At 65.4% G+C, this 111,437-nt stretch carries 102 protein-coding genes, 3 pseudogenes and 1 riboswitch (2 of these 106 cut by a window edge); of the genes and pseudogenes, 53 read left to right on the top strand and 52 right to left on the bottom strand.

The genetic code is table 11. The features are described from left to right. On the top strand, positions 1–946 hold the 3' portion of the coding sequence (locus OXS31_RS10880) for an efflux RND transporter permease subunit (RefSeq protein ID WP_267398946.1). The gene continues 2,165 nt to the left of window position 1, outside the view; only the last 946 of its 3,111 coding nucleotides appear in the window; its start codon lies beyond the left edge, outside the window; it ends in the stop codon at positions 944–946. After that, a complete protein-coding gene (locus OXS31_RS10875) occupies positions 943–2,424 on the top strand; it encodes an efflux transporter outer membrane subunit (protein WP_267398945.1) in 1,482 nt (493 codons plus the stop codon). Before OXS31_RS10880 ends, OXS31_RS10875 begins: the two co-directional genes overlap by 4 nt. A gap of 301 nt (positions 2,425–2,725) precedes the next feature. On the opposite strand, the gene OXS31_RS10870 is transcribed toward OXS31_RS10875, so the two are convergent. Then, a complete protein-coding gene (locus OXS31_RS10870; RefSeq protein WP_007158414.1) occupies positions 2,726–3,037 on the bottom strand; it encodes an SCP2 sterol-binding domain-containing protein in 312 nt (103 codons plus the stop codon). A gap of 259 nt (positions 3,038–3,296) precedes the next feature. Here OXS31_RS10870 and sohB point away from each other — a divergent pair, with 259 nt between their 5' ends. Further along, positions 3,297–4,322 carry a protease SohB gene (sohB, locus tag OXS31_RS10865; RefSeq protein ID WP_027599449.1) on the top strand — a complete coding sequence of 342 codons (1,026 nt, stop codon included), beginning with the start codon at positions 3,297–3,299 and terminating at the stop codon, positions 4,320–4,322. A gap of 50 nt (positions 4,323–4,372) precedes the next feature. Further along, entirely contained in the window at positions 4,373–5,365 is a 993-nt protein-coding gene (locus OXS31_RS10860; protein ID WP_267398944.1) for a YhdH/YhfP family quinone oxidoreductase, read from the top strand. A gap of 61 nt (positions 5,366–5,426) precedes the next feature. Here the strand turns inward: OXS31_RS10860 and OXS31_RS10855 are convergent, their stop codons facing one another. From OXS31_RS10855 to OXS31_RS10815, 9 genes are all read right to left on the bottom strand, one after another. Continuing rightward, the gene (locus OXS31_RS10855) at positions 5,427–5,927 is read right to left on the bottom strand and encodes a DUF934 domain-containing protein (protein ID WP_027599447.1); all 501 of its coding nucleotides are present in this window, start codon (positions 5,925–5,927) and stop codon (positions 5,427–5,429) included. Continuing rightward, entirely contained in the window at positions 5,911–7,569 is a 1,659-nt protein-coding gene (locus OXS31_RS10850; RefSeq protein ID WP_042134031.1) for a nitrite/sulfite reductase, read from the bottom strand. The genes OXS31_RS10855 and OXS31_RS10850 overlap by 17 nt, the downstream gene beginning before the upstream one ends. Before the next feature lie 202 nt (positions 7,570–7,771). After that, positions 7,772–8,587 (bottom strand): iron uptake system protein EfeO, encoded by an 816-nt coding sequence (gene efeO, locus OXS31_RS10845; protein WP_027599445.1) that lies wholly within the window; start codon positions 8,585–8,587, stop codon positions 7,772–7,774. 21 nt (positions 8,588–8,608) lie between these two features. Beyond that, positions 8,609–9,901, bottom strand: a complete 1,293-nt coding sequence (efeB, locus tag OXS31_RS10840) for an iron uptake transporter deferrochelatase/peroxidase subunit (RefSeq protein ID WP_027599444.1) — start codon at positions 9,899–9,901, stop codon at positions 8,609–8,611. Then, positions 9,898–11,097 carry an iron uptake system protein EfeO gene (efeO, locus tag OXS31_RS10835; RefSeq protein WP_267398938.1) on the bottom strand — a complete coding sequence of 400 codons (1,200 nt, stop codon included), beginning with the start codon at positions 11,095–11,097 and terminating at the stop codon, positions 9,898–9,900. The genes efeB and efeO (OXS31_RS10835) overlap by 4 nt, the downstream gene beginning before the upstream one ends. Further along, on the bottom strand, positions 11,094–11,948 hold the full coding sequence (efeU, locus tag OXS31_RS10830; protein ID WP_027599442.1) for an iron uptake transporter permease EfeU: 855 nt from the start codon (positions 11,946–11,948) through the stop codon (positions 11,094–11,096). The genes efeO (OXS31_RS10835) and efeU overlap by 4 nt, the downstream gene beginning before the upstream one ends. A 150-nt stretch (positions 11,949–12,098) precedes the next feature. Next, positions 12,099–13,121, bottom strand: coding sequence for a twin-arginine translocation pathway signal protein (locus OXS31_RS10825; protein WP_144958737.1), 1,023 nt, complete (start codon positions 13,119–13,121; stop codon positions 12,099–12,101). 49 nt (positions 13,122–13,170) lie between these two features. After that, on the bottom strand, positions 13,171–13,575 hold the full coding sequence (locus OXS31_RS10820) for a hypothetical protein (protein WP_007158404.1): 405 nt from the start codon (positions 13,573–13,575) through the stop codon (positions 13,171–13,173). A 101-nt stretch (positions 13,576–13,676) separates the two neighbouring features. After that, positions 13,677–14,705, bottom strand: a complete 1,029-nt coding sequence (locus OXS31_RS10815; protein WP_267398936.1) for an RNA methyltransferase — start codon at positions 14,703–14,705, stop codon at positions 13,677–13,679. Positions 14,706–14,790: 85 nt separating this feature from the next. On the opposite strand from OXS31_RS10815, the gene OXS31_RS10810 reads away from it, so the two are divergent. After that, positions 14,791–15,093 (top strand): DUF1883 domain-containing protein, encoded by a 303-nt coding sequence (locus OXS31_RS10810; RefSeq protein WP_017640573.1) that lies wholly within the window; start codon positions 14,791–14,793, stop codon positions 15,091–15,093. Between the two features lie 35 nt (positions 15,094–15,128). On the opposite strand, the gene OXS31_RS10805 is transcribed toward OXS31_RS10810, so the two are convergent. The 3 genes from OXS31_RS10805 to metH form a co-directional block, all read right to left on the bottom strand. Continuing rightward, the gene (locus tag OXS31_RS10805; RefSeq protein ID WP_267398934.1) at positions 15,129–16,256 is read right to left on the bottom strand and encodes a PQQ-dependent sugar dehydrogenase; all 1,128 of its coding nucleotides are present in this window, start codon (positions 16,254–16,256) and stop codon (positions 15,129–15,131) included. Between the two features lie 127 nt (positions 16,257–16,383). Further along, complete coding sequence (locus OXS31_RS10800; RefSeq protein WP_074582432.1) at positions 16,384–16,734, bottom strand: hypothetical protein; 351 nt, start codon at positions 16,732–16,734, stop codon at positions 16,384–16,386. An 87-nt stretch (positions 16,735–16,821) separates the two neighbouring features. Further along, positions 16,822–20,532: a methionine synthase gene (gene metH, locus OXS31_RS10795; RefSeq protein WP_267398933.1), complete on the bottom strand. Its 3,711-nt coding sequence runs from the start codon at positions 20,530–20,532 to the stop codon at positions 16,822–16,824. A gap of 233 nt (positions 20,533–20,765) precedes the next feature. Here metH and OXS31_RS10790 point away from each other — a divergent pair, with 233 nt between their 5' ends. The 3 genes from OXS31_RS10790 (at position 20,766) to nfuA (ending at position 23,401) form a co-directional block, all read left to right on the top strand. Then, positions 20,766–21,767, top strand: coding sequence for a response regulator (locus tag OXS31_RS10790; protein ID WP_267398932.1), 1,002 nt, complete (start codon positions 20,766–20,768; stop codon positions 21,765–21,767). Between the two features lie 2 nt (positions 21,768–21,769). Then, positions 21,770–22,735 carry a diguanylate cyclase gene (locus OXS31_RS10785; RefSeq protein WP_042134048.1) on the top strand — a complete coding sequence of 322 codons (966 nt, stop codon included), beginning with the start codon at positions 21,770–21,772 and terminating at the stop codon, positions 22,733–22,735. Positions 22,736–22,816: 81 nt separating this feature from the next. After that, positions 22,817–23,401, top strand: coding sequence for a Fe-S biogenesis protein NfuA (nfuA, locus tag OXS31_RS10780; protein ID WP_007158397.1), 585 nt, complete (start codon positions 22,817–22,819; stop codon positions 23,399–23,401). 59 nt (positions 23,402–23,460) lie between these two features. Here nfuA and OXS31_RS10775 read toward each other — a convergent pair whose 3' ends face one another. Continuing rightward, positions 23,461–23,871, bottom strand: a complete 411-nt coding sequence (locus OXS31_RS10775) for a PA2817 family protein (protein WP_007158396.1) — start codon at positions 23,869–23,871, stop codon at positions 23,461–23,463. Positions 23,872–24,013: 142 nt separating this feature from the next. Here OXS31_RS10775 and OXS31_RS10770 point away from each other — a divergent pair, with 142 nt between their 5' ends. The 3 genes from OXS31_RS10770 to queF are packed head-to-tail and all read left to right on the top strand — an operon-like array spanning position 24,014 to position 26,563. Continuing rightward, positions 24,014–24,946, top strand: a complete 933-nt coding sequence (locus OXS31_RS10770) for an ABC transporter ATP-binding protein (protein WP_267398931.1) — start codon at positions 24,014–24,016, stop codon at positions 24,944–24,946. Beyond that, positions 24,943–25,722 (top strand): ABC transporter permease, encoded by a 780-nt coding sequence (locus OXS31_RS10765; RefSeq protein ID WP_027599433.1) that lies wholly within the window; start codon positions 24,943–24,945, stop codon positions 25,720–25,722. The genes OXS31_RS10770 and OXS31_RS10765 overlap by 4 nt, the downstream gene beginning before the upstream one ends. A 13-nt stretch (positions 25,723–25,735) precedes the next feature. Further along, positions 25,736–26,563 carry an NADPH-dependent 7-cyano-7-deazaguanine reductase QueF gene (queF, locus tag OXS31_RS10760; protein WP_267398930.1) on the top strand — a complete coding sequence of 276 codons (828 nt, stop codon included), beginning with the start codon at positions 25,736–25,738 and terminating at the stop codon, positions 26,561–26,563. Here the strand turns inward: queF and OXS31_RS10755 are convergent, their stop codons facing one another. After that, positions 26,564–26,833, bottom strand: a complete 270-nt coding sequence (locus OXS31_RS10755) for a DUF4404 family protein (protein WP_108582871.1) — start codon at positions 26,831–26,833, stop codon at positions 26,564–26,566. A gap of 142 nt (positions 26,834–26,975) precedes the next feature. On the opposite strand from OXS31_RS10755, the gene OXS31_RS10750 reads away from it, so the two are divergent. Further along, positions 26,976–27,677, top strand: a complete 702-nt coding sequence (locus OXS31_RS10750; protein WP_115945669.1) for a VacJ family lipoprotein — start codon at positions 26,976–26,978, stop codon at positions 27,675–27,677. A gap of 56 nt (positions 27,678–27,733) precedes the next feature. Here the strand turns inward: OXS31_RS10750 and OXS31_RS10745 are convergent, their stop codons facing one another. After that, complete coding sequence (locus OXS31_RS10745; protein WP_144944946.1) at positions 27,734–28,033, bottom strand: PilZ domain-containing protein; 300 nt, start codon at positions 28,031–28,033, stop codon at positions 27,734–27,736. Positions 28,034–28,237: 204 nt separating this feature from the next. Between OXS31_RS10745 and rssB the strand changes: the two genes are divergently transcribed. Both rssB and rssC read left to right on the top strand, forming a co-directional pair. After that, positions 28,238–29,422, top strand: coding sequence for a two-component system response regulator RssB (gene rssB / locus OXS31_RS10740; protein ID WP_007158389.1), 1,185 nt, complete (start codon positions 28,238–28,240; stop codon positions 29,420–29,422). After that, entirely contained in the window at positions 29,419–29,901 is a 483-nt protein-coding gene (rssC, locus tag OXS31_RS10735) for an anti-sigma factor antagonist RssC (RefSeq protein ID WP_007158388.1), read from the top strand. Before rssB ends, rssC begins: the two co-directional genes overlap by 4 nt. A gap of 12 nt (positions 29,902–29,913) precedes the next feature. Here the strand turns inward: rssC and tal are convergent, their stop codons facing one another. Together tal and dusA are read right to left on the bottom strand one after the other, a co-directional pair. Continuing rightward, on the bottom strand, positions 29,914–30,840 hold the full coding sequence (gene tal, locus OXS31_RS10730; protein WP_027599427.1) for a transaldolase: 927 nt from the start codon (positions 30,838–30,840) through the stop codon (positions 29,914–29,916). 47 nt (positions 30,841–30,887) lie between these two features. Then, on the bottom strand, positions 30,888–31,898 hold the full coding sequence (gene dusA, locus OXS31_RS10725; RefSeq protein ID WP_074582425.1) for a tRNA dihydrouridine(20/20a) synthase DusA: 1,011 nt from the start codon (positions 31,896–31,898) through the stop codon (positions 30,888–30,890). 312 nt (positions 31,899–32,210) lie between these two features. Between dusA and OXS31_RS10720 the strand changes: the two are divergent. Continuing rightward, positions 32,211–32,708, top strand: a pseudogene (locus OXS31_RS10720) (Presumed portal vertex protein); the annotation flags it as partial. A 72-nt stretch (positions 32,709–32,780) separates the two neighbouring features. Here OXS31_RS10720 and OXS31_RS10715 read toward each other — a convergent pair. After that, positions 32,781–33,131: a hypothetical protein gene (locus tag OXS31_RS10715; protein ID WP_044343193.1), complete on the bottom strand. Its 351-nt coding sequence runs from the start codon at positions 33,129–33,131 to the stop codon at positions 32,781–32,783. 1,095 nt (positions 33,132–34,226) lie between these two features. Here OXS31_RS10715 and OXS31_RS10710 point away from each other — a divergent pair. The 14 genes from OXS31_RS10710 to OXS31_RS10645 all read left to right on the top strand — a co-directional run bounded on the left by OXS31_RS10710 (position 34,227) and on the right by OXS31_RS10645 (position 48,816). Continuing rightward, positions 34,227–34,466, top strand: a complete 240-nt coding sequence (locus OXS31_RS10710; RefSeq protein ID WP_267398926.1) for a hypothetical protein — start codon at positions 34,227–34,229, stop codon at positions 34,464–34,466. A gap of 587 nt (positions 34,467–35,053) precedes the next feature. Further along, on the top strand, positions 35,054–35,794 hold the full coding sequence (locus tag OXS31_RS10705; RefSeq protein WP_027599379.1) for a response regulator: 741 nt from the start codon (positions 35,054–35,056) through the stop codon (positions 35,792–35,794). A 2-nt stretch (positions 35,795–35,796) separates the two neighbouring features. After that, complete coding sequence (locus OXS31_RS10700; RefSeq protein WP_027599378.1) at positions 35,797–36,855, top strand: ATP-binding protein; 1,059 nt, start codon at positions 35,797–35,799, stop codon at positions 36,853–36,855. 101 nt (positions 36,856–36,956) lie between these two features. Next, positions 36,957–37,550, top strand: a complete 594-nt coding sequence (locus OXS31_RS10695; RefSeq protein ID WP_267398925.1) for an EF-hand domain-containing protein — start codon at positions 36,957–36,959, stop codon at positions 37,548–37,550. Positions 37,551–37,859: 309 nt separating this feature from the next. Continuing rightward, positions 37,860–39,401 carry an ABC transporter substrate-binding protein gene (locus OXS31_RS10690; protein WP_267398924.1) on the top strand — a complete coding sequence of 514 codons (1,542 nt, stop codon included), beginning with the start codon at positions 37,860–37,862 and terminating at the stop codon, positions 39,399–39,401. Beyond that, the gene (locus OXS31_RS10685) at positions 39,398–40,333 is read left to right on the top strand and encodes an ABC transporter permease (RefSeq protein WP_074583715.1); all 936 of its coding nucleotides are present in this window, start codon (positions 39,398–39,400) and stop codon (positions 40,331–40,333) included. The genes OXS31_RS10690 and OXS31_RS10685 overlap by 4 nt, the downstream gene beginning before the upstream one ends. After that, positions 40,330–41,151 (top strand): ABC transporter permease, encoded by an 822-nt coding sequence (locus tag OXS31_RS10680; RefSeq protein WP_267398923.1) that lies wholly within the window; start codon positions 40,330–40,332, stop codon positions 41,149–41,151. Before OXS31_RS10685 ends, OXS31_RS10680 begins: the two co-directional genes overlap by 4 nt. Further along, positions 41,148–42,620 (top strand): ATP-binding cassette domain-containing protein, encoded by a 1,473-nt coding sequence (locus OXS31_RS10675; protein WP_267398922.1) that lies wholly within the window; start codon positions 41,148–41,150, stop codon positions 42,618–42,620. The genes OXS31_RS10680 and OXS31_RS10675 overlap by 4 nt, the downstream gene beginning before the upstream one ends. 996 nt (positions 42,621–43,616) lie before the next feature. Then, positions 43,617–44,879 (top strand): OprD family porin, encoded by a 1,263-nt coding sequence (locus tag OXS31_RS10670; RefSeq protein ID WP_267398921.1) that lies wholly within the window; start codon positions 43,617–43,619, stop codon positions 44,877–44,879. A gap of 127 nt (positions 44,880–45,006) precedes the next feature. Further along, positions 45,007–46,632 (top strand): methyl-accepting chemotaxis protein, encoded by a 1,626-nt coding sequence (locus OXS31_RS10665; RefSeq protein ID WP_267398920.1) that lies wholly within the window; start codon positions 45,007–45,009, stop codon positions 46,630–46,632. A gap of 277 nt (positions 46,633–46,909) precedes the next feature. Further along, complete coding sequence (locus tag OXS31_RS10660; protein WP_037007037.1) at positions 46,910–47,122, top strand: hypothetical protein; 213 nt, start codon at positions 46,910–46,912, stop codon at positions 47,120–47,122. A gap of 110 nt (positions 47,123–47,232) precedes the next feature. Then, positions 47,233–47,613, top strand: coding sequence for a response regulator (locus OXS31_RS10655; RefSeq protein ID WP_007161706.1), 381 nt, complete (start codon positions 47,233–47,235; stop codon positions 47,611–47,613). Between the two features lie 94 nt (positions 47,614–47,707). Then, the gene (locus tag OXS31_RS10650) at positions 47,708–47,953 is read left to right on the top strand and encodes a hypothetical protein (protein WP_027599369.1); all 246 of its coding nucleotides are present in this window, start codon (positions 47,708–47,710) and stop codon (positions 47,951–47,953) included. Beyond that, positions 47,953–48,816 (top strand): formate/nitrite transporter family protein, encoded by an 864-nt coding sequence (locus OXS31_RS10645; protein ID WP_037007038.1) that lies wholly within the window; start codon positions 47,953–47,955, stop codon positions 48,814–48,816. The genes OXS31_RS10650 and OXS31_RS10645 overlap by 1 nt, the downstream gene beginning before the upstream one ends. 56 nt (positions 48,817–48,872) lie before the next feature. Here the strand turns inward: OXS31_RS10645 and fabI are convergent, their stop codons facing one another. The 3 genes from fabI to gloB all read right to left on the bottom strand — a co-directional run bounded on the left by fabI (position 48,873) and on the right by gloB (position 52,427). Further along, positions 48,873–49,673, bottom strand: a complete 801-nt coding sequence (gene fabI, locus OXS31_RS10640; RefSeq protein ID WP_027599367.1) for an enoyl-ACP reductase FabI — start codon at positions 49,671–49,673, stop codon at positions 48,873–48,875. A gap of 194 nt (positions 49,674–49,867) precedes the next feature. Continuing rightward, a complete protein-coding gene (locus OXS31_RS10635; protein ID WP_027599366.1) occupies positions 49,868–51,502 on the bottom strand; it encodes a lytic transglycosylase domain-containing protein in 1,635 nt (544 codons plus the stop codon). A 145-nt stretch (positions 51,503–51,647) separates the two neighbouring features. After that, positions 51,648–52,427, bottom strand: a complete 780-nt coding sequence (gloB, locus tag OXS31_RS10630) for a hydroxyacylglutathione hydrolase (protein WP_267398918.1) — start codon at positions 52,425–52,427, stop codon at positions 51,648–51,650. Positions 52,428–52,510: 83 nt separating this feature from the next. On the opposite strand from gloB, the gene OXS31_RS10625 reads away from it, so the two are divergent. From OXS31_RS10625 to nudC, 5 genes are all read left to right on the top strand, one after another. Further along, positions 52,511–53,287, top strand: a complete 777-nt coding sequence (locus OXS31_RS10625; protein WP_007161712.1) for a methyltransferase domain-containing protein — start codon at positions 52,511–52,513, stop codon at positions 53,285–53,287. After that, positions 53,280–53,744: a ribonuclease HI gene (rnhA, locus tag OXS31_RS10620; protein WP_007161713.1), complete on the top strand. Its 465-nt coding sequence runs from the start codon at positions 53,280–53,282 to the stop codon at positions 53,742–53,744. The genes OXS31_RS10625 and rnhA overlap by 8 nt, the downstream gene beginning before the upstream one ends. 18 nt (positions 53,745–53,762) lie before the next feature. Beyond that, positions 53,763–54,497, top strand: a complete 735-nt coding sequence (gene dnaQ, locus OXS31_RS10615) for a DNA polymerase III subunit epsilon (protein ID WP_027599364.1) — start codon at positions 53,763–53,765, stop codon at positions 54,495–54,497. A 414-nt stretch (positions 54,498–54,911) separates the two neighbouring features. Then, a complete protein-coding gene (locus OXS31_RS10610; protein WP_027602279.1) occupies positions 54,912–56,612 on the top strand; it encodes a hypothetical protein in 1,701 nt (566 codons plus the stop codon). Then, on the top strand, positions 56,609–57,436 hold the full coding sequence (gene nudC, locus OXS31_RS10605; protein WP_267398915.1) for an NAD(+) diphosphatase: 828 nt from the start codon (positions 56,609–56,611) through the stop codon (positions 57,434–57,436). The genes OXS31_RS10610 and nudC overlap by 4 nt, the downstream gene beginning before the upstream one ends. On the opposite strand, the gene OXS31_RS10600 is transcribed toward nudC, so the two are convergent. Continuing rightward, positions 57,404–58,180, bottom strand: a complete 777-nt coding sequence (locus tag OXS31_RS10600) for a TSUP family transporter (protein ID WP_007161717.1) — start codon at positions 58,178–58,180, stop codon at positions 57,404–57,406. The two genes, nudC and OXS31_RS10600, sit on opposite strands and share 33 nt — an antisense overlap. Positions 58,181–58,258: 78 nt before the next feature. Beyond that, positions 58,259–59,443: a 4-hydroxybenzoate 3-monooxygenase gene (pobA, locus tag OXS31_RS10595; protein WP_074583707.1), complete on the bottom strand. Its 1,185-nt coding sequence runs from the start codon at positions 59,441–59,443 to the stop codon at positions 58,259–58,261. Positions 59,444–59,589: 146 nt separating this feature from the next. Here pobA and OXS31_RS10590 point away from each other — a divergent pair, with 146 nt between their 5' ends. Beyond that, complete coding sequence (locus tag OXS31_RS10590) at positions 59,590–60,474, top strand: helix-turn-helix domain-containing protein (protein ID WP_181085401.1); 885 nt, start codon at positions 59,590–59,592, stop codon at positions 60,472–60,474. Here OXS31_RS10590 and OXS31_RS10585 read toward each other — a convergent pair. Continuing rightward, complete coding sequence (locus OXS31_RS10585; RefSeq protein ID WP_181085402.1) at positions 60,434–63,505, bottom strand: hybrid sensor histidine kinase/response regulator; 3,072 nt, start codon at positions 63,503–63,505, stop codon at positions 60,434–60,436. The genes OXS31_RS10590 and OXS31_RS10585 overlap by 41 nt on opposite strands. A gap of 42 nt (positions 63,506–63,547) precedes the next feature. Next, entirely contained in the window at positions 63,548–64,816 is a 1,269-nt protein-coding gene (gene aroA, locus OXS31_RS10580) for a 3-phosphoshikimate 1-carboxyvinyltransferase (protein WP_027602284.1), read from the bottom strand. A gap of 204 nt (positions 64,817–65,020) precedes the next feature. Between aroA and OXS31_RS10575 the strand changes: the two genes are divergently transcribed. The 3 genes from OXS31_RS10575 (at position 65,021) to OXS31_RS10565 (ending at position 68,783) form a co-directional block, all read left to right on the top strand. Continuing rightward, complete coding sequence (locus OXS31_RS10575; RefSeq protein WP_267398909.1) at positions 65,021–66,598, top strand: alkaline phosphatase D family protein; 1,578 nt, start codon at positions 65,021–65,023, stop codon at positions 66,596–66,598. Between the two features lie 94 nt (positions 66,599–66,692). Further along, positions 66,693–67,637: a DNA replication terminus site-binding protein gene (locus tag OXS31_RS10570; protein ID WP_017640218.1), complete on the top strand. Its 945-nt coding sequence runs from the start codon at positions 66,693–66,695 to the stop codon at positions 67,635–67,637. A 552-nt stretch (positions 67,638–68,189) separates the two neighbouring features. Beyond that, positions 68,190–68,783 carry a DUF1349 domain-containing protein gene (locus OXS31_RS10565; protein WP_267398906.1) on the top strand — a complete coding sequence of 198 codons (594 nt, stop codon included), beginning with the start codon at positions 68,190–68,192 and terminating at the stop codon, positions 68,781–68,783. A gap of 11 nt (positions 68,784–68,794) precedes the next feature. Here OXS31_RS10565 and OXS31_RS10560 read toward each other — a convergent pair whose 3' ends face one another. Both OXS31_RS10560 and OXS31_RS10555 read right to left on the bottom strand, forming a co-directional pair. Further along, positions 68,795–69,568 carry an L-iditol 2-dehydrogenase gene (locus OXS31_RS10560; protein ID WP_267398905.1) on the bottom strand — a complete coding sequence of 258 codons (774 nt, stop codon included), beginning with the start codon at positions 69,566–69,568 and terminating at the stop codon, positions 68,795–68,797. A gap of 60 nt (positions 69,569–69,628) precedes the next feature. Next, positions 69,629–70,936, bottom strand: a complete 1,308-nt coding sequence (locus tag OXS31_RS10555) for a sugar ABC transporter substrate-binding protein (protein WP_267398903.1) — start codon at positions 70,934–70,936, stop codon at positions 69,629–69,631. Positions 70,937–71,184: 248 nt separating this feature from the next. Between OXS31_RS10555 and OXS31_RS10550 the strand changes: the two genes are divergently transcribed. Continuing rightward, positions 71,185–72,099 carry an AraC family transcriptional regulator gene (locus OXS31_RS10550; protein ID WP_267398901.1) on the top strand — a complete coding sequence of 305 codons (915 nt, stop codon included), beginning with the start codon at positions 71,185–71,187 and terminating at the stop codon, positions 72,097–72,099. Between the two features lie 92 nt (positions 72,100–72,191). On the opposite strand, the gene mgrA is transcribed toward OXS31_RS10550, so the two are convergent. The 6 genes from mgrA to OXS31_RS10520 all read right to left on the bottom strand — a co-directional run bounded on the left by mgrA (position 72,192) and on the right by OXS31_RS10520 (position 78,082). Then, positions 72,192–73,229 carry an L-glyceraldehyde 3-phosphate reductase gene (gene mgrA / locus OXS31_RS10545; protein ID WP_007161728.1) on the bottom strand — a complete coding sequence of 346 codons (1,038 nt, stop codon included), beginning with the start codon at positions 73,227–73,229 and terminating at the stop codon, positions 72,192–72,194. Positions 73,230–73,762: 533 nt separating this feature from the next. Then, positions 73,763–74,737: a biotin-dependent carboxyltransferase family protein gene (locus OXS31_RS10540; protein ID WP_267398900.1), complete on the bottom strand. Its 975-nt coding sequence runs from the start codon at positions 74,735–74,737 to the stop codon at positions 73,763–73,765. After that, on the bottom strand, positions 74,734–75,606 hold the full coding sequence (locus OXS31_RS10535) for an allophanate hydrolase subunit 1 (protein WP_267398899.1): 873 nt from the start codon (positions 75,604–75,606) through the stop codon (positions 74,734–74,736). Before OXS31_RS10535 ends, OXS31_RS10540 begins: the two co-directional genes overlap by 4 nt. After that, complete coding sequence (locus OXS31_RS10530) at positions 75,603–76,976, bottom strand: acetyl-CoA carboxylase biotin carboxylase subunit (RefSeq protein ID WP_042134117.1); 1,374 nt, start codon at positions 76,974–76,976, stop codon at positions 75,603–75,605. The genes OXS31_RS10535 and OXS31_RS10530 overlap by 4 nt, the downstream gene beginning before the upstream one ends. Beyond that, a complete protein-coding gene (locus tag OXS31_RS10525) occupies positions 76,973–77,224 on the bottom strand; it encodes an acetyl-CoA carboxylase (RefSeq protein WP_074583699.1) in 252 nt (83 codons plus the stop codon). The genes OXS31_RS10530 and OXS31_RS10525 overlap by 4 nt, the downstream gene beginning before the upstream one ends. Before the next feature lie 93 nt (positions 77,225–77,317). Further along, on the bottom strand, positions 77,318–78,082 hold the full coding sequence (locus OXS31_RS10520; RefSeq protein ID WP_267398898.1) for a 5-oxoprolinase subunit PxpA: 765 nt from the start codon (positions 78,080–78,082) through the stop codon (positions 77,318–77,320). Between the two features lie 118 nt (positions 78,083–78,200). Here OXS31_RS10520 and OXS31_RS10515 point away from each other — a divergent pair, with 118 nt between their 5' ends. From OXS31_RS10515 to OXS31_RS10505, 3 genes are all read left to right on the top strand, one after another. Then, positions 78,201–79,118 carry a LysR family transcriptional regulator gene (locus OXS31_RS10515; RefSeq protein WP_027602295.1) on the top strand — a complete coding sequence of 306 codons (918 nt, stop codon included), beginning with the start codon at positions 78,201–78,203 and terminating at the stop codon, positions 79,116–79,118. A 137-nt stretch (positions 79,119–79,255) separates the two neighbouring features. Next, positions 79,256–79,507, top strand: coding sequence for a helix-turn-helix domain-containing protein (locus tag OXS31_RS10510; protein ID WP_007161735.1), 252 nt, complete (start codon positions 79,256–79,258; stop codon positions 79,505–79,507). Further along, positions 79,504–80,790 (top strand): HipA domain-containing protein, encoded by a 1,287-nt coding sequence (locus OXS31_RS10505; protein WP_077172821.1) that lies wholly within the window; start codon positions 79,504–79,506, stop codon positions 80,788–80,790. Before OXS31_RS10510 ends, OXS31_RS10505 begins: the two co-directional genes overlap by 4 nt. A gap of 9 nt (positions 80,791–80,799) precedes the next feature. Here OXS31_RS10505 and OXS31_RS10500 read toward each other — a convergent pair whose 3' ends face one another. Continuing rightward, positions 80,800–81,198 carry a hypothetical protein gene (locus OXS31_RS10500; RefSeq protein ID WP_077172822.1) on the bottom strand — a complete coding sequence of 133 codons (399 nt, stop codon included), beginning with the start codon at positions 81,196–81,198 and terminating at the stop codon, positions 80,800–80,802. A 34-nt stretch (positions 81,199–81,232) separates the two neighbouring features. Further along, on the bottom strand, positions 81,233–82,246 hold the full coding sequence (locus OXS31_RS10495) for a 1-aminocyclopropane-1-carboxylate deaminase (RefSeq protein ID WP_007161738.1): 1,014 nt from the start codon (positions 82,244–82,246) through the stop codon (positions 81,233–81,235). 159 nt (positions 82,247–82,405) lie between these two features. On the opposite strand from OXS31_RS10495, the gene OXS31_RS10490 reads away from it, so the two are divergent. Further along, the gene (locus OXS31_RS10490; protein ID WP_007161739.1) at positions 82,406–82,876 is read left to right on the top strand and encodes an Lrp/AsnC family transcriptional regulator; all 471 of its coding nucleotides are present in this window, start codon (positions 82,406–82,408) and stop codon (positions 82,874–82,876) included. Between the two features lie 47 nt (positions 82,877–82,923). Here the strand turns inward: OXS31_RS10490 and OXS31_RS10485 are convergent, their stop codons facing one another. After that, positions 82,924–83,928, bottom strand: coding sequence for a LysR family transcriptional regulator (locus OXS31_RS10485; RefSeq protein WP_267398895.1), 1,005 nt, complete (start codon positions 83,926–83,928; stop codon positions 82,924–82,926). Between the two features lie 110 nt (positions 83,929–84,038). Here OXS31_RS10485 and OXS31_RS10480 point away from each other — a divergent pair, with 110 nt between their 5' ends. Both OXS31_RS10480 and OXS31_RS10475 read left to right on the top strand, forming a co-directional pair. Beyond that, positions 84,039–85,091, top strand: coding sequence for a Gfo/Idh/MocA family oxidoreductase (locus OXS31_RS10480; protein WP_042134123.1), 1,053 nt, complete (start codon positions 84,039–84,041; stop codon positions 85,089–85,091). Positions 85,092–85,189: 98 nt separating this feature from the next. Beyond that, a pseudogene (locus tag OXS31_RS10475) lies at positions 85,190–85,351 on the top strand (MFS transporter); the annotation flags it as partial. A 40-nt stretch (positions 85,352–85,391) separates the two neighbouring features. Here OXS31_RS10475 and OXS31_RS10470 read toward each other — a convergent pair. The 7 genes from OXS31_RS10470 to OXS31_RS10440 are packed head-to-tail and all read right to left on the bottom strand — an operon-like array spanning position 85,392 to position 93,321. Continuing rightward, positions 85,392–86,546: a M20 family metallopeptidase gene (locus tag OXS31_RS10470; protein WP_267398894.1), complete on the bottom strand. Its 1,155-nt coding sequence runs from the start codon at positions 86,544–86,546 to the stop codon at positions 85,392–85,394. Further along, positions 86,546–87,940 carry a M20 family metallopeptidase gene (locus tag OXS31_RS10465; protein WP_267398893.1) on the bottom strand — a complete coding sequence of 465 codons (1,395 nt, stop codon included), beginning with the start codon at positions 87,938–87,940 and terminating at the stop codon, positions 86,546–86,548. The genes OXS31_RS10470 and OXS31_RS10465 overlap by 1 nt, the downstream gene beginning before the upstream one ends. A gap of 14 nt (positions 87,941–87,954) precedes the next feature. After that, complete coding sequence (locus OXS31_RS10460; protein WP_074583691.1) at positions 87,955–88,917, bottom strand: oligopeptide/dipeptide ABC transporter ATP-binding protein; 963 nt, start codon at positions 88,915–88,917, stop codon at positions 87,955–87,957. Then, positions 88,914–89,909, bottom strand: coding sequence for an ABC transporter ATP-binding protein (locus OXS31_RS10455; protein WP_108581721.1), 996 nt, complete (start codon positions 89,907–89,909; stop codon positions 88,914–88,916). The genes OXS31_RS10460 and OXS31_RS10455 overlap by 4 nt, the downstream gene beginning before the upstream one ends. A gap of 14 nt (positions 89,910–89,923) precedes the next feature. Beyond that, positions 89,924–90,826 (bottom strand): ABC transporter permease, encoded by a 903-nt coding sequence (locus tag OXS31_RS10450; protein WP_108581722.1) that lies wholly within the window; start codon positions 90,824–90,826, stop codon positions 89,924–89,926. Between the two features lie 8 nt (positions 90,827–90,834). Beyond that, positions 90,835–91,752, bottom strand: coding sequence for an ABC transporter permease (locus OXS31_RS10445; RefSeq protein ID WP_007161747.1), 918 nt, complete (start codon positions 91,750–91,752; stop codon positions 90,835–90,837). A gap of 48 nt (positions 91,753–91,800) precedes the next feature. Further along, on the bottom strand, positions 91,801–93,321 hold the full coding sequence (locus OXS31_RS10440; protein ID WP_027602319.1) for an ABC transporter substrate-binding protein: 1,521 nt from the start codon (positions 93,319–93,321) through the stop codon (positions 91,801–91,803). 171 nt (positions 93,322–93,492) lie between these two features. Between OXS31_RS10440 and OXS31_RS10435 the strand changes: the two genes are divergently transcribed. The 8 genes and pseudogenes from OXS31_RS10435 to atzF all read left to right on the top strand — a co-directional run bounded on the left by OXS31_RS10435 (position 93,493) and on the right by atzF (position 104,357). Beyond that, complete coding sequence (locus tag OXS31_RS10435) at positions 93,493–94,398, top strand: LysR family transcriptional regulator (protein ID WP_027599337.1); 906 nt, start codon at positions 93,493–93,495, stop codon at positions 94,396–94,398. Positions 94,399–94,575: 177 nt separating this feature from the next. Then, positions 94,576–94,675: riboswitch (guanidine-I (ykkC/yxkD leader) on the top strand. 51 nt (positions 94,676–94,726) lie between these two features. After that, positions 94,727–95,791 carry a putative urea ABC transporter substrate-binding protein gene (locus OXS31_RS10430; protein ID WP_267398892.1) on the top strand — a complete coding sequence of 355 codons (1,065 nt, stop codon included), beginning with the start codon at positions 94,727–94,729 and terminating at the stop codon, positions 95,789–95,791. Positions 95,792–95,814: 23 nt separating this feature from the next. After that, the gene (locus OXS31_RS10425; protein WP_108581724.1) at positions 95,815–96,627 is read left to right on the top strand and encodes an ABC transporter permease; all 813 of its coding nucleotides are present in this window, start codon (positions 95,815–95,817) and stop codon (positions 96,625–96,627) included. Continuing rightward, positions 96,627–97,331 (top strand): annotated as a pseudogene (locus OXS31_RS10420) (ABC transporter ATP-binding protein); the annotation flags it as partial. The gene OXS31_RS10425 and the pseudogene OXS31_RS10420, both read left to right, overlap by 1 nt. Positions 97,332–97,396: 65 nt before the next feature. Further along, positions 97,397–98,107 (top strand): urea amidolyase associated protein UAAP1, encoded by a 711-nt coding sequence (locus OXS31_RS10415; RefSeq protein WP_077172828.1) that lies wholly within the window; start codon positions 97,397–97,399, stop codon positions 98,105–98,107. Between the two features lie 9 nt (positions 98,108–98,116). Continuing rightward, positions 98,117–98,752, top strand: coding sequence for an urea amidolyase associated protein UAAP2 (locus OXS31_RS10410; protein WP_108581726.1), 636 nt, complete (start codon positions 98,117–98,119; stop codon positions 98,750–98,752). A gap of 191 nt (positions 98,753–98,943) precedes the next feature. Further along, positions 98,944–102,543: an urea carboxylase gene (gene uca / locus OXS31_RS10405; protein WP_267398891.1), complete on the top strand. Its 3,600-nt coding sequence runs from the start codon at positions 98,944–98,946 to the stop codon at positions 102,541–102,543. A gap of 11 nt (positions 102,544–102,554) precedes the next feature. Next, entirely contained in the window at positions 102,555–104,357 is a 1,803-nt protein-coding gene (atzF, locus tag OXS31_RS10400) for an allophanate hydrolase (protein WP_267398890.1), read from the top strand. A gap of 53 nt (positions 104,358–104,410) precedes the next feature. Here the strand turns inward: atzF and OXS31_RS10395 are convergent, their stop codons facing one another. The 8 genes from OXS31_RS10395 to urtB all read right to left on the bottom strand — a co-directional run. Next, positions 104,411–105,445: an AAA family ATPase gene (locus OXS31_RS10395; RefSeq protein ID WP_267398889.1), complete on the bottom strand. Its 1,035-nt coding sequence runs from the start codon at positions 105,443–105,445 to the stop codon at positions 104,411–104,413. A gap of 24 nt (positions 105,446–105,469) precedes the next feature. Continuing rightward, positions 105,470–106,513 (bottom strand): aliphatic amidase, encoded by a 1,044-nt coding sequence (locus tag OXS31_RS10390; RefSeq protein ID WP_267398888.1) that lies wholly within the window; start codon positions 106,511–106,513, stop codon positions 105,470–105,472. A gap of 32 nt (positions 106,514–106,545) precedes the next feature. Next, positions 106,546–106,893 carry a zinc ribbon domain-containing protein gene (locus tag OXS31_RS10385; protein WP_267398887.1) on the bottom strand — a complete coding sequence of 116 codons (348 nt, stop codon included), beginning with the start codon at positions 106,891–106,893 and terminating at the stop codon, positions 106,546–106,548. A 49-nt stretch (positions 106,894–106,942) separates the two neighbouring features. Further along, positions 106,943–108,172, bottom strand: coding sequence for a formamidase (gene fmdA, locus OXS31_RS10380; protein WP_267398886.1), 1,230 nt, complete (start codon positions 108,170–108,172; stop codon positions 106,943–106,945). A 187-nt stretch (positions 108,173–108,359) separates the two neighbouring features. Continuing rightward, a complete protein-coding gene (urtE, locus tag OXS31_RS10375; protein ID WP_267398885.1) occupies positions 108,360–109,049 on the bottom strand; it encodes an urea ABC transporter ATP-binding subunit UrtE in 690 nt (229 codons plus the stop codon). A 50-nt stretch (positions 109,050–109,099) separates the two neighbouring features. Next, complete coding sequence (gene urtD / locus OXS31_RS10370) at positions 109,100–109,864, bottom strand: urea ABC transporter ATP-binding protein UrtD (RefSeq protein WP_144958663.1); 765 nt, start codon at positions 109,862–109,864, stop codon at positions 109,100–109,102. Beyond that, a complete protein-coding gene (gene urtC, locus OXS31_RS10365) occupies positions 109,861–111,024 on the bottom strand; it encodes an urea ABC transporter permease subunit UrtC (RefSeq protein ID WP_145247575.1) in 1,164 nt (387 codons plus the stop codon). Before urtC ends, urtD begins: the two co-directional genes overlap by 4 nt. Positions 111,025–111,034: 10 nt before the next feature. Then, a protein-coding gene (gene urtB, locus OXS31_RS10360) for an urea ABC transporter permease subunit UrtB (protein ID WP_017640174.1) crosses the window boundary here: on the bottom strand, positions 111,035–111,437 show its final stretch. Its footprint extends 515 nt past the window's final position; the window shows 403 of its 918 coding nt (coding positions 516–918); its start codon lies off the right edge, out of view; the stop codon is at positions 111,035–111,037.

Here is a 111,437-nt window from a genome sequence, read left to right as displayed (position 1 = left end):
CGTGGACATGGAGACCGTGGCCGCGGTACTCAACAACTCCTTCGCCCAGCGGCAGATCTCGACCATCTACGAGCCGCTCAACCAGTACAAGGTGGTGATGGAGATCAATCCGCGCTATGCCCAGGACCCGACCGTCCTCGAGCAGGTGCGGGTCATCACCGCCAGCGGCGCCCAGGTGCCGCTGTCGGCCTTCGCCTACTACACCAACAGCCTCGCCGAGGACCGCGTCACCCACGACGGCCAGTTCGCCTCGGAAAGCATCAACTTCGACCTGGCGCCGGATGTCAGCCTGGAACAGGCGACCCGGGCGGTGCAGCGCGCCGTGGCCGCCATCGGCCTGCCCAGCGATGTGCAGGGGCGCCTGGGCGGCTCCGCCAACATCTTCGCCAGCACCGTATCGGGGCAGCCGCTGATGATCCTCGGCGCCCTGGTGCTGGTCTACATCGTGCTCGGCGTGCTCTACGAAAGCTATGTCCACCCCCTGACCATCCTCTCGACGCTGCCGTCGGCCGGGGTAGGGGCCTTGCTGGCCATCCAGCTCACCGGTGGCCAGTTCAGCCTGATCTCCATGCTCGGGCTGTTCCTGCTGATCGGGGTGGTGAAAAAGAACGCCATCATGATGGTGGACCTGGCGCTGCAGCTGGAACGCCAGCAGGGCCTGACGCCCGAGGAAGGCATCCGCCAGGCCTGCCTGCTGCGCCTGAGGCCCATCCTCATGACCACCATGGCCGCCATCCTCGGCGCCGTACCGCTGCTGATCGGCGATACCGAAGGCGCCGAAATGCGCCAGCCGCTGGGCCTGGTGATCGTCGGCGGGCTGGTGCTGAGCCAGATTCTCACGCTCTACACCACCCCGGTGGTCTATCTCTATTTCGAACGCCTGCGCCGCCGCGTCAATCGCTGGCGCGGCATCCGTACCGACGCTGCCCTGGATACGCCGCTATGACCCCAACCCTGCGCCTGCCGACGCTGACCCTGGCTCTGCTGCTGGCCGGCTGTACCCTGGGCCCGGACTACCAGCGGCCGACCACCACGGTGCCGGTCGCCTATCGCCACGCCGAAGGCTGGCAGGCGGCGGCGCCCAAGGACCTGGAGATCCGTGGCGACTGGTGGCGGCGCTATGACGATCCGATCCTCGACCGTCTGATGGTCCAGCTCAACCAGCGCAACCAGAGCCTGGCCCAGGCCGAGGCGACCTATCGGCAATCCCTGGCCCTGGTCAGCCAGGCGCGGGCGTCGCTGTTCCCGACCCTCTCCAGCAGCCTGGGCGCCACCCGCTCCGGGCGCGGGGGTGGTTCGGGCAGCAACACCGTCATCCGCAACTCCAATGGCACCAGCAGCACCGTCAGCAGCGGTGGCTCCAGCACCATCAGCAACGCCTACGACGCCAGTCTGGGGGTGAGTTGGGAGCTGGATCTCTGGGGCCGCGTCCGGCGCCAGGTGGAGGCGGATCGGGCCTCTGCCCAGGCCAGCGCCGCGGAGCTCGCGGCCACCCGCCTGAGCCTGCAGACGCAACTGGCGACCAATTACCTGCAACTGCGCGTACTGGACGCCCAGCAGCGACTGCTCGACGCCACCGTGGCCGCCTACGAGCGATCGCTGCGCCTGACCCAGAATCAGTACCGCGCCGGCATCGTCACCCCGGCGGATGTGGCCCAGGCCACCACCCAGCTGAAGAGCACCCAGGCCGACGCCATCGACCTCAGGTATCAGCGTGCCCAGCTGGAAAACGCTATCGCGGTGCTGGTCGGCGAGGTCCCGGCCAATTTCCAGCTGGCCGCGGTCAAAACGATTCCCGAGTTGCCGCCGCTGCCGAGCGCCGTGCCCTCGACGCTGCTCGAACGTCGTCCGGACATCGCCCAGGCCGAGCGCCAGGTCATGGCCGCCAATGCCGCCATCGGCGTCGCCGAAGCCGCCTATTATCCCGACCTGACCCTGAGTGCCAGCGGTGGCTACAGCGCCAGCCAGTGGGGCAACCTGATCAGCACGCCGAATCGCTTCTGGTCGATCGGGCCGTCCTTTGCTCTGTCGCTGTTCGATGGCGGCCTGAGACGCGCCCAGGTGGAGTCCGCCGAGGCCAGCTACGACGCCAGCGTCGCCGGTTATCGCCAGACCGTGCTCGCGGGCTTCCGCGAGGTGGAAGACTATCTGGTGCAGCTGCGCACCTACGGCGACGAAGCCGGCGTGCGCCAGGAGGCCCTGGATGCCGCGCGCCGCGCCCTGCAACTGGCCGAGAACCAGTACCGGGCCGGCCTGATCGGCTATCTCGACGTGGTCACCCTGCAGACCACCGCCCTGAGCAACGAGCGCACCAACCTGACCCTGCTCGGCAGTCGCCTCAGCACCAGCGTCCAGCTGATCGCCGCGCTCGGCGGTGGCTGGGATGGCAATCTCACGCCGCCCGCACCGCCACGGCGGCCCTGATCCGGGGCACAAAAAAGCCGCGCAGATTCTAGATTGCCGAGGCTGCGGGCACGCTAACGGTCGAGGCACGACGGCCGATCGCGGATGTTCCGGAGCAGATGGAGCTGAACGCCTGCGCGGATAGCCCCCTCTCCCTGCGGGAGAGGGCTGGGGTCAGGGGGCGCTTTGCCGCGAAGTCCCCAGTGGAACAGGCTGCGCCGTTTTCCACGCTACTGCACGGGAGGGCAACGTCACGCCCCAGCGGCCCTGACGGCGGGCACAAAAAAGCCGGGCGATGGCCCGCCTTTTTCACGACTGGCGCTTAGTTGGGGAAGAGTTCGCCCAGCTTCATGCTCAGCATCATGTTGCCTTCGACGCGCAGCTTGCCGGACATGAAGGCCTGCATGCCGTCGGTCTCGCCGCTGACGATGCCGGCCAGGGTGGCCTGGTCCATGATCAGGGTGCAATCCGGGTCGGCGGCGTCGCCCTGCTGGACGTCGCAGGTGCCGTCCTTGACGACCACGTAGTAGTTGTCACCACCCTCGACGTCGAATTGATAGGTGAGGTCCAGGCCGGCCGCGGCGGAGGGGTCGAACTTGCTCTTCAGGGTGGCGATGGCTTCGGCTGCGCTCATGGCGAGGGTCCTTGTGGTCTTTTTCGATGAGGCCCACTCCAGGCGGAGGGGCAGGGCACTCGACCGAGGGTAGGGGGCGACAGGAGGCCTGTCAACGGATATTCATACGCTTGTTTGAAAGGCGCGGGCGCATGCCCGGCCGGATCACGGCCCACGGCCGGCCTGTGCAGAAAGACCGCCCGGGAGTCGCCGAGTTTCTATCGGTCGGGCGACTCGGTATGCTGGGCAGGGCACTGCTGCCGCCATCCTAGGAGAGTCCGTGGAGTTTCTTGCCGACTATGCCAGTTTCCTGGCCAAAACCGTCACCGTGGTGGTCGCCATCATCGCCGTGCTGCTGTTCACCGCCGCCGTTCGCGGCCGCAACCGGCGCAGCTCGGCCGGCCAGCTGCAGGTACAGAAGCTCAACGACTTCTATCGCGATCTGCGGCTGAGGTTGCAGCAGAGCGTGCTGGGCAAGGAGGCCTTCAAGGCCCTGCGCAAACGCGAGACCAAGGCCGAGAAGACCAAGCGCAAGAGCGAGACCGGCAAATCGCGGGTCTATGTGCTCGACTTCCATGGCGACATCAAGGCCACGGCCAACGAACACCTGCGCAACGAGATCACCGCGGTCCTGACCCTGGCGACGCCCAAGGACGAGGTGGTGGTACGGCTGGAAAGCGGCGGTGGCCTGGTGCACAGCTATGGCCTGGCCGCCTCGCAGCTGGCGCGTATCCGCCAGGCCGGGATCCCCCTGACCATCTGTGTCGACAAGGTGGCGGCCAGCGGCGGCTACATGATGGCCTGCATCGGCGATCGCATCCTCTGCGCGCCCTTCGCCATCCTCGGTTCCATTGGCGTGGTCGCCCAGTTGCCCAACGTCCATCGCCTGCTGAAGAAGCACGACGTGGACTTCGAGGTCTTCACTGCGGGCGAGTACAAGCGCACCGTCACCGTATTCGGCGAGAACGACGAGAAGGGCAAGGAGAAATTCCAGCACGACCTCGACACCACCCACGTCCTGTTCAAGAACTTCGTCTCCCACTACCGGCCGCAGCTCAACATCGACGAGGTCGCCACCGGTGAGGTCTGGCTGGGCCAGGCCGCGCTGGGCAAGCAACTGGTGGACGAACTGCGTACCAGCGACGAATACCTGGCCGAACGGGCCCAGGTGGTCGAAGTCTTTTCGCTGCGCTTCGTCGAGAAGAAATCCCTGCCCGAACGCCTGGGCATGGCGGCGAGCCTCGGTGTCGATCGTCTGGTGACCACCTGGTGGGAGCGTCTGGGCGAGTCGACCCGCTGGCGCTGAGGTCCATAGGACGGGCGGCCCCATAACAAGACTCCAACGGAGGTTCTGCGATGAGCAATTTTCAGGCGCTCTGGGTAACCGAAGGGGCCCATGGTGCTTTTCGGCAAGAAGTGGTGACACGCAGCCTGGACGACCTGCCCGCGGGCGAGGTGCTGATCCGGGTGCGCTACTCCTCGCTCAACTACAAGGACGCGCTCTCGGCCATCGGCAACCGCGGCGTGACCCGGCGCTATCCCCATACCCCGGGGATCGACGCGGCGGGCGTGGTGGAGCAGTCCAGCGCGGGCGAATTCGCCGTGGGCGACGAAGTCCTCGTCACCGGCTATGACCTCGGCATGAACACCCCCGGCGGCTTCGGCCAGTACATCCGGGTGCCGGCCGCCTGGGTGATCCGGCGCCCGGACAATCTCGGCCTGCGCGAGGCCATGGTGCTGGGTACCGCGGGTCTCACCGCGGCGCTGTGCGTCGAGAAACTGGAACAGATGGGCCTGACCCCGGAGGCTGGCACCGTGCTGGTCACCGGCGCCAGTGGCGGCGTGGGCAGTCTGGCGGTCAAGCTGCTGGCGCGGCTCGGCTATCACGTGGCGGCGTCCACCGCCAAGCTGGAGCGCGCGGAGTGGCTGCATCGCCTGGGCGCCCGGCAGATCCTCGACCGTGCGACCCTGGCCGATGGCGTCGGCAAGCCGCTCCTGGATCAGCAGTGGGCCGGCGCGGTGGATACCGTCGGCGGCGACATCCTCTTCAACGTCATCAAGTCGCTGGAATACGGCGGCAGCGTGGCCTGCTGCGGCATGACGGCGGGCACCAAGTTCGAAGCCGGGGTCTTTCCCTTCATCCTGCGCGGGGTGAATCTGCTAGGCGTGGATTCCGTCGAATTGCCGCTGATGGCCAAGGCCGCGCTCTGGGACAAGCTCTCGGTGCAGTGGAAGCTGGACGACCTGGACAGCCTGACCCGCGAGGTCGGCCTGGAGGAACTGCCCGATACCATCAGCCAGATCCTCGCCGGCAAGATGGTGGGCCGGGTGGTGGTCGATCTCGGTTGAGCGAAGGCCAGGCAAAAAGAAACCCGCCATGGCGGGTTTCTTTTTGCGTCCAAGCCAGCGATCAGGCCTGGCGACGGCGGAACAGCGGCTCCGGTTGGTCGACGGCGCTCTGGTAGGTCACGCTGAAGTCGCGCAGACCGGCCAGGGCCGCTTCCGGATCGCGGTCGGCGCGGACCACATAGGCGTCGAAGCCGCAGCGCTTGAGAAAGAACAGCTGGTCCTGCAGCACATCGCCGATGGCGCGCAACTCGCCAGTCCAGCCGAAGCGCTCGCGCAGCAGCCGGGCGTAGGAGTAGCCGCGACCGTCGACGAAGGCCGGGAAGTTGATGGCGATCAGGTCGAAATGCTCAAGGTCGCCGGCGATGCTTTCCGGCTCTTCGTCGCTGTCCAGCCAGATGCCCAGTTTGCCGTCGCGGCAGGTGAGGGCATGGCCGTGCTCCAGCCACAGGGCGGCCGGGATGATCACGTCGTCGCTGTTGGGAACGTCTGCGAAGGCGACGTCCTTGGGCAGCAGGTGCCAGTTGTCGGTGACCAGCTGGTCGCCCTTAATGATTCTTTGCATAGACGCGCTCCTTGAAGGGGTCGATACCGATACGGCGGTAGGTGTCGATGAAGCGCTCGTCTTCGGTGCGTTGCTCGACGTAGACGTTGATCAGCTTGCCGATCACCTCGGGCATCTGATCCTGGGCGAAGGAGGGGCCGAGGATCTTGGCCAGGGTGGCGTCGCGGCCGGCGTCGCCGCCCAGGGACACCTGGTAGAACTCCTCGCCCTTCTTGTCCACGCCGAGGATGCCGATGTGGCCGACGTGGTGGTGGCCGCAGGCGTTCATGCAGCCGGAGATGTTGAGGTCCAGCTCGCCAATGTCGAACAGATAGTCCAGGTCGTCGAAGCGGCGCTGGATGGATTCGGCGATGGGGATCGACTTGGCGTTGGCCAGGGAGCAGAAATCACCGCCCGGGCAGCAGATCATGTCGGTCAGCAGGCCGATGTTGGGGGTGGCGAAGCCATGCTCGCGCAGCGCGTGCCAGAGCTCCAGCAACTGGTCCTGGCGCACGTCGGCGAAGATGACGTTCTGCTGGTGGGAGGTGCGCAGCTCGCCGAAGCTGTAGCGATCGGCCAGGTCGGCCATGGCGTCCAGCTGGCGATCGGTGACGTCGCCGGGGGCCACGCCGGTGGGCTTGAGCGACAGGGTCACGGCGACATAGCCCGGACGCTTGTGGCGGAAGGTGTTGCGCTGGCGCCAGCGGGCGAAGCCGGGGTGCTCGGCGTCCAGGCGGGCGAGGGCCTCGTCCTGGTCCTGCAGCTCGGCATAGGCCGGATCGACGAAGAAGGCGGAGACCCGCGCGACCTCGGCGTCGGTCAGGGTGATGGGACCGTCCTTGAGGTGGGCCCATTCGGCCTCGACCTTTTCGGCGAAGGCCTCGGCGCCCAGGGCCTTGACCAGGATCTTGATGCGCGCCTTGAACTTGTTGTCGCGGCGACCGTAGCGGTTGTAGACCCGCAGGGTGGCTTCCAGGTAGCTGAGCAGATGCTGCCAGGGCAGGAATTCGCGGATGAATTCGCCGGTGTGGGGGGTACGGCCCTGGCCGCCGCCGACCAGCACGCGGAAGCCCAGCTCGCCGGCCTCGTTGCGCACCGCTTCCAGGCCGATGTCGTGCACCTCGATGGCGGCACGATCCAGCGCGGCGCCGTTGACGGCGATCTTGAACTTGCGCGGCAGGAAGGCGAATTCGGGGTGGAAGGTCGACCACTGGCGGATGATCTCGCACCAGGGGCGCGGATCGATCAGCTCGTCGTGGGCGACGCCGGCGAACTGGTCGGTGGTGGTGTTGCGGATGCAGTTGCCGCTGGTCTGGATGGCGTGCATCTGCACGGTGGCCAGCTCGGCGAGGATCTCGGGGACGTCTTCCAGCTCCGGCCAGTTGAACTGGAAGTTCTGCCGGGTGCTGATGTGGGCGTAGCCCTTGTCGTAGTCACGGGCGATCTGCGCCAGCTTGCGCACCTGGGTGGTGTTCAGCAGGCCATAGGGCACGGCGACCCGCAGCATGGGCGCATAGCGCTGGATGTAGAGGCCGTTCTGCAGGCGCAGCGGGCGGTATTCTTCGCCACCCAGCTCTCCGGCCAGGAAGCGGCGGGTCTGGTCGCGAAACTGGGCGACACGTTCTTCGACGATCCGTTGATCGTACTGATCGTAAACGTACATGGTCATCCTGCTGTCAGGCGGCGCGCACGGCTGCGCGTGATCGAAGTCTTGGGCACCCCGGGGGCGCTCTGGCGACTTTTCTAGGCCGTGCACGATAGCAGCAGGTCTATATGCTTAAAAGCGATGTTTCTTTATATATAAATCTATTCCGGCGATAAGCGGAGAGTGGGTGGGCGGCGCCGGACACCGCCCACCGCGGGCCTCAGTTGAGGCCCAGCTTGCCGCGCAGGGTGGAAAGGTCTTCGGCCAGGGTGTTGACCGGACCGACCAGGGCCTTGCGGTCACGCTCGCTGACCTTGTCGTAGGTCTCGAAGCCGCCGTCCTTGGTCTTGTACTTGGCCAGGATCTTGTCGACCGTGGCGAAGTTCTTGTCGACCTTGGCGACGAAGGCCTGGTCCTGCTTCTCGATCTGCGGGCGGAACAGGTCGACGATCTTCTTGGCGCCATCGACGTTGGCCTGGAAGTCGTAGAGATCGGTGTGGCTGTAGCGCTCTTCCTCGCCCGACACCTTGGTCGCCGCCACTTCCTCCATCAGCGCCGCAGCGCCACCCACCACCTTTTCCGGCGGGAAGGTCAGGCCGTCGACGCGGGCCTGCAGGTCCTTGACGTCGGCCAGCAGCTTGTCGGCGACGGGACCCTGGCCCTCGGTGGTGTTCTGGGTGAAGAGTGCGTATTCCAGGCGGTGGAAGCCGGTAAAGTCCTCGGATTTCACGCCCTGCTCATGGTCGTCTTCGCGGGAGTCAATGGCGGCGTCCAGGTCGCTGAACAGCTCGGCGATGGGCTCCACCTGCTCGTAGGAGACCCGCGTCGGCGCATAGAGCTTGCGCGCGGTGGCCAGGTCGCCGCGCTTGACCGCCGCGGTGAAGGCCTGGGTCTGCTCGGTGAGCTTGGCCAGGTTGTCGGTGACATAGATCTTGTAGTCGGAGATGGGGCCGACCAGATCCAGCGGCGAGTTGGCCGCGAAGGCCGGCGTGGCGAGGGCCAGACCGAGGGCAATGGCGAGGAACGAGCGTTTCATTCGACTTCTCCTGTCGAGGTATTAAAGCGATGCGGCGGCCAGCAGGCTGCGGCCGAGGTAGTCCTTGGCATCGGTGATCCCCGGCAGGACGAAGAAGTAACCGCCGCCGATGGGCTTGATGTATTCCTCCAGGGGCTCACCATCCAGCCGCTTCTGCACGGCGATGAAGCCCTGTTCCAGGTCGGCCTGGTAGGCGATGAACAGCAGGCCCATGTCGAGCTGGCCGTTCTTGCGCACACCGTTGGAGTAGTTGAAGGGGCGGCGCAGGATCAGGTTGCGCTGGCTCTCCGCGGTGCGGGGATTGGCCAGGCGGATATGGGCGTCCAGCGGCGTGACCTTGCCCTTGGGATCGCTGGCATAGTCCGGCACATCGGTCTCGTGACCGCCGGCCATGGGCGCGCCACTGGCCTTGCGCCGCCCGAAGATGGCTTCCTGTTCCTGCAGCGGGGTGCGATCCCAGCGCTCGACGAAATTGCGGATGATGCGCACCGCCTGATAGCTGCCCTGGGCCGCCCAGGCCGGCTCGCCGCTGCCGGGCTGGACCCAGACGATCCGGTCCATCGCCTGCTGGTCGGTGGAGTCGGGGTTGGCCGAGCCATCGCGAAAGCCCAGGAAGTTGCGCGCGCTCTCGGCGGGCTGACCGGGTGGCGGATCCTGCACCGGCACGCTGCCTTCCTGCTTCCAGCGGATCGCCAGCAGGTCGGGCAGATTCTTCACGATGTCGCGCAGGGCGTGGATGTTGGTGTCCGGGGTGTTGGCACAGAATTGCAGGCAGAGATCGCCGTGGCAGCAGTCCGCTTCCAGGGCGTCGTTGGGAAAGCCGGTCATGCGCTGCAGCTGCCGCGGCTTGACCGCGGTGAGGCCGAAGCGGTCATCGAAGAGCGATTCGCCCACCGAGACGGTGATGGTCAGGTTGTCCGGCGTCACCACAGGACCGAGGATGCCGGAATCCAGCGGTGGCAATTTGGGGTCGACCTCGGGCACCGGGCCGCCCTGCATGAGAAAGCGGATGCGCTCGTCGAGGGTCCGCAGCAGGCGTTCCAGGTCCTCGCGATCGCTGGCCAGCACATCGAAGGCCACGATCATTCCGGCCGCCGGCCGTGGGGTGACGATGCCGCTCTGGTGCAGGCCAAGGAACGCCTGGCGCTGATGGGTATTGGCGCTGCCGGGGGCACGGGTCACCTCGGCGGTGCTGGCCGCCCGGGCGTGCATCGGGCAGAGCCCGGCACCGGCCAGGGCCACGCTGGCGGCGCCGAGGCCACCCAGCAGGCGGCGACGTTCGATGTTGGGCTGATCGGGAGCGGACTTCTTCATGGCGTGGTCTTGGTCGCGGCCAGGCCCAGGGCCGGGGCGATCTGGTCGAGGGAGTCGGCCAGTGCCTGGGCCGCGGCGGCGATGCGCTGGCGGTCGTCGGGGGAAAGGGTGGAGTAGGGACGCTGGACATCGCCCAGGGCCGTAGCGAAGGCGTCGGCCTGGGTATCCAGGCGGTGCTGCAGCTCGGGATGACCCTTGCCGAGCAGGGGGCGCAGCAACTCGATCACCTTGCGCGTGCCATCCAGATTGGCGGCGAAGCCGGGCAGCACGAGCTGGCTGTAGCGCTCTTCCTCACCCGAGATCCGGGTGCCGGCCAGGTTGTGCAGCAGGCGCGCGGCATTGCCACTGAGTTGTTCGGGCGGCAGCGACTGGCCGAGCAGGGCGTCGCGCAGGGCGGCGGCGTCCTGCTCGAGGCGAGTGGCGACCGCTGTCAGGCCCTGGGTGCTGTTGCCAGCGAAGAGGCCCTGTTCGAGGCGATGGAAGCCACCAAAGGCCGGATCCTGTTCGCGCTTTTCGTAGTAGTCGGCGCGGGCATTGAGGCGATTGTCCAGTTCGGCGAAGCGCTGCGCGGTCGCCGCCAGGCGCTGGTAGGGCAGGCGGGCGGCCGCATAGGCGGCGCGTGCCTGCTCTAGATCGCCCGCGGTCAGCGCCTGCTGCAGGGTGGCGAGACCCTGCAGCAGCAAGCGGCTCTGCTGATTCAGGTAGACGCGGTATTCCGACAGCGGACCGACGAACTGGGTCAGGGTCGGACCGGCCTTGCTGGCGGCTTCCGAGGCGGCGGTCGGCAGCACCTTCAGCGTGCCGCGCGGATTGCTCAGCAGACCGCAGGTGATGGCGTAGTCGCCGGGGGCCAGGGTGGCATTGATGACCTGGCTGAGGCCGGGGGCGATGTTCTCGCGCTCCTCGACCACCAGGACTCCGTCGAGAATCTCCCATTCCACCGCCCGGTCCGAGCGGTTGACGATACGAAAGCGCGCCGGCCCGGCGGGTACCTGCAGGGCGTTGGGTTCGCAGCGATTGGCGAGGATGTCGACCTTGATTTCGCCGTCGGCCACGGTGGCGTGACGCTCGCCTGCGGCGCGCGAGGCATAGTAGAAGGCCGCGGCGGCTGCGATCAGCAGGGTGGCCGAGCCGATCACGGCCAGGCGCAGCGCCAGGGAGCCCTGCTTCGGCGGATGGGGGTTGGCGTGATTCACGACGGGCGCTCCAGCGAGGCAGGGGTGGTCACGGCAGGACGCTGGGGCGGCGCCGGGGTGCGGAAGAACAGCGGCAGGGTGACGGCCAGGAACAGCAGATAGGCGCCCAGCGTGCTGACGGTCGGAGTGTCCTGGTAGCCGAACATCCCGGCCAGCACCGTACCGACCGGGCCGTCGGCGGGCAGCGCGTGGCTCCAGTCGAAGACCACCTGCTGCAGCGAATTCCACAGGCCGGCTTCATGCAGCGCCTTGACCGAGTTGGTGAACAGGCCGGCTGCGACGAAGAGGATGAACAGGCCGGTGAAGCGGAAGAACTTGCCCAGGTTCAGTCGTACGCCGCCGGTATAGAGGCCATAGCCCACGGCGATGGCGATGATCAGCCCCAGCAGGGCACCCAGGGGCGCGCCGGGGCCGGCGCTCTGCTGGAAGATCGCCAGCAGGAAGAACACGGTTTCCAGGCCTTCGCGAGCGACCGCCAGGAAGACCATGCCGATCAGGGCATAGACCTGGTTGCGCGAGGCGGACAGGGCGTTTTCCAGGGAGTCGTGCAGTTCGGTCTTGATCGAGCGCGCCGCCTTGCGCATCCAGAACACCATGGAGGTGAGGATGGCGGTGGCCGCCAGACCGACCACCGCTTCGAACAGCTCCTGCTGACGCTGCGGGAATTCGGCGCTGGCCAGTTGCAGGCCGGCGCCGACGAACAGCGACAGGGCGGCGGCCAGCATGACGCCGATCCAGACCGCTGGCATCCAGTGGCCGCGACCGGTGCGTTGCAGGTAGCTGGCGATGATGCCAACGATGAGCGCCGCTTCGATGCCTTCGCGGAGCATGATCAGAAAGGGAACGAGCATGAAAGCTATCACCGACAGAAGCGAAGGGGCGCAGAGGCGCCCGGAGGTCGGTGATTTGTATCACAATGATTCGGATTGTTAAATGCGGATGATTCTCGTGCCTCGCGGATCCGCTGACTGGTTGGCAGCGGATCCCCGTATTGCAGAGCCTCAGGCGCGAAAGACCACGGCGGTATCCGGCGCCTTGCCGGTAGAGAAGCGGTGGATCTCGCGCCAGTTGCGCAGATCGACCACCGCCAGCTGGTTGTCCTCCAGGGCCGCGAAGAGCCGCTCGCCGCGGGGATCGAGGTTGAGTCCGGGCACGGCGCTGCCCATGGGCAGATAGGCGACTTCAGCGAGGGTATCGGGCCGCAGCAGCGAGAGGCTCTTGTCCGACAGGTTGGAGACCAGCAGGCGGCCATCGGGCAGGGCGGCTACCCGTACCGCTTCGCCGCGCAGCTTGACCTGGCGGATCGGCGTCAGGTCGCGGGCATCCAGCGCATGTAGGATGCCGGCGAAGCGATCCAGCACATAGAAGGTGCGCTCGTCCGGACTCAGGCAGCAGCCCTCCGGCGCCTGGCCGAGGTACCTCTTCACCGGCAGCACGGCAGGATTGTGCGCATCGACCAGGATCACCAGACCGCTCAGGGTGTCGGCAACGTAGGCGCGGCGTCCGTCACGGGTCAGGACGAAGTAGTGGCTGCGGGTGCCACCAACCGGGACGATCTGGCTGGGATATTCGGCGGTGGCGGGGCGATCGAAGCGGATGAGCAGCGAGTCGGTCTCGCTCAGCACATAGAGGCGGCCCTGGTCATCCAGGCGCATGCCGTGCAGGCGGTGATAGGGCGACAGGTCGATGGCTCTCACCAGCCGGCGCTCGGCGAGATCGATTACGCTGACCTGATGGCCGCCTTCGCCGGGCGCCTGCCAGCTCTTGACCCCGTACTGGCCGACGTAGGCATAGCGACCCTGGCGGTCCGCGACGATTTCATGGGGTTGCTCGGGCAATTCCAGACTGCCGATGCGCTTGCCATCGGCCAGGCGATAGAAGCCGAGGCCGGGGGCTTCCTTCTCGACCAGAGCGAGGTATTCGTCGCCCGCTGCGAGGGCATTGAGCGGATAGCCGCCCAGCAGGGGCAGGGCGGCACTGGCAGCCAGCAGGCCGAGGGTCCGGCGGCGATTCAGGTGGGGCATAGGAGGTCTCCCGAGCGGCAAGCCTCCCTGCCAGGGTCAAGCATCCGTGCTAGTCGAATAGACCCTTGAACCAGGTCCAAACTCCGAAGGAGTAGTCGGGAAAGATGTCGATGCCCAGCGCCGACTTGAGCAGATAGAGCAGCAGCAGACCCACCAGGCCGCAGGCCAGCAGGATCACCGCCAGCACGGTGGCTTTGCCGAGCAGGGACAATTCCTGCTCCAGGCGGGAGAGTTGACGGTAGTTGCGACCGGCGAGGAAGACGAAGTAGTAACGGCGGTGCCAGAACTTGACGGTGCCGCGCAGATCGACGCTGTGCTTGCCCCAGCTGCGGGTGCCGAAGGCCAGCTTGAGGGCTTCCAGCTGCTCCTCGGTAAAGGATTCGCGCAGCTCTTCGGGCAGGCGTTCCTTCAGACCAGCGATGAAGGGGTCGTGGCGTTTGATGCGATCCTGCATGGAAGAAGCTTCCCTCTGAATGGTGCGAGTGCACTCTGAGAGGCCGCCCGGCCTGGCGTTCCGCCAGATCTGATGGGCGGGGCCAGTCGCAGGACGATCGGTCAGACGCTGACGCGCACCGGGCGCAGCACCTCGGCCCGGGCCCGCAACTGGCCACAACCGCCATCGACATCCTGGCCCGCGGAATTGCGCACCTTGGTCAGCAGACCGCGGCTGTGCAGGTAGCGCACGATCTGCACGATGCGCTCGCCAGTGGGCCGCTGGTAGTCGTCCACTTCCAGGCTGTTGTAGGGAATCAGGTTGAGCACGCCGTACTTGCCCTTCATCAGCCGCAGCAGTTCGTCCATCTCGTCCTGGCTGTCGTTGATGCCGGCCAGCAGCGTCCACTGGTACTGGATCGGATAGCCGATCAGCCGGGCATAGGCTTCCCCCTGCTCGATCAGCTCGCCGGGTTCGTACCGGGGCGCCTTGGGCAGCAGGCGGGCCCTTCGCTCGGCATGGGTGCTGTGCAGCGACAGCGCCAGCGCCGGCCTGACCGCCTGCTGCGGCAGTCGCTCGAATACCCGCGGATCGCCGACGGTGGAAAACACCAGGTTGCGATGGCCGATGCCACCGGCCGTGCCCAGCAGGTCGATGGCTTCCAGCACGTTGTCCAGGTTGTGCGCCGGCTCGCCCATGCCCATGAAGACCACCTTCTTGACCGGCCTGATGCGTCGCGCCAGGGCCACCTGGGCGACGATCTCGGCGCTGCCCACCTGACGCAGGAGGCCGCTCTTGCCGGTCATGCAGAACACGCAGCCCACCGCGCAGCCGACCTGGGACGACACGCAGAGTCCATCACGGGGCAACAGCACGCTTTCCACCGCCTGGCCATCGCCGAGGGTCACCAGCATCCGCGCCGAACCGTCGGCGCCCGGGTGCTCCGAGGTCACCCGGGCCAGGCTTTCCAGTCGCGCGGTCAGCGCCGGAATGGCGTGGCGCACCTCCAGGGGCAGGAAATTTTCCGCCTGCTGGCGCCGGGTGCCGGTGTCCAGGGGCAGCCCCTGACACCAGGCGCGCAGGATGCGGGCGCTGTGCTTGGGCTTGGCGCCGGCATCGGCGAGCAACTGGACGACATCGGAGATACGCATGGGAAAAGGGCAGGTCGAGGGCGGGCGGCGATAATAGGACAGGGCAGGGATGCTATCCTAGTCCTTTGCAAGACGAGGACCCGTCATGAAGTTCATCCACCAGCGCGAGCATCTCAACGAGGGCGACCTGGTCGTCATCCAGAGTTCGGGGGTGTGCAACATCCGCCTGATGAACGATGCCAATTTCCGCAGCTTCAAGAATGGCGGCCGCCACACCTATCACGGTGGCGCCTTCGACACCTTTCCGGCGCGCATCACGGTACCGAGCACTGGCTTCTGGAACATCACCCTGGACACCGTCACCAAACGGCCGATCAGCGTGACCCGCAAGCCCGAGATCAAGCACTCGATCAAGATCGTTCGCCGCTCGCCTTCCGAGCTGCGCTGAGCCGGCGGTCACCCGTCCCTGGGTGACTCCTGCCGCTACTTCGGCTGCAATTCGAGCAGTCGCGCCTTGGCACCGTCTTCCAGCACCCAGAGGCTGCCGTTGGGGCCTTCCTCGACGTCGCGGATGCGCGTGCCCATGGCATAGCGCTCGACCTCGCGCGCCTCTTCGCCCTTGAGTTCGATCCGCACCAGCGCCTTGGACGACAGCCCGCCGATGAAGGCATTGCCCTTCCAGGCGGGGAAGCGGTCGCCTGCGTAGATCATCAGGCCAGCCGGCGAGATCACCGGCGTCCAGGTGATTTTCGGCGGGATGAATTCCGGGCGGGTGTCATGATCCGGAATCGGCTTGCCGCCATAGTGGTCGCCATTGGATACCTCGGGATAGCCGTAGTTGCCGCCACGCTGGATCAGATTCAGTTCGTCGCCACCCTGGGGGCCCATTTCCTGTTCCCAAAGCCGGCCTTGGGCGTCAAAGGCGATACCCAGTGGATTGCGATGGCCCAGCGACCAGACTTGGGCCGCGACGCCGCCTTGCTGGGCGAAGGGGTTGTCGGCCGGCGTGCTGCCATCGTCGTTGAGGCGGATGAGCTTGCCCAGGTTGCCAGTCATGTCCTGGGCCGGGGTGAATTTCTGCCGTTCCCCCGAGGTGATCCACAGCTTGCCGTCCGGGCCGAATCTCATGCGATGGCCATAGTGACCGTTGCCGGTGACCTTGGGCGTCTGCCGCCAGATCACCTTGAGATCGCCCAGCGAACCACTGCCGTCCTGCTTCAGGGTCAGCTTGGCCCGGGCGACCGCCGCGCCCTGGGTGCCGTCTTCGCCGGCCTCGGCATAGCTGAGGTAGATCAGCCCGTTGCTGGCGTATTGCGGATGCAGGATGACATCGCCCAGCCCGCCCTGGCCGGCGGCGACCACCTTGGGTACCCCGCTGATATCCTGGGCCTTGCCGGTCTGCACGTTCAGGTGCTTGAGGACGCCGCCTTTCTCGGTGACCAGGGCGGTGCCGTCCGGCAGGAAGGCGATGGCCCAGGGTGCGTCAAGGGTGGCCCGTGGGGTGGCGGTGAAGGGCCACTGAGCTTCACTCAGCGCCTGGGGCGCGGCACTGGCATTCAGGGTGGCGAGACCGAGCAGGAGACTGCCGGCGGCTAGGGTAAGGCCTTTCATGGGCACGCGGTCCTCGTCGATGGAAGTCCCTACACCCTAGTAGGGACGCCCAGGAAAAGGGCCGCGTTTTTGTTACCTGAGGCGTCTAGCGAAGACGTTAGAAGGCGTCAGATGGGACCTGAATAGCCTATTTCGCAGTTCCAAATCCGTTAATGGCTGCCCTGGCTCGCGCTTCGGATATGGCCATCAGTACGGGATCCGAATCCTCCATGTGCGTATAGAGGTACCACTGAGTTGGAGGTGAGGACAGGATCCGATATACCTCGAAAGGCTTTTTGCTGTTCAACCTCGACCCTAGGGTTGTCTGGTCCATAAGAACTTGAGCTTTATCAATCGCGTGTGATGCGAGCGTCGCTTCATATGCCTGATTGATGATGTCCTGATTGCCGCGCTGTCCGCGACGATGTTCGCGATAGAAGACATAGCTTACGGCCAGGGAAAAGACTGTAACGAGAGTGAAATACGCAATGTCAGACATGGCGAGATCTTTGATCCGGGATAACCGGGTATTGCGACAGGGTCAACCAAGGCCATAGCGACGACCTTGGTTGATCGACCCTTTGGGTCAGTTGTCGTACCCCAGATTCGGCGCCAGCCAGCGCTCCGTCACCGCCAGCTCCTGGCCCTTGCGCTCGGTGTAGCTGTCCACCTGATCCCGGTCGATCTTGCCCACGGCGAAGTACTGGGCCTCGGGATGGGCGAAGTACCAGCCACTGACGGCGGCGGCGGGGAACATGGCGTAGTGCTCGGTGAGAAAGACGCCGCTGCGACCGGCCTCGTTGAAGCGGGCCTCGGGGTCCAGCAGCTTGAAGAGGGTGGCCTTCTCGGTATGGTCGGGGCAGGCCGGGTAGCCGGGAGCGGGGCGGATGCCCTTGTACTGCTCGCGGATCAGCGCCTCGTTGTCCAGGGTCTCGTCCGCGGCATAGCCCCAGTACTCCTTGCGCACCTGCGCGTGCAGCCACTCGGCGCAGGCCTCGGCGAGGCGGTCGGCCAGGGCCTTGACCATGATGGAGTTGTAGTCGTCGCCCTTGCGTTCGTAGTCCTTGGCCAGCTCCTCGGCGCCGATGCCGGCGGTGACGATGAAGCCGCCCATGTAGTCGGTCACGCCCGTTTCCTTGGGCGCGACGAAGTCGGCCAGGGACAGATTGGGCTTGCCCTCGGGCTTGATGGTCTGCTGGCGCAGGTGGTGCAGGGTGGCCAGCGGCTGGCCGTCCTCGCCATAGACCTCCAGGTCGTCGTCGCGCACCTGGTTGGCCGGCCAGAAGCCGAATACGGCGCGGGCCTTGATCAGCTTCTCGTCGATCAGCTTCCTGAGCATGGCCTGGGCGTCGTGGAACAGCGCGGTGGCCGCTTCCCCCACCACTTCGTCGGTGAGGATGCGCGGATATTTGCCGGCCAGGTCCCAGGAGATGAAGAAGGGCGTCCAGTCGATGTACTCGGCCAGGACTGCCAGGTCGATGTCTTCCAGTACCCGGGTGCCGGTGAAGCTGGGCGTGGGCGCCTGGTAGCCGAGCCAGTTGAAGGCCGGCTTGTTGGCCACCGCCTTCGCATAGGACAGGCGTTCGGTGCGGGCGCTGCGATTGGCGGTGCGCTCACGGACCTCGACGTAGTCGGCGCGGGTGCGCTCGACGAAGCCGGCCTTGAGTTCCTTGGAGAGCAACTGAGTAGCTACGCCCACGGCGCGCGAGGCATCGGTCACATAGACCACGGCGTCGTTCTTGTACTGCGGCTCGATCTTGACCGCGGTATGGGCCTTGGAGGTGGTGGCGCCGCCGATCATCAAGGGCAGGGTGAAGCCCTGGCGCTGCATTTCCTTGGCGACATGGACCATCTCGTCCAGCGAAGGGGTGATCAGGCCGGACAGGCCGATGATGTCGCACTTCTCGGCGATGGCGGTCTGCAGGATCTTTTCCGCCGGGACCATGACGCCCAGGTCGACGATGTCATAGCCGTTGCAGCCCAGCACCACGCCGACGATGTTCTTGCCGATGTCGTGGACGTCGCCCTTGACCGTGGCCATGAGGATCTTGCCCTTGGCTTCGGGCTTGTCGCCCTTTTCCGCTTCGATGAAGGGAATCAGGTGCGCCACCGCCTGCTTCATTACCCGGGCGGACTTGACCACCTGGGGCAGGAACATCTTGCCCGAGCCGAACAGGTCGCCGACCACGTTCATGCCGCTCATCAGCGGGCCTTCGATGACCTCGATGGGCCGCGCGCACTGCTGCCGGCATTCCTCGGTGTCCTCGACGATATAGGTGGTGATGCCCTTGACCAGCGCATGCTCCAGGCGCTTGTCCACCGGCAGGCCACGCCATTCCTCGGTCTCGGCCTCCTTGACCGCGCCGCCGCCCTTGTAGTCGTCGGCGATGGCCAGCAGGGCATCGGTGCCGGCCGGGGTACGGTTGAGCACCACGTCTTCGACCCGCTCGCGCAGGGCGGCCGGGATCTCGTCATAGATCTCCAGCTGACCAGCGTTGACGATGCCCATGGTCAGGCCGTTCTGGATGGCGTGGTAGAGGAAGACCGAGTGGATGGCCTCGCGCACCGGGTTGTTGCCACGGAAGGAGAAGGAGACGTTGGACACGCCGCCCGAGGTCAGGGCATAGGGCAGGTTGTCGCGGATGAAGGCGCAGGCGTTGATGAAGTCGACCGCGTAGTTGTTGTGCTCCTCGATCCCGGTCGCCACGGCAAAGATGTTGGGGTCGAAAATGATGTCTTCCGGCGGGAAGCCGACCTGGTTGACCAGGATGTCGTAGGAGCGCGCGCAGATCTCGTTCTTGCGCGCCTCGGTGTCGGCCTGGCCGTCTTCGTCGAAGGCCATGACCACCACCGCCGCGCCGTATCTCTTGCACAGTTTGGCGTGATGGATGAAGGCCTCGACGCCTTCCTTCATGGAGATGGAATTGACGATGCCCTTGCCCTGGATGCACTTGAGACCGGCCTCGATCACCTCCCACTTGGAGGAGTCGATCATGATCGGTACCCGGGAAATATCCGGCTCGGAGGCGATCAGGTTGAGGAAGGTGACCATGGCCGCCTTCGAATCCAACATGCCCTCGTCCATGTTGATATCGATGACCTGGGCGCCGGCTTCCACCTGCTGCTGGGCCACTTCCAAGGCCTCGGCGTAGTTTTCTTCGCGGATCAGCCGGGCGAACTTGGCCGAGCCGGTGATGTTGGTACGCTCGCCGACGTTGACGAACAGCGACTCGCGGCTGATGGTGAAGGGCTCCAGGCCGGAGAGGCGGCAGGCCTTGGGAATCTCGGGCAGCTGGCGCGGCGGATGCTTGGCGACCGCCTCGGCGATGGCCTGGATATGCGCCGGGGTGGTACCACAGCAGCCACCGACGATGTTGAGCAGGCCGCTGGCGGCGAATTCCTCGACCACCGCCGCCATCTGCGCGGGGCTTTCGTCGTACTCGCCGAAGGCATTGGGCAGGCCGGCGTTGGGGTGGGCGGAGACGAAGGTGTCGGCCTTGGTCGCCAATTCCTCGACGTAGGGCCGCAGCTCCTTGGCCCCCAGGGCGCAGTTGAGGCCGACGGAAATCGGCTGGGCGTGCCGCACCGAGTTCCAGAAGGCTTCGGTGGTCTGGCCCGACAGGGTACGGCCGGAGGCGTCGGTGATGGTGCCGGAGATCATGATCGGCAGCTCGACGCCGACCTCCTCGAACACGCCCTGGACCGCGAAGATGGCCGCCTTGGCGTTGAGGGTGTCGAAGATGGTTTCGATCAGGATGAGGTCGGCGCCGCCTTCGATCAGGCCGCGGGTGGCCTCGGTGTAGTTCTCCACCAGCTCGTCGAAGGTGACATTGCGATAGCCGGGGTTGTTGACGTCCGGAGAGATGGAGCAGGTCCGACTGGTCGGGCCGAGCACCCCGGCGACGAAACGCGGGCGATCCGGGGTCTCCAGGGTCTTGGCGTCGGCCACCTCGCGGGCGACTCGGGCGCCGGCCAGATTCAGCTCATAGGTGATGGCCTCCATGCCGTAGTCGGCCTGGGAGACGCGCGTGGCATTGAAGGTGTTGGTTTCCAGGATGTCGGCGCCGGCATCCAGGTAGGCCTTTTCGATCTCGGCGATGATCTTCGGCTGGGTCAGCAGCAGCAGGTCGTTGTTGCCCTTGACGTCGCTCGGCCAGTCGGCGAAACGCTCGCCACGGTAGTCCGCTTCTTCCAGCCGATAGCTCTGGATCATGGTGCCCATGCCGCCGTCGAGGATGAGGATGCGCTGCGCGAGGGCGTGGCGGAGGGCGGCGAGGCGAGAGCTGCGATCGGTCATGGGCATTCCACAGAGATGAAGAGACGCTGGACAAAGGGTGGCAGCATAGCAAAAGCCGGCGCCTGCCCCGGCATTGGCGACGGTCCATGATGAACAGCGCTCATGCAGGGTCGGCGAGTCTTTCATGGCGAAAACGTCTGACGATCTGGCGCGTCTGGTGGGCAAGGCCTTCAAGTGCTGCTTTACTGGCAATTGACCGACGTTTACTGTGCGTCAAAACAGTGTCATGGAAGGTGGCCGTGATTCCTCTGGTGATATGCGACGACTCGAACATGGCGCGCAAGCAGCTGGTTCGCTCCCTGCCCGAAGGCTGGGCGGTATCCATCACCCAGGCCACCAACGGCGAGGAAGCCCTCACGGCGCTGCGCCAGGGGCTGGGTCAGGTGATGCTGCTGGACCTGACCATGCCGATTCTGGACGGCTACGGCACCCTGGCGGCCATCCGCAACGAAGGCCTGGCGGTCAAGGTGATCGTCGTCTCCGGCGACGTCCAGGACCAGGCGGTGGCCCGGGTGCGCGAACTGGGCGCCCTGGACTTTCTGCGCAAGCCGGCCGATCCCGCCGAACTGGCCGCGGTACTCGAGCGCCATGGGCTCTATACCCCCAGCCCTGCGGCACTGCCGGAGCCGGTCGCGCGTCCCGAGCTGGAGGTGAGCTTCCGCGACGCCTTCCGCGAGGTGGTCAACGTTTCCATGGGCCGCGCCGGCGCGCTGCTGGCCAAGGCGCTGGATGTCTTCGTCCAGCTGCCGATTCCCAACGTCAATATCCTGGAAGTCAGCGAGCTGCACATGACGCTGGTGGACGCCCAGCGCGAGGATCGCCTCAGTGCGGTCTGCCAGGGCTATATCGGCGAGGGTATCGCCGGCGAAGCGCTGCTGATCTTCCACGACTCCGAATTCGATGACATGGCCAAGCTGGTGCGCTGGCGCGAGGCAGGGGAGTCCGGTGACATCGAGATGCTGCTGGATCTGTCGAGCATCATCATCGGCGCCTGCCTGGCCGGCATCGCCGAGCAGTTCGACATCCGCTTTTCTCAGGGTCATCCGACCATCCTCGGCCACCATGCGTCCATCGACGAACTCATCGTCGTCAACAAGACCCGCTGGAAGAAGACCCTGGCGGTCGAACTCAGCTACAGCCTGGAAGGCCATAACGTCCACTTCGATCTGCTGCTGCTGTTCACCGAGGATTCGGTGAAGCGCATCACCCGCAAGATCGGCTACCTGATGAGTTGAGCATGGCGGCACAGATCGATATCAACGAACTCCACTGGCTGCTGGACATCGTGCAGAACATCGATGTCGGCGTGGTGGTGCTGGACCTCGACTACCGCATCGAGGTCTGGAACAGCTTCATGGAAAACCATTCCGGACGGATCCTCAGCGAGGTCAGCCAACAGTCGCTGTTCGCCGTCTTTGCCGAAATCGACGAGGCCTGGTTTCGCGCCAAGGCCGAGAGCGTGGTGCTGCTGGGTACCCGGGCCTTTTCCATCTGGGAACAGCGGCCCTACCTGGTGCACTTCAAGAGCTACCAGCCGATCACCGGCGTGGAAGCCTTCATGTACCAGAACGTCACCCTGCTGCCGCTGCGGGATTCCACCGGTGCCATCGCCCACATCTGCGTGGTGATCTACGACGTCACCGATGTCGCCATCAACAAGCGGCAATTGGAACTCTCCAACGACAAGCTGCAGGAACTGTCGCGGACCGATCGCCTGACCGGTCTGGCCAACCGTGGTTACTGGGAAGAGCGCCTCACCGAGGAATTCGCCCGCCACCAGCGCTATGGCGGTCGCCTGGCGCTGATGATGCTCGACATCGATCACTTCAAGCGCATCAACGACACCTATGGTCATGCCGTCGGCGATCAGGCGATCAAGGCGCTGGCCGGGGTGATCAAGACCCATGTGCGCAATGCCGACATCGCCGGACGCTACGGCGGCGAGGAATTCGGCGTGGTGCTGCTGGACACGGCGGTGGAAGGCGCCCGGTTGCTCGCCGAGCGCCTGCGCGAGGCGGTCGAGGCCATGCGGCTCGACGTGCTGGGGACGCCCATCGCCTTCACCATCAGTGTCGGCATCACCGATCTGTCGGTGCCCCTGGGCAACCACGAGCAGATGATCCAGCAGGCGGACAAGGCCCTGTACGAGTCCAAGCACAACGGGCGCAACCGGGTGACCAGTTTCGTGCACCGCCTCGACTGAGACGATTATCCGACTGTTTCACTAGGGCTTTCGTCGAGGGGTGGGGTGGCGTAAACTTGTCACACCTGTTGAGGAGTGACCATGAGCGCCATCACCATTACCGACGCGGCTCAGGATTACCTGGCCGACCTGTTGGAAAAGCAGAACACCCCCGGGATCGGTATCCGGATCTTCATTACCCAGCCCGGCACCCAGTACGCCGAGACCTGCATCGCCTACTGCAAGCCCGGCGAAGAGAAGCCCGATGACCAGCCCATCGGGCTGAAGAGCTTTACTGCCTATATCGACGCCATCAGCCAGCCCTTCCTGGAAGACGCCCTGGTGGACTACGCCACCGACCGCATGGGCGGCCAGCTGACCATCAAGGCGCCCAACGCCAAGGTGCCCATGGTCAACGAGGACAGCCCGCTCAACGAGCGCGTCGACTACTACCTGCAGACCGAGATCAATCCGGGGCTCGCCAGCCACGGTGGCATGGTCAGCCTGGTGGACATCGTCGACGACAATGTCGCGGTCCTGCGCTTCGGCGGCGGCTGCCAGGGCTGTGGCCAGGTCGATCTGACCCTCAAGGATGGCGTCGAGCGCACCCTGCTGGAGCGGATCCCCGAGCTCACCGCCGTGCGCGACGTCACCGACCACACCAACCGCGAAAACGCCTACTACTAGAGATAGCGCGTGTTGCGGGTACGAAGGGCTATCGACCGATTCGATAGCCCTTCGGCGTTTCAGTGGCGCGCGGCGTCGTCCGGCAGGGCCATCAGGCGCTGTTCCTGCGCCCAGTCGAAGGCCTCGCCGCGGGATTCCGCTTCGTGGCGACGCTCGTCCAGTCGCTGGTAGAGCGCCAGCTCTTCGTCCGGCATGAAGTGCAGGCAATCGCCGCCAAAGAACCACAGCAGGTCGCGCGGCACCCGATGAGCGATCTGCGGATAGCGGCTGAAGATCTGGCTGAGCAGGTCCTGGCCGAGATAGGCGTACTCTTCGGGCGCCTGCGGCAGGCCGGCGACTAGTTCGTCGAAGCGGTCGAGGAACAGCGCGTGGTTCTCCGAGGGCACCTGCTCGGCCGCGCCGACGTCGGCCAGGACCGCACGCAGCTGGGCGAGGAGGGCAACGTGGTGGGCGAGATAGGAAGTGGCCATGGGTGTCTCCTGAAAAAGCGGCTGCGCAGTATAGGGGCACTGTCCGACGTTGTCTGGTTCGACTAGGATCGAACCTTTGCCCTCTGCCGGGGTTATAGGAAGTAGCACTTTTCTTTGCGAATCAGTTCTTGCCGGGAGGCACATGAGTCTAGCTCTCTCCATTCGTGGTCTGACCAAGACCTACAACAACGGCTTCACCGCGCTCAAGGGCATCGACCTCGACGTGGTCGAAGGTGATTTCTTCGCGCTGCTCGGTCCGAACGGAGCGGGCAAGTCGACCACCATCGGCATCCTCTCGACCCTGGTCAACAAGTCCGGCGGCGAGGTCTCGGTGTTCGGCAATGACCTGGACAAGGATCCGGCGGGCCTCAAGCGCTGTCTCGGCGTGGTGCCCCAGGAATTCAACTTCAACCAGTTCGAGAAGGCCTTCGACATCCTGGTGACCCAGGCCGGCTACTACGGCATCCCGGCGCGGATCGCCGGCGAGCGGGCCGAGGAGTACCTGACCCAGCTCGGCCTGTGGGACAAGCGCGACACCCCCTCGCGCATGCTCTCCGGTGGCATGAAGCGGCGCCTGATGATCGCTCGCGCCCTGATCCACAAGCCGCGCCTGCTGATCCTCGACGAACCCACCGCCGGCGTGGACATCGAGCTGCGCCGCTCCATGTGGAATTTCCTCACCGAGCTGAACGGGCAGGGGACCAGCATCATCCTCACCACCCACTACCTCGAAGAGGCCGAACAGCTCTGCCGCAACATCGCCATCATCGACCATGGCGAGCTGGTCGAGCACACCAGCATGCGCAAGCTGCTGCAGAAGCTCAATGTCGAGACCTTCATCGTCGACGTGGTCCAGCCGCTGACGGCGGCGCCGCAACTGGAAGGCTATCCGACCCGGCTGCTGGGCGATCACTCCTTCGAGGTGTCCATCGACAAGGCCAGCGGGGTCAATGCCCTGTTCCGCCAGCTGGACGCCGCCGGCATCCAGGTGCAGAGCCTGAGAAACAAAGCCAATCGCCTGGAGGAGCTGTTTGTCTCCCTGGTGGAAAAGAATCTAGCCAAGGTCGCCCGATGAGTACCGAATTCCAAGCCAACCTGGTGGCGCTGCGGACCATCGTCCATCGCGAAGTGCGCCGCTTCACCCGCATCTGGGCGCAGACACTGCTGCCGCCGGCGATCACCATGGTCCTGTACTTCGTGATCTTCGGTAACCTGATCGGCAATCGAATCGGCGGCATGGGTGGCTTCACCTACATGCAGTACATCGTGCCGGGCCTGATCATGATGTCGGTGATCACCAACGCCTACAGCAACGTGGTCTCCAGCTTCTTCAGCAGCAAGTTCCAGCGCTCGGTGGAAGAACTGCTGGTCTCGCCGGTGTCGCCCCACGTCATCCTCATCGGCTATGCCATGGGCGGCATTCTGCGTGGCCTGGCCGTGGCGGCCATCGTCAGCGTGCTATCGCTGTTCTTTACCCACATGCAGGTGCACCACCTGGGCATCATGCTGCTGGTGATCATCCTCACCGCGGCGATCTTCGCCCTGGGCGGCTTCATCAACGCCGTTTACGCGCGCAACTTCGACGACATCTCCATCGTGCCGACCTTCGTCCTGACGCCCCTGACCTACCTGGGCGGGGTCTTCTATTCCATCGACCTGCTGCCGGCCTTCTGGCAGAAGGTGTCCCTGGTCAATCCGATCCTGCACATGGTCAACGCCTTCCGCTACGGCATCCTCGGGGTGTCCGACATCCGCATCGGGGTGGCGATCGCCTTCATGCTGGTCGCCGTGGTCGTGCTTTATCTGGTCAGCATCCGTCTGCTCGTGAGCGGGCGCGGCATGCGTCATTGAGTGTCTGAGCGTCATGCATAGCGTAGAACAATCGCCCCTGGGCAAAAGCACCGAGTACGTCAGCCAGTATGCCCCGGAGCTGCTGTATCCGATCCCGCGGGCGCCCAAGTGGGCGGAGCTGGGGCTGGACGGGCAGGGCCTGCCGTTTCGCGGCGTGGACATCTGGACCTGCTACGAGCTGTCCTGGCTGCTGCCGTCCGGCAAGCCGGTGGTGGCCATCGGCGAATTCGCCATTCCCGCCGATTCGCCGAACATCATCGAGTCCAAGTCCTTCAAGCTCTACCTCAATTCCCTGAACCAGTCGGCGTTCGCCACCCTGGCCGACGTCGAAGCCGTGCTGGTCAGGGACCTGAGCGCCGCTGCGGGCGGTGCCGTGGGTGTCAGCCTGGTGTCGCTGGACGACTGGGCGGCGCGCGGTGTGCAACGCCCCGATGGCCAGTGCGTCGATGAGCTGGATATCAGCCTGGATCGCTACGCCCACCCGCAGGCGGATCTGCTGAGCGTGGGTGGAGCCCGGGATAGTCAGAGGTTTTACAGCCACCTGCTCAAGTCTAATTGCCCGGTCACCGGTCAGCCGGACTGGGGCACCGTGGTGATCGATTACGAAGAGGGGTTGGCACTGGAGGCGGCGAGTCTGCTGCGCTACCTGGTCGCCTTCCGCCAGCATGCGGATTTCCACGAGCAGTGCGTCGAGCGCATCTATCTGGATCTGTGGCGGCTGCTCAAGCCGGCGAAGCTGACCGTGTTCGCCCGCTATGTGCGGCGTGGCGGGCTGGACATCAATCCCTACCGAAGCAGTGACGCCATCCAGCCCGCCGCGGAGCGTTACGTTCGGCAGTGATCAGATGCCCATGCTGCTCAGGCTGTTCATGATCGAGCGGAGCGTGCCGGCCATGGTTGGGTGACTGACCTCGAAGCGCTCCACGGCCAGATTGACGCCTTCCACCAGACTGCCATCCCGGGTATGGGTGGCATCTTCGTTGGCCAGCTGGAATTCGATGTCCCGGATCAGCAGTTCCAGTTCCTCCCGGTCCTCCGGCGAGGCGGGTGGGTCCTGGTCCAGCTGGTAGCGGAGGTGGTCGAGTTGTTCCTGCAGATGAGAGGTGGTCATGGCGTTTCTCCTGTGTCCGGACTCTTTGACCGCAACGTTGGGTCAAAGATCGAGTGACTGCGCCTGGCCCTAAGCCAAACTGGCAAAGCTATGACTATAATCGGCGCCTTTCAGGCGTCTGAGTTCAACGAGGAGAGAAGCGATGACGGTCGAGCGACGTGGTTCCAGGGTCTGGGGAGCGCTCCTTGCAACGGCCCTGACGTTTGCCGGTCAGGCGATGGCGGCCGAAGCCGAGAATCCCGATCCCTGGGAAGGCTTCAACCGCAAGATCTTCGTGTTCAACGATACCCTGGACACCTATGCCCTCAAGCCGGTCGCCCAAGGCTATCAGCGCTTCACGCCCGGCTTCGTGCAGACCGGCGTGAGCAACTTCTTCAACAACCTGGGGGATGTGCGCAACCTGGCCAACGATCTGCTGCAAGGCAAGGTCGAGCACGCCGGGGTCGATACCGCGCGCCTGCTGATGAACACCACCCTGGGTGGCCTCGGCCTGGTCGACGTGGCCACCAAGGCCGGCCTGCAGCGCAACGACGAAGATTTCGGCCAAACCCTGGGCAAGTGGGGTGCGAGCAGCGGTCCCTACCTGGTCCTGCCGTTCTTCGGCCCCAGCAGCGTGCGTGACGGCCTCGGTCGCATCCCGGACAGCTACACCAGCGCCTATCCCTATGTGGATGATGTCGCCGTACGCAACAGTGCCTTCGCCCTCAGCACCGTCGACACCCGCGCCGGTTTGCTGCAGGCCGAGCGCCTGATCACCGGCGACAAGTACGTGTTCATTCGCAACGCCTACCTGCAGACCCGTGAGTTCAAGGTCAAGGATGGCCAGGTGGTCGACGACTTCTAGTCCCGGCCCCAATGAAAAAGGCAGCCCAAGGGCTGCCTTTTTTGTAGCCAAAGCGCCTAGCGCATTTCCAGCACCGACAGGCCCAGCAGCTGCTTGCCCGAATCGGTGGCCTGGACCCGCAGGACCTCGGCGTCCGCTTCCAGGCCGGGGAGTTCGGCATGGCTGGAGGGGATGAGCACGGTTACCTTGTCGCCGACCTGCAGGCGGGTGGCGGCCTCGATCTGGAAACCGGTGCTGGACAGATCGACGCAGCGCGCCTCGAAGGAGGCGTCGCCGACCTTCAATACGGCCTGGGAGTCGACGTGCATGCGAATGAAATCGCGCTTTTCACTGTAAGAACGGTCGATGGTACTCATGGCAATCCTACTGCTTGGGAGGATGGAAGGCGGTTTGTTGGAGGTATAAACTCCATAAAGGCACCCTGTAAAGAAATTCCATCCGGTTGGCAAGCTTGAACGCCCCGGTGGATGGGAGTAGTGTCTCCGCCGTGTCGTAATCACCGTGGCCCGTGTCGGATCCTGTCCGCCGGTTTGCCGTTCGGGTGCATGCCTGGATCCTCTATGTCTAATTCGCCTGCCACGCTCTTGATCATTGACGATGACGAGGTGGTTCGCCTCAGTCTCGCCGACTATCTCGAAGACAGTGGCTTCAATGTTCTGCAGGCCAGCAATGGCCAGCAGGGCCTGGAAATGTTCGAGCGCGAACAGCCCGACCTCATCATCTGCGACCTGCGCATGCCGCAGGTCGATGGGCTGACGCTGCTGCGCCGCATCAGCGAGCTGTCCATCGATACGCCGGTGCTGGTGCTGTCCGGCGCCGGCGTCATGAGCGACGTCGTGGAAGCCCTGCGCTTGGGCGCCGCCGATTACCTGATCAAGCCGCTGGAAGACCTGATGGTGCTCGAGCACTCGGTCAACCGCGCCCTGGATCGTGCCCGCCTGCGCCTGGAAAACGATCGCTACCGGGTCAAGCTGGAAAACACCAATCGCGAGCTGCAGGCCAGCCTGAGCCTGTTGCAGGAAGACCAGAACGCCGGACGCCACGTGCAGATGAACATGCTGCCGGTGACGCCCTGGGAAACCGAGGGGCTGAACTTCGCCCACGAGATCATCCCGTCGCTGTACCTGTCCGGCGATTTCGTCGACTACTTTCGCATCGACGAGCACCGCGTCGCCTTCTATCTGGCCGACGTCTCCGGCCATGGCGCCTCGTCGGCCTTCGTGACCGTGCTGCTCAAGTTCATGACCACGCGCCTGCTCTACGAGTCCAAGCGCAACGGCACCCTGCCCGAATTCAAGCCCTCGGATGTGCTCGGCCACATCAACAGGGGTCTACTGGATTGCAAATTGGGCAAGCACGTGACCATGCTGGGTGGCGTCATCGACGAAACCACGGGTACCCTGGCGTACAGCATCGGTGGCCATCTGCCCTTGCCGGTCCTGCATACCCCGGAAGAAACGCGGTTCCTGGTCGGCAAGGGGCTGCCGGTCGGCCTGTTCCAGGAGGCGACCTACAATGACCACCAGATGGATCTGCCCGAGCGTTTCAGCCTGACCCTCTTTTCGGATGGCATCTTCGACCTGCTGCCGGGAGACAATTTGAAAGAGAAAGAACACAGCTTGCCCGACTACGTCCGCCGCGCTGGCGGTACACTGGCAGGCCTGAGCGAAGCCCTGGATCTGGCATCCGTCACCGAGATGCCCGACGATATCGCTTTGCTGGTGTTGAGCAGGAACCTGGCATGAGCACCGGAAAAATCCAATTTGCCGAGCAGGATGGCACCTTCGTCCTGAAGTTTACCGGCGAGGTGCGTCTGACCCTCTGCTCGGCGCTGGACGCGACCATCGAGCACATCTTCTCGTCGCTGAATTTCTCGTCCATCGTCATCGATCTGACCGAGACGCAGAGCATCGACAGCACCACCCTGGGCCTCTTGGCCAAGCTGTCGATCCTGTCGCGGCAGCGCATCGGGCTGCTGCCCATGCTGACCACCAACAACCCGGACATCCTGCGCCTGCTGGATTCCATGGGTTTCGATCAGGTGTTCAATATCGTCGAGACCGTATTGCCTTGCCCGGATTGCCTGACCGACCTGCCACCGCAGGACCAGTCCGAAGCCGAGGTGCGCAGTCGCGTGCTTGAAGCCCATCGAGTGTTGATGGGCCTCAATGAATCCAACCGCAATGCCTTTCGCGATCTGGTCAGTGCCCTCGAAAGGCACTGACCGCGTCAGCTCTTAGCGCTTGCCGGGCAGCAGCACTTCCAGCTTTTCCTGATCGCGCGCGAACTGGCGAATGCCTTCGGCAAGCTTTTCGGTGGCCATGGCGTCTTCGTTGTGCGCCCAGCGGAAGGCCGCCTCGTTCAGCTGCTGCTTGGGCTCACCGCCCTTGCTGTCGGCGGTCAGCACGCGCGGCAGGTCGCCCTGGGCTTCCGACAGCTGCTGCAGCAACTCGGGGCTGATGGTCAGGCGGTCGCAGCCGGCCAACTGCTCGATCTGGTTCAGGTTGCGGAAGCTGGCACCCATCACCACGGTGTCGTAGCCATTGGCCTTGTAGTACTGGTAGATGCGGGTCACGGACTTCACGCCCGGATCTTCGGCGCCTTCGTAGTCACGGCCTTCGGCCTTCTTGTACCAGTCGTAGATGCGACCGACGAAGGGCGAGATCAGGAACACGCCGGCGTCGGCGCACGCGGCGGCCTGGGCGAAGGAGAACAGCAGGGTCAGGTTGGTCTGGATGCCTTCCTTCTCCAGTTGCTCGGCGGCGCGGATGCCTTCCCAGGTGGAGGCGATCTTGATCAGCACGCGATCCTTGCCGATGCCGGCCTTCTCGTACAGCTCGATCAGGCGGTGGGCGCGATCCAGGGTGGCGCTGGTGTCGAAGGACAGGCGCGCGTCCACCTCGGTGGAGATGCGACCAGGGATCAGCTTGAGGATCTCGCCACCGACGGCGACGGCGAAGCGATCGCAGGCCAGGCCGATGTCACCATTGGCGCCGCTGAAGGCGGCCTGCAGGTGTTCTTCGTAGCGGGGCAGGGCAGCGGCCTTGAGCAGCAGCGAGGGGTTGGTGGTGGCGTCGTAGGGCTTGAGGCGGGCGATGGCGTCCAGATCGCCGGTATCGGCGACGACCGTGGTGTATTGCTTGAGTTGTTCCAGCTTGCTCATGGCAGGTCTTTCCTTCGGTTAGCGAATGGACATCGTGGAGACGTGACTCAGTGGCCCCTGAGAAGTTCAGTGGCCTCGTCATACAGGCGCAGCGGTTCAGGGCTGCGATGCAGATCGGTGGACAGCAGTTGACGGAAGCGCCGCGCGCCGGGGAACCCCTGCGCCAGGCCCAGGATATGGCGAGTGACATGGTGAATGAGACCACCCTGTTGCAGGTGCGCCTCGACATAGGGCCGCAACTGCAGCATGACGTCGTGGCGGGTCTGTTGCGGACGGTCGCAGCCGTAGAGCGCCGCGTCCACCTCGGCCAGCAGGTAGGGATTCTGATAGGCCTCGCGACCCAGCATCACCCCGTCGAACACCTCCAGCTGCTCGCGGCAGGTGTCCAGGGTCTTGATGCCGCCATTCAGGATGAACTCGAGATCCGGAAAATCCTGTACCAGCTGCGCAGCCACGTCGTAGCGCAGCGGCGGGATCTCGCGATTCTGCTTGGGCGACAGCCCTTCGAGGATGGCGATGCGCGCATGCACGGTGAAGCTGCGGCAACCGGCCTCGGCGACCTGGCCGACGAAATCCCGCAGGGCGTCGTAGCTGTCCCGCCCGGAGATGCCGATGCGGTGCTTGACCGTCACCGGAATGGCCACGGCATCGCGCATCGCCTTGACGCTGTCGGCCACCCGCTCGGGATAGGCCATCAGGCAGGCGCCGATCATGTTGTTCTGCACCCGGTCGCTGGGGCAGCCGACATTCAGATTGATCTCGTCATACCCCGCCTGCTCACCCAGCCGCGCCGCGGCCGCCAGCTCGGCCGGCACGCTGCCCCCCAGCTGCAGCGCCAGGGGATGCTCGGTTTCGTCATGACGCAGGAATCTCTGGGCGTCGCCATGCAGCAGGGCGCCGGTGGTGACCATCTCGGTATAGAGCAGGGCGTGCTGGGACAGCAGGCGATGGAAATAGCGGCAGTGACGATCCGTCCAGTCCATCATGGGCGCCACGGAAAAGCGGCGGGAAGGCTCAGGGCGCGTGGTTGCTGGGTTTGAGGCGGTTTCGGCAAGCATCTCGGTACGTCTGTGTGGAGCCTGTTCACTACCTTGCAGTCGCTTCGGTAAAGCGGTAGCTGCAAAGGTCGCAAGCGCAAGGAGCATGAGTTGAATCGGAAGGAGACCGCTGGCGGTTCGTAGCCAAAAGAAGGCGGAATGGGCGTCGCGGTCCGGGTCCGCAGCATGCGGAAGTTCAAGGCTGAGTCTATCAGGAAAGCCCAGGCTTCGACGGTAGGCCTAAAGTCGTGGTTGGCATCCTTCGACGTGGTATGCACAAGTTCGTTTTGATCACTGCCAATCTTGTACGGGACATCGCTCACGCAGTCCGCCGCCGCTATGCAGCCGGCACTGCAGAGCGAGTCGGCTACGCTGTTCCGCCGCGCGTACTAATACAACGGCAACCACACCGGCTTCATCTTTTACATGACCGACGCGGCGCAGAAGGAGGAAGACATCGACTCCCTGCGCACCGCATTGCGCTCGGCCAAGGGCCCGGGCAACTTCCGCAACCTCTTCGTCTACGCGCCCAACGGCAAGAAGGACGGCATCCAGTTGATCCCGGTCAGCGAGGTGGCGGCGAAGGACGAGTTCAACTCGATCAAGGGCATCACGCGCGATGACATGCTCGCTGGCCTGCGAATCCCTCCGCAGCTGATGGGCACCGTGCCTCAGAACGCGGGTGGATTTGGCTCGATTAAGGAGGCAGCGGAAGTGTGCGCCGCCAACGAACTGGAGCCGCTGCAGGCGCGGCTGGCTCAGGTCAATGATTGGCTGGGGGAGGAGGTGATCCGCTTCCGGCAGTATGAGTTGCTCAACACTAGAGACTAAGATCTTTGCAAGGATCTAGTCTGTCGCGATAATGATTTTACCCGCTCGGATTTATCAATCTGAACCAAACGCTCAGACAGGCTCACGTTGCTCCAGCATTAATCGCAACTGCCTCGCATCGCGTCGCTCAAGTCGCTGCTTGCGGTTACGCAGTTGCAGACCCAGAGCGTCATCACCTCTGGCCGTTTCTACCGTCTGCGCCTGACGCTCAAAATCCTGAAGGATGAGATCCCATCGCTCGCAGATTGCCCTTTCGCCACCTGTGTCCTGCCGCTTGCGGTAGATGATTGCGGCGCGCACGAAAACGAACGGATCAGGGCAGCGACGGTGTCCTGCAGGCTGACTGAAATAGTCGTGCTCGCGTTGCAGACAATTGTCCAACAGGACCTGCAGGTTGCCGATACCGCTCAGGAAGAAGGACATATTTTTTCCTCGGATGCCCCATTAGGGGCCAGATGATTGCCGCTATTGGCATCGCACCACCGCCGTACAGGCATAGACCATTGCATCTTCGCGGCGCTGGATAAGTTTCGTTGCCAGCCAAGAGAGGAACGGCAAAGACCTGGCCGAAGGGCCGCCAGGGGTTTCGTATCAGCGGTTCAAAGGGTCGCCTGCACCGGCTTGGTCATCGACTTCACCCACATCGACATCTTCATCTTCATCTGCATCCGTCCTTCCTGGAACACCAAGGTCGTCGGGACTTGTCGGTTCAGTAGGATCGGGCTCGACGGCCTGTGCCGATAATTGCTTGAGCTGCTCCTTCCGCGACTGGTTGGCCAAGTGAAGACTGTTGATGGAGCTCTGAAGCACCGACAGTGGAACGGTTGTGCGAGGGCTTACGCCTGGCGGCCCTATTCGGGCCCAGCTACGCATTTCGATAATCATCGGGCTACCTCTCGAGGAGGCCAGAATGGCCTCAGGCATGGGAGGTCGGTCCTAATCTTACGTTCAGTGGCCACTATCACCATCGGTCCGATGAGCAACCAGCGACCGGTCGGGAGGGTAAGTACCAGCGAATCAATCGGCCAAAAGGATGAAATAGGTCTGCGCTGAACCGAGCCTGCAAAGAGTCCGCGGAAGATGAATGATCCGCCAAGTTGGGTGAGCGATGCGGGGCTGCGCGCGCCGTCGTCCCCCCGCCACGCCTGCGGGCTAAATGGGTCGCTTTTTCTGCAGCCCTGCACCAGGCGCCGGCCAGCGCCACCACTAGGGCGGGACATGATCACGGCCAGCTAAGTACACCTGCGGATCCCTGCACCACCAATGGCTTTTATTGCTGATCCAGTTCGTTCTCAAGGTCCGCGGCCAGCAGGCACATCGAGCTGATGTCCAGCACCTCCCTTGCGCTCGTTGAAAGGTAAGCGGATCGATTTCGGGTCTTGTCCGTGACGCTGATCCGGATGGCTCCAAGGCTTGACTCCTGTACTGAAAGGTCGACCTGGTAATGCCATGGGAAAAAGCCTTTGACGTAGGCCTTCGTTCTACTGCTTTGCACTTAAGCACCTGTTTGGTAGGCCTATGAATACGGACAGTCTGCGCTTACCAGGCGCGCTTCGTTCAAGCGAGATCGGCTTGAAATACGGCGGAAATTCCAGAGAGGGCTGGGGCGCTGTTACCGCCGTTCCTGAGCCCATCCAACTCGCTACAACCCGCGCCACGCCTGGCCTGCAGCCTTTGTGGGCTACTGTTACGGCACTGTTCCCGCCAGCGTTCCCGTTTTATAAGTATCTGATTTTCATGGATTTAATTTTTTTTTAATCGTAATAGTGAGGTTTGTTACTGGGGAACGGTGAAATTACGCAGCTGGAACAGTAAGACCAATCGCTGGAAGCCGCACAGCACAAGGGCTCCAAGGGCATTAGAGAAAGCGGGAACAGAAATAACGATATCCCCTGGCCTGAACATAAATCGGGGATGGCACCCAATTAGCGCGATAAACGTCCGTCGCTCGCTCTTACGCACCCGCACGTTCACAGACGCTCACGGTCTGGCGTTTAAGCATTGGCTGAGGTGTCGACTAGCAGGCTGGAATGGAGGGTAGAAGAGGGCGAAAAAGAGGGACTTGGAGAGGTCAGTGCTACAAATTTGCTACGAAGCCAAACGGGAGGCTCTAGAAGCCGCGCCAGACGGGCGTTTCAGCTTGAGTCGGCCCGATCCATCATAGGTCGAGCAGAAAGGCCAAGCTGTCTGTAACGCATACTGGATGGGTGGCAGCTTCGAGTACGGACCCAGGGTATCCGGCTCTTGACCACCTTTACACAAGCCTACATGCCAGGCCGTAGCTGCCCTGCAGGCTGAGCGGCTAGCATGCACGTCCAGATCGTCCGACTGTTCAGGTACCCCCGATGTCTCTGTCATCCGAATCCCCGCGCTGGACCTCGCGCATCCTGCTGGTGGATGACGATCCGGCGATCCGCGAGTTGATCTGCGGCTATCTGGCGCGCTTCAGCATCAACGCCCGCGGGGTGGGTGATGGCCTGGAGATGCGCCGGGCGCTGGCGGAGGAGGCCTTCGACCTGGTGGTGCTGGATCTGATGCTGCCGGGAGAGGATGGGCTTTCCCTCTGTCGTTCGCTGCGGCGCGACAGCGGCATTCCCATCCTGATGCTGACCGCCCAGTGCGAGCCGGCGGATCGCATCATCGGCCTGGAGCTGGGCGCCGACGACTATATGGCCAAACCTTTCGAGCCCCGGGAGCTGGTGGCGCGGATCCAGTCGGTGCTGCGGCGGACCCAGGATGGCCGCGTGCCCCAGCGCAAGGCGCCGCGGACCAGTGTCAGCTTCGATGGCTGGAAGCTCGACGGCGTCCTGCACCAGCTGCATTCGCCGGCCGGGGTGATGGTGCCCCTGTCCAATGCCGAGGTACGGCTGCTGTGGGTGTTCATCGAGCAGCCGCGCCAGGTGCTGAGCCGCGAGCAACTGCTCGATGCGACCCGCGGGCGGGCGATCGAGGCTTTCGATCGCAGCATCGATCTACAGGTGTCGCGGTTGCGCAGCAAGCTGGGTGATGACCCGCGGGCGCCGCAGTTGATCAAGACCGTGCGCGGCGAAGGCTATCTGTTCGATGCCAGGCAGATAGGGCACTAGCCGTGCGCCGCCTGGATACCCTGTTCGCCCGCCTGTTCGGGGTCTTTCTGCTGGCCATCCTGCTGGGCCATCTGCTGGCCTTTTTCTGGTTTCGGCATGGCCTCGGCGAGCGACCGCCGCCCCCGCCGCCGCCCATGGAGGGCGAGGCCGGCTTCGATCGGCCACCTCCGCCCGGGCCTTTCCCGCACCGGGAACCCGGCGTGTGGCGGCACATCGAGTGGTTTCTCGGCGGCCCGCTGATCTTCCAGCTGGGCTCGCTGGTGATCGCCGCCTGGCTCGGGGCGCGCCTGTTGACCCGGCCGCTGCGCCAGCTGACCGAGACCGCCGAGCACCTGAGTCACAACCTCGACGGTTCGCCCATTCCCGTCACCGGGCCTTGGGAGACCCGCGAGGCCGCACGGGCGCTCAATCGCATGCACCAGCATCTGCTCGAACAGCTCCAGCAGCGCGGGCGCATGCTCACGGCCATCTCCCATGACCTGCGCACGCCCCTGGCGCGGGTGAAGCTGCGCATCGAGGACATCGACGATCCGCGCCTGCACGCCCGGGTCAGCCAGGACGTGGACGACATGATCGAGTTGCTCGACGGCACCCTGAGGTACCTGCGCGAACAGCACCGCCAGGAGCGCCCCATCCTCTGCGACGTCCAGGCGCTGGTCGAGGCCATGGCCGAAGACGCGGCCGAGGAGGGCGCCCAGGTCGCTGTCCAGGGCAGCTGCCAGCCGCTGAAGGTGGCGCCCATGGCGCTGCGCTCCTGCCTGGGCAATCTGCTGCAGAATGCCCTGCGCTACGCCGGCCAGGCGGAGATCCGCCTGAGCGAGCAGCCGGAGCGGCTGATCATCTCCATCCTCGACCGCGGGCCTGGGATACCAGCCCAATATCGGGAAGCGGTGTTCGAACCCTTTTATCGCCTGGAGGGCTCGCGCAACCGATCCTCCGGTGGGACCGGACTGGGGCTGGCCATCGCCCGGGAAGCGGCGGCGCACATGGGCGGCGAGCTGACCCTCGGCGAAACCCCCGGCGGCGGCCTGACCTGCCAGGTGGTGCTGCCCCGCCCCTGATGTATCGCCCGGCATACAAAGTGACCAAACGGCCGACATCTACCCGGCGGATACTGGGAGGCGCGGAACACTGATGTCCGCATTTCCCGGGAGAGACATCCATGATCAGCGGAATAGGCAGTGGCTACTCCAGCTACTACAGCAGTGCCAGCGCGATCAAAGGCACTGGCGCGACAGCGTCCGGCAGTAGCGTCAGCGGCAGCGAAGATGGTAATCCGTTGAAGAGGCTGTTCGGCAAGCTCGACAGCGATGGCGACGGCTCCATCAGCAAGAGCGAACTCACCACCGCCGCCAGCGCGGCGAGCGATACCCAGACGGATACCGACGAGAGCGGGGATATCGACGTCGACAAGCTGCTCGGCATGCTCGACCAGGATGGCGATGGCAGCGTCGGCGAAAGCGAATTCGCCTCGGCCTTCGCGCCGCCGCCGGGTGGACCCCTGGGGCAGAGGGGCACCGAAGAATCCAGCGATTCCAGCATCGCCGGCCTGGGCGGTTCAGCGCCTCCGCGCATGCCGCCGCCACCGCCACCGCAGGGGGCGAGCGGGCAAGGGGACAGCGAGGCCGATTCCAGCACTCAGGACGCGTCGAGCCCCTACACGCAACTGGTCCAGGCGGTGTTGCGCCAGTACCAGAGCATCGGCAGCAACGGCAGCAGCACTGTCGCGGGCAGCACCTTGAACGTGGCCGCCTGAGCAAAGATTGGCAGCGCAGGGCAGGGCGGCCAGGGGCCGTCCGGTCCATGCACTCAGACGGCACTCGACTTCCTGCACGACTCCGCATGCCTCCAATGGCGCTCACGCGAGCCTTCGGCCAGGTGAATTCCGCGTCGCTCTCTGACGAAGCTCCTCAGCAAATTCTCCAGCTGTTTCAAGATGTTGCCATCACCAGCTGGCCTTGGATTCTCACGAAAACGTTATGATATAACGTGCGACTTCATTGGCTTGGCCGATGCCCAGCTATCGGCGGCGGGTATCGGCGCTTTCGCTCTGCTAAGGACTGTCATGCCTGTATCCCGCTCCCTTCGCCTGGTGCTGACCGCTTCGGCCCTGGCGACCCTAGTCGCCTTCGTGCCACCGCTGTCCAGCGCTGAAGAACGCGTCTTCGACGTAGTCGGCCCTTTCGAGATCGGTGGGCTGGACCCGTCGATTTCCGGTTTCGTCTTCCAGCGCATGCAGATCACCGAGACCCTGCTCGAAGCCGATGCCCAGGGTAAGCCGATTCCCGGACTGGCAGAGCGCTGGACCGAATCGGCGGATGGCCTGACCTGGCGACTCGCCCTGCGCCAGGGGGTGAAATTCCATGACGGCAGCGCGCTCACGGCCAAGGCCGCGGCGGCTGCCCTCGATGCGGCGCGGGGCAAGCCGGGGGTGCTCAAGCAGGCGGGCATCGAGTCGGTCATCGCCGAGGGCAACGAAGTGGTGATCCGGCTGGCGAAACCCTTCAAGCCCCTGCTGGCACTGCTGGCGCATTCCTCCACCAATATCCTGGCGCCGGCCGCCTATGACGCCGAAGGCAAGGTGCAGAAGATCATCGGCACGGGGCCGTACCGGCTGACCCTGCTGGAACCGCCGCAGCGCCTGGCCGCCGAACGTTTCGAAGGCTACTGGGGCGCCAAGCCGGAGATCGCCCGGACAACCTACCTGGCCGCCGGCCGCGGTGAGACCCGCACCCTGATGGCCGAGAGCGGCGATGCCGAGCTGGTGTTCCAGCTCGACCCGCCCAGCATCGCCCGCCTCAAGCGCTCCAGCAGCCTAAAGGTGCTGATCGAGCCAGTCCCGCGGGTGGTGTTGCTGACCCCGAACTCCGGCGCTGGTGCCACGGCGCCGGTCGAGGTCCGGCAGGCGCTCAGCCTGGCCATCCAGCGCGACGGCGTCGCTGCCGCCGTGTTGCGGGCGCCGGGTACCGGGGCGACCCAGTTGTTCGCGAAGAACGTGCCCGCCTGGCACGACCCCGCGCTGGCGCCGCTCGCCTACGATCCGGCGGCGTCACGCAAGCTGCTGGCGGGGCAGGGCTGGACCCCCGGCGCCGATGGCATCCTGCAAAAGGACGGCACGCCACTCAGGCTCAAGCTGCTGACCTACTCTGATAGACCCGAGCTGCCGCTGATCGCCACCGCCCTGCAGGCGCAGTTGCGCGAGGTGGGTGTGGACGTAGAGGTCGCGGTGCAGAACTCCAGCGCCATCCCGGCCGCGCACAACGATGGGTCGCTGCAACTGGCGCTCTATGGCCGCAACTTCGCCTTGGTGCCGGATCCCCTGGTCACTTTGCTCAATGACTTCAGCCATGGCGGCGCCGAATGGGGGCCGCTGGGCTGGCAGAACCCGGCCTTCGACCAGGCCCTGGCCACGCTGCTGGCCAGTGATGATCCGGCCGAGCAACAGCGCCAGCGCTATGCCGCCATGGCCCAGGTGCAAAAGGATCTGCCGGTGATTCCGGTGGCCTGGTACCGCCAGACGATGGCCGTCTCCAATGCCGTCGAAGGCGCTGCCATCGATCCCTTCGAGCGTACCTTTGGCCTGAGCACGCTGCGGTGGGCCCAATGACCCGGCTGCTCGCCTTTCGCCTGCTGCAGGCGGTCCTGGTCGCCCTGCTGGTTGGCGGTCTCACCTTCCTGTTCATGAACCTGCTGCCGGGCGATGCCGCCTACCGCATCGCCGCCGGACGCTACGGCTATGACCTGGTGGATACCGCCGCGGCCGAGGCGGTGCGGGCCGAGCTGAATCTGGATCAACCGTTGCTGTGGCGTTTCTTCGCCTGGATCGGCGATCTGCTGACCCTGGATCTCGGTCATTCGCTGGTCTCCGGCAAGCCGGTGATGGACGTCGTCGCCCACGAACTGGGCAGCTCCATCCGTTTGGCCATCGGCGCCGTGTGCCTGTCGCTGCTGCTGGGTCCGCCGCTGGGCGTGATGGCCGGTCTGCGCCCGGGCGGCCTGCTGGACCGCGGCCTGCTGGTGCTGACCACGGCGATCCGCGCACTGCCGCAATTCGTCCTGGGCGTGATCTTCGTGCTGCTGTTCGCCATCTCCTGGCAACTGTTTCCGGCGGCCGGCCACGGTACCTTCTGGCACAGCGTCCTGCCCACGCTGACCCTGGCGCTGGGACTGGCCGCGGTGTCGTCGCGGGTCGCCCGAGATGCCACGGTGGAGGTGGCCGCATCCGCCTACTACCGCTTCGGCCGCCTCAAGGGCCTGAGAGGCGCTGGCGTCTTCCTCCGCCATGGCCTGCGCAATATCGGCGTGCCGGTGGTGACCTACCTGGGCGTGCAGCTGGTGTATCTCATCGAAGGCGTGGTGGTGGTGGAGACGCTGTTCGCCTGGCCGGGCATCGGCCACGGCCTGGTCCACGCCATCGTCCAGCGCGACGTGCCCATGGTGCAGGGCACCGCCCTGGCGATGGGGCTGCTGTTCGTCATCCTCAATACCCTGGTCGATCTTGCCAACCACCTGATCGATCCGCGTGGGAGAGCCTCATGAATCTCGACGCTACCGTCGCTTCGGCGGCGCCTCCGGTCAAATCCTCCGCGCGTGGGCTCGGCCTGGGTCTGCTGGCGGCCCTGATTGCCTTCGCCATCCTCACGCCGCTGCTCTGGCCGGGCGACATCGCCCGCCAGGACTATGAGGCGATCCTCGCGGCGCCCAGCAGCGCCTATCCGCTAGGCACCGATCACCTGGGTCGCGACATGCTGGCGCGGCTGGCGGTCGCCGTCCGCTTCTCGCTGGGCCTGGCTTTCATCAGCGTCTGCACCGCCGCCATTCCCGGCGTGCTGCTGGGCATCCTGGCCGCCTGGAAGGGCGGGCTGGTCGACAAGCTGCTGGGCGGCCTGGCCGAGCTGTTCCTGGCCCTGCCGGGCCTGCTGCTGGTGCTGCTGATCGTCGCGGTGTTTCCCGGCTCCTTCGTCGCCCTCTACAGCGCCGTTGCCCTGGTGCTCTGGGTGGAGTACTTCCGCATGACCCGGGCGCTGGCGCGCACCGTGCTGGCCTCGCCGGCGGTGGCCGCCAGCGGGCTGCTGGGCTTCGGTCCCGTCTACATCGTCCGCCGCCATCTCTGGCCGCAGCTGGCGCCGGTACTCCTGACCATCGCCGCCTTTGGCGCGGCTTCGACCATCATGGCCATCGCCGCTCTGGGCTTCGTCAGCATCGGCGTACGCCCGCCCACCGCCGAGCTAGGGCTGATGATCACCGAGTTGCTGCCCTATTACGCCGAGGCACCGCGGGTGATCGCCCTGCCGATCCTGGCGATCTTCCTGACCGTGCTGTCGCTGCTGCTCATCACCGGAGGCCGCAAGCCATGACCGCCTTGCTCACCACCACGGCGCTGGAGATCCGTACCGCTGATACCCAGCTGGTGGAACCGCTGTCCATCCGCCTGGCGCCGGGTCAGGTGTTGTCGATCATCGGCGAGACCGGCTCGGGCAAGAGCCTGTTCGCCCAGGGCGTCGTCGGCAATCTGCCAGCGGGGCTAGAGGCCCACGGGCAGATAGGCCTGGCGGACGGCTTCAGCGAAGAAGGCCGCCAGAGCGGTCGCCGGACGCATTGGGGCAGGGGGCTCGCGGTGCTGCCCCAGGAGCCCTGGCTAAGCCTGGACCCGACCATGCGGGCGCTGTCCCAGGTCGCCGAGACCTATACCCAGGTGGTGGGCATCGGTCGGACCGAAGCCCGCGACAGGGCCAGCGCGGATCTGGCGCGGCTGGGCCTGGCCGGCGCCGAGCGCAAGTATCCCTTCCAGCTGTCCGGGGGCATGGCCCAGCGCCTGGCCTTCGCCGCCACCCATGCCGGCGGCTCGCCGGTGCTGATCGCCGACGAGCCCACCAAGGGGCTGGATCGCGACCGCATCGACGAGGTCATCGACCTGCTCAAGGCCATGCTCGCCGAAGGCGGCAGCCTGCTCATCATCACCCACGACCTGGAAGTGGCGCGCCGGCTGGGTGGCGAGGTGATGATCATGCTCAAGGGACGGGTCATCGAAGCCGGTCCGGCCGAGCAGGTGCTGGGCCAGCCGCAGCATGCCTATACCCGCCAGCTGCTGGCCGCCGATCCCGCGCGGTGGCCAAGACGTCCGTCGCGGCCCCTTACCGGCGAAGCCGTGGTCGCGGTGGAAGGGCTCGCCGCCCAGCGCGGTGGCAGGCAGCTGTTCGAGGAGTTGTCCTTTACCGTCCGGCCCGGGGAAATCCTCGGCGTGACCGGGCCGTCGGGCTGTGGCAAGTCGACCCTGGGCGACATCCTGCTCGGCCTGGCCACACCCGGCGCCGGGACGATCCGCCGTCAGCCGGGGCTCGGTCGCTTCGCCTTTCAGAAGCTGCACCAGGATCCGGTGGCCGCCTTCGCGCCTTCGGTGACCATCCGCCAACTGCTAACGGATCTGGTGCGACTGCATCGGCTGGATGCGACGCGCATCGGTCGGCTGATGCAGCGCCTGCGCCTCGACGAGCGCCTGCTGGATCGACTGCCCGGCAACATTTCCGGCGGTGAGCTGCAGCGCTTTTCCCTGCTGCGGGTGCTCCTGCTCGATCCGGCGCTGATCTTTGCCGACGAACCCAGCTCGCGGCTGGATCTCATCACCCAGAAGGAGATGATCGAGCTGCTGGTTGAAACCGCCGATGAATCTGGAACCGCCATCCTCCTGGTCAGCCATGACGAGGACCTGGTGAATGCCGTCGCCGATCGGCGTATCCATCTGGCAGATCCGGCGCTTGCGCGGAGTCTGGTGGATCGGCAATCCCGTTCCAGGGTGATGGAGGTGGTCTCCACCGCTCAGGAATAGGGTTTTCGCCGGCATCCCTCGGCGCCGGCTTCACCCTCCCAGCCAAGAGCGCCTCCTGACACCCGGCGGCCACAGTCGCGTGTTGCGTGCAACGGCCGTGGCTAACAGCCCTGGGTAGCGGGCAGGAGGTGGCCACACCCTGCTTCGAGCGCCGCAGATTCAACTTGGTATTACTTTATTGCAAGTTGCCGGTAATGCGCTTTGGGTCAGTTTGAGCGGAATCTCGGTTGGCGGCACAACCACTGGGCGACTTGATCTAGGTTTTTCGTCGACCTTTGTTTGGTTGGGGCGTCCACTGCGAAGTTCGTAAGTTTCCGCTGTTCAATTAAGGCATTCTTATAATACGTCCGCTTTTTATCGTCAGTGCTAGTTGGTTGTCAGCGGCTGTTGGCGCTAAAAGCCTTGGTGTCTCAAATTTCCAAATTTGAATTTTGAGTGAAAGAGCGCCTTATTACTTGACTCATGCTGAAAAGAAAAAGCAGCATTATGCATCCCGTGTAGACATGCCCCTGTTGCCAATCGACTGCAAGGCGGTGTTCGTACAAGAGAACGCTCTAGCAATGAAGTTCATGTGACGACTGATTTCTACACCCTTGGTTGGGCAAGAGTACGAAAGTTTATGTGGCCCAGTTTGGCAAGGGCCTCAAGTTCTAGCGAAGGCTTGAATAAGTCAGCCTGCAACTCCGCTTTTTGGCGCTAAGGAACTGATGATTCTTATATCCGCAGTCTTTTCTTTCTGGTAGTCGATTCGCCAGCGCCATGACCTGATTTCAGAGTCCGTACTGGGGAGTGCGGACTCTCTTCAACGCGCATATCAAGCCACGCCGGTGCGGCTCTGCTTTCCGGCGCGCGTCTGGCTGCGCGTCTTCAACCACTAGTAGTCGCCGACAATGAATAGGGGAAGTTATGCAAAGCTCGCGTTATCAGAAAGGAGCTATATCCAATAGCCCTTTGACCAGTTTCAGCCGATTCTTCGGCCCCTGGACGCTTGGGGTCGTGGGCGGCTGTACGCTGCTGCTTGGCTGCAAGGCAGCCTTCGCCGAGGGCTTGGTTGACGACAGCAAACTGGTGCTGACGGTACGCAACTTCTACTTCAACAGTGACCGCGCCAACGGACGGGCGAACCAGGAAGACTGGACTCAGGGTTTCCTGCTGGACTATCAGTCAGGGTTCACGCCGGGCCCGGTGGGGGTCGGGGTCGATGCCTTCGGTTACCTGGGCCTCAAGCTCGATGCCGGCCCGGGGCGCCGTGGCACCGGTAACTTGCCCGTCCATGCCGGGAACGAGCCGGCTGACGAATATTCCCGTGCCGGCGCTGCGCTGAAGCTGCGTCTGGGCAATACCGTGGTGCGCTATGGGCAACAGGCGCCCACGGCGCCGGTGTTCGCCATCAGCACCAGTCGCCTGCTGCCGCAGACCGCCACGGGTTGGAGCCTGCTCAGTAACGACGTGACGGATCTGTTGCTGGAGGCAGGGCATTTCACCTCTTCCACCGATCAGGTCAGCACCAACCGCAACGGGGATCTCTGGGCCGGATACGCACGGCAGCGCGCCGATCACATCGATTTCGCCGGTGGCAAGTACAGCCCGGTCAAGGGCGTCAGCCTGTCGCTCTATGCGGCGCAGCTGGATGACATCTGGAACCAGTACTACGGCAACCTGAATCTGGTGAAGGCGCTGTCCGGCACCCAGGCGCTGACCTTCGATGCGAATCTCTATCGTACGCGGGATACCGGAGCGGCCAAGGCGGGTCCCATCGACAATACCTCCTATAGCCTGGCCACCGCCTTCAGCCAGGGGCCGCACACCTTCACCCTGGGCTGGCAGCAGATCCATGGTGATACGCCGTTCGACTATGTGGCCCTGGGCGACAACGACCGCCTCGGCGGCGGTATCTTCCTGGCCAACGCCGTCATGCTCTCCGATTTCAATGCCCCGGGCGAGCGCTCCTGGCAGGCGCGCTACGATCTCAACTTCAAGACGCTCGGCGTGCCCGGCCTCAGCCTCATGACCCGCTACCTTGAGGGCAGTGGTATCGATGGCCGTGATCTGCCGGCCAACAGTGCCTATCGCGGGCTCTATGGCGCCGACGACCACGAGCACGAAGTCGACCTGGAGGGTCGCTACGTGCTGCAGTCGGGCGCGGTCAAGGGGCTGTCGATCCGGGTCCGCCAGGCCTGGCACCGCGGCTCGCCGTCCACCGGCGGTTCGGTCAATCAGCTACGGGTCATTCTCGACTATCCGCTGCAATTGCTCTGACGCTACCGTCCTCCAAATGGACGCCGCAACCGCTGGCAAGCGGTTCGCGGCCGTCCGTCGCCCCTGGCTTAAGGGGGCACCGCTGCGCCGATATCCCTAATAGTCATTTTATCAGGGATACCCACCCATGAATCTTCGCAGCCTGAACGTCGCGCCCCGCGCCGTGCTGTTCTTTTCCGTGATCGTCCTGATCGTCTTCGCCCTCGGCGGCGTCGCCGTGGTGCAGATGGGCAAGCTGTACGATGCGGAACAGGAGGTGGAGACCAACTGGCTGCCGGGCAACCAGCTGGCGGCGAAGATGAGTGGCGGATTGCTGCGGCTGCGCCTGGAAAGCCTCAGGGCCACCACCACGCCGGATCCGCAGCTGCGGGCCCAGACCGTCGCGGCCTTCCCTGGCTATCGCGAGGCCTTCTTCACCGCGGTCAAGGACTACGAAAGGACCGTGGCCGACGCTGAAGATCGCCAGCTGTACGCCGCCGTGGTCAAGGGCGCCGAAAGCTACCGGACACTGCTGGATACCTTCGAACCCAAGCTGCGCGCGGGCGACAACGAAGGCGCCATCGCCCTGATCAACACCTCGATCCGTCCGCTCACCAACGCGCTGGAAAAGACCATCGCCGAGCTAAACGCTTTCAACGAGCGCGGTGCCAAGGCCGCTGGGCAGGCGGCCGGCGCCACCTATGCCAACGGCCTGCTCTGGGTCTATGGGCTGATCGGCCTGACCATAGCGGCCACCGTCGTGCTGGCCGCGCTGCTGATCCGCAGCATCACCCTGCCGGTGGGCGAAGCCCTGCGCATCGCCCAGCGGATCGCGCGCAAGGACCTCACCGAGCGCATCACCGTGGTCGGTCGTGACGAGGCTGCGGGGATGTTGCAGGCGCTGGCCCAGATGCAGGGCAATCTGCGCGACACCGTTTCCCATATCGCCGACAGCTCGACCCAGCTGGCGTCCGCAGCGGAAGAAATGACCGCGGTGATCGATGAAGCCGGGCGCGGTTATGTGCGGCAGAACGACGAGGTCAATCAGGCTGCCAGCGCCGTGACCGAGATGAGTTCGGCGGTGGAGGAGGTCGCGCGCAACGCCGCCGATGCGGCCAGCACCTCGCTGCATACCCAGACCCTGACCAGCGATGGCCTGGACAAGGTCACCTGCACGGTCCAGTCGATCGAGGCACTGGCGCAGAACGTGGCCAGTACCAGCGAGCAGATCCAGGCCCTGTCCTCCCGTGCCCAGGACATCAACGCCGTGGTCGAGGTCATTCGCGGCATCGCCGAGCAGACCAATCTGCTGGCGCTGAACGCCGCCATCGAGGCGGCCCGGGCGGGCGAGCAGGGCCGTGGCTTCGCCGTGGTCGCCGACGAGGTACGGGCGCTGGCCCATCGTACCCAGCAGTCGACTCGCGAGATCGAGCAGATGATCGGCGCCATCCAGAGCGATTCGTCGCTGGCCGTAAAGGCCATGGCCGAAAGTCAGCAACTGGCGGGCGAGTCCACCTCGGTCGCCCAGTTGGCCAATGTGTCCCTGGAACAGATCGCCGCATCCATCTCCCAGATCAACGACCGCAATGCGGTCATTGCCACCGCCGCCGAGGAGCAGGCCCAGGTGGCCCGCGAAATCGATCGCAACATCACAAGCATCCGCGACCTGGCGACCCAGAGCGCGACCGGAGCCACCCAGACCGCCAGCGCCAGCGCCGAGGTCTCCAAGCTCGCCACCGGACTGAATCGCGTGGTGCGGGAATTCGCCGTCTGACCTGGCAACTTCGCGCCGTTCCCGCCGAGCCTGGGCGAGAACGGCGCGACGCCTCCCGCTGCATCTTTGACTCGGTCACCCATGCCGCAATAGCCTGACTACTACCCGCCGTGCGGCACTCCTCCAGGCGGCGGCAGGGCCTCTGGCACGCCCGCTCGGCGCTGGCACACCCGCCAGACTGTCTTTAGTATCCCGTTACATCGCCTCTGGCATCCGGTAGAGAACGAATCGGCGCTTGGCCTGCCTAAACAGTGTCCAATCAACCCGGAGTCCTACCATGAACGCGAAGAAAATCTCTGCCCTGATGTTTGCTGGTCTGATCGCCGCCAGTGGCGCTGCCTTCGCCACCGAAGGTGCAGGCAATCCGCCGAAGGCCAACAGCGCCGGTATGGGCACCCCGGCGGGTCAGAAGACCGGTGAAGGCGCAGGCGCCGCTACCGGTGCTGGCAAGACCACGCTCAACGAGCAGGGCCAGAAGCAACAGCAGTAAGGTCGAAGGGTCGCTGGCACCGCCGGCGACCCTGAACCTGCGTCTAGAATGGAACTTTACAGGCCCCTTGTGTCCAAGGGAGCCGAGCGTGTGGGTACAGGGGTCAGATGGTGAGTGCGGAACAGAGCAAGGTTGTCCTGGTCGTCGAGGATGAGCCGCAGATTTTGATGATTCTTGCGGATTATCTTTCCGAACTGGGCTACACCGTCCTGCAAGCCCCCTCGTCGCTCGAAGCCTTCCGGATCCTGGCCGGGCGGCCACGGCTGGATCTGCTGATCACCGATTTTCGTCTGCCCGACGACGTGTCCGGCGTGATGATCGCCGAGCCGGCGCTCAAGCTGCGCCCCGACCTCAAGGTCCTCTTCATCAGCGGCTATCCCGCCGAAATCATCGACACCGGTTCGCCGTTGCTGGGCAAGGTCCCGCTGCTGACCAAGCCTTTCTCGCTCGAGCGTCTCCACCTCCAGGTGCAGAAGCTGCTCGGCGCCTGATCCTCGCTATAGCCACAGATCGTTTTCCTGCCTGGGCAGTCTATTGATCAGGTGCGACCAGTCCGGTCGCCTCAGGTTGGAGACATCGGCGTCCATGGCTATCAAGCATTTCGATCATCACGAAGCGATCTCGTCTGCCGTTCCGGCTGAACAGGGTTTTGAAGCGGTCATCGCCGTCAAGGCGCGGCGCGATGACGCCCGCCCGACCTTTCACAAGGTCGCCACCGAACGGCATTTCGATCTGGCCTCCGAGGCGGAAGAAGCCGCTGATGCCGCGCTCAATCGGGTGACGGAAATCGGCGAGAACGATGAGCTTCTCTGGGACGAGCAGGCCGTCTGATGAAGAGAGACCAGGAGCAGGGCGAAGAACCTCGACAGACCCAGGAATCCACTCCGGAAGATCCGGAGCTGAGTCGTGAAGAAGAGGAGGATGTCGGCGAGAGTCAGCTGCCTCGCGCGGTGGTTCTCCACGAGATCATCCGCACCCAGGGTGATCATGAACTGGAGCGGACGATCGCGGCGTTGTTCTGGTCGGCACTAGCGGCCGGTTTGACCATGGGCCTGTCGTTGATGGCGATGGGATTGCTCAATGCCAACCTCCCCGAGGGTGGCTACAGCAAGGTTATTGCCAGCTTTGGCTATTCGGCCGGCTTTCTGGCGGTGATCCTGGCTCGTCAGCAGCTCTTCACCGAAAACACGCTTACGGCAGTCCTGCCGGTGATGAGCGAACCAACGCTGCACAACTTTGGCCGTCTGGCCAGGCTGTGGAGCATCGTGTTGGTGGGCAACCTGATCGGTACCATCTTGGTGGCCTATGTGGTACTCCACCTGCCGCTGTTCGACGCCAAGACCGACGCGAAATTTCTGGAAATCGGCACCCATGTCATGGAGAACGACGCCTCGGCGATGTTTGCCAAGGGCATAGTGTCGGGCTGGATGATCGCTACCATGGTCTGGATGCTGCCAGCAGCAGAGAACGCCAGGATCTGGATCATCGTGCTCATCACCTACCTGATGGCCCTGGGTGACTTCACCCACATCGTGGTGGGTAGCGTCGAGGTGGCCTATCTGGTCTTCGCAGGTGAGGCGAGCTGGAGCGATTTCCTGCTGACCTTTGCCGGACCGACCTTGGCCGGTAACATCGTCGGCGGTAGCCTGATCTTCGCGCTGATCAGCCACGCCCAGGTGCGTAGCGATACCTGAACGCAAAAGGGCCGGCAAATTGCCGGCCCTTCGCAGTGATCAGGTAGCTGCCGCGATCACTCGTCGTCGTTCAGCTGACCCATGGCGGTGGTGTTGAAGCCACCGTCGACGTAGAGGATCTCGCCGCTGATGCCCGACGCCAGGTCGGAGCAGAGGAAGGCGCCGGCATTGCCGACTTCGTCGATGGTCACATTGCGACGCAGGGGCGTCTGACGCTCGTTGGCGGCCAGCATCTTGCGGAAGCTCTTGATGCCCGAGGCGGCCAGAGTGCGGATGGGACCGGCGGACACGGCGTTGACGCGGGTGCCTTCCGGGCCGAGGCTGCCGGCCAGGTAACGGACACCGGCCTCGAGGCTGGCCTTGGCCATGCCCATGACGTTGTAGTTGGGCATGGTGCGCTCGGCGCCCAGGTAGGACAGGGTCAGCAGGCTGCCGTTACGGCCGCGCATCATCTCGCGACCGGCCTTGGCCAGGGCGACAAAGCTGTAGGCGCTGATGTCGTGGGCGATCTTGAAGCCGTCACGGGTGGTCACGGCGGTGAAGTCGCCGTCCAGCTGGTCGCCCGGGGCGAAGCCGACCGAGTGGACGATGCAGTCCAGACCATCCCACTTCTTCGCCAGCTCGGCGAACACGGCTTCGATCTGGGCGTCGTCGGCAACGTCGCAGGGGAAGCACAGCTCGGGATTGGAACCCCAGCCCGCGGCGAATTCTTCGACGCGACCCTTGAGCTTCTCGTTCTGGTAGGTGAAGGCCAGCTCGGCGCCTTCGCGGTGCATGGCCGCGGCGATGCCGGAGGCGATGGACAGCTTGCTGGCGACGCCGACGATGAGAACGCGCTTACCGGCGAGAAATCCCATGGTTTTTTCCTCTTCTGTGTTGATTCCCGGGCAGCAGCCTTGGGCTGAGGTCCGGGTTGGGCAGGGCTCTGTGCAGGTCAGAGCGAGATCTTGGCCTGACTCCGCTAGGGGTCAGGCACGGGTGGGGCGGTAAGGTAGCAGGTCGATACCCGGGACAAAAGCGCTGGTTGACCGCTGCAGTGAGCGGTCGCGCCTCAGTTGAGGAACAGCGTCAGGGTCTGACCGGGGGTCAGGGCGGAGGCGATGCGCGGATTCCAGTCCTGCAGCGCCTGCACGCCGATGTTGTAGCGCTTGGCGATCTGGTAGAGCGAATCGCCGGCCTTGACCCGGTAGTAGGTGGGCGCGGCCTTGGCGGTCTTGGTCGTCTTGGCGGCGGCCTGGGTGGTCTTGACGGTATAGGACGCCGGCATCGCCACGGCGGTGGCGGTGCTGCTGCCCGTGCCGTGCAGCTTCAGGGTCTCGCCGACCTTGAGGCCGCGCTTGCCGAGATCGTTCCAGCGCTTGAGGTCGGCCAGTTCCACCTCGTTGGCCCGGGCGATGGACCAGAGGCTGTCGCCGGTCCGCACCTTGTAGGTGCGCACCACGGGCTCTTCGGCCACGGCGATGGTTTCCAGCGGGGTGGTGGTCTTGCCGGTCTCGCGCCGCGGGATCATCAATTCCCGGCCTGCGGACAGGCGGCTGCTGCTGCTGAGCTTGTTGAGGGCGGCGAGCTGCTCGACGCTCACGCGATTGCGCTTGGCCACGCTGCGCATGGTATCGCCGCGGCGCACCCGGTATTCCTGCCACTGCACCACGGCGTCGGGGGTGATGTTGGGCAGGGTCGCAACCAGGCGCTTGGCCTTTTCCGCCGGCACCAGCAGGTGCTTGGGGCCGTCCATGGTGACGCGCTGGGTGTAGGCGGGATTCAGGCGATAGAGTTCGTTTGCATCCAGGTCCGCAAGCTCGGCCACCCGGGCCAGGTCCAGGTGCTGCTTGATGTCCACCACTTCGAAGTAGGGCTCGTCCGGGATGGATTCCAGGGCCAGGCCGTAAGCGTCCGGGTTGCGCACGATCTGGGAGACGGCGAGCAGCTTGGGCACGTAGTCCTGGGTTTCCGGCGGCAGCGACGACAGATTCCAGTAGTCGGTGGGCAGGCCCAGCGACTGGTTGCGCTCGATGGCGCGGCTGACCGTGCCTTCGCCGGCGTTGTAGGCGGCCAGCGCCAGCAGCCAGTCGCCGCCGAACATGTCGTGCAGCTTGCTCAGGTAATCCAGGGCGGCATTGGTCGAGGCGGTGATGTCGCGGCGACCGTCATAGAAGCGGGTCTGGCGCAGATTGAAGTACTTGCCCGTAGTGGGGATGAACTGCCACAGCCCGGAGGCGGCGCTGCGTGAGAGGGCATTGGGGTTGAAGGAGCTTTCCACCACCGGCAGCAGGGCCAGTTCCAGCGGCATGTTGCGCTCTTCCAGGCGCTCGACGATGTAATGCAGATAGGGCGCACCACGACTGCAGGACTGCGCGAGGGCGGCTTCGTGGCTGGCGTACCAGAGGCGCTGGCGATCGATGCGCGGGTTGGTGCCGTTGTCGCCGGCGCCCTGCAACTGATAGCCGTCCCGTACCCGGTCCCAGATGTCGCCACTGGTCGCTGCCGCGGTCGGCGCCTTGCGCAGCCATTCCGGCGGGCGCTGGATCTTGCTGGGCGTCATGTGCAGATCGGCCTGGTAGGCACGATTGTCGGGCTGCTGATTGCTCTGACAGCCGGCGAGGAAGACGGCGAGGCAGAGCGCCGAGACTTTGAAGGAGGTGGCCAGCACGTCTATTTCGCGGGTTTTCGGCGTCGCTGGCGGCATCGGTCTGGGCTTTCCGGGAGCTGAAGGATGGGCGATTCTAGGAACCGCATCCCGGGGGGTCAAGGAACAACCCCTTGGCCTGTGACCTGTACGACGACCGAAAACCCTGGGTTTCAGCGCTCTGGCAGGATCTGGGCAATAGGTGTCAGAACGTGTCCTTCCAGCCGCGCAAGGCGGCGAAATAGGTATCCTCCGACGCCTCGGCCGGCACCGCGCGTTCTTCCTGCAGGCGTTGGCGCACGCTGCTTTCGCCGGTTCTCAGGAAGGGGTTGATCTGGCGTTCGCGGCCCAGGCTGGAGGGCAGGGTGGGGCGCTCGGCGTTCCTGAGTCGCCGGGTCTCGGCCAGGGCCTCCCGGACCGCGACATTGTCCGGCTCCACTGCCTCGGCGAAACGCAGGTTGTTCAGGGTGTATTCATGGCCACAGTAGATTTCGGTGGCGTCCGGCAACTCGGCCAGGCGCTGCAGCGAGCCGAGCATCTGGCTGGGCGTGCCTTCGAAGAGGCGGCCACAGCCGGCCGAGAAGAGGGTATCGCCGCTGAACAGCAGGGGCCGCTCGCCAGGGACATGGAAGGCGATATGGCCGGCGGTATGGCCAGGCACGCGCAGGACTTCGAAGCGCGTACCCAGCACCTCCAGTTGCTGGCCGTCGGTGAGCGGCAGATCGACCGCGGCGATGCGTTCGTCGGCTGGCGCGCTGACCCGGGCGCCGCTGCGCTGCTTCAGGGCGGCGATGCCACCGGTGTGGTCGTTATGATGGTGGGTGATCAGGATGTCGGAGAGGCGCCAGTCCGGATGGGCGTCGAGCCAGGCCAGGACGGGGGCGGCATCGCCGGGATCGACCACGACCGCCTGTCTTGTCGCGGCGTCCTTGATCAGCCAGATGTAGTTATCGTTGAAAGCGGGCAGCGGAAGGATGTCGAACATGGATGGGCTCTCTGGTCGGACGGCTGGCCCCTAGGGTAGCAGTCGGTGGAAGGGCTTAGGCTTCAGTATGAGAGGACCAGACGATGCACGATGAATTCTCCGCCCAGGTCGATCCGCGCTGGCTGAAATTGATGAGCTCGGCACGGGAATGGCTGGCCGGCCCGCTGGGCCAGTTGCTGCTGGAGCAGGAGCGGGTGCTGATCGACGAAGAGCTCAAGCGTCACTTTGGCAGCTATCTGATCCATTACGGTCCGCACCCCGAGGCGCCGGCCAATTGCGGCCAGCTCCGCCATGCGGTGCGCATCGGTCCGCCGCTGGGGGATGTCGACATCGTCTGCGAGGAGGGCGCCTGGCCGCTGGGTGAGCACGCCGCCGACGTGGTCCTGCTGCAGCACGGTCTCGATTTCTCCCTGGCGCCCCATCGGCTGTTGCGCGAAGCGGCTCTGAGCGTGCGCCCGGGCGGCCACCTGGTGGTGGTGGGCATCAACCCCTGGAGCCTCTGGGGCATGCGCCACTACCTGGCCCGGGATGCCCTGCGCAAGGCCCGTTGCTTTGGCCCCAGCCGGGTCGGCGACTGGCTCTCGGTACTGGGCTTCGCGCTGGAGAAACGTCGCTTCGGGTGTTATCGTCCGCCGCTTTCATCCCCCAAGTGGCAGCAGCGGCTGGCCTGGATGGAGCAGGGCGAGGCCGAACCCAACTGCGAACAGGCGGCGGGGGCGGGCTTCTATCTGCTGTCGGCGCGCAAGCTGATGTTCGGCCTGCGCCCCGTTCCCCAGGCGCGCAAGGAACCGCGTGGCAAGCTGGTGCCCATGCCGGTGGCCAAGATCAGCCGCCGCGAATCGAGTGAATCCAATGAGTGACGATATCGTCGAGGTCTTTACCGACGGCGCCTGCAAGGGTAATCCCGGCCCGGGCGGCTGGGGTGCCTTGCTGAAATTCAAGGGTGCGGAGCGCGAGCTCTGGGGTGGTGAAGCCAACACCACCAACAACCGCATGGAGCTGATGGCGGCCATCCAGGCGCTGGCGGCGCTCAAGCGCCCCTGCCAGATCCGCCTGACCACCGACTCCGAGTACGTGATGAAGGGCATCACCCAGTGGCTGGTGAACTGGAAGAAGCGCGGCTGGCAGACCGCCGCGCGCCAGCCGGTGAAGAATGCCGAATTGTGGCAGGCCCTGGACGAGCAGGTTCAGCGCCATCAGGTCGAGTGGCGCTGGGTGCGCGGCCATACCGGCCATCCCGAGAACGAGCGGGCCGACCAGTTGGCCAACCGCGGTGTCGATGAAGTCCGGCAGGCCAAGCAGGCCGCCAAGGCGTAACCAGCCAAGAGGTTAGCGATGAGATACGTAGTTCTGGATACCGAAACCACCGGCATGCCGGTGACCGATGGCCATCGAATCATCGAGATCGGTGGGGTGGAGGTCATTGGCCGGCGGCTGACCGGGCGGCACTTCCATGTCTATCTCAATCCGGATCGGCAGATCGACGAAGGCGCCATCGCGGTCCACGGCATCACCGACGAATACGTGGCCGACAAGCCGCGCTTCGCCGAGATCGCCGACAGCTTCTTCGAATTCATCGAAGGCGCCGAACTGGTCATCCACAACGCGCCCTTCGACGTGGGCTTCATCAACATGGAGTTCGCCCGGCTGGGCGCCCATCCCGAGCGGGCCGACATCACCCAGCACTGCTCGGTGCTCGACACCCTGGTCATGGCCCGCGGTCGGCATCCCGGGCAGCGAAACAGCCTGGATGCGCTCTGCAAGCGCTATGGCGTAGACAACTCCAACCGCGAGCTGCACGGCGCCCTGCTGGACGCCGAGATCCTCGCCGACGTCTACCTGGCCATGACCGGTGGCCAGACCAGCCTGTCCCTGGCCGCGCACGGCCAGGAAGGCAATGGCGATGGCAACTACGTCATGCCGATCCGGCGGCTGCCGGCCGATCGCCAGCGCACGCGCGTGATCAACGCCAGCAGCGCCGATCTCGATGCCCATGCGGCGCGCATGGCGGCCATCGAGAAGAGCTGTGGCCGGACCCCGCTCTGGCTGGCGGGCGCCGGAGCCGAATAACGCCTTCCTCCCTTCTCCTCAGCGCCCGGTCAGTGCCTGACCGGGCGTTCGCGTTCGTCCGAATAAGCTGAAAGACCTCACAATTTTCAGCTATTGTTCAACTAAGATGCTGCAGGCTGGTCATTTGAGCCCGCATGAAGCCTCGAATTTCGAATTGCGCGGAACTTTCTTGGTTCCTGAAAATCATATGACGATTCGGAATTATCGCTTCGCTTTTGTGGATTTACAGGTCTAGCGTTCCAGAGCAAGGTTCCCTGGCGTGGCGTGAGGTCGAATCCCCGTCCGCCTGGAATGATTAGTGTGGCCCGGTCAGGAAGACGCAGGTACCTAGGCTCCAGTTGGAATAGCAAGCCTTTCTTCCCGTTTTAAAATGGCGTTGGCGAGGTTGTAATGGCGCAGGAGGCGTAAGGCACTATGGTGACCGGAGCAAGAGCTTTGAGCTTGGTCCGCGAACAGCTGTTCGCGACCATAGAGGAAGCTGAATCCCATCTTGAACGATTCATCGTCGAGCGGCACTGCAGCAGCCTGTTGCAGCGCGCGGTCGAGAGTATCGGCCAGATTCGCGGCGCCCTGACGCTGATCGAGCTGGCAGGCGCCCAGTTGCTCGCCCATCAGACGCTGCAGATTGCCAACGACATCCCGGCCGGCGCCGGTCCCGAGCATGACGAGCACCTCATGGCGATCTGCCGTGGGCTGCATGTCCTGCGCCGCTATCTCGAACAGCTGCGCAGCGGCCAGGACGAGATGCCCGAATTGCTGCTGCCGGCGATCAATGCCCTGCGCCTGGCGGGCGGCGAACCCGAACTTCCGGAAAGCTATTTCTTCAGCGTCCGCCTCGATCAGCGCCCGCTGATCAGCGCCACCACGCGCCTTGGCCTGCGCGAGCGTCAGGCCCAGGCACGCCGGATGCGCCAGATGTACCAGGTCGGCCTGCTGGGCTTCCTGCGCGACGTCAATGGCGTAGCCAGTCTGCGCCTGATGGCGCGGGCGCTGGAGCGCTCCGCGGCGCTGCTGCACGATCAGGTCGGCGGCTACCTGCCCTGGGTCGCCGCGGCTACCGTCGAGGGCTTCGCCCAGGGTCGCCTGACTGCCACCCGTGAACGCAAGCAGCTGTTCGCCCGGGTCGATCGCGAATTGCGTCAGATGCTGGGCAACGAATTGCACGAGCCCGCGCGCAGCACTCTCAAGGAGTTGCTGTATCTGCTGGCGCTGGCCGGTGTCGAGGGCGCCCATCCACAGGAAGTCATGAATGCCTACGGTTTCGAGCGACTCGGTTTCACCGACGCCCAGCTCGAAGCCGGCAAGAAGCGTCTCGCCGGTCCGGGTCATGCCGTGATGCATTCGCTGTCGGCCGCCATCCGCGAAGAGCTGGAGACGGTCAAGGACCTGATAGATCTCATTGAAACCGAGTTGCGCAACGGCGCCGAGCAGAATCGGCTGCCACGCTCCGACAACTTCTCCCGGCTGTATGTCCAGGTCGGCCTGCTCGGCAAGACGCTGGAGATGGTTGGCCAGGAGAATGCCGGCCAGGTCCTGCAGCAGTGCCTGCCGAACATCTCCCAGTTCCGCGACAAGTCCCTGGTGCTGGACGATCTCGCGCCCCTGGCCGATGCCCTGCTGCTGGTGGAAAGTCTGCTGGGCCAGCCCGAAGGGCAGGGCTCGCTGATCGACGTGCCGCTGGAAGCCGATGGCGTCCAGGTCAGTGTCGCCAATTACCAGCTGGGCGAAGCCCAGGCGCTGTTGCATCGGGAAGCCTACAAGGGCCTGACCGACGCCAAGCGCGCCATCGGTGCCTTCCTCGATTCGCGGGGCGACGCCCTGCACCTGGCCACCGTGCCCGCGCTGCTGGATACCGTCCGCGGGGCGTTGTTCTTCCTGGGCAATCCCCGGGCGGCCGAGCTGGTGCGTGCCTGCACCGGTTACATCCAGCGCTGCCTGATCGAAGGCGGCCAGGCCTGTGAGCCGGCGACCCTCGAGGTGCTGGCGGATGCCCTCAGCAGCATCGAATTCTTTGTCGAAAGCGGTGGCACCGAGAGTCAGGACGGTACCCCGGAAATCCTCGATATCGCCGCGCAAAGCATTCGCGCCCTGGGCTGGACGTCGGCTGCGGCATGAGTGCCTGGCAGCCCGGCTGGTTCCAGACCGCCCAATCCTCTGGCGGTTGGCTGGTCGTCCATAGCGGCCAGGCGTTTCTGACCTCGGGTGCGGACGTGCTCTTCGCCAGCGACGATTCGCGGGTGCAGGGATTCGAAGGAGAGCGCCACGGCCTTGGCCAGTGGCAGGCCCAGCCGGTCACCCTGCTCGAACTGGACACCCCGCCGGACATCGAGGGCTGCGTCTGGCAACCCTTGCGGCCGCTGATGCTGCAATCGCCCCATGCGCTGTTCAAGTTGCTGGGCTATGCCAATCAGATCGGGACCTGGGCACGCCAGCATCGCTTCTGCGGACAGTGCGGTACCCGCACCTTCGCCCTCGATGGCCAGCGCGGCCTCAAATGCCCGAATTGCCAGCTCACCCAATATCCGCGCCTGTCGCCGAGCATGATCGCCCTGGTCACGCGCGGCGACGAGGTACTACTGGCGCGGTCGCCCCGTTTCGCGCCCGGGGTCTTCAGCACCCTGGCCGGCTTCGTCGAGCCGGGCGAGTCGGCGGAGGCCTGCGTGCACCGGGAGATCATGGAAGAGGTGGGCGTTTCGGTCACCAACCTGCGCTACCAGGGCAGCCAGAACTGGCCCTATCCGCATTCCCTGATGCTGGGCTATCACGTCGATTACCTGAGCGGCGACATCCGGTGCCAACCGGATGAAATCGAAGATGCCCGCTGGTTCCACCTGCGCGAGTTGCCGACGCTGCCGCCGGCCTTTTCCATCTCGCGCTTTCTGATCGATTGCTATCGGGTCGAGCGCCTAGGCGGCGCTGAACCAGTGCTGCCAGATTAGCTTGACGGTCAGCGCCAGCACGACGCAGATGAACACCGGGCGGATGAACTTGGCGCCGCCGGCGATGGCGCTGCGCGCGCCCAGGTAGGCCCCGAGGGTCAGCGACAGACCCATGGTCAGCCCCAGCACCCAGAGCACCTGTCCCAGGGCGATGAACATCACCAGGGCGACCCCGTTGCTGACGAAATTCATGGTGCGCGCCACGCCGCTGGCCTTGAGCAGATCCAGTGGATAGAGGAGCAGGCTGCTGACCGTCCAGAAGGCGCCCGTACCAGGCCCGAACAGGCCGTCGTAGGCACCCAGCGTCAGGCCCTGGGGCCATTGGCGCCGTTGCGGCACGGGCGCATCGCTGAGCACCGGTGCCTTGGGCGTGCCGCCGAACAGCAGATAGAGGGCGCAGCTGAACACCACGACCGGCAGCAGCTGATTGAGGAAGTCCGCGGAGAGATGGTGGGCCACCAGGGCGCCAATCCCCGCACCGAGGGCCGTAGCCAGCAGCGCATGCCGCCACTGACGGGGATGGAACAGCTTGCGGCGGTAGAAGGTGTAGGCGGCGGTGGCGCTGCCAAAGGTCGAGCTGAGCTTGTTGGTGCCGATCGCCAGATGGGGCGGCACGCCGGCCATCAGCAGCGCCGGCACCGTGAGCAGGCCGCCCCCGCCGGCGATGGCGTCGATGTAACCGGCGAGGAAGGCGACCCCGGCGAGCAGCGTCAGGGTCATGGGGTCCAGGGCGAATTCGAGCATGAGGGTAGGGCGCCAGGTGGAACGGGGGCGCCATCATGCATCAGACGCGCAGCCGTCACCACCTGCGGGCGACCTCGATCAATCCAGGGCGGGGAAGGGCAATCCGACGTAGTTTTCCGCGAGAGTGGTGCGACCCGCTCTGGAATCGAGCAGCGCCTGGAGTTCGGCGTCCTGCACCCGCTGGGTGAAGGCATCGGTATCCGGAAAACGGTGCAGGGCGGTGGTCATCCACCAGGAGAAGCGCACTGCCGCCCAGATCCGCTTCAGGCAGAGCGCCGAGTAGCGTTCGAGGCAGCTGGCGTCGCCGTTGCGATAGGCGCGTTCCAGCAGCAGGTGCAGATTGCGCACGTCGCCCAGGGCCAGGTTGAGTCCCTTGGCGCCGGTGGGCGGGACGATATGGGCGGCATCGCCGACCAGGAACAGCCGGCCGTATTGCATGGGTTCGACCACATAGCTGCGCAGCGGGGCGATGCTCTTTTCCAGCGAGGGACCGGTCACCAGCTGGGCCGCCGTCTCGGCCGGCAGGCGCGCCTTGAGTTCCGCCCAGAAACGCTCGTCCGACCAATTCTCCACCGCGTCCCCGGCTTCCACCTGCAGGTAGTAACGACTGCGGGTCGCGGACCTCATGCTGCACAGGGCGAAGCCTCGCGGGTGATTGACGTAGATGAGTTCGTCGGCGGCAGGCGGGGTGTCGCTCAGCAAGCCCAGCCAGCCGAAGGGATAGACCCGCTCGTATTCGGTGAGCACGCCGTCCGGGATGCTGCGGCGCGAGACGCCATGGAAGCCGTCGCAGCCGGCGATGTAATCGCAGTCGATGCGCAGCGTCTCACCGGCGACCTGGCAGGTGACATGAGGGCGCTCGCCCTTGAGTTCGTGGGGCTGGACCTCGCTGGCCTGGTAAAAGGTAGGGGCGCCACTGGCCTGGCGGGCGGCCATCAGGTCGCGGGTCACCTCGGTCTGGCCATAGACGGTGACGCAGCGTCCGCCCAGCAGATCGTTCAAGTCCAGTCGCTCGCGCTTGCCGTGGATGGCGAACTCCACGCCTTCATGCACCTGGCCTTCCTGTTCCAGCCGCTCGGCGACGCCGGCCTGGCGCAGCAGATCGACGGTGCCCTGTTCGAGCACGCCGGCACGGATGCGGCTGAGTACGTGGTCGGCGCTCTGGCGCTCGACGATGACGTTGTCGATACCCGAGCGGGTGAGCAGCTGGCCCAGCAGCAGTCCGGAAGGGCCCGCGCCGATGATGACGACTTGGGTGCGCATGGAGTCTGTCCTCTTGTCTGGCGTGATCGCCGTTTATTATGGGGCTCCGGTATTTTTGGACGGTTTTCGCCGGTATCGACAGCGACCTTTGCGATACTTTCTGGTACTTTTCAATGATTCGTGCGGCTATCGCCCAGGGACTGACGATGACCACTGCCTTGCCACCCATCTTCAAGCTGTATGGCGAGGCCCAGGCCTGGCCAGCGCCGGACCTGCTGCACTGCGAAACCATCGAGAGTCGCAGTCGGCTGCATGCCTGGCATATCGAAACCCATCGTCATGCGGATCTCGCGCAGCTGCTCTATGTGCGCCAGGGCGGGGTGCGCCTGCAGCTGGAAGACTGGCAGGGCGAAAGGACCGGGCCGCTGCTGGTGGTGCTGCCGGTGTTGTGCGTGCATGCCTTCGAATTCGAGCCCTCGGTGGAGGGTTTCGTGGTCACCCTGCCGGTGCCTCAGCTGGAGCGCCTGAAGCAGCGCTGCCAGAGAGCCGGGCAGGGACTGTTCCTGGCGGCCGGGTGCCTGGACCTGAGCGGACCCGACGCCCCCTGGATCGATCAGTTGATCGGTCAGCTCGTCGCCGAATACGAGGGCCACAAGCCGGGTCGCGAGGTCATGCTCGAAGCCCTGCTCGACAGCCTGGCGATCTGGCTGCTACGACAGCATCGGCACGAGCCGGGGGCGACCCTGCCACGACGCGCCGAACAGCACCTGGGACGCTTTCTGGCGCTGGTGGAGCAGCATTATCGCGAGCACTGGAGCCTGGGGCGCTACGCGGCGGCGCTCGGGATCTCGGGAGTCCACCTGAACGGCCTCTGCCGGCAGCTGGCCGGTGCCTCGGCGCTGGCCATCGTGCACCAGCGCCTGCTGCTGGAGGCGCGCCGCACCCTGACCTACACCCAAGCATCGGTGGGCGAGATCGCCGATGCCCTGGGCTTTGCCGATCCGGCCTACTTCGCCCGCTTCTTCCGCCGCGGCACCGGCCAGAGTCCGCTCAGTTATCGCCGTCTTGCGGGCCAACAACCGCCGAGCTGAGGGGCAGGGGATCGGCTGCCAGGGTTTCGCCGACGCGCGTGGCCAGGGCGTCGAGATTGAAGGGCTTGGTGATCAGGGTCATGCCGGGGTCGAGATAGCCTTCCAGGTGCGCTCCCTCGGCATAGCCGGTGGCGAACAGTACCTTGAGGCCGGGCCGGCGCTGCCGCGCGATCTCGGCCAGCTGGCGACCGTTCATGCCCGGCAGGCCGACATCGGACAGCAGCAGGTCGATGGGGCGGCCGCTTTCCAGCAACGGCAGGGCGGTGCGCGCGTCTTCGGCCTGCAGGGTCGCATAGCCCAGTTCGCGCAACAGATCCACCACCATCTGCCGGACCACGGGTTCGTCTTCCACCACCAGCACGGTCTTGCCGGCGCTGTGAGCGGTGACCGTAGGGGAGGCCAGCCGCGGCGGCTCCACATCGGCGCCCAGGTAGCGGGGCAGGTAGAGGCCCACGGTCGTGCCCTGGCCGGGCAGGGAATCGAGCCGGACATGCCCCTTGGACTGCTTGGCGTAGCCATAGATCATCGACAGCCCCAGGCCGGTGCCCTGGCCGATGGGCTTGGTGGTGAAGAAGGGGTCGAAGGCGCGTGCCATGACCTCGGGTGGCATCCCGGTGCCGTTGTCCGTCACCAGCAGCGCCACATAGTCACCGGCGCTCACGGCGTCCAGGCCATTGCCGCTGTCGCTGAGATAGACATTGCGCGTCTCGATGCGGACGGTGCCGCCATGGGGCAGGGCATCGCGGGCATTGATGACCAGGTTGAGCAGGGCGCTTTCCAATTGGTGGGCATCGGTGAGCGCCTGCCAGAGTCCGGCGTCCAGCTCGAGCTGCAGGACGATATCGCCGCGCAGACTGCGTAGCAGCAGCTCCTCCATGGAGCGCACGCAGTCGTTAACGTGAATGGGCTGCAGATCCAACGCCTGGCGCCGGGAAAAGGCCAGCAACCGCTGGGTGAGGGCGGCCGCGCGCTGGGCGGAGGTCAGCGCCGAGTGCAGATACTGGTCGAATTTGTCCTGGCGACCGGCCTTCTGGTGCCGCTGCAGCATGTCGAGACTGCCCATGATGCCGGTCAGCAGATTGTTGAAGTCGTGGGCGATGCCACCGGTGAGCTGACCCACAGCTTCCATCTTCTGCGCCTGGCGCAACTGCTCCTGCAGCTCCTGCTGCTCGGTGACGTCGCGCCCCACGGCGTAGATCAGCTCGTCTTCGGCGCTGGCGGTCCAGTCGAGGATGCGATAGCTGCCATCGCGGCCACGCAACCGCGCCCTGAGATTGGCCGAGCCCTGCTGGCGGCCCAGGCTGCGCAGGGTATCGAAGACCTGGCGCTGATCGTCGGGATGGATGAGTTCAGTGAGCTGGATGCTGGCCAGATCGGTCTCACGCCGTCCCAGCAGGCGGGTAGCGGCGCTGTTAACCGTCTTCACCTCGCCATCGGCGCGGCAGATCACCATGAGGTCATGGCTGATGCGCCACATCCGGTCACGCTCGCGGGTGCGCAGTTCGATCTGTTGCTCCAGCTCCTGGCGCGAACGGGTGAGGACCTCCCGCGCATCGACGATGCTCTGGATATCGGTGCAGGTGCCGAACCATTGCTCGATGCGGCCCTTGGCGTCACGCACCGGTTGCGCCCGGCCGAGCACCCAGCGGTAGCGCCCGGAGCGATGCCGCAGGCGGTATTCGATGTGGTAGGGCTCGCCGGTGCTGAGGCTGTGGTGCCAGACCTTCCAGGTGCGCTCCTGGTCGTCCGGGTGGAAGACGTTGGCCCAGCCTTCGCCCTCCGTGGAGCCTTCCGGCACTCCGGTGAATTCGTACCAGCGGTTGTTGAAATAGAAGTGGTGGCCATCGGGGCGGGTGGCCCAGACCATCTGGTCGATGGAGTTGATGATGGCGCGCAGCTGCGCCTCGTTGCGCGCCAGCTCCTGAGCCTGGCGGCGATGATTGCTGATGTCGATGAACAATACCGCGAAACGGTCGCCTGGCAGCTTGTGGGCGCGCACCTCGTACCAGTGTTCATGCTGCAGGTGCAGCAGGATGTCGAACTGGGTGAATTCGGCATCGCCGTTCATGAAGTCGACATAGGCAGGCAGCAGATCGGCTTCCAGCTGCGGCAGGGATTCGCGCAGCGTCCGCCCCAGGACCTGATCCAGGGGGATGCCGGTGAGGGTGGCGAAGACCGGATTGACCTCCAGGAAACGGAAATCCTCCATCCGGCCAGCGGCATCGCGGGTCGCCTGGGCCATGTAGAAGCCCTCGCGCATGCCGTGGTACAGCTCCTGCAGCCAGAGATCGCGTTCGGTGATGGCGGCTTCGTTGAGCTTGCGCTCGGTGATGTCGTAGCACACGCCCAGATAGCGGCCGCCGCCCTGGCTGGTCATCAGCTGGCCGCGTCGACCGAGCCAGCGCTCCTCGCCGGTGTCGGCACGGCGAATGCGGTATTCGAGATAGTCGAGGGCGTCGTCGTCCGGCGCCGCGGTCAGGGTTCGCAGGCTGGAGACGTCGTCGGGATGCAGCTGCCGGATCAGCTCTTCCAGGGGATAGCTGCGGCGGACCGGCAAGCCCCACAGCTGGCAGAACCCCGAGGACACCAGCAGTCGGGCCTCGCCGGGTAACAGCTCGAAGGTACCGACGCGCCCGACCTCCTGGGCCAGTCGCACCCGCTCCTCGGCTATCAGCTGATCGGTCCTGTCCTGCAGCACATGTACGAAGCCGAGCGGGTCCTCGGCGTCCTTCAGAGCGGTAGTGGCGATCTCCACCCAGCGTGGCGTACCGCCCTGCACCGTGATCCAGCCGGCGCCCTGGCCGTGCTCGTCGACCAGCGCCTGATGCAGGGCGGTGGTCAGGAAGGCGGCGTCCCGACCCGACGTCAGCAGATCAGCGAAGCGCTGGCCCCGAGCTTCGCTGGCCGGCCAGCCACACAGCAGTTCGGCCCCGCGGTTCCAACGCTCGATGCACCCGTCGCGGTCGGTGATGACCAGAGCGTGGGAGGTCAACTGCAAAAGCGCCTGCTGTTCGAGCAGAGAGGTCGACATGCGTGGATTCCATTCAGCGAGCGGGCGTGTGACGGGCGTTACCTAGGCTTCGATACCCTCGCTCAGCTGGACGTTCAAACTGCGCAGGGCATTCCAGTACTCAGGATAGGTCTTGCCGACGCATTCGGGGTCCAGAATGCGGATGCCTGCCACCTTCAGGCCGGCCAGGGCGAAGCACATGGCGATCCGGTGGTCGGCGTGGGTCTCGATCACGGCATCGGTCCGGGTACCGGCCAGGGCAGGATCGGCCGCCACCAGCAGGTCGTCACCCTCGACGCTGGCGAGACCGGCGCGAATGGCGTTGAGGCCGTCGTGCAGGGCCGCCACCCGGTCGCATTCCTTCACGCGCAGATTGGCCAGGCCCACGAAGCGCACGGGGGTTTCGTTGAAGGCTGCCAGGACCGCCAGGGTAGGAATGGCATCCTGCATCTGCGAGCCGTCGATGACCGCCGGCAGTCGAGGGAAGGCGGCGATGTGGTCGTGGGCCTTGGCATCGGGCTGGGTGAAGGCGTCGTCGGCCACCCCCAGGTCGATGGTCCCGCCGGTGAGGGCCTGGGCCGCCCAGAGATAGGTGGCGGCGGAGGCGTCCGGCTCGATGAAGTAATCCCGTGCGACGTAGCCGGTCGGGGCGACCCGCCAGGTGGCGGCGTCCAGCTGCTCGACCTGGGCGCCGAAGGCGCGCATCGCCTCGACGGTCAGGTCGACATAGCCGCGGGCACCGATGTCGCTGCCGCGCAGGGCGACGTCCACCGGTTCGCTGCCGAGCGCGGCCAGCATCAGCAGGGCGGAGACGTACTGGCTGGACAGGCCGGCATCCACCTCGAAGCGGCGCGCGGTGAGACGGCCCTGACCGGTAACGGTTACCGGCGGGCAGCCACTCGGCGCCTCCACCTGGATGCCATTGGCGCTCAGGGTCTCCAGCAGGGGACCGATCGGCCGCTTCTGCATATAGGCGTCACCGGTCAGGGTCACGGCGCCGTCGACGGTGGCCACCGCCGCGGTCAGGAAGCGCACCGCCGTGCCGGCATTGCCGAGAAACAGCGGTGCTTCCGGTTGCTGCAGGCGTCCGGAGCTGGTCACCACGAAGGTGGTGGCATCGGGTTCGTCGACGGTGACACCCATCTGCCGCAGCGCCTCGGACATGTGCCGGGTGTCATCGCTCTTGAGAGCGCCGGTCAGGCGGCTGGTGCCCTTGGCCAGCGCTGCCAGCAGCAGGGCGCGGTTGGTGATGGACTTGGAACCGGGTGGGGCGACCCGTCCATGTAGCGCGACGTTGGGCGGGGTGACGGTGATGTAGGGTCTGGCGGACATGGGGGCTCCAAGCAACTTCGCGACGGCCACAACGGCGGATCGTAATGGGGGCGCCATGATGCCATTTCAGACCGCCCAGGCCAAAGCACCCGTACTTTAATACCACCCCTATAGGGACCGTGGCTTTCACCTGATACCCCTATTGTCACGAACAGGTCATCAAGGCGGGGTAGTGCTAGCCTTTTTCCGCCAGAGGCCGTTGCCATGTCCCTTATCCGTCCCGATCGTCGTCGCGTTCTGCAAGGCCTGGGTGCCACGCTGCTGTTGCCCGCCCTGGGCCAGCGAACCTGGGCCGCACCGGCAGGGCGCCCGGGAATACCCGATGGGGTCCAGGCGGGGGATGTCACCGGCGGGCAGGCGCTGATCTGGAGTCGGACGGATCGTCCGGCGCGGCTGCTGGTGGAGTGGGATACCCAGGAGAGCTTTCGCTCCCTGCGCAAGGCGACGGGTCCCGTCACCACGGCGGCCCAGGACTACACGGCCCACATCGACCTGGCCGGGCTGCCGGCCGATCAGCACATCTTCTACCGCGTGCGCTTCGAAGACGTAGACAGCGGCGCGCTCAGCGAGCCCGTCATCGGCCACCTGCGCTCGGCGCCCAGCCAGCGCGGGGATATCCGCTTCGTCTGGGGCGGCGACACCGTGGGGCAGGGCTTTGGCATCAATCCCGACATCGGCGGCATGCGCATCTACAACGCCATGCGCGAGCGGCGGCCGGACTTCTTCCTGCACAGCGGCGACACCATCTATGCCGACGGCCCGGTCCCGGCCCAGCTGACGGTGGAAGAGGGACGCATCTGGCGCAACCTCACCACCGAGGCCAAGAGCAAGGTGGCGGAAACCCTGGACGAATTCCGCGGCAACTATCGTTACAACCTGATGGACGCCCACCTCAAGAGATTCAACGCCGAGGTGCCCCAGGTGTGGCAGTGGGACGACCACGAGACCACCAACAACTGGTCGCCGAGCAAGACGATGGACGATCGCTACCAGGTCAAGGACATCAATGTCCTGAGCGGTCGGGCCCGCCAAGCCTTCCTGGAATACGCGCCCATGCGGGGCGTCTCGGCCGACGGGGCAGGGCGCATCTATCGACGGATCGCCTATGGCCCCCTGCTGGATGTCTTCGTGCTGGACATGCGCAGCTATCGCGCCGGCAACGACAGCAACCTGGGTAGCGAGGAGGGCGGTCAGGGCGCCTTTCTGGGTCAGGAGCAACTCGACTGGCTGAAGAAGGAGCTGCAGGCGTCCAAGGCGACCTGGAAGGTGATCGCGGCCGATATGCCCATCGGGCTGCAGGTCCCGGATGGCAAGGACGCGCAGGGCCAGGCGCGCTGGGAGGCGATCGCCAACGGCGATCCCGGAGCCCCCAAGGGGCGCGAGCTGGAAACGGCCGACCTGCTGCGCTTCATCGCCCGGCAGGGGATCCGCAACACCGTCTGGCTTACCGCGGACGTGCATTACTGCGCCGCGCACCACTATCACCCGGACAGGGCGGCCTTCCAGGATTTCGAACCCTTCTGGGAATTCGTGGCGGGGCCGCTGAACGCCGGCAGCTTCGGTCCCAACCCGCTGGATGCCACCTTCGGGCCCGAGGTGGTGTTCCAGAAGGCGCCGCCCCAGGCCAACACCTCACCGCTGAGCAACTTTCAATTCTTCGGGGAGGTGGAGATCGACGGCAAGACCGCCGAATTGCAGGTCACCCTCAGGGATCAGGACGGCCGTCCGCAATTTACCCAGAAGCTACAGCCCCTAAATAGCAATACCACCCCTATAGCATAAATACATTCAGTGATGATCCTCTGCACAGCTATCAAGAAGAGGCCCAAGTTCTTGTAAATGCTACAATCTGGTAGATATCAGGTTGGAGTTGGCCATGCACGAAGACATCAAGAGCGCGTTCGAAGACCTCAAGCGGAGCATCGCCATCTTCAATGAACGCTGGCCCGGGAAGGTGATAGCTGCCCGGGTCTGGCGGCTGCCGCTGCTGGCCCAGCAGCGGGTGCCTGACCACATCGCGGCGGAGTCCTTCGAGGGCAGCGCCGCGGTGGAACTCACCCGCGATGCCTTGCTGGCCTTTCACCTGCAACCCGGCCAGGCACCGGGTACGGTCAGCCGACTGCCCGGTTATATCGCCCTGGCCGAGCCGCTGATGGAGGAGATCCTGGCCATCAATACCTGCAAGGCCGCCTTCAGCGCGGCGATCGAGCAGACACGCCTGGAGCTGGAGCTGGCGCCGGAGGCGCGGCCCCGCATCATGCGCAAGGCCCTGGGTGGCGCCTTCAATACCAAGCAGCTGATCCGCAAGGTGCATGGCTTTCCCGATCCGGTCCGGCAGCTGACCTTTACCTGGGCCGGGCACACCGCAGGGGGAGAGCGGGTCAAGGTGGCCAAGGTGCGCGAGCAACTCAAGACCCTGGCCATGGCCCGTGCCGACCGGGAGCGGATCGCTCTGGATCGCACTCCGGAATGGCAGGAACACCAGGCACTCAATCGCATGGCGGACGATGACATCCTGGTCCGCCACAAGAAGATCGCACCGCATCCGCGGGCGATGCTCTGGTTCGGCGAGGAGAGTCGCTATGACGCCATGATCCACGCGAACCTGCCGGTGTTCGTGGTACCGGCTCAGGACGGCATGCAGGTCGTCGATCTGCGCGACTTCGACCGGACTCAGCGCGGGGCCCTGCGACCCGACATCAAGCCGCGGCGCGAGGTGCTGGCCACGCGGTTGCTGTACCTGCCCACCGACAACCCGGAACGGCCCGCCGCCCAGCGCAACAACGAGGCGACGCTCAAGCGCTCGACCTACAGTCGCTGAGCCCCGATGACGTTACCGAGCGAGTGGATGTCGTAACCAGACCCTTCATGGCCGAGTGAAAAGGTAACGAAATCCTCCGCAACAGTTGCCTGCACATCAGCCTCGAATCAGCGAAAGCTAGTCTTTTCAACGACTTATGAATGTTGGCACGGCGAGTGCTTTATTACTGGCACAAGAACAACAAGATGCGCCGCTAACCGCCCACAACAAGAACAAGACGGCCAAGGCTCGCGAACCGATCATTTTGGAACGCTCCAGAGCAACCAAAGTAATCTGTTCACTTCCCACCTCGTTGGTGGGGCGTACTAAAGATCGATGACGTCGACGTCCGACAACAAAAACAAGAGGACAGCAGACGTACTTGAACAGGGGAGCCTCAGGGCTCCCTTTTTTCATGCCTGCAAAAAAGTCGCTGGAGGGCAGGTAATGGCCCCTGGCACAGCGCTCAGCACTCTGCTCGCGGTCCTCGCAGTACGATTTACCGTCTGGCTTTGGCGCATCGGGCATCCGTGATCTATCGTGAGCGCAGCCCATCCGCCGTGGATACCTGTCATGACCCTTGCGAAGACCCTGCCTGCCCATTGGCTGAACGAGCCGAGGCGCTGGTCCGATACGGACGGCCTGCTGCATATCAGCACCGATCGCGAGACCGACTTCTGGCAGAAGACCCAATACGGCTTCGAACGTGACAGCGGACATTTCCGGGGTTATGCGGCCGGGGCGGATTTCACCGTGCAGGTGCGGATCACCGGGACCTTTACCGAGCTGTACGACCAGGCCGGCTTGATGGTGCGGCAGGGCAGCGAGCGCTGGTGCAAGACCGGGCTCGAGATCAACGATGGCATCGCCCATCTGGGCAGCGTCCTCACCCTGGGGCATTCCGACTGGGCCCTCGGGCCGATGCCGGATGCGGTCAGGGGATTCTGGTTGCGCATGACGCTGCACGCCGAGGTGCTGCGCCTCCAGTATTCCCTAGATGGGCAGACCTGGCCGCTGTTGCGGCTGTGTCGCTTCGCGAGCGAAGAGGGCGCGGCGCTGCAGGTCGGGCCCTATTGCTGTTCGCCGCAGCGCGAGGGCCTGGAGGTCAGCTTTGCCGGCCTGCAGATCGGGCCGGCGATCGTCAAGGAACTGCACGACCTGAGCTGACCGCGCGGCGATCAGCTCATCCAGTTGCCGCCGTCGACGTTGTAGGTCTGGGCCACCACGAAGTCGCTGTCACTGGATGCCAGGAACAGCGCCATGCCGACCAGGTCCTCGGCGGTTCCCATCCGGCCGAAGGGCACGGCTTCGCCGACCAGGCGCTTCTTCTCGCCCAGCGGTCGTTGCTCGTAATGGGCGAAGAGGGCGTCCACACCTTCCCAATGCTCGCCATCGACCACGCCCGGGGCGATCGCATTGACGTTGATGCGGTGCTTGATGAGGTCGAGGCCTGCCGACTGGGTCAGGCTGATCACCGCCGCCTTGGTCGCGCAATAGACGGCCACCAGGGCTTCACCGCGGCGACCGGCCTGACTGGCCATGTTGATGATCTTGCCGCCATGCCCCTGGGCGATCATCTGCCGGGCAGCGGCCTGCAGGGTGAAAAGGGGGCCGGCCACGTTGATGGCGAACAGCCGGTCATAGCTTGCCCGCGAGATCTCGACGATGGGTGCCAAGTCGAACAGGGCGGCGTTGTTGACCAGGATGTCGAGCTTGCCGGCGGTAGCGACCACCTGGGCGATGGCCGTGTCGATGGAGGCCTGGTCAGTGACGTCCATGGCCAGGGCGTAGGCACGCTCGCCCAGTTCCTCGGCCGTTTCGCGGGCTCTTTCGATGTTGATGTCGGCGATGGCCACCGTCGCGCCTTCCCTGAGGTAGGCCTGGGCGAAGGCCTTGCCGATCCCGCGCGCGGCGCCGGTGATCAGGGTGCTTTTTCCTTCCAGTCTGTTCATGGTCTTGGCTCCAATCGAGAGAAGCCGATCGCGCGGTCGGCTTCTTGGGGTAGAAAGGGATTACTTGAGATAGCCCGCGCGTTTCATCTCGCGAGTCGTCGAGGTCTGGGCCGCGTTGAGGGCCTGTTCGACGCTCATCTGGCCGGTGAGGGCAGCCGAGAACAGCTTGCCGACCGAGGTGCCGATGGCCTGGAATTCGGGAATGGTCACGTACTGGATGCCGACATAGGGCACCTGCTTGGCCGAGGGATGGGCCGGGTCGGCGTGCTGCATCATTTCCAGGGTGATTTTGGCGAAGGGCGCAGCGCTCAGGTAGGCCTGGCTGTAGGTGGACTGGCGAGTGCCCGGCGGGACGTTGGAGATGCCGTCCTGCTCGGCCACCAGCTGGATGTATTCCTTGGAAGTCGCCCAGGTGATGAAGGTCTTGGCCGCCTCCTTGTGCTTGGCGCTCGCCGGGATCGCCAGCGACCAGGCATACAGCCAGGACGAGCCCTTGTCGGTGACCTCATGGGGCGAAGCGGCGAAGCCGACCTCGTCCGCCACCTTGCTCTGGCTCTTGTCGGTGGTGAAGGAACCGGCGACGCTGGCATCCACCCAGAGCGCGCACTTGCCGCTGTTGAACAGGGCCAGGTTCTCGTTGAAACCGTTGCTGGAAGCCCCGGGCGGGCCGTACTTCTTCATGTTGTCGACATAGAAGTTGGCCGCTGCCGTCCACTCGGGACTGGTCAATTCGGGGTGCCACTGCTCGTCGAACCAGCGCGCGCCGAAGGCGTTGCCCATCAGGCTGAGCAGCGCGACGTTTTCCCCCCAGCCGGCCTTGCCCCTCAGGCAGAGGCCGTATTGCTCCTTGTCCGGCTGGTTGAGCTGGCTGGCGAACGCGGCGAGTTGCGACCAGGTCGGCTTGTCGGGCATCTGCAGGCCGGCGGCCTTGAACAGGTCCTTGCGGTAGTAGGTGACGGTGCTTTCGCCATAGAACGGCAGGGCATAGAGATGGTTGTTGACCGACAGCCCCTGGCGGACTGCCGGGAAGATGTCTTCGACGTCATAGCTGGCAGGCAGGTTGTCGAGCGGCTCCAGCCAGTTCTTGGCCCCCCAGAGCGGGGTTTCGTAGGTGCCGATGGTCAGGACATCGAATTGGCCACCACCGGTAGTGATGTCGGTGGTCAGCCGCTGCCGCAGCACGTTTTCTTCGAGCACCACCCAGTTGAGCTTGATGTCGGGGTGCCGTTGTTCGAACACCTGGGACAGGCGCTGCATGCGCACCATGTCGCTGTTGTTGACGGTGGCAACGGTGACCGATTCGACGGCCTGGGCAACACCGGTCAACCCGAGACCGGCCAACAGCAGCAAGGCGATAGAGCGCTTCATCTTCTTCTCTCCGTGACTGCCACGATGGGCAGCTTGTTGTTGTTATGGATAACTGGCCGCCGATATAAATCTGATCTCGACAGCGCAGCTGGAGGGGATTACAACAGCAGGGCCAAGCCGCTGGCTAACCTGGCATTGACCAGTTGCCGATACATTTTTGACCTGGATCGCCGAGCGTACCGACGTCAAAAAAGCATCGATTGCCATGCCGGCCGGTGCGGGCCTACAAGAACAAGCAGAGGTGCATCATGAAGGCGACCGCCTTCCTCGAGGCGCGGCCGGCAGAGCTGGAAGTGATCCTTGCCGCGCCCGACCAGAGCTTTCGCTGGTACGAGCACGACTATCCCTACGCCTTGGCGCGCTGGAATCATCATCCGGAATACGAGATCCACCTGATCCGCCAGGGCAGCGGCCGGCTGCTGGCCGGCGACTATGTCGGGCCCTTTGCCGCAGGTCATGTGGCCATGATCGGGCCGGATCTACCGCACGACTGGATCGGTGATCTGCTACCCGGCGAGGTGCTCGCGGGCCGTGACGTAGTCATCCAGTTCAACGGCGAACTGTTGCGCTCGCTGAGCGCCGTGGCACCGGAACTGGGCGATTATCTGCCGTTGCTGGAGCAGGCCCGACGCGGGCTGGAGTTCAGCGGCGACACGGCCCGCGAAGCGGCTGCCTTGATCGAGGCGATCGGCCAGGCCCAGGGCGCCGAGCGGCTGCTCAGGCTGTTCGACTTGCTGGGCCTGCTGTCCCGGGCGCCGGGAAGCGAGAGGCTCGTCCTGGCCAGTGCCTGTTATGCGCCGGCGCTGGATGCCCGCAGTTCCGCCCGGGTGCATCAAGCCTTCGACTATCTGCTGAGCGAACTCACCGAGGACATCCGGCTGCCGGTGATCGCCAGGCGCGTCGGCATGAGCGAGGCGGGGTTTTCACGCTTCTTCAAGAAGGTCACCGGCCACGGTTTCATCGAACTGGCGCGCAAGCTGCGCATCCAGCGAGCCTGTCGGCTGCTGCTGCAGGCGGAGTTGTCCATCGCCGCCATCTGTTTCGAGGTGGGCTATTCCAACCTGTCCAATTTCAACCGGCATTTTCGCAACGAGACCGGACGGACGCCCAGTCAATACCGGCAGGAGCAGATCGGAACCCGGCGTCAGCAGCCGCATGGGTGAGGGCGGGCGAGGGTGGTCATGCCCTGGGCCGGTAGGCGCTCATAGAGGTAGGCGTACCTGGCCCTGGAGCGCCAGATACGCCGAACACAGCCTTATTCCGCGCTGGACGGCTTGGCCCAGAGGTTGATGTCGCCTTCGACCGCGTGGGTGTCGATCTCGGCCAGTTCCTCGGCGGTAAAGCTCAGGTTGTCTAGGGCCGCGACGTTTTCCACGATCTGTTCGGGCCGACTGGCGCCGATCAGGGCGCTGGTGATGCGCGGATCGCGCAGGGTCCAGGCCAGGGCCAGCTGCGCCAGACTCTGGCCGCGGCGCTTAGCGATGGCATCCAGGGCGCGGACCCGGGCCAGGTTCTCGGCAGACAGATGGCCTTGCTGCAGCGACTGGCCACCGGGCTGATTGACCCGGGCTTCGGCCGGAACGCCATTGAGGTACTTGTCGGTCAGCAAGCCCTGGGCCAGTGGCGTAAAGGCGATCACGCCGCTGCCGATTTCCTCGGTCGCATCCAGCAGATCCTTTTCGATCCAGCGATTGAGCAGGTTGTAGGCCGGCTGGTGGATCAGCAGCGGGATCTTCCAGTCGGCCAGCAGCTTGGCCATTTCCCGGGTCTTGGTCCCCGAATAGGAGCTGATGCCGATATAGAGCGCCTTGCCTTGCTGGACCGCGGTGGCCAGGGCGCTGGCAGTTTCTTCCAGCGGCGTGTGTTCGTCGAAACGGTGCGAATAGAAGATGTCGACGTAATCCAGGCCCAGGCGCTTGAGGCTCTGGTCCAGGCTGGCCAGCACGTATTTGCGCGAGCCGCCACCTTGGCCATAGGGCCCGGGCCACATGTCCCAGCCGGCCTTGCTGGAGATGATGAGCTCGTCACGATAGGCGGCGAAGTCTTCGCGCAGCAACCGACCGAAATTGATTTCGGCGCTGCCATAGGGCGGCCCGTAATTGTTGGCCAGGTCGAAATGATTGATGCCCAGATCGAAGGCGGTGCGCAGCAAGGCGCGCTGACGATCCAGTGGCGTGGTGTCGCCGAAGTTGTGCCAGAGGCCCAGCGACAACGCCGGCAGCACGAGCCCGCTGCGACCCACGCGGCGGTAAGGAATACGGTCGTAGCGATCGGAAGCGGCTTGATAAGCCATTCAAAACTCCTCGGGATGGAATACTTGTCGGAAACCCAGGACATTCGCGCGTGGTGACACAGGCGGAGGCGCGACCATCGGGAAAGAGCTCCGGGAACGGACGCCATCCGATTAAAGCTGTCGGCGCCAGCTTGTACAAACGGCCGCTGCGGAATTTGCGCTGCAGGTGTGCGGTAAGCGGCGATCTGAATCCCTGAAGCAGTCATGGCTGGCAAACTGGCAAGGCGGTAGCGGATTTCAGAAAGCCGCCAGCGTGAAAAGGCAGACACTCGGTGCAGCGCTCCATAACCACAACTTCGCATAATGTATATTATGTTAAATTGTATATGGGCCTAGACTGACAACTGCCCTTTGCCATCCCCTCCAGTCTTTAACCTTATCCCTGATTCGGCCACCTGCTTCGACTCCGGCTTCCCTACCCTGGCCCTGTTAATCGACGATCAGGATCTCCTTGCATGACGATCCTGAAAACGCGTCCGTTGCGAACGACGCCTTCAGGATCTCTCGACTGATCACCGGCTGCCATCGAGTCCCTAGCTCGCCAACAGCTGCTCCAGTCGCTGCAGGCGCTCCTTGTACACACGCCGTGCGGCCAGCGCGTCTTCCAGGGTTACCGCCACGAATCGCGCCCTCTGGTTGGGCTGCAGCTGACCGATCAAATCCAGGTCGCTGCTGATGACCGTGCCGATCATGGCGTAGCCGCCACCCGACACGGCGTCTCGGTGCAGGACGATGGGTTCGAGGCCCGCCGGTACCTGGATCGAGCCGATGGGATAACAGCTGTCGACGATATTGGACGGATCCGAGCCGGCGCCAAAGGGTTGTTCGCGCGGCGTGAATTGCAACGGCCGGCCGCCCTTGAATCTGTAGCCGATGCGATCGGCTTCGGAGCCCACTGTCCAGGTATCGGCGAAAAAGGCCTCGGCGGCGTCTGCGGTCAGCCGGTGATGATAGAGCCCCGGCACGACCCGCAGGGTCACCTCGCCACCGCAAGCCGGCACCAGGTCGACTGGCAACCGGACGCCAGGCTTGGCGCCTGTCGCCGGGGTTCCGACAGTCAGTTCGTCACCCGCGGCGAGCCTTCGGCCCTGGAAGCCACCGAGGCCGCCCAGGGTGTACGTCGAGCGACTGCCCAGCACCTCGGGCACGGCGAAACCGCCCGCCACGGCCAGATAGCCACGGGCGCCGGCCTTGAGGTAATCGAACTTGAGCACCTGGCCGGCGCGCACGCTGAAGGCTTCGTCCAGTGGCATTTCGGCGCCGTCCAGGCGTGGCGTCATGCGCGCGCCGCTCAGGGCAACCAGGGCGTCTTCGGTAAAGTGCAGCTCCGGGCCGAGCAAGGTGCATTCCAGGGCGGCGGCGCCGGGTGCGTTGCCCACCAGCAGATTGGCCGCGCGCAAGGCATAGCTGTCCATGGCCCCGGACGGCGGGATGCCCAGGTGGTAGTAGCCTTCGCGACCAAGATCCTGGATCGAGGTGGCCAGGCCGGGTTTGAGTACCTTGATCATGCCGGCTCCTCCATCAGGGTGCGCGGATAGCCACGGGGATCGTCGAGAAAGGCGTCCAGGGAAAAGTCCACCGGACGGATATTCAGGGTGAAGCTACCCTCCTCTACCTCGGCCAGCATCCGGTCGTATTCGGCGCGGTTGATGGCGCGGAAACGGACGATGTCGCCGGGCCGGAAGAACACCATGTGGTCCTGCAGGTAATCGAGGCGCTGGGCCGGTTCGTAGATGGGCGCCGGCGTCACGCCGAACATCTGGTAGCCGCCGGCGCCTCGTACCGAGTAGATGCAGCCGAAGCAGCCGCCGTGGCCGAGGGTCTGCTTGGGCGTGTCGGTGCGGGGTCGCAGGTACTTGGGGACCTGCAGCTGCCGCTCGGCCTCGACCATCTGGAACATGAACGGCAATCCGGCGACGAAGCCCACCATGGAGACGAACCAGGGCGCGCCGCTGTGGGCCTCGATGAAGGCCTCGACATCGGCCAGGCCGTTGATGCGCGCGGCGTATTCCAGATCGGTAGCGGTCGGATCCTGGTGGCGATCGCGAAAGCGCATCAGCGTCTCGTGGGTCCAGGGATCGTTGTAGAGCACCGGGATCTCGATCAGACGCGTGGCCAGTTGGCGCTCGGCCACCGCCTGGTCTTCCACGCCCTGGACGGCGGCCAGCAGCCGGTCGGGCGGCAGGACATCGGGATCGAAGCGGATCTGGAAGGAGGCATTGGCCAGGCAGATGTCGTGGATGCCGGGCAGTTGCAGCGCCTGCACCGCGCGGGTCATGGCCAGGCCACGGAAAAACGCCTCCAGGGACATGCTTTCGGACAATTCGACGAACAGGTGCTCGTCGCCGCCGAAGCTATAGCGGATCGCGGTCGTCATGCGGGAATCTCCTCGGCCAACCAGTGTTCCAGGGTACCGGTGTCGAAGCGGGCTTCGATCACCCAAGGTTCGTCCAGCAGGCGGCGATGCAGACTGGCGGTAGTAGCCATGCCGGTCAGACGCAACTGGTCCAGCGCCTGGCGAGCACGGGCCAGGGCCTCGCCGCGATCGGCGCCATGGGCGATGAGCTTGGCCAGCAGCGAGTCGTAATAAGGCGGCACTCGGTAGCCTGCATAGAGATGACTGTCGACGCGGATGCCCGGACCCTGCGGCCAGGCGAGCTGCTCGACGGTCCCGGGGCTGGGAAAGAAATTGCGCGCCGGATCTTCGGCGTTGAGTCTCAGCTCGATGGCGGCGCCCTGCAAATGGATGTCTTCCTGGCGCAGCCCCAGGGGTTCACCTCCGGCGATGCGCAACATGGCCTGGACCAGATCGATGCCGGTGACCATCTCGGAGACCGGATGCTCCACCTGGATGCGGGTGTTCATCTCGATGAAGAAGAACTCGCCACGGGCTTCGTCGAACAGGTATTCCAGGGTGCCGGCGCCACGATAGCCGAGGCTTTCGGCCAGGCGTACCGCGCTGGCGCAAAGGGTCTCGCGCTGGGCGGCGCTCAGGACCGGCGATGGCGCCTCTTCCAGGAGCTTCTGTCGGCGCCGCTGCAGCGAGCATTCGCGCTCGAACAGATGCACGGCGCGCTGGCCATCGCCAAGGATCTGCACCTCTATATGCCGAGCGCGCTCAATGAAGCGCTCCAGATAGAGGGCGCCGCTGCCAAAGGCGGTCTGGGCTTCACGCTGGGCGATGGGAAACTCCCGCGCCAGCTCGGCGGCGTCGCGCGCCAGGCGGATGCCCCGGCCTCCTCCTCCGGCCGATGCCTTGATCAGCAGCGGATAGCCCACCGTCGCGGCTGCCGCTATGGCGGCCTCTATATCGGCCGGTTCGCCGGCAGAGCCCGGTACCACCGGGACGCCGGCCGCCAGCGCGGTGCGCCGCGCCTCGGCCTTGTCGCCCATGCGGCGGATGATGTCACCCGAAGGGCCGACAAAGATGGCACCGGCCTCCTCCACCGCATCGGCAAAGGCGGCGTTCTCGGCCAGGAAGCCATAGCCGGGATGCACCGCATCGGCGCCGCTGTCTCGCAAGGCCGTGAGCAGAGCCTCTATATTGAGGTAGCTGCGATCCGCCCGCGCCGGGCCGATCACCACCACGGCATCGGCCTGGCGCGCCGCCAGCGAATCCCGGTCAGCCTCGCTGCAGGCCAGTACCGTCTCGATATCCAGCGCCTTGGCGGCGCGCAGGATACGGACGGCGATCTCGCCGCGATTGGCCACCAGCAGACGGCGGATGCCGCCCCCTGTCGTATTCACGAGGCGGCCTCGTTCAGGGTGGCCAGCAACTGACCGGGCTCGACCGGATCCCCGTCCTCGACGGCAAAGGCCGTCAGGGTCCCGGCGACCTCGGCATGAACCTCGGAGAATTGCTTCATCACCTCGACCAGGCCGATCACGGTGCCGGCGGTGACGGTTTCCCCGACGTCCACATAGGGCGCCGCATCGGGCGTGGGTTTGCGATAGAACGTTCCGGGCAGGGGCGAGAGCACCGAATGTTCGGCCATGACGATTCCTCTTCTAGGCAATGTTGTCGGAAAGGCAGGCGTAGCTAAGGGCAGGAGGACCCGGCGTCTTGGCGCCGGTGTCCGCATGGAAAACTAGCCGGCGCCCGGGGCGCGGATGGCGATGCCGGCGGCCTCCAGGCGCTGGCGGATGGCCTGGGCCAGGCCCAGCGCCCCGGGGGTGTCGCTGTGCAGGCAGATGGATTCGAAGGCCACCTCGACCTCGCCCCCCTCCACCGTGGCGACCCGTCCCTGCTGGCAGGCTTTGAGCACCCGGTCGGCCACCGCCTGAGGATCCAGCGCGCCCATGCGCCGGACCAGGACGATGGAGCCGCTGGCGTCATAGTCCCGGTCGGCATAGAACTCACGCACCAGGGGCTGGCCCAGCTCGCGACCGATTCGCCAGGTGGCCGAATCGGGCAGGCAATAGAGCAGCAGCCCGGGTTCGAGGCGTTGCAGCGTCTCCACCAGCAGCCGGGCCGCCGCCTCGTCCCGGGCCAGGTGCATGAACAACGCACCATGGGGCTTGAGGTGCTGCAGCCGCAGGCCATGCAGCCGGGCGAATTCACGCAGGGCGCCGAGCTGATAGACGATATCGGCCACCAGTTCGTCGGCGGGCATCTGCAGGGGCCGACGGCCGAACCCCACCAGGTCGCGATAGCCCGGATGGGCGCCAATGGCCACGTTGCGCGCCTTGGCCTGCTGCACGGTGCGCTGCATGAGGCCGGGATCGCCGGCATGGAAGCCGGTGGCGATATTGGCCGAGCTGACCAGGTCGAGCAGCTGGTCGTCCACGCCGTCGCCCAGCGTCCAGGTGCCAAAGCCCTCGCCCATGTCGGAATTGAAATCCACCTCGATCATTGCGGTATTCCCTGGCAGCGGTGCGGTGCCTTCGACCTTAGGACTGCCCTGCCCCCTTGGGAAGATTTATTATCCAAAGCCCAGTGTTCGGAAAAATCGATACCTCAGGACAGTCGCCATGGCCCTCACCCTGCGCCAACTCCGTTATTTCACCGCGACGGCAGAACTGGGGCAGATCTCCCAGGCGGCCATCCACCTGAACATTTCCCAGTCGGCGGTGACCAGCGCCATCCAGGAACTGGAGGGCCTGCTGAGCACCAGTCTGTTCGTCCGTTCGGCGCAAGGGATGGCGCTGACCGATGCCGGTCGGCATTTCCTCAACCATGCCTACGGTATTCTGCGCGGCGTCGACGACGCCCTCAGCAGCGCCCTGCCCGATCACCGCGCCAGCGGCGAGTTGCGCATTGCCGCCAGCTATACGGTGATCGGCTACTTCCTCCCCCACCACCTGCAACGCCTGGCACAGCTCTATCCCGAGGTGACGGTGGCGGTACACGAGCAGGAGCGCCAGGCCATCGAAGAGGCGCTGCTGGACAGGCGCATCGACATGGCGGTGGTGCTGACCGCCAACCTGACCCACGAGGACATCGTCTCCGAGACGCTCTTCAATTCCGAACGCCGGCTCTGGCTGCCCAGTGGCCATCCCTTGCGCGATCGACCCAACGTCAGCCTGGCGGATGTCGCCCGCGAGCCCTATGTCCTGCTGACCGTCGACGAGGCCGAACAGAGCGCCATGCGCTATTGGCGCCAGGCCGGTCATGAGCCCCAGGTGCGGTTGCGTACCAGTTCGGTGGAGGCCGTGCGCAGCATGGTGGCCAACGGCAGCGGTGTCGCCATTCTTTCCGATCTGGTCTATCGGCCCTGGTCGCTGGAGGGCAAACGGCTGGAGACCCGCACCCTGGTAGAGCCCATTACGCCCATGAGCGTGGGGCTGGCCTGGCATAGGGAGCATCCGCTGACGCCGGCCATGCAGGCCTTTCGCAGCTACTTCCACAGCGCCTTCCTGGCGCCCCAGCAACTGGGCGCGCGACGGTGATTGCAGGGATAAATCCTCACGAGCGAAAGGATTCGATCCGTATAACCGTCTGAATAGCTAAAATCCTCACGATCTTGAGGATTGCACCGGCTATCCCTTTGGCGTTAGCCTGATCCTCACACTCGTGAGGATAAATCATGCAGGTGCTACTCAAGAATGCCGCCGACCTCGGTGCCCTCGTCCGCCAGGCACGCAAGGCCCAGGCCCTGCGTCAGGACGACGCCGCCGGCAGCCTCGGCGTCAGTGAAAACTTTCTCGGCAAGGTCGAGCGCGGCGGCGAAACCGTTCAGTGGGGCAAGCTGTTCCAGGTACTGGAAGGCCTGGGCGTGCGCCTGATCGTGGATCTGCCCCCCGAGGTGGAAGCCCAGCCGGATACCCGGACACCATGAGGCGTGAACTCCTGGCCTGGATCGATGACCAGCTGGTGGGTCGGCTGGCTGACGAGAACGGTATCTGGTCGTTCCAGTACGAATCCGGTTGGCAGGCCTTCGGACTCTGTCCGCAATTGCCCTTGCAGCCAGAGCCGCTGATCGATGGCAGTTCGCAGCGACCGGTGCAGTGGTACTTCGACAACCTGCTACCCGAGGAAGGCCAGCGGCAATTGCTCGCCCAGGATGCGCGCCTGGAGGCCGCCGATGCCTTCGCCCTGCTCAGTTGGTACGGCGCCGAGTCCGCCGGCTCCCTTACCCTGCTCGCCGAAGGCCAGCGCCTGCCACCGGGGGATCGCCGCCCCCTGAGCGACGCCGACCTCTCCCGACGGATCAAGGCCATGCCGCAGCTGCCACTGACCCACGAGGCGCACAAGCGCATGTCGCTGGCCGGCGCCCAGCACAAGCTGGCGGTGATCCTTGATGAGCAGGGGCTGCAGGAACCCGTGGGCGCCCTGCCCTCGACCCATATCCTCAAGCCGGACCATCCCCACGAGGCCTTCGCCCATTCGGTGATCAATGAGTGGTTCACCATGCGCCTGGCGGGTATGGCCGGGCTGATCGTTCCTGCCGTCGAGCGCCGCTACGTACCCGAACCGGTCTATCTGATCGAGCGCTTCGACCGCGTCCGCACCCCGGGCGGCTGGCAGCGACGCCATGGCATCGACGCCTGCCAGGTGCTGGGGCTGGATCGTCATTTCAAGTACCAGGCAGGCAGCGTGGAGCGGTTGGCCGAGCTGGCACGGCTATGCGAAGCGCCCGCCGTGACCCGGACGCGGCTGTTCAATTGGCTGGCGTTCAACGTGCTGGTGGGCAATACCGATGCCCATCTGAAGAATCTGGGCTTTCTGGTCTCACCGCGGGGACTCGCCCTGGCGCCCTGCTATGACCTGCTCTGTACGGCCGTATACGAGAGTCGCGCCTTCGACCAGCAGCGCTGGCCGGACGCAACCACCCTCGCCTGGCCGATCCTGGGTGAAAACCGGCTGGCGGCCATCGACCGCGAGCGATTGCTGGATGCCGCCGAGGTGCTGGGTATCAAGCGCTCGCCGGCTGCGGCCCAGTTGCAACGCCTGCGCCAGCGCCTGCCCTCCCAGGCTCAGCAGTTGCTGGAACAGACCGAGCGGGAGAATCAGGTTCTGGCCGCCACGCGACCGGAGTTGCGGGCAGTCTTCGCCGGCGAGTTGCGCTGCCTGCGGGCGATCAGGGCGCTGATTGCCGAACAGGTCGAGCGGCTGGCCTGACGGCCACCCTTAAAGCGGCAACACCGCCAGCAGGCGCTCGCGTCTGAGCTGCTGTAGGCGGGCGCCCAGCTCGCGCGTGGGGGTGCCGCTGGTGAACCGTTGCAGGCGTTGCCCGGCGACCGATCCCAGCCATTCCAGCTCGTTAAAGCCTTCCGGCTCGACCGCCAGCAGCAGGCAGTCACCGCCCAGCCGGGACAACAACCCCACGATCCGGCTGCGTGGACCCTGCGCCAGCCACTCCTCGTGCAACCCGACGGCGTCCTCCAGTTGCAGCACCGGGAGGTCGCTGCAACCGGGCAAGCCGCTGCGCAATTCAGCCGTCACGGCGGGGTCGAGATCGCCATGCAGGATGACCAGCGCCACGGCCGGTCGGAGGTCGTCTACCGCTGTCCAGGGTTGGCTCGTCATGCTGGACCTCCTCGTGACCGGTCGAAGCCTGGGCTCAGGCGAAGGCGTTGTGATAGGCGTTGAGCGCCGGTGCGCCCCCGAGGTGAACATAGAGCACCCGGCTGCCCTTGGCGATCTCGCCACTGCGCGCCATGGCTATCAGCCCGGCCATGGATTTGCCCTCGTAGACCGGATCGGTGAGCATCCCCTCCATCTGCGCGGTGTAGCGGATGGCCTCGACGGTGGGGCCATCCGGCAGGCCGTAGTCGGGGCCGCAGAAACGCGGCTCGATGATGACGTCCTCGTCGCGAATCTCCTTGTCCAGGCCAATCATCTCGGCGGTGTTGCGCGCGATCTTGGTCACCGCGGCGCGGGTCATCCCGGCGTCCGCCGCCGTGTCGATACCGATCAGGCGACGCTCGCGCTCCTGGGCGCGAAAGCCCACCACCATGCCGCCCTGGGTCGAACCGGTACAGGTGGCCGTGACCACGGTATCGAAGAAGAGGCCCTGGTCGCGCTCCTGCGCCGCCAGCTCGTCGGCGAAATGGGCATAGCCGAGGCCCCCCAGGGGATGGTCCGAGGCGCCGGCGGGAATGGCGTAGGGCTTGCCGCCTTCACGCCGCACCTCGTCCAGCGCGCGCTCCCAGGTCGCCTTCACCGCGGTGGAATAGCCCTCGCCTTCCAGCAGCGTCTGGGCGCCCATCAGGCGGGACAGCAGGATGTTGCCGACCTTGTCGTAGACCGGGTCTTCCCACTTGGTCCATTCCTCCTGGACCAGCCGGCACTTCATGCCCAGCACCGCGGCGACGGCGGCGACCTGGCGCGTGTGGTTGGACTGGATGTTGCCGATGGACACCAGGGTATCGCAGCCCTGCGCCAGGGCATCGGCGGCCAGCCATTCCAGCTTGCGCACCTTGTTGCCGCCATAGGCGAGACCGGAGGAGACGTCGTCACGCTTGGCCCAGAGTTCGATACCGAGGTCCTTCGACATGCGCTCCAGCTTGTGCAGGGGCGACGGGAAATAACCGAGCTTGACGCGGGGAAAACGCTTTTCGAGATCCAGGGACATAGCAGCGACTCCAGTGGTGAGAGAACGCTTTCAATGCTAGGGAAAACGTTGAAAAAAGTGCTTTCGAATGAGCGGTACGAAATCTGCTTTCCTTTTGGCTACCTCGATTTCCTCCCATAGACGTTCTTCCAGAGACCACTTTTCAAGGAGAATCTTTCGATGAGCGAAGCTGCGGAACTCACCTCGGTCGAACGCAAGATCCTGCGCGCTCTGCAACAGGACGGACGGCTCAGCAATGCCGAGCTGGCGCGCCAGGTTTCCCTGAGCCCGAGCGCCTGCTGGAACCACACGCGCAAGCTGTTCGAGAGCGGGGTCATCACCGGTGTCAGGGCCCATGTGGACCCCAAGGCGGTGCAACGGGAGACCGCAGTGCTGGTGGGCGTGGTGCTGGACAGGTCGACCCCCGAATCCTTCCAGGCCTTCGAGGCGGCCGCCCGCGCCCTGCCCCCGGTGCTGGAGTGCTACCTGGTGGCCGGCGACGTGGACTACTTCATCAAGCTCAGGGTCAAGGACATTGCGGCTTTCAATCGCCTGCACAGCGAGCGGCTGATCGCCCTGCCCGGCGTGCGCCAGGTGCGCACCTTTTTCGTGCTGAACGAGATCAAGACCGATGGATTGTTGCCCATCTGATTAGGCGGGTGGCGCCTAGGGAGGGACGGGTACCGAGCGGCGCCCGTTCAGTACACAGTTGCCTGCGTGCTGTTGGTATCAGTGCCGGGCCCTGACAACCCGTTGGCCGTGGTCTCAGCCAAGAGTGCGTACGGGCCGGAACTCAGGTGATCACTCAAGAACTCCAGGCAGACTCTGATCTTCATCGACCCGGAAGCCCGAATCGTGGTGACGGCGGATACGTCAGCCGGCTGGTAATGTTCAGGTAGGACACGGACAAGCGTGCCATTTCTAATGCTCGGCGCCACGTCCCAGGTCGATGCCATGATGATGCCGAATCCTTCATGGGCCCACTCCCGAACGACATCACTGTGATTGGATGCCATTGGCCCTGTCACCTTTACCGACTCAAGGCCATTTGGCCCCTCCAGCCGCCATACACCGAAACTCTGATCCCTGCCACGAAACAATAGACAATCGTGGCGTTGAAGGTCGCTTAGCGCGGTTGGGCAGCCTCGTTCTTCCAGATAGCTCGGAGCGGCACAGAGAATCCGTTGGCTGTCTGCAATCTTGTGAACAATCAGGTTCTGCTCGTTGACTTCACCCACTCGGATATCGATGTCGAATTGCTCTGCAACCAAGTCAGTTCGACGGTCAACCAGCTCGAGCCAAACCTCCAACTTGGGGTAGCGTTTCCTGAGCAAGGCCAGAACAGGTGCGATGTGAAAGCGCCCCATCCGTTGGCTCGTGCTGATACGCAGCGTGCCTCTGGGTTCGACGCGGTCACCCAGCGACGTTTCAAGCATTCCATTGACGTTGTCCATGATCGTCTGTGCCCAGACAAGCATCGTCTCGCCATCCCTGGTGATCGAAACCCGCCTGGTTGTCCGGTTGAAAAGCTTGCAGCTCAGCGTCTCTTCCAGCGCCAGAACACGCTTGCTGACGTGAGCGGGAGAGATCCCAAGCTCTGTGCCAGCGGCGCTAAAACTGCCGCGTTTGGCAATCACGGAGAACAGGAGCAGATCCCTCAGGAAGGGATCATTGTTCACTAGTGGAGAATTCTGATTTTCCATGAAGGACAATTATAGCATTTGGAGTTGATAGTAGCCTTGATCCTGGCAGATCGAATCGCGACCCCAATTGCGTCGCGATTTACAACAATAACGCTCGCGAAGATCAAAGCATGTCCAAAATCAGAATTGCGGTAGCCGGTGCCGGCCTCATCGGGCGCCGCCATATCGAACTCATCAAGGCGAGTCCTTCTTGTGAACTGGCAGCGGTTGTCGATCCGCTTGAAATCGATGCCCAATACCTGGATTCACTAGGCGTCACGCACTATGCAGATCTTTCTGCCTGCTTCGCCGAAGACAAGCCTGACGGCGTAATTCTTGCCACACCTAACGCTCTACACGTCGAACAGACCCTGCAATGCATTGAGGCGGGTGTTGCCGCGCTGATCGAGAAGCCGGTGGCGCATAGCGTTGCGGAAGGTAAGCGGTTACTCGCGGTCGCCGACGCAACGGGTGCCAGGCTGCTAGTAGGTCATCATCGGGCGCATAGCCCCATCCTTGCCAAGGCGCGAGAGGTCATACGCGACGACATCCTGGGAGAGATCGTTGCTGTTCAAGGCAGCGCTTTATTCTACAAACCAGATGACTACTTCGACGCTGCCATCTGGCGGCGCCAGGAAGGCGGCGGCCCCATTCTGATCAACATGATCCATGAAATAGGCAACTTGCGTTCGCTGTGCGGCGAGATTGTTGCCGTTCAGGCGATGCAGTCCAGCGCAGCGCGCGGGTTTCCCGTCGAAGATACCGTGTGCATCGGCCTGCGCTTTGAGAGTGGAGCTCTCGGTTCCTTCTTGCTTTCCGACAGCTCTGGATGCGCCCGCAGCTGGGAACAAACATCGCAGGAAAACGCGAGCTATCCATCCTACGAAGATGAGGACTGCTACGTCATCAGTGGGAAAAACGGCTCGTTGTCAGTGCCCACTATGCGTCTCAAATACTACGAAAGGGTCGAAGACAGATCCTGGTGGAAGCCCTTCCAAACAGGCGTTGCTGGTGTTGAGCGCCACGACCCGCTTGAGATCCAGCTTGAGCACTTCTGCAACGTCATACGAGGCACGGAATCGCCACTGGTTTCTGTGCGCGACGGCCTGCGGAATCTCATCATCACCGAGGCTATCTCAGCAGCCGCGAAGAGCGGCTCGATCATGGAAATCGGCCCTATCTAAGTCTTTGGCATAGCGTCTAGTCATGCGCTGCCTTACGGGTACCACGGCTGTTTTCGCCGCCCTGCCCCATCTATAAAAACAATAACTGGAGTATTCAGATGAGCACGGCAACCGAGACAGAACAGCACCCTTCCAAGCAGGCCAGGAAGGCCACCGCGAGTGGTTGGATTGGCTCCGCTTTGGAATGCTACGACCTTTTCATTTATGCCCAAGCAGCAGCATTGATCTTTCCCCAGCTCTTTTTCCCTTCGCCTGATCCGAGCAGCCCTAAACATTGCCAAGAACTGAAGCGGCTCGTCATCAGACCTTTACGGCGAGGGCGAGGATGGTGGCGACCAGCGCCTGGGTGCGCGGAACCAGGGTGTCGAGCACCAGGAATTCGGCATCGGTATGCACCTTGCCACCGACCGGGCCCAGGCCACAGAGGGTGGGCACACCCAGGCTGGCGGTAAAGCCGGAATCGGCGCAACCACCGGTGAACTCCCCCTCCACGCTGAAGCCAAGTGCCTGCGCCTCGCGCTGGTAGAGCGCCAGCAGGTCACGGCTCAGGTGCTCTTCCATGGGCAGGAACAGGCCGGTGATGGTGACGCTGGCCCGGGTTCCCGGCAGCTCTTCTTCGGCGACGATGGCCTCGATGCTCGCCTGCAGTTCGGGCCAGTCGGCCAGGGCGACGAAGCGCACGTCCAGGCGCGCGGTGGCGCTGGGCGCGACAGTGTTGCTGGAGGTGCCGCCCTCGATGAGGCCGACGTTGGTGGTGATGCCGCGCCCGTAGTCGGTCAGGGCATGCAACTTGATCACCTTGAGCGCCAGGGCCTGGATAGCGCTGGCGCCTTCGGCGTGGTTGACCCCGGAATGAGCCGCCCGCCCGCTGACCTTAATGGTGAGGCTTGCGCCCCCCTTGCGCGCCTTGACCACGTTGCCGCTGACCCGTCCGGGCTCGCAGTTCAGTACCGCCCGGGCCGCGCGCGCCGCGGCTTCCAGATGAGGGCGCGCCGTGCCGGAGCCGATCTCTTCGTCACCGGTGTAGAGCACCCGTACCGGGAATGGCAGCTCGCCGGCCCGCTTGAGCGCGCGCAAGGCGAAGCAACTCGCCACCAGACCACCCTTCATGTCCGCGACACCGGGGCCGTAGGCCTGGCGGGCATCCTGGGTGAAACCGCGGCTGGCCACGGTGCCCGGCGGAAAGACGGTGTCGCGATGGCCCAGCAGCAGCACCGCGGCGCCCGTGGCAGGCCCCACCTGGGCGGCGAGGATGTCACCGAAGTCGGTCACCGGCGTCCGGGCGACCTCGATGCCATCCTCGGCCAGGGCGGCGGTGAGCACGGCGCCGACGGCATCCACGCCAGCCTTGTCGTAGCTGTTGGAATCGGTGTCCACCAGGCGTTGCAGCAGGCGGGTCATCGGCTCGCGCTGGGTGGCGAGCCACTCCAGGGTGGTGGTCTTGGCAAGGGACATCAGCTGCGGCTCCAGCGATCGCCCAGGTCCCAGAACAGCCCGGCCATGAGTTGCAGCCCCTGCCGCACGACCGGGGCCAGGAGATGCTCGTTGGGCGCGTGCTGGGAGCAGGCGGGATAGGAATGGGGTACCCACAGGGTGGGCAGTTCGAGGATGTCGGCAAAGATGTCGTTGGGCAAGCCACCGCCGAAATTGGGCAGCAAGGCGGGCTTTTCGCCCAGGGTGTGGGTCAGGGACGTCAGGGCCCAGTCCACCCAGGGATTCTCCGGGTCCAGCCGCGAGGCGTGGAGGATCTCGTCCTTGGCCCGGGTGACCCGCACGGCGGCGAAACCCCGCTCGGCCAGGTGCGCCTCGATCAGCGGAATGAAGGTCGTACAGTCGCAGCCGGCGACGAAGCGGATCTGGCAGTGGGCACGGGCAGTACCAGGAATGGCATTGACCGGTGCCTCGGGGTTGCCGGTGGTGAAGGCCAGCAGTTCGAAGGTGTTCCAGCCGTAGACGCGTTCGGCCGGGGTCAGCCCGGGCTCGCCCCAGTGGGGGTCGATGGCCGGATCGCCCGGCGCGCCGCCCACCTCGATGTCGGCCAGGGCACGGCGCACCGGTGCGGGCAGCTCGGAGGGCTTGAGCCCCGCGACCTGGATCTGGCCCTGGGCATCCACCAGGCTGGCCAGGGCATGGGCGAGGATGATGCCGGGGTTGGCCAGCAGCCCGCCCCAGTTGCCGGAGTGATGGCCGCCTTCGCGCAGGTCCAGATGCAGGTCGAAGTTGAAGGTGCCCCGGGCACCCAGGAACAGCGTGGGCCGGGATGCCGAGACCCGCGGACCGTCGGAGGCGATGAACAGGTCAGCGGCCAGGGCCTGGCGCTGCTCCTGGCAGAAGGTGCGCAGGCCGACCGAGCCGATCTCCTCGCCCATTTCCAGCAGCAACTTGACGTTGTAGCCCAAATGCCCGCCGCGCGCGGCGATCACCTGCTCCAGCGCCGCCAGGTTGAGCAGGTGCTGGCCCTTGTTGTCGGCGGTACCGCGGCCGTACCAGCGCTCGCCCTGCTCCACCAGCGTCCAGGGCGCGAGGCCCTCGCGCCAGCGGCTGGCATCGCCGCGCACCACGTCGCCGTGGCCATAGCTGAGCAGGGTCGGCAGCCTCGGGTCCTCGATCCGCTCGGCGATCAGCAAGGGCCCCTTGCCGGCGACCGGGTTGTCCAGCCGGCGACTGGTGAAGCCGAGACTGGCCACGTAGGGAGCGATGAAGTCATCCAGGTAGCGCTGCAGCTCCGCCTGGCGCTCGGGTTCCTGGCTTTCGGTGGGATGGGCCACGGCGGTGGCGAGCCGGGCACGGAAGGCGCCGCTGTCGAAGTGCGCGGCGGCAAGCTCAAGGGCATGGGTACGGCTGGTCATGGCGGACTCCGGGGTCAGGCGGGTTCGGGCAGGTGGCAGCGCTTGCTGCCGCCGGGGATGGTTTCGCGTTCCGGATAGTGCTCGGCGCAGGGGCCGAAGCAGCGCGGGCAGCGGGGATGGAAGGCGCAGCCGCTGGGCGGCGAGATGGGATTGGGAAAGCTGCCGCCCAGGCCCAGCGCCGGGAGCCCCAGCGCTGGATCAGGGGTGAGCACCGCGTCCAGCAGCGCCCGGGTATAGGGATGCGCCGGCTGGGCGAACAGCGCCGCCCGCTCCCGCTCCTCGACGATCTTGCCGAGGTACATCACCGCCACCCGGTCGGCCAGGTGTTCCACCACCGCCAGGTTGTGGCTGATGAGCAGATAGGTCAGGCCGAATTCACGCTTGAGTTCCAGCAGCAGGTTGAGGATCTGCGCCTGCACCGAGACGTCCAGCGCCGAGGTGGGTTCGTCGCAGATCAGCACGTCCGGGCGCATCACCAGGGCGCGGGCGATGGCCACCCGCTGGCGCTGGCCGCCACTGAGCTGACCGGGATGGCTGTCGGCGGCGCGGCGCGGCAAGCCCACCACGTCGAGCATCTCCGCGACCCGCCGTTGCTGCTCGGCGGGCGTGCCCAGGCCATGCACCTGGAGCGGCAGCGCCACGATCTGGCGCACCGTCTTGCGCGGATTGAGCGACGAATAAGGGTCCTGGAAGATCGGCTGGATGTGCCGGGCCATGCGCTTGCGGTCCACCCCACGCAGGTGCTCGCCACCCACCAGGATGTCGCCGCTGGTGGGCGCCAGCAGCCCCAGCAGTAGCTTGGCCAGGGTGCTCTTGCCGCACCCCGATTCCCCCACCAGCCCCAGGGTCTCGCCGCGATAGAGCCGCAGCGAGATGCCATCCACCGCCTTGAGGGTGGCCGGCGGGCGGAACAGGCCGCGACCCAGGGTGAATTCGCGGCGGATGTCGCACAGCTCCAGGGCGATCTCGCGGCTCATCGCACACCTCCGACCCGGCGCAGGGGCTCGCTGGGCAGGGCGAAGTGGCAACGCGCCAGGTGCGCGCCCTCATCCAGCAAGGGCACGCTGTCGGTGCAGGCCGCCACCGCCTGCGGGCATCTATTGCGAAAGGCGCAGCCGTGCTGCTCGCCGACCAGGCTGGGGACCAGCCCGGGAATGGCGCCCAGCGGCTGCCCGGGACGAGTCCGGCCCGGTACCGGGATGCTTGCCAGCAGGCCGCGGGTATAGGGATGTCGGGGGGCGGCGAAAAGCTCGGCGGCCGGTGCCTGCTCGACGATCTGGCCGGCATACATCACCGCTACCCGGTCAGCGATGCGCGCCACCAGCCCCAGGTCGTGGGTGATGAAGACGATGGCCGTGCCGAATTCCCGCTGCAGGTCGCGCAGCAGGTGCAGGATCTGCGCCTGGATGGTGACGTCCAGCGCCGTGGTGGGTTCGTCGGCGATGATGAGGTCCGGCTCGCAGAGCAGCGCCATGGCGATGACCACCCGCTGGCGCAAGCCGCCGCTGAGCTGGTGCGGATACTGGCGCAGGCGCTCGCCGGCGTTGCTGATGCCGACCTTTTCCAGCATGGCCTCGGCGCGGGCCCAGGCGGCCTTGCGGTCCAGCCTGCGGTGACGCCGCAGCACCTCGGTGAGCTGGTCGCCGATGCTGTAGGCCGGATTGAGGGCGGTCATGGGCTCCTGGAAGATCATCGCCAGGCGATTGCCGCGCAGGTCGCGCATACCCCTCTCACCCAGGGTCAGCAGGTCGTGCTCGCCCAGCGTCAGCCGCGCCGCCTGGCGCCGGGCCTGGCGCGGCAGGAGGTCCATCAGCGCCAGGGAGGTGAGCGACTTGCCGCAGCCGGATTCGCCCACCAGGCAGAGCATCTCGCCCCGCTCCACCTGCAGGTCCAGGCCGCGCACGGCGTGTAGGGTATCGTCCCCCAGGGGAATGTCGATGCGCAGGTCTTTAACGTCGAGCAGTGCCATGGTCAGTCCTCCGCTTAGTTGCGCCCGCTGGGCGCGGCCAGATCCCGGATGCCGTCGCCGAACAGGTTGATGGCCAGCACCAGCAGCATCAGGGCGATCCCGGGGATGGCGATCACCCAGGGCGAAAAGAACATGTAGGGCTTGCCTTCGGCGATCATCAGGCCCCAGGACGGCAACGGCGGCTGCACGCCCACGCCGAGAAAGGACAGGGTCGCCTCCAGCAGGATGGCGTGGGCCATCTCCAGGGTGATCACCACGATCAGCGCCCCCAGCAGGTTGGGCAGGATCTCGCCGACGATGACCCGCCAGGGCGAACAGCCCAGGGCCTGGGCAGCGGCGACGTATTCGGCGTCGCGGATCTGCTGCACCGCGGCGCGCACCACCACGGCGAAGCGATCCCACAGCAGGCAGCCGAGCAGGATCACCACCACCTTCAGCGAGCCGCCCACCAGCGAGGCGGCGGCCAGGGCCACCATCACCACCGGCAGGGCCAGGCGGGTGGTCACCAGGTAGCTCACCAGGGCATCGACCTTGCCACCGTAATAGCCGGCGAGCACCCCAAGCAGGGTACCGATGGCGCCGGAAATGAGCGCCGCGGCCAGGCCGATGAACAGCGAGATGCGTGCGCCATAGAGCAGGCGGGACAAGTAGTCGCGGCCGAGCTTGTCGGTGCCCAGCGGATGGGCCCAGGTGCCCTTGGCCATCCATACCGGTGGTTTCATCCGCTGCATCACGTCCTGGGCATAGGGATCGTGGGGCGCCAGCCAGGGTGCGGCCAGGGCGGCGAACACGATGATGACCAGCAGTACGGCGCCGAGGGCGAAGCCGCGGTGGCCGAACCAGCGGCGCAGCTGGCGACCCAGGGTCGGTCGTGGGGGCAGATAGTCGTCGAGCACGAAGGGATTGGCGACGGTCATGGGGCCTCCTAGCGCACGCGAATGCGCGGGTCGAGCAAGGCGTTGAGCAGATCGGCCAGCAGCGTCAGCACGATGTAAATCAACGCGATCAAGAGGACGATGGCCTGCACCACCGGGAAGTCGTTACGGGCGATGGCGTCCCAGGCCAGCTGGCCGATGCCCTGCAGCGAGAACACCGCCTCGATCACCACCGAGCCGCCCAGCATGAAGCCGAACTCCACCGCGGCCAGGGCCACCACCGGGATCAGCGCATTGCGCAGGGCGTGCTTGAACAGCACCCGTGCCGGACTCAGGCCCTTGGCCCGGGCGGTGCGGATGTAGTCGGCGCCCAGCACGTCGAGCATCCCGGCACGGGTCAGTCGCATCAGCGAGGGGGTGGCGTAGTAGCCCAGGGCGATCGCCGGCAGGATGAAGTGCTGCCAGCTGGTATTGCCGGACACCGGCAGCCACTTGAGGGTCACGGCGAAGACGACGATCAGTACCAGGGCGAACCAGAAGCTGGGCATCGCCTGGCCAAAGGTCGCCAGGGTCAGCGCCAGGCGGTCGATCCAGGTGTCGCGCTTGACCGCGGCCAGCACCCCGAGCGGGATGGCGATGAGCAGCGCCACCAGCAGCGCGATGGCGCCCAGGGTCAGGGTGATGGGCAGGCGGCTGGCGATGAGATCCCGCACCGACTCCTGGAAGAAGAACGACTGCCCCAGGTCCAGCCGCAGCAACTGCCCGACCCACTCGACGTACTGGGTCGCCAGGGGTTTATCGAGTCCGTGTTGATGACGCACCACCTCGATCTGTTCGGCGGTGGCTTCGGGGCCGGCGATGGCGGTGGCCAGATCGCCGGATAGGTGCAGCAGAAAGAAACTTATGAGGGAAACGGTAAAGGCCACGGCCAGGGCGATACCCAGGCGGCGCAGGAGGTATGCTGACATGCTCGGCTCCTCGGCTAGGAGCGCCCCCGTGCGGGGCGCCGGGACGGATCAGTTCCAGTGGGCCAGGGCGAATCGCGGCAACTCGTCCGGATAGGGCTGGAAGGCCAGGTCCGAGGTGAAGGCGTAGTTGATGGAATAGTTGAACACCGGTGCCCAGTAGGCCTGCTCGGCGATCCGCTGCAGCGCCTTGCGGTAGTTCTCCTTACGCACGGCCGGGTCCATGGCGGTGTCGGCCACCTTGAGCCAGTCGATCACCTGGGGATCCTTGGCCACGTCGTCGGCATTGCCCTTGAAATAGACGCCGGTGGCCGCCGAGGCATCGGCGATGGAGAAGGAGCCCCAGGCGAGAAAGGCCATGGGCACCTTGCCGGCGCGCTGCTGGTCACGCAGCGCGGCGTATTTCAGATAGCGCAGCTTGGCGTCGATGCCCACCGCGCGCAGGTCGCCGATCAGCGCCTCGACCACGTCGCGGTCGCGGTAGGCGAAGATCTCGGTGCTGAAACCGTTGGGGTAGCCGGCGGCCTTGAGCAGCGCCTTGGCCTTGGCCGGGTCGTAGGGGTAGCCCGGCACCGCCTTGGCGTCGCAACCGAATTGCTCCGGATAGCAGGCCACCTGCAGCGGCTGACTGCCGCCCCCCATGAGCTGACTGGCGATGGCTTTGCGGTTGATCGCGTAGTTGACCGCCTGGCGCACCTCGGCTTTGGCAAAGGGCGAATCCGGGCTGGAGGCGCCCTGGGCATCCATGCTGAGGAAGCCGATCCTCATGCTGGCCCCGCTTTCCACCGTGAGATTGGGCGCGGCCTTGAGTTGCTCGGCCTGGTCCGGCGCCACGCGCCAGGCCCAGTCGATGCCGCCGGTCATGAGTTCGGCGAGTCGGGTTTCGGCGTCGGGAATGACGCGGAACTGGATATGGCCGATGCGTGGCTGCCCCTGGGGGCTGTCCTTGAAGTAGTCGGGATTGCGTTCCAGCGTGACGCCCTGGCCGCTGGTGACCGCGACGATGCGATAGGGCCCGGTTCCCACCGGCTTCTGCGCGAAGCCCGCCAGGCCTACTTTCTGGAAATACTTGCCGGGATAGATGGGCAAGGGATTGGCCAGGTATTCCAGCGCGGCTGGAAACGGCTGCTTGAGGTGCAGGCGGACCTTGTATTCGCCCAGCTTCTCGGCGCTCTTGATCCAGTTGACGTTCTGCTGAGTGACCACCTTGCCCTCGGGCGAGGCCACGTAGTTGAAGGTGAAGACCACGTCATCGGCGGTGAAGGGATCGCCGTTGTGGAAGGTCACGCCCTGGCGCAGATCGAAGTCGAGGGTCAGCGGATCGACCTGCTGCCAGTGGGTGGCCAGCATCGGCTTGTATTCGCCGGTCTGGGGGTCGCGGTAGATCAGGGTGTCCCAGGCCAGGTGGGCGAGGATGACGCCTTCACGGGCATCGTTGTGATAGGGGCTGACGTTTTCGGGTTCGGTGTCGGAGGCGTAGACCAGGGTGTCGTTGGCCTTGCCGGCGAAGGCCTGGCCCTGGGCCAGGAAGAGGGAAAACGCGATGCCACAAGCGAAACCTTTGAGTCCCATGCCGTCTGTCTCCGGGGCGGTGGTTGGTCAAAGGCAGGTCCGCGAAGCGCGGGGAAGGAGTTCTTGCTGAAGCCTGTTATTGGTCTCTTGACCCGACTCTAGGTCTTGCCATCCCATGCCACAAGCAGAATATTTAGATGCAAGCCATGCCTTTTCGGCAAAGGAGGCTCCATGCAGCCCTACGGAATCCAGTCCACCGCCCTGCGCTATTTCCTCGAGGTGGTGCGTTGCGGCTCCATCAGCGAAGCCTCCCAACGGCTCAATGTCGCGGCCAGTGCCGTGAGTCGCCAGATCGCCAAGCTGGAACGCGAATTGGAGACGCCGCTGCTCGAACGCCGTGCTCGCGGGGTGGTGCCCAGCGCCGCCGGGGAGCGTCTGGCGGTGCATGCGCGAAAAGCGCAGCTGGCCAGCGAACAGGTCGCGGCCGAACTGCGCGGCCTGGCCGACCTGCGCCGCGGTCAGGTGCGCCTGGCCACCACCGAAGGCTTTTCGCTGGACTTCCTGCCCGAGGTGATCGCCGCCTTTCGCCAGGGCTACGCCGGCATCCACTTTTCCCTGGAGGTCTGCGCCCCCGCCGTGGTGACCCGCCGCGTCCAGGAAGGCGATGCCGACCTGGGGCTGACCTTCAGCCTGAGGCCCGAGCCGGATATCCGCGTCGAGGCCACCCTGAGTGGCGCCATCAAGGCGATCGTCGTTCCCGACCACCCGCTCGCTAGCCGCACCGGCCTGGCCCTGGTCGATCTGCAGCCCTATCCCCTGGCGCTGCCAACGCCGGACACGACGATCCGCCAGCTGTTCGACATCTGCTGTGGCGTCCAGGGCCTGTCCTTCGAGCCGGTGCTGGTGAGCAACAACATGCAGGCGCTCTATCGCTTCGCCGCGCTGGGCGCCGGAGTCGGCCTGTTCAGCGAGTTGAGCCTGCGCAGCCGGCTGCGCGAGGGCCAGTTGGTGGCCCTGCCGTTGCTGGACGAGGGCCTGGCGGCGCGGCGGATCGAGTTGCAGAGCATGGCGGGTCGCGAATTGCCACCGGCGGTCAATGCCTTCCGCCACGCGCTGATCGCGGCGCTGGGACGCTGAGTCAAAGCAGTGCATCAAGCCACTACGATGCACTGCAACGGGGCGGCGCGGCCGGTAGCGCAGCGCCGTCATGGCAAAGAACCAGCATGGCACGGGGCCTGGAGGCAACTGGCACGCATCTGGCAAAGACCATAGCGTGCAGGAGCACCGGTCAGCCGGTTTGATGCACCACAATCTGCAATGGATGACTAGGGTTCCGACTCGCTCGTGCGGGTGTCTGGTCCGAGAGTCGTCGACCTCTGATGGGGTTACACGGCGGGACAAAAGCCCGGGAGACACAGCGCCAGTCGCGTGCTCCTGTCCCGTCGTCCATCCTATTGGAGGTCCCATGCGCCATCCCCTGCTCGCCTCGCTCGTTCTCGGTTGTTCCCTGCTGCTTGGTGCCACCGCTCAGGCGGCGCCGCGCGACGACTTCAAGGTGTGCTGGACGATCTATGCCGGCTGGATGCCCTGGGGCGAAGCCCAGGCCCAGGGCATCATCGACAAGTGGGCCAAGAAATACGGCATCCACGTCGAGGTCGTGCAGCTCAACGACTACGTCGAATCCATCAATCAATACACCACCGGCCAGTTCGATGGTTGCGCCATGACCAACATGGACGCCCTGACCATTCCGGCCGCGGGCGGCGTGGACAGCACGGCGCTGATCGTCAGCGACTACTCCAACGGCAACGACGGCGTGGTGATGAAGGGCAAGGGCAAGACCCTGGCCGACCTCAAGGGCCAGCAGGTCAACCTGGTGCAATTCTCCGTCTCCCACTACCTGCTGGCGCGGGCGCTGCAGAGCGTGGGGCTGAGCGAAAGGGACCTGACCACCGTCAACACCTCGGATGCCGACATGGTGGCCGCCTTCCAGACGCCTGACGTGCGCAACGTGGTGACCTGGAATCCGCTGCTGGCCGAGGTCAAGGCCCAGCCCGACACCACCGAGGTGTTCGATTCCAGCAAGATTCCCGGCGAGATCCTCGACATGCTGGTGGTGAACACCGCCACGCTCAAGGATAACCCCGCCCTGGGCAAGGCCTTGACCGGTGCCTGGTTCGAGATGATGGCACTGATGCAGGCCCACGACGCCAAGGGCAAGGCCGCCCTGGAAGCCATGGCCAAGGCCTCGGGCACCGACCTCGCCGGCTTCCGGGCGCAGCTGGACAAGACCCGGCTGTTCGCCACGCCCGCCGAGGCCCTGGCCTTCGTCAAGGACCCCGCGCTGCCCACCACCATGCAGCGCATCGCCCACTTCTCCTTCGAACACGGCCTGCTGGGCCAGGGCGCGCCCAGCGCCGAGGCCATCGGCATCGCCTATCCGGGCGGCAAGACCAGCGGGGACGCGGGCAATCTCAAGCTGCGCTTCGATCCGACCTTCGTACAGCTGGCCGCCGACGGCAAGCTCTGAGCCCCGCCGCGAGGACGACGCCCATGCGCTTCATCAATCGGCATCCCGATCGGGGTGGCCGGCTCCTGCTGGTCCTGCTGCCCTTCGCCCTGCTCGCCCTGCTCTATCTGGTGGGCTCGGCCACCCGGCTGGCGGAGAACCCCAACGACAAGCTGCTGCCCAGCGTGGCGCAGATGGCCGATGCGGTGCAGCGCCTGGCCTTTACCGCCGACGTGCGCACCGGGGCTTATCCGTTCTGGCAGGACACCCTGGCCAGCCTGCAACGCCTGGGGCTGGGCCTGGGGATCGCCGCGCTGATCGCCCTGGTGGTGGGCATCGCCGCGGGCAGCCTGCCCCTAGTCGGCGCGCCGCTGTCGCCACTGGTGACGGTGCTCTCGATGATCCCGCCCCTGGCGATCCTGCCGATTCTCTTCATCGTCTTCGGCCTGGGCGAACTGGCCAAGGTGATGCTGATCGTGGTGGGCGTCACCCCGGTGCTGATCCGTGAGCTCGACCAGCGCGCCCGGGAGTTGCCCCGCGAGCTGCTGATCAAGGCCCAGACCCTGGGCGCCAACAGCTGGACGGTGATCCTGCGCCTGGTGCTGCCGCAACTGCTGCCGCGCCTGCTCATCGCCCTGCGGCTGCAGCTGGGCGCCGCCTGGCTGTTTCTCATCGCGGCCGAGGCCATCGCCGCCACCGATGGCCTGGGCTATCGCATCTTTCTGGTGCGGCGCTACCTGGCCATGGACGTGATCCTGCCCTATGTGGCCTGGATCACCCTGCTGGCCTGGCTGCTGGACGCCGGTCTGCGCCTGCTGACGCGACGCGCCTTTCCCTGGTACGGGGAGGGTCGCTGATGATCGAGGTCCGCAATCTCTGGCAACGCTACGGCGAGCAGGTGGTGCTCGAAGGCCTCAACCTGCAGGTGCGCGAAGGCGAATTCTGCGCCCTGGTCGGTGCCTCCGGCTGCGGCAAGTCCACCTTCCTGCGTCTGCTACTCGGTCAGGAGCGCCCCAGCCGGGGCGAGATCCGCATCGATGGTCAGCCGCTGTCAGCGGAACCTGATCCCGAGCGGGGCGTGGTCTTTCAGCGCTATTCGGTCTTTCCCCACCTGAGCGTGCTGGACAACGTCGCCCTGGGCCTGGAATTGCCCAGGTCCCCGCTGCTCGGCCGGCTGCTGGGTACGGCCAAGCGCCAGGCCCGGGAACAGGCCGCCGCCCTGCTCGAGCGCGTCGGCCTGGGCCAGGCGCTGGGCAAGTACCCGGGGCAGCTGTCCGGCGGCATGCAGCAGCGCCTCGCCATCGCCCAGGCGCTGATCGTCCGGCCGCGCATCCTGCTCCTGGACGAGCCCTTCGGCGCCCTCGACCCCGGCATCCGCAAGGACATGCACGCCCTGCTGCTGGAGCTCTGGCACGAGCGCCCGCTCACGGTGTTCATGGTCACCCATGACCTGCACGAGGGCTTCAGCCTGGCCACCCGGGTGCTGGTGTTCGACAAGGTCCGCCAGGACCCGCAAGCCCCCGGTGCCTATGGCGCCCGCATCACCTACGACCTGCCCCTGACCGCCAAGACCCCGCCCGTACATGCGGCCGGGACGCGGCCGGCCCTTATCTGACGAGGTTGCCCATGACTGAAGAACTGCTCTACCAGGAACGCGTCCCCGGCGGCGGTACCGCCTCCTTCATCCTGCGCCGCGGCCAGACCCTGCGCCTGACCGACGTGGAAGGCGGCGCCAATGTCAGCCTGCTGCTGTTCAATGCCGATGACCGCAGCGAGCGGCTGAATCTGCCGGATACCCTCAAGGGCCAGCACACCGCCCGTCTCACCGCCGGACACTGCCTCTATTCCGACATGGGACGGGTGCTGGCGGCCGTGGTGCGCGACACCTGCGGCTGGCACGACAGCTTCGGCGGCGTGGCCAATGCCGCCGAGGTGGCCGAAAAATACGGCGCGGGTCGCTACCAGGAATTGCGCAACGGCTTCCACCGCAACGGCACCGACAACCTGCTGGTGGAACTGGCCAAGTGGGGCCTGGGGTTGGAAGACCTGCTGATGACCCTGAATCTGTTCAGCCGGGTGGACGTGGATGCCGAGGGCGCCTTTGCCTTCGTGCCTGGCAACTCCCGCGCCGGCGATCTGGTCGAGCTCTATGCGCCCATGAACACCCTGGTGGTGCTGACCGCCCTGCAGCATCCGCTGGACCCGGATCCGGTCTATGCACCACGCCCGGTCGATCTCGCCCAGTTGCGCGCCGCGCCCGAGGCGGCCGAGCGCTGCCGCACCTCGCGCCCGGAAAACGAGCGCGCCTTCCAGAACACCGCCCGCTACTTCCTCTGAGGCCCCGCCATGACCCTGATCGCCAGCACCAAACGCCCGGAAGATGCCAGCTACCGCGCCGTCCTGCCGGCCGGAGCGCCCTACCTCAAGGAGGTCAAGGCCGGCCAGACCCTGCGCATCCATGACCTGGAAGGCAACCAGGCGGTGGACACCCTCTTCTACGCCGCCGCCAATCCCCAGGAGCGCTACGATCCCCAGCGCACCCTGAGACGCCAGGGCCGGGTCTATCTGTCGACCGGCAGCGTGCTCTATTCCAACCTGGGCAATCCGCTGCTGACCATCGTCGCCGACACCTGTGGCCGCCACGACACCCTGGGCGGCGCCTGTTCCCAGGAGAGCAACACGGTGCGCTACGCCCTGGACCGCCGGCAGATGCACAGCTGCCGCGACAACTTCCTCTGCGCCGGTGGCCATGACGGGCGCCTGGGCAAGCGCGACATCGGCGCCAACATCAACTTCTTCATGAACGTGCCGGTGACCGCGGATGGCGGCCTGACCTTCGCCGATGGCATCTCCGGCGCCGGCAAGTACGTGGAATTGCGCGCCGAGACCGACGTCATCCTGCTGATCTCCAACTGCCCGCAGTTGAACAACCCCTGCAACGGCTGGAATCCCACCCCGGCCGAGGTGCTGCTATGGGACTGACCCGCGTACGCCAGCTCTGGCAGTGGCTGCGGCCGCACCTCTATCGGCTGTGTGAAGTCCGCGCCGGACGCTACGGCTACCGCGGCAAGCGCTAGACGCCGACTGACCCACCGCCCTCGCGCGGCCTCTTGGGGACGACCCCGAGAGCTTTTATCTGGCGGGACGGCCCGCCGCCTTCGAGGACGCCTCGAATGTTCACCACCCTGCTCATCGCCAACCGTGGCGCCATCAGCTGCCGCATCCAGCGCACCCTGCGCGACCTGGGCGTCGCCGCGGTCGCCGTCTACAGCGAAGCCGATCGCGCCAGCCGCCATGTCAGCGAAGCCGACCAGGCCTTCAGCCTGGGCGAAGGCGCCGCCGCGGCCACCTACCTGGACACCGCCAAGCTGCTCGAGGTCGCGCGCCAGAGCGGTGCCCAGGCCATCCACCCCGGCTATGGCTTCCTCTCCGAGAACGCCGCCTTCGCCGAAGCCTGCGAAGCCGCCGGCATCGCCTTCGTCGGTCCCACCCCCGAGCAACTGCGCACCTTCGGACTCAAGCACACGGCGCGGGCCCTGGCGCGCGCCCAGGGCGTACCGCTGCTGGAGGGTACCGAGCTGCTGGAGACCCCGGAGGCGGCCCTGGCGGCCGCGCAGGAGATCGGTTATCCGGTGATGCTCAAGAGCACTGCCGGCGGTGGCGGCATCGGCATGCGCGTGTGCCGCACGGACACTGAACTCGCCGAGGCCTTCGACGCCGTGCGCCGTCTCGGCCAGAACAACTTCAGCGACGCCGGCGTCTTCCTGGAGAAATACATCGAGCGGGCGCGGCACCTGGAGGTGCAGGTGTTCGGCGATGGTCAGGGCGAGGTCCTGGCGCTGGGCGTGCGCGATTGCTCGGTACAGCGCCGCAACCAGAAGGTGCTGGAGGAAACCCCGGCGCCCAACCTGCCGGCCGGCATGGCCGAGGCCCTCTGCGCCGCCGCGCTGGAGCTGGCGCGCGCGGTGCGCTATCGCAGCGCCGGTACCGTGGAGTTCGTCTACGACAGCGCCGCCGACCGCTTCTACTTCCTCGAGGTGAACACCCGGCTGCAGGTCGAGCACGGCGTCACCGAGCAGGTCTGGGGCGTGGACCTGGTGCGCTGGATGATCGAACTGGCCGCCGGCGACCTGCCGCCGCTGGCAACCCTCGCCGCGGGGCTGCAGCCCCAGGGCCATGCCATCCAGGCGCGCCTCTATGCCGAAGACCCGGGTCGTGACTTCCAGCCCAGTCCGGGCCTGCTGACCCAGGTCGACTTTCCACCGGCGGATGGCCGGGCGCTGCGCCTGGACACCTGGGTCGAGGCCGGCTGCGAGATCCCGCCCTATTTCGATCCGCTGGTGGCCAAGGTCATCGCCTGGGCCCCGGACCGGGACTCGGCTCGGCAGCGTCTCGACCAGGCCCTGGCCGCGACCCGGCTCTATGGCGTGGAAACCAACGGCGACTACCTGCGGCAGATCCTCGCCGCCCCGCCCTTCGCCAGCGGCCAGCCCTGGACCCGCTGCCTGGAAGGCCTGACCTACCAGGCCACCACCCTGGAGGTGCTCAGCGCCGGCACCCAGACCACGGTGCAGGACGCCCCCGGACGCCTCGGCTACTGGTCGGTGGGCATTCCCCCTTCCGGCCCCATGGACGACCGCGCCCTGCGCCTGGGCAATCGCCTGCTCGGCAACGACGCCCGCGCGGCCGCCCTGGAAATCACCCTGGCCGGCCCGACCCTCAAGTTCAACACCGAGGCCGTGGTGGCGGTCACCGGCGCGGCGCTGCCGATCCTGCTGGATGACCAGCCCCAGGCCATGGACAGCGTCTTTCGCGTACCCACGGGTGCCATTCTGCAACTGGGCGCCATCACCGGCGCCGGCGCCCGCAGCTATCTCTGCCTGAGAGGCGGTCTGGACCTGCCCGAATACCTGGGCAGCCGCAGCACCTTCACCCTTGGCCAGTTCGGCGGCCACGGTGGCCGCGCCCTGCGCGCCGGTGACGTGCTGCACCTGCACCCGCTGACCGACGCGCACACGGAGGCCCGGCTACCCGCCGCCCTGACCACCCAGCTCGCCGAGACCCGCACCCTGCGCGTCATCTATGGCCCCCATGGTGCACCGGACTATTTCAGCCCGGCCTATCTGGACCTCTTTCTCGCCACCGACTGGGAGGTACACTTCAACTCCAGCCGCACCGGCGTACGGTTGATCGGACCCAAGCCGGAATGGACCCGCGAAGACGGCGGCGAAGCCGGTCTGCACCCATCCAACATCCACGACAATCCCTATGCGGTCGGCGCCGTGGACTTCACCGGCGACATGCCGGTCATCCTTGGCCCGGACGGCCCCAGCCTGGGCGGCTTCGTCTGCCCGGTCACGGTGATCGAGGCCGATCTCTGGCAACTTGGCCAGCTCAAGGCCGGTGACCGTGTGCGCTTCCTGCCGGTGGACCTGGCCACCGCGCGGCGTCTGCAGCTGGCACGTCTGGCCGAGGAAAGCGGCTTGCAGCCGCAGGCGGAGATCGCCATCTCGCCCGAGCGTGGCGATCCCGTGGTCCTGGACCTGGGCCAGGGCGCCGAGCGCCTGGTGGCGCGGCTTTCCGGGGATACCCATCTGCTGCTGGAGATCGGCCCACCGGAGCTGGACCTCGCCCTGCGCTTTCGCGGCCATGGCCTGATGCAGGCGCTGGCCGCCCTGGCACTGCCTGGGCTGTGCGAGCTCACCCCCGGCATCCGCTCGCTGCAGGTGCACTACCAGCCCGAGGCCCTGCCCCTGGCCGAGTTGCTGGCGGCGGTCAGTCGCTGCTGGCAGGCGCTGGGCGATGCCCAGGATCTGCGGGTACCCTCGCGCATCGTCCATCTGCCGCTGTCCTGGGACGATCCGGCCTGCCGCCTGGCCATCGAGAAATACACCACCACGGTACGCAAGGACGCCCCCTGGTGCCCGAGCAACCTGGAGTTCATCCGCCGGGTGAATGACCTGGAGTCGCTGGAGGCGGTCAAGCGCATCGTCTTCGACGCCAGCTACCTGGTGATGGGCCTGGGCGATGTCTATCTGGGTGCACCGGTGGCCACCCCCCTGGATCCGCGCCATCGGCTGGTCACTACCAAGTACAACCCGGCGCGCACCTGGACCGCGGAAAATTCGGTGGGCATTGGCGGCGCCTATCTGTGCGTCTATGGCATGGAAGGCCCCGGCGGCTACCAGTTCGTCGGGCGCACCCTGCAGATGTGGAATCGCTATCGCGAAGTCGAGGCCTTCCACGGCCAACCCTATCTGCTGCGCTTCTTCGATCAGATCCGCTTTCATGAAGTCTCGGCGGAGGAATTGCTGCGCATCCGCGCCGACTTCCCCCTGGGACGGGTACCCCTGCGCATCGAAGAGAGCGAACTGTCCCTGGCCGACTACCAGGCCTTCCTGGCCCGCGAAGCCGAGGGCATCGCCACCTTTCGCGGGCGTCAGCAGAGCGCCTTCGCCGCGGAGCGGCAACGCTGGATCGACTCCGGCCAGGCGCATTTCGACAGCCAGGAAGCCGCCGTCGAAGCCACCGAAGACGCCCCCCTCGCCAGCCACCAATTGGCCCTGGAAAGTCCGGTGGCCGGCAATCTCTGGCAGGCCCAGGTGCAACCGGGCGATCAGGTGGAAGCCGGCCAGCCGCTGCTGATCCTGGAGTCCATGAAGATGGAAATCCCGCTGCTCGCCCCCTGCAGCGGCCGGATCCACGACCTGCAGGTCCAGCCCGGCTCGCCGATCCGCGCCGGCCAGCGCCTGCTGGTCATCGACAAGACGTGAAGGAAGCCACCATGACATTCGATCTGCGCCTCGACACCCTGAGCGCCGCCTATGCCGCCGGTACCCAGACACCACGAGTCCTCATCGCTGAACTGCTAGAAAGAGCCGCCCAGCTCAATCCCGAGTACCGGCTGTTCATCCACCTGCTGACCCCGGCCGAGCTGGAGCCCTATCTCGCCGCCCTGGACGACCGCGATCCCGCCGAGCTGCCGCTCTATGGCATCCCCTTCGCCATCAAGGACAACATCGACCTCGCCGGCATCCCCACCACGGCGGCCTGCCCGGCCTATGCCTATGTGCCCGAGCGCTCGGCGACCCTGGTGGAGCAGCTGGTCGCCCTGGGCGCCGTGCCCCTCGGCAAGTGCAATCTCGACCAGTTCGCCACCGGCCTCAACGGCACCCGTTCGCCCTATGGCGCCTGCCGCAACAGCGTCCACCCGGACTATCCTTCCGGCGGCTCCAGTGCCGGGTCGGCCCTGGCCGTGGCCCTGGGCGTCGCCAGCTTCGCCCTGGGCACCGACACCGCCGGGTCGGGGCGCGTACCCGCGGGGCTGAACAACCTGGTGGGCCTCAAGGGCAGCAAGGGATTGCTGTCCACCGCCGGCGTGGTGCCCGCCTGCCAGACCCTGGATTGTGTGACCTTCTTTACCGCCACCGCCGCCGAAGCCAGCACCCTGCTGGCGCTCACCGCCCGCCTCGATCCGCGCGACCCCTACAGCCGCGCCAATCCGCAGTGGAACGACGCCAGTGCCTTCGGCCGCCCGCGGCCCTTTCGCTTCGGCGTCTCGACCCAGCTGGAATTCCTCGGCTGCCCGGAAAGCCCGGCGCTGTTCGCGGCCGCCAAGGCGCAATTGGAAGCCCTGGGTGGCGAAGCCGTGCCGCTGGATCTTGCGCCCTTCCTGGAAGCCGCACGCCTGCTCTATGAGGGCCCCTGGTTGGCCGAGCGCTACAGCGTGGCCGGCGCCCTGATCGAGGCCGAACCGGACGCAGTGCTGCCGGTGATCCGCGCCGTGCTGGAAAAGGCGCCCGGCACCACGGCAGTGGACGCTTTTCGCGCCGGCTATCGCCTTCAGGCATTGAAAGCCCAGTGCGATGCCCTGCTGGCCGAGCTGGATTGCGTGCTCACCCCCACCTATCCACGGCCGGTGACCCTGGCCGAACTGGCCGCCGAGCCGGTCGCCCGCAACGCCGACCTGGGCTACTACACCAACTTCATGAACCTGCTGGACTACGCCGCGGTGGCCGTGCCAGCCGGTGTCATGACCAATGGACTGCCCTGGGGCGTGACGCTGTTCGGCCGGGTCTTCACCGACCAGTACCTGCTGAGCCTGGCCGCGGCCCTGCAAGACGCCCAGGGCCTGCCCCTGGTCGGCGGCGCCCTCCCAGAGGCCAGCCTGCCGGCGCGCCCCGCCCGCCATGACCGCGCCCGCCTGGTGGTCTGCGGCGCCCACCTGCAGGGACTGCCCCTCAACGGCCAGCTGCTCGCCCGCGGCGGCCGACGCCTCGCCCTGACCCGGAGCGCGCCGCACTATCGCCTCCACGCCCTGGCCGGCGGCCCGCCGCTACGTCCGGGCATGGTTCGGGTCGCCGAAGACGGCGCCGCCATCGAGGTGGAAGTCTGGGAGCTGCCCAGCAGCGAACTGGGCAGCTTTCTCACCGGCATCCCCGCCCCGCTCGGCCTGGGCAAGGTGGAACTGGCCGATGGCAGCTGGGAAACCGGCTTCATCTGCGAGCCCTACGGCCTCGCCGGCGCCGAGGACATTACCGACCATGGTGGGTGGCGGGCGTGGTTGGCAAGTCGCAGCGCCCACTAGCGCAGCCCCAGGCTCGGGAACCCGGATCGGGTCCCGAGCCCGGTGGGAAGCCCTCAGCCGGCGTCTACCTCACGCACCACCAGACGCTCCCCCTCCTGGATCGCCAGCAACCGGACGGCCAGCGGCTGCGCCAGCAGACAGTCTGCCACTGCCGGCTCCAATAGCCGGCGCAGCCGCCGGACCAGATCGCGCGCGCCGAAGCGGACATCGTGACCACGCGTCAGGAAGGCCCTGGCGCTGTCGTGCAACTCCAGGCTTTTTCCCCGGCGGCCCAGACGCTGATTGAGCTTGTCCAGCTCGATGGCGAGCAGCCCGGGTAGCCAATCCTGGTCGATGTGCTCGAAGGCCAGGATCCGCTCGATACGATTGAGAAATTCCGGATCGAAGTGCCCATGCAGCGCCTCTTCCAGGATCGCGCCGGGATCCGCCGACAGCTTGAGCCAACGACGCCAGCCGCGCGCGAAGCAGGCATGCTGCTGCTGGACGGCGCGGGCGCCCAGGTTGCTGGTCATGAAGATGAGGCTGTTGCGAAAGTCCAGGCGCTTGCTGCCGGCGCTGAGCACCAGTTGGCCGCTGTCGAGCACGTTCAGCAGGGTACGGATGACCTGGCGATCGGCCTTTTCCAGCTCGTCGAACAGCACGATGCCAGGGCGGCCGTAGCTGCCGGCGATAGCCTCGGCATCGAACAGCGTGGTGCCTTCCTTGCTGCCCACGTAGCCGGGCGGCGCGCCGGCCAGGGCCGCAGCATAGTGCTCCTGGGCCAGGGTGTTCATGTCGATGCGGCAGAGGGCGTCCGCGCGGCCGTGGATGGCCTGGGCCAGCAGGCGCACGATCTCGGTCTTGCCGACGCCGGTGGGGCCAAGGAACAGACTGACACCCAGGGGCCTTTCCGGATCGCCGATGTCGGCCTTGACCACCTTGAGCAGGGCTTCCACCTCATCGAGCACTCTGGCCTGGCCCAGGATGCGCGCTCGCAGCAGGGCCATGACCGCTGCCGGCTCGAACAGGAAGCGCGAGGGCAAAGGCCCCTGTCCCTCGCGGGCGAGCTGGCCACGGTTATGCTCGATCAGGTCATTGACGAAAGGCATGGCTCGCTCCTCGCGCCGCCAGCGCTAACCCAGCTGACGTTCCTGACCGGGATGCGGCAGCTCGCCCACCGGGCAGTCCGCCACCCCGATGGTGGAGCGAGTCATCCGCTCGACGTCCGCCTGCGCCTTCTGCGCATCCAGGACCCAGGTGCGATAGAAGTCGAAGGGACAGTCGGCCACGCCCTTGTCGCCATCGCCGGAGTTGTAGATCCCGGTGTAGCCGCGATGCAGCAACTTGAACAGGTGGTTCTGCGACTGGTCGTTCGCGCGCGCATCGCGGATCTGCGACACCGAAAGCTGGGCGTACTGGATGCCCATCTCCTCCTCCCCGCATTCGCCCAGGGTGCGGCCATCGAAGCCGATCAGCGCCGAATGGCCGAAGTAGCTGTACACCCCGTCGAAGCCGGTGGCGTTGGCCACCGCCACGTAGCAGTTGTTGGCCCAGGCCATGGTCTTGGCCATCAGCACCTGCTGCTCCTTGGCCGGGTACATGTAGCCCTGGCAGCGCACGATCAGCTCGGCGCCCTTCATCGCACAGTCGCGCCAGATTTCCGGGTAGTTGCCGTCATCGCAGATGATCAGGCTGATCTTCAAGCCCTTGGGACCTTCGCTGACATAGGTGCGGTCACCGGGATACCAGCCTTCGATGGGGCACCAGGGAATACACTTGCGGTACTTCTGCACGATCTCGCCCTGGTCATTGATCAGCACCAGGGTGTTGTACGGGGCCTTGTGCGGGTGCTCCTCGTGCCGCTCGCCGGTGAGGGAAAAGATCCCCCAGGTCCTGGCCTCGCGGCAGGCGGCGGCGAAGATCGCCGTCTCCTCGCCGGGAATGGTCGCGGCGGTGGCCATCATCTCGTCGCGGTCGTACATGATCCCCATGGTGCTGTATTCGGGGAGCACCACCAGGTCCATGCCCGGCAGGCCGAGCTTCATGCCCTTGATCATCGCAGCGATCTGCTGGGCGTTGGCCAGCACCTCCGCCTTGCTGTGCAGGCGCGGCATCCGGTAGTTGACGACAGCTACGCCGACGGTGTCGGGGCTGCTGGAAATATCGCCATGGCGCATTGGTTTGCTCCTCGAAGGGGATGACGCGGAGATCAGTGACTGATCATCCAGGGCCGATTGGACGGACTGGTCTTCAGCCCACGGGGATTGGCCTTGCTACGCGCCACCGGCTTGCTCGGGGCGCAGCAACTGCAGCCGGCACCGTGGCTGCGCTTGGCCTTGTATTCCTCCAGCGATTGGGGGGCGTGGCGCGCACGTTCGTTGGTCTCGTGGGCACGGCGCTGGCCCCCGGCCAAGGTAGCCAGGCCGGGGGCACTGAGGATCACCCGAGGGCTGGGCGCGGCGCAGTCGGGGCAGTTGCAGGGATCGTCGCGCTGGGCCATGGGCCGCAGCAGGGTGAAGTCACCGCAGTGCGGGCAGTCGTATTCGTAGATCGGCATGGCGAACTCCTGGCGGGCTGGGCACGGCGGAGGGCCGCGCCCGGGCGGCTCACTTGTCGTAGGCGATGGGCATGTCGATGCTGCCGTCCAGGTAGCGGGTAGGCCCGGCGGCGCTGGGGTTGATGTCGAATTCGAAGATGTCCGTCGGTAGCCAGAGGGTGGCGCAGGCGTTGGGAATGTCGACCACCCCGCTGATGTGGCCCTGAACCGGCGCCGAGCCCAGCAGCGAATAACCCTGGGCGCCGCTGTAGCCGAACTTCTTCAGGTACTCGATGGCATTCAGGCAGGCCTGCTGGTACGCCAGGTTGACGTCCAGGTAGTGCTGCTTGCCGGCGTCATCCACCGAGATGCCTTCGAAGATCAGGAAGTTGTTGTAGGTGGGCACGATGGGGCTGGGCTTGAAGATGGGATTCCTGATGCCGTACTTGGCCATGCCGCCCTTGATCAGCTCGACCTTCATGTGCACCCAGCCGGCCATCTCGATGGCGCCGCAAAAGGTGATCTCGCCGTCGCCCTGGCTGAAGTGCAGATCGCCCACCGAAAGGCCTGCGCCTTCCACATAGACGGGGAAGAAGATCTTCGAGCCCCGCGACAGGTCCTTGATGTCGCAGTTACCGCCATGCTCGCGCGGCGGCACGGTGCGTGCGCCGGTAGCGGCTGCCGCGTCGCGGGCCGCGCCGGTGAGCTTGCCCATGTGAGCGGTCGCGGCGAACGGCGGGTTGGCCAGGGGCGGTACCCGGGTCGGATTGCTGTCGATCAGCTCCTGCTCGCGGGCATTCCAGGCGGCCAGCAGCTTGGGATCCGGCAGGCAGCCGATCAGGCCCGGGTGAATCAGGCCGGCGAAGCGCACCCCCGGGATGTGGCGGCTCCTGGTGAACATGCCCTCGAAGTCCCAGATGGATTTCTGCGCCGATGGAAAGTAATCGGTGAGAAAGCCACCGCCGTTCTGCTTGGAAAAGAAGCCGTTGAAGCCCCACTGCGACTCGGCCTTGGCGCCGATGTCGAGCAGATCGACCACCAGCAGGTCGCCCGGCTCGGCGCCCTTCACGCCCACCGGCCCGGACAGGTAGTGCACGGTGGAGAGGTCGACATCGCGCACGTCGCTGGCATCGTCGTCGTTCTTGATCGCGCCGCCGGTCCAGTCGTAGGTTTCCAGGATGAAGTCATCCCCCGGCTTTACCCAACAGGCCATGGGGATGTCCGGATGCCAGCGGTTGTGGACGTTTTCGTTGTCGGTGGCGGCCTGGTTGAGGTCGACCTGGATCAGGGTGTCGGTCATCGCGCAGCTCCTGGCTGTTGGCGGTAGCGGGAGGGTTCCGGCTCAGTCTCGGGGCTGGGGTCGGGGCTGCAAATACGTTGGATGACGTAGGCGCAAGCCCAGGCTGGACGAGGCGCAGCTGACGTTTCGCGGGCATGCGCGAAGCGGCCGCCGTGCTGCTGCAGGGCGGCCGCGCAGAGCGCCGGAGTCAGACCGACAGATAGCGACTGATGGTCGCCTCGTCGACCCGGTCGCGGGTTTCCTCGACCACGAAGCGGCCCTTCTCGATCACCAGGAAGCGGTCGGCGATGTCGAGGGTGAAGGACAGCACCTGCTCGGAGACCACGATGGTCAGGTCACGCATGCTGCGGATCTCCTTCAGGGTGCGGGCGATGTCCTTGATGATCGAGGGCTGGATGCCCTCGGTTGGCTCATCCAGCAGCAGCACCTTGGGATTGGTGGCCAGGGCGCGGGCGATGGCCAGTTGTTGCTGCTGGCCACCGGAGAGGTTGCCACCCTTGCGCTGGCGCATCTCGTGCAGCACGGGGAAGAGCGCATAGAGGTCATCCGGTACCCGGCCCCGGGCCGAGGCCGGCAGGCCGGTCTGGATGTTTTCCAGCACCGTCATATGGGAAAAGATCATCCGCCCCTGGGGCACGTAGGCTATGCCGCGCTCGACCCGCTGGTGAGTTTCCAGTGCCGATACGTCTTGCCCATCCACTGACACGCTGCCACTCCAGCTCGGCAGAATGCCCATCAGGCTGCGGAACAGGGTGCTCTTGCCCATGCCGTTGCGGCCCATGACGGCGACGATTTCCTTGTGCGCCACGTCCAGGCTGAGGTCGTGGAGGATGCGGCTCTGACCGTAGCCGGAGACGAGGTTCTGGATGGTGAACATGACCGGGATCTCCCGTGATCGACTGCAGGAAAAGGGCTGGAGGCGAAGGCTCAGTGCCCCAGGTACACCTCGATGACCTTGGGATTGCTCTGCACCGCCTCCATGCTGCCTTCGGCCAGCACCTTGCCCTGGTGCAGCACCGTGACCTTGTGGGCGATGCTCTTGACGAATTCCATGTCGTGCTCGATGACCAGCACCGAGCGCCCCTCGCTGATGCGGTTGAGCAGCTCGGCGGTCTGGGCCCGTTCGGACACGCTCATGCCCGCCACCGGCTCGTCGAGCATCAGGAGTTCCGGGTCCTGCATCAGCAGCATGCCGATCTCCAGCCACTGCTTCTGGCCGTGGGAGAGCAGATCGGCCTGCTGGTGCAGCAGGTCGGCGAGAAAGATCTCCGCGGCCACCGCCTGCACCCGCGCGACCACCGCGGCGCTGCGCTTGAAGAACAGCGCGCCGAACACCTTGCGGCCTTCGGGATAGGACATCTCCAGGTTCTCGAACACCGTGAGATTCTCGTAGATCGAGGGGTTCTGGAACTTGCGGCCGACACCTGCGCGAACGATGTCGAATTCCTTCATCCGGGTCAGTTCCCGACCGTTGAATTCGATGCTGCCGGCGGTGGCGCGGGTCTTGCCACAGATCAGGTCCAGTACCGTGGTCTTGCCGGCGCCATTGGGGCCGATCACCACGTGCACCTCGTTGCGGTCGACATAGAGATTGAGGTCGTTCACCGCCTTGAAGCCGTCGAAGGAGACGGTCAGGCCTTCGATGGCCAGTACCGGCTTGGCGAGCTGGAAACCGACGGGACTGGTATTCATGGCGTGGTCTCCAGGCGGGAGCCTTTGGTTGCCGTGGGTGGCGCTGACGAGGCGGCGGGCGCGCCCGCCGGCTGGCGTTTCAGACGCGCCACCAGACGCTGGCCATGGCTCTTCCACAGACCGGCCAGGCCATTGGGGAAATAGAGGACGACCACGATGAAGAGCCCACCCATCAGGTACAGCCAGAGCTCGGGGAAGGACTCGGAAAAGTAGGTCTTGCCGAAATTCACCAGCAGCGCGCCGTACACCGCGCCCAGCAAGGACAGCCGCCCGCCGACCGCGGCGAAGATGACCATCTCGATGGAGGGCACGATGCCGACGAAGGACGGCGACATGAAGCCCACCTGCAGGGCGAACATGGCACCGCCCACCGCGGAAAAGGCCGCGGCCAGGCAGAACACGAAGATCTTGAAGCTAGCCACGTCGTAGCCGGAGAAGCGCACCCGCTCCTCCTTGTCGCGCATGGCCACCAGCAGCCGGCCCAGCTTGGAGGCCAGCACGAAGCGGGCGAGCAGGATGCAGCCGAACAGCAGGGCCGCGTTGACGAAGTAGAGCACCACCTTGGCGCTGTCCGAACGGATGTCCCAGCCCAGCAGCGTCTTCAGGTCGGTGATGCCGTTGACCCCGCCGGTGAGGCCCTGCTGACCGATGATGAGAATGGTCAGGATGGCGGCGATGGCCTGGGTGACGATGGAAAAATACACGTCCCCTACCCGCCGCTTGAACATCGCCAGGCCGATGATGAAAGCCAGCAACACCGGGACCGCGATCACCGCCAACAGGGTGAAGCCGAAGCTGTGGAACGGCTGCCAGAGCCAGGGCAGTTCGGTGATCTGGTTCCAGTCCATGAAGTCCGGGATGCCGGGCGTGGACTGGATCCGGGTGCTCTCCGGGTCCGAGGCCTCCAGTTTGAGGAACATCGCCATGCAATAGCCGCCGAGGCCGAAGAAGATGCCCTGCCCCAGGCTGAGGATGCCGCCATAGCCCCAGCAGAGCACCAGCCCGACCGCGACGAAGGCATAGGTCAGGTATTTGCCGACCATGCTCAGGCGGAAGATATCCAGGGTCAGCGGAAACACCAGCAGGATCAGCGCGGCCAGTACCAGCAGGCCGAAGGCGCCTTGCCGGCCACCCAGCAGGTTGTCGATTGCCTTGTTCATCATGGACTCCCTACTTGCGGACTTTTGCCGAGAACAGCCCCTGGGGCCGCAGCATCAGGATGAGGATCACCGCCGACAGGGTCAGCACCTTGGCCATGGAACCGGACAGGAAGAATTCCAGCAGCGACTGCGCCTGGGCGATGCCAAAGGCCGAGGCGATGGTGCCGAGCAGGCTGGCTGCCCCACCAAAGACCACCACCAGGAAGGTATCGACGATGTACAGCGAGCCCGAGGTCGGGCCGATGGAGCCGATGGTGGTGAAGGCCGCGCCCGCCACCCCGGCTACGCCGCAGCCCAGGGCGAAGGTCAGGCGATCCACGCGGCGGGTGTTGATGCCCACGGCGCGCGCCATCACCCGGTTCTGCATGGTGGCGCGCACCTGCAGCCCCCAGCGCGAGCGATACAGCATGAAG

Origin of the sequence: Pseudomonas sp. GM_Psu_1, assembly GCF_026544185.1 — a bacterium.
Lineage (GTDB): Bacteria > Pseudomonadota > Gammaproteobacteria > Pseudomonadales > Pseudomonadaceae > Chryseomonas > Chryseomonas oryzihabitans.
Note: the sequence above shows the minus strand (reverse complement) of the source record. Positions and strands in the feature narration are given on the sequence as shown.

What these genes read in the sequence shown, in the direction of transcription:
- OXS31_RS10425 (WP_108581724.1), top strand. Translation starts at nt 95,815, where the DNA reads ATGCGCTTCATCAATCGGCATCCCGATCGGGGTGGCCGGCTCCTGCTG.
- aroA (WP_027602284.1), bottom strand. Translation starts at nt 64,816, where the DNA reads ATGTCCGCCAGACCCTACATCACCGTCACCCCGCCCAACGTCGCGCTA.
- OXS31_RS10635 (WP_027599366.1), bottom strand. Translation starts at nt 51,502, where the DNA reads ATGCCGCCAGCGACGCCGAAAACCCGCGAAATAGACGTGCTGGCCACC.
- tal (WP_027599427.1), bottom strand. Translation starts at nt 30,840, where the DNA reads ATGAGCAAGCTGGAACAACTCAAGCAATACACCACGGTCGTCGCCGAT.
- rssB (WP_007158389.1), top strand. Translation starts at nt 28,238, where the DNA reads ATGTCTAATTCGCCTGCCACGCTCTTGATCATTGACGATGACGAGGTG.
- OXS31_RS10815 (WP_267398936.1), bottom strand. Translation starts at nt 14,705, where the DNA reads ATGCGTATCTCCGATGTCGTCCAGTTGCTCGCCGATGCCGGCGCCAAG.
- OXS31_RS10505 (WP_077172821.1), top strand. Translation starts at nt 79,504, where the DNA reads ATGAGGCGTGAACTCCTGGCCTGGATCGATGACCAGCTGGTGGGTCGG.
- OXS31_RS10695 (WP_267398925.1), top strand. Translation starts at nt 36,957, where the DNA reads ATGATCAGCGGAATAGGCAGTGGCTACTCCAGCTACTACAGCAGTGCC.
- gloB (WP_267398918.1), bottom strand. Translation starts at nt 52,427, where the DNA reads ATGTTCGACATCCTTCCGCTGCCCGCTTTCAACGATAACTACATCTGG.
- OXS31_RS10500 (WP_077172822.1), bottom strand. Translation starts at nt 81,198, where the DNA reads ATGACGAGCCAACCCTGGACAGCGGTAGACGACCTCCGACCGGCCGTG.
- OXS31_RS10645 (WP_037007038.1), top strand. Translation starts at nt 47,953, where the DNA reads ATGAAGAGAGACCAGGAGCAGGGCGAAGAACCTCGACAGACCCAGGAA.
- OXS31_RS10435 (WP_027599337.1), top strand. Translation starts at nt 93,493, where the DNA reads ATGCAGCCCTACGGAATCCAGTCCACCGCCCTGCGCTATTTCCTCGAG.
- OXS31_RS10875 (WP_267398945.1), top strand. Translation starts at nt 943, where the DNA reads ATGACCCCAACCCTGCGCCTGCCGACGCTGACCCTGGCTCTGCTGCTG.
- pobA (WP_074583707.1), bottom strand. Translation starts at nt 59,443, where the DNA reads ATGCGCACCCAAGTCGTCATCATCGGCGCGGGCCCTTCCGGACTGCTG.
- OXS31_RS10535 (WP_267398899.1), bottom strand. Translation starts at nt 75,606, where the DNA reads ATGACGACCGCGATCCGCTATAGCTTCGGCGGCGACGAGCACCTGTTC.
- rnhA (WP_007161713.1), top strand. Translation starts at nt 53,280, where the DNA reads ATGAGTGACGATATCGTCGAGGTCTTTACCGACGGCGCCTGCAAGGGT.
- OXS31_RS10805 (WP_267398934.1), bottom strand. Translation starts at nt 16,256, where the DNA reads ATGAAAGGCCTTACCCTAGCCGCCGGCAGTCTCCTGCTCGGTCTCGCC.
- OXS31_RS10470 (WP_267398894.1), bottom strand. Translation starts at nt 86,546, where the DNA reads ATGTCCCTTGCCAAGACCACCACCCTGGAGTGGCTCGCCACCCAGCGC.
- OXS31_RS10850 (WP_042134031.1), bottom strand. Translation starts at nt 7,569, where the DNA reads ATGTACGTTTACGATCAGTACGATCAACGGATCGTCGAAGAACGTGTC.
- OXS31_RS10665 (WP_267398920.1), top strand. Translation starts at nt 45,007, where the DNA reads ATGAATCTTCGCAGCCTGAACGTCGCGCCCCGCGCCGTGCTGTTCTTT.
- OXS31_RS10800 (WP_074582432.1), bottom strand. Translation starts at nt 16,734, where the DNA reads ATGTCTGACATTGCGTATTTCACTCTCGTTACAGTCTTTTCCCTGGCC.
- OXS31_RS10870 (WP_007158414.1), bottom strand. Translation starts at nt 3,037, where the DNA reads ATGAGCGCAGCCGAAGCCATCGCCACCCTGAAGAGCAAGTTCGACCCC.
- OXS31_RS10570 (WP_017640218.1), top strand. Translation starts at nt 66,693, where the DNA reads ATGCACGAAGACATCAAGAGCGCGTTCGAAGACCTCAAGCGGAGCATC.
- OXS31_RS10705 (WP_027599379.1), top strand. Translation starts at nt 35,054, where the DNA reads ATGTCTCTGTCATCCGAATCCCCGCGCTGGACCTCGCGCATCCTGCTG.
- OXS31_RS10755 (WP_108582871.1), bottom strand. Translation starts at nt 26,833, where the DNA reads ATGACCACCTCTCATCTGCAGGAACAACTCGACCACCTCCGCTACCAG.
- rssC (WP_007158388.1), top strand. Translation starts at nt 29,419, where the DNA reads ATGAGCACCGGAAAAATCCAATTTGCCGAGCAGGATGGCACCTTCGTC.
- OXS31_RS10825 (WP_144958737.1), bottom strand. Translation starts at nt 13,121, where the DNA reads ATGCCCCACCTGAATCGCCGCCGGACCCTCGGCCTGCTGGCTGCCAGT.
- OXS31_RS10465 (WP_267398893.1), bottom strand. Translation starts at nt 87,940, where the DNA reads ATGACCAGCCGTACCCATGCCCTTGAGCTTGCCGCCGCGCACTTCGAC.
- nudC (WP_267398915.1), top strand. Translation starts at nt 56,609, where the DNA reads ATGAGTGCCTGGCAGCCCGGCTGGTTCCAGACCGCCCAATCCTCTGGC.
- OXS31_RS10565 (WP_267398906.1), top strand. Translation starts at nt 68,190, where the DNA reads ATGACCCTTGCGAAGACCCTGCCTGCCCATTGGCTGAACGAGCCGAGG.
- OXS31_RS10525 (WP_074583699.1), bottom strand. Translation starts at nt 77,224, where the DNA reads ATGGCCGAACATTCGGTGCTCTCGCCCCTGCCCGGAACGTTCTATCGC.
- OXS31_RS10560 (WP_267398905.1), bottom strand. Translation starts at nt 69,568, where the DNA reads ATGAACAGACTGGAAGGAAAAAGCACCCTGATCACCGGCGCCGCGCGC.
- OXS31_RS10520 (WP_267398898.1), bottom strand. Translation starts at nt 78,082, where the DNA reads ATGATCGAGGTGGATTTCAATTCCGACATGGGCGAGGGCTTTGGCACC.
- OXS31_RS10495 (WP_007161738.1), bottom strand. Translation starts at nt 82,246, where the DNA reads ATGTCCCTGGATCTCGAAAAGCGTTTTCCCCGCGTCAAGCTCGGTTAT.
- nfuA (WP_007158397.1), top strand. Translation starts at nt 22,817, where the DNA reads ATGAGCGCCATCACCATTACCGACGCGGCTCAGGATTACCTGGCCGAC.
- atzF (WP_267398890.1), top strand. Translation starts at nt 102,555, where the DNA reads ATGACATTCGATCTGCGCCTCGACACCCTGAGCGCCGCCTATGCCGCC.
- OXS31_RS10485 (WP_267398895.1), bottom strand. Translation starts at nt 83,928, where the DNA reads ATGGAAAATCAGAATTCTCCACTAGTGAACAATGATCCCTTCCTGAGG.
- dusA (WP_074582425.1), bottom strand. Translation starts at nt 31,898, where the DNA reads ATGCTTGCCGAAACCGCCTCAAACCCAGCAACCACGCGCCCTGAGCCT.
- dnaQ (WP_027599364.1), top strand. Translation starts at nt 53,763, where the DNA reads ATGAGATACGTAGTTCTGGATACCGAAACCACCGGCATGCCGGTGACC.
- OXS31_RS10650 (WP_027599369.1), top strand. Translation starts at nt 47,708, where the DNA reads ATGGCTATCAAGCATTTCGATCATCACGAAGCGATCTCGTCTGCCGTT.
- OXS31_RS10540 (WP_267398900.1), bottom strand. Translation starts at nt 74,737, where the DNA reads ATGATCAAGGTACTCAAACCCGGCCTGGCCACCTCGATCCAGGATCTT.
- OXS31_RS10775 (WP_007158396.1), bottom strand. Translation starts at nt 23,871, where the DNA reads ATGGCCACTTCCTATCTCGCCCACCACGTTGCCCTCCTCGCCCAGCTG.
- OXS31_RS10515 (WP_027602295.1), top strand. Translation starts at nt 78,201, where the DNA reads ATGGCCCTCACCCTGCGCCAACTCCGTTATTTCACCGCGACGGCAGAA.
- OXS31_RS10680 (WP_267398923.1), top strand. Translation starts at nt 40,330, where the DNA reads ATGAATCTCGACGCTACCGTCGCTTCGGCGGCGCCTCCGGTCAAATCC.
- OXS31_RS10460 (WP_074583691.1), bottom strand. Translation starts at nt 88,917, where the DNA reads ATGAGCCGCGAGATCGCCCTGGAGCTGTGCGACATCCGCCGCGAATTC.
- OXS31_RS10745 (WP_144944946.1), bottom strand. Translation starts at nt 28,033, where the DNA reads ATGAGTACCATCGACCGTTCTTACAGTGAAAAGCGCGATTTCATTCGC.
- OXS31_RS10625 (WP_007161712.1), top strand. Translation starts at nt 52,511, where the DNA reads ATGCACGATGAATTCTCCGCCCAGGTCGATCCGCGCTGGCTGAAATTG.
- OXS31_RS10480 (WP_042134123.1), top strand. Translation starts at nt 84,039, where the DNA reads ATGTCCAAAATCAGAATTGCGGTAGCCGGTGCCGGCCTCATCGGGCGC.
- OXS31_RS10585 (WP_181085402.1), bottom strand. Translation starts at nt 63,505, where the DNA reads ATGTCGACCTCTCTGCTCGAACAGCAGGCGCTTTTGCAGTTGACCTCC.
- OXS31_RS10575 (WP_267398909.1), top strand. Translation starts at nt 65,021, where the DNA reads ATGTCCCTTATCCGTCCCGATCGTCGTCGCGTTCTGCAAGGCCTGGGT.
- OXS31_RS10490 (WP_007161739.1), top strand. Translation starts at nt 82,406, where the DNA reads ATGAGCGAAGCTGCGGAACTCACCTCGGTCGAACGCAAGATCCTGCGC.
- OXS31_RS10415 (WP_077172828.1), top strand. Translation starts at nt 97,397, where the DNA reads ATGACTGAAGAACTGCTCTACCAGGAACGCGTCCCCGGCGGCGGTACC.
- OXS31_RS10390 (WP_267398888.1), bottom strand. Translation starts at nt 106,513, where the DNA reads ATGCGCCATGGCGATATTTCCAGCAGCCCCGACACCGTCGGCGTAGCT.
- OXS31_RS10785 (WP_042134048.1), top strand. Translation starts at nt 21,770, where the DNA reads ATGGCGGCACAGATCGATATCAACGAACTCCACTGGCTGCTGGACATC.
- OXS31_RS10660 (WP_037007037.1), top strand. Translation starts at nt 46,910, where the DNA reads ATGAACGCGAAGAAAATCTCTGCCCTGATGTTTGCTGGTCTGATCGCC.
- efeU (WP_027599442.1), bottom strand. Translation starts at nt 11,948, where the DNA reads ATGCTCGTTCCCTTTCTGATCATGCTCCGCGAAGGCATCGAAGCGGCG.
- urtD (WP_144958663.1), bottom strand. Translation starts at nt 109,864, where the DNA reads ATGAATACCAGTCCCGTCGGTTTCCAGCTCGCCAAGCCGGTACTGGCC.
- metH (WP_267398933.1), bottom strand. Translation starts at nt 20,532, where the DNA reads ATGACCGATCGCAGCTCTCGCCTCGCCGCCCTCCGCCACGCCCTCGCG.
- OXS31_RS10765 (WP_027599433.1), top strand. Translation starts at nt 24,943, where the DNA reads ATGAGTACCGAATTCCAAGCCAACCTGGTGGCGCTGCGGACCATCGTC.
- OXS31_RS10395 (WP_267398889.1), bottom strand. Translation starts at nt 105,445, where the DNA reads ATGCCTTTCGTCAATGACCTGATCGAGCATAACCGTGGCCAGCTCGCC.
- OXS31_RS10810 (WP_017640573.1), top strand. Translation starts at nt 14,791, where the DNA reads ATGAAGTTCATCCACCAGCGCGAGCATCTCAACGAGGGCGACCTGGTC.
- OXS31_RS10860 (WP_267398944.1), top strand. Translation starts at nt 4,373, where the DNA reads ATGAGCAATTTTCAGGCGCTCTGGGTAACCGAAGGGGCCCATGGTGCT.
- mgrA (WP_007161728.1), bottom strand. Translation starts at nt 73,229, where the DNA reads ATGGCTTATCAAGCCGCTTCCGATCGCTACGACCGTATTCCTTACCGC.
- OXS31_RS10450 (WP_108581722.1), bottom strand. Translation starts at nt 90,826, where the DNA reads ATGACCGTCGCCAATCCCTTCGTGCTCGACGACTATCTGCCCCCACGA.
- fmdA (WP_267398886.1), bottom strand. Translation starts at nt 108,172, where the DNA reads ATGACCGACACCCTGATCCAGGTCGACCTCAACCAGGCCGCCACCGAC.
- OXS31_RS10430 (WP_267398892.1), top strand. Translation starts at nt 94,727, where the DNA reads ATGCGCCATCCCCTGCTCGCCTCGCTCGTTCTCGGTTGTTCCCTGCTG.
- OXS31_RS10855 (WP_027599447.1), bottom strand. Translation starts at nt 5,927, where the DNA reads ATGCAAAGAATCATTAAGGGCGACCAGCTGGTCACCGACAACTGGCAC.
- fabI (WP_027599367.1), bottom strand. Translation starts at nt 49,673, where the DNA reads ATGGGATTTCTCGCCGGTAAGCGCGTTCTCATCGTCGGCGTCGCCAGC.
- OXS31_RS10410 (WP_108581726.1), top strand. Translation starts at nt 98,117, where the DNA reads ATGACCCTGATCGCCAGCACCAAACGCCCGGAAGATGCCAGCTACCGC.
- OXS31_RS10440 (WP_027602319.1), bottom strand. Translation starts at nt 93,321, where the DNA reads ATGGGACTCAAAGGTTTCGCTTGTGGCATCGCGTTTTCCCTCTTCCTG.
- urtC (WP_145247575.1), bottom strand. Translation starts at nt 111,024, where the DNA reads ATGAACAAGGCAATCGACAACCTGCTGGGTGGCCGGCAAGGCGCCTTC.
- OXS31_RS10685 (WP_074583715.1), top strand. Translation starts at nt 39,398, where the DNA reads ATGACCCGGCTGCTCGCCTTTCGCCTGCTGCAGGCGGTCCTGGTCGCC.
- OXS31_RS10590 (WP_181085401.1), top strand. Translation starts at nt 59,590, where the DNA reads ATGACCACTGCCTTGCCACCCATCTTCAAGCTGTATGGCGAGGCCCAG.
- OXS31_RS10555 (WP_267398903.1), bottom strand. Translation starts at nt 70,936, where the DNA reads ATGAAGCGCTCTATCGCCTTGCTGCTGTTGGCCGGTCTCGGGTTGACC.
- OXS31_RS10445 (WP_007161747.1), bottom strand. Translation starts at nt 91,752, where the DNA reads ATGTCAGCATACCTCCTGCGCCGCCTGGGTATCGCCCTGGCCGTGGCC.
- OXS31_RS10385 (WP_267398887.1), bottom strand. Translation starts at nt 106,893, where the DNA reads ATGCCGATCTACGAATACGACTGCCCGCACTGCGGTGACTTCACCCTG.
- OXS31_RS10455 (WP_108581721.1), bottom strand. Translation starts at nt 89,909, where the DNA reads ATGGCACTGCTCGACGTTAAAGACCTGCGCATCGACATTCCCCTGGGG.
- urtE (WP_267398885.1), bottom strand. Translation starts at nt 109,049, where the DNA reads ATGTTCACCATCCAGAACCTCGTCTCCGGCTACGGTCAGAGCCGCATC.
- queF (WP_267398930.1), top strand. Translation starts at nt 25,736, where the DNA reads ATGCATAGCGTAGAACAATCGCCCCTGGGCAAAAGCACCGAGTACGTC.
- OXS31_RS10610 (WP_027602279.1), top strand. Translation starts at nt 54,912, where the DNA reads ATGGTGACCGGAGCAAGAGCTTTGAGCTTGGTCCGCGAACAGCTGTTC.
- OXS31_RS10600 (WP_007161717.1), bottom strand. Translation starts at nt 58,180, where the DNA reads ATGCTCGAATTCGCCCTGGACCCCATGACCCTGACGCTGCTCGCCGGG.
- efeO (WP_027599445.1), bottom strand. Translation starts at nt 8,587, where the DNA reads ATGAAACGCTCGTTCCTCGCCATTGCCCTCGGTCTGGCCCTCGCCACG.
- OXS31_RS10715 (WP_044343193.1), bottom strand. Translation starts at nt 33,131, where the DNA reads ATGTCCTTCTTCCTGAGCGGTATCGGCAACCTGCAGGTCCTGTTGGAC.
- OXS31_RS10550 (WP_267398901.1), top strand. Translation starts at nt 71,185, where the DNA reads ATGAAGGCGACCGCCTTCCTCGAGGCGCGGCCGGCAGAGCTGGAAGTG.
- OXS31_RS10690 (WP_267398924.1), top strand. Translation starts at nt 37,860, where the DNA reads ATGCCTGTATCCCGCTCCCTTCGCCTGGTGCTGACCGCTTCGGCCCTG.
- OXS31_RS10710 (WP_267398926.1), top strand. Translation starts at nt 34,227, where the DNA reads ATGAATACGGACAGTCTGCGCTTACCAGGCGCGCTTCGTTCAAGCGAG.
- OXS31_RS10675 (WP_267398922.1), top strand. Translation starts at nt 41,148, where the DNA reads ATGACCGCCTTGCTCACCACCACGGCGCTGGAGATCCGTACCGCTGAT.
- efeB (WP_027599444.1), bottom strand. Translation starts at nt 9,901, where the DNA reads ATGAAGAAGTCCGCTCCCGATCAGCCCAACATCGAACGTCGCCGCCTG.
- uca (WP_267398891.1), top strand. Translation starts at nt 98,944, where the DNA reads ATGTTCACCACCCTGCTCATCGCCAACCGTGGCGCCATCAGCTGCCGC.
- OXS31_RS10510 (WP_007161735.1), top strand. Translation starts at nt 79,256, where the DNA reads ATGCAGGTGCTACTCAAGAATGCCGCCGACCTCGGTGCCCTCGTCCGC.
- OXS31_RS10770 (WP_267398931.1), top strand. Translation starts at nt 24,014, where the DNA reads ATGAGTCTAGCTCTCTCCATTCGTGGTCTGACCAAGACCTACAACAAC.
- OXS31_RS10820 (WP_007158404.1), bottom strand. Translation starts at nt 13,575, where the DNA reads ATGCAGGATCGCATCAAACGCCACGACCCCTTCATCGCTGGTCTGAAG.
- OXS31_RS10750 (WP_115945669.1), top strand. Translation starts at nt 26,976, where the DNA reads ATGACGGTCGAGCGACGTGGTTCCAGGGTCTGGGGAGCGCTCCTTGCA.